The 81787-nt window shown below is 70.8% G+C and carries 77 protein-coding genes, 5 tRNA genes and 1 pseudogene (1 of these 83 running past the window's edge); 44 read left to right on the top strand and 39 right to left on the bottom strand.

The features are described from left to right. The 7 genes from ACFYNP_RS26835 to ACFYNP_RS26805 form a co-directional block, all read left to right on the top strand. Window positions 1-603, top strand: a 603-nt coding sequence (locus ACFYNP_RS26835; RefSeq protein WP_388788861.1) for an amidohydrolase family protein, incomplete at its 5' end; no start/stop codon positions are given. 11 nt (window positions 604-614) lie between these two features. After that, the gene (locus ACFYNP_RS26830) at window positions 615-1652 is read left to right on the top strand and encodes an agmatine/peptidylarginine deiminase (protein ID WP_388412058.1); all 1038 of its coding nucleotides are present in this window, start codon (window positions 615-617) and stop codon (window positions 1650-1652) included. Window positions 1653-1696: 44 nt separating this feature from the next. Next, window positions 1697-2302 carry a TetR/AcrR family transcriptional regulator gene (locus ACFYNP_RS26825; RefSeq protein ID WP_388412391.1) on the top strand — a complete coding sequence of 202 codons (606 nt, stop codon included), beginning with the start codon at window positions 1697-1699 and terminating at the stop codon, window positions 2300-2302. Between the two features lie 99 nt (window positions 2303-2401). Further along, window positions 2402-3715 carry an MFS transporter gene (locus ACFYNP_RS26820; RefSeq protein WP_388412059.1) on the top strand — a complete coding sequence of 438 codons (1314 nt, stop codon included), beginning with the start codon at window positions 2402-2404 and terminating at the stop codon, window positions 3713-3715. Window positions 3716-4024: 309 nt separating this feature from the next. Then, complete coding sequence (gene cimA, locus ACFYNP_RS26815; protein WP_388788857.1) at window positions 4025-5680, top strand: citramalate synthase; 1656 nt, start codon at window positions 4025-4027, stop codon at window positions 5678-5680. Window positions 5681-5836: 156 nt separating this feature from the next. Next, the gene (locus ACFYNP_RS26810; RefSeq protein ID WP_388412062.1) at window positions 5837-7180 is read left to right on the top strand and encodes a hypothetical protein; all 1344 of its coding nucleotides are present in this window, start codon (window positions 5837-5839) and stop codon (window positions 7178-7180) included. 94 nt (window positions 7181-7274) lie between these two features. Next, window positions 7275-8171, top strand: a complete 897-nt coding sequence (locus ACFYNP_RS26805; RefSeq protein ID WP_388788854.1) for a hypothetical protein — start codon at window positions 7275-7277, stop codon at window positions 8169-8171. A gap of 134 nt (window positions 8172-8305) precedes the next feature. Here ACFYNP_RS26805 and ACFYNP_RS26800 read toward each other — a convergent pair whose 3' ends face one another. After that, a complete protein-coding gene (locus ACFYNP_RS26800) occupies window positions 8306-8920 on the bottom strand; it encodes a YceI family protein (protein WP_388412065.1) in 615 nt (204 codons plus the stop codon). Between the two features lie 198 nt (window positions 8921-9118). Beyond that, on the bottom strand, window positions 9119-10450 hold the full coding sequence (locus ACFYNP_RS26795) for a helix-turn-helix domain-containing protein (protein WP_388788852.1): 1332 nt from the start codon (window positions 10448-10450) through the stop codon (window positions 9119-9121). A 148-nt stretch (window positions 10451-10598) separates the two neighbouring features. Here ACFYNP_RS26795 and ACFYNP_RS26790 point away from each other — a divergent pair, with 148 nt between their 5' ends. Next, window positions 10599-11939: a M64 family metallopeptidase gene (locus tag ACFYNP_RS26790; protein WP_388788849.1), complete on the top strand. Its 1341-nt coding sequence runs from the start codon at window positions 10599-10601 to the stop codon at window positions 11937-11939. 349 nt (window positions 11940-12288) lie between these two features. Here ACFYNP_RS26790 and ACFYNP_RS26785 read toward each other — a convergent pair whose 3' ends face one another. Next, window positions 12289-13344 carry a substrate-binding domain-containing protein gene (locus tag ACFYNP_RS26785; RefSeq protein WP_388788846.1) on the bottom strand — a complete coding sequence of 352 codons (1056 nt, stop codon included), beginning with the start codon at window positions 13342-13344 and terminating at the stop codon, window positions 12289-12291. 289 nt (window positions 13345-13633) lie between these two features. Here ACFYNP_RS26785 and ACFYNP_RS26780 point away from each other — a divergent pair, with 289 nt between their 5' ends. The 5 genes from ACFYNP_RS26780 to ACFYNP_RS26760 all read left to right on the top strand — a co-directional run bounded on the left by ACFYNP_RS26780 (window position 13634) and on the right by ACFYNP_RS26760 (window position 19694). Then, a complete protein-coding gene (locus tag ACFYNP_RS26780; protein ID WP_388788843.1) occupies window positions 13634-16024 on the top strand; it encodes a polysaccharide lyase 8 family protein in 2391 nt (796 codons plus the stop codon). Window positions 16025-16233: 209 nt separating this feature from the next. Then, window positions 16234-17817 carry an acyl-CoA carboxylase subunit beta gene (locus ACFYNP_RS26775; RefSeq protein WP_388412071.1) on the top strand — a complete coding sequence of 528 codons (1584 nt, stop codon included), beginning with the start codon at window positions 16234-16236 and terminating at the stop codon, window positions 17815-17817. 59 nt (window positions 17818-17876) lie between these two features. Next, a complete protein-coding gene (locus tag ACFYNP_RS26770) occupies window positions 17877-18092 on the top strand; it encodes an acyl-CoA carboxylase subunit epsilon (protein WP_388412072.1) in 216 nt (71 codons plus the stop codon). A 155-nt stretch (window positions 18093-18247) separates the two neighbouring features. Next, window positions 18248-18841 carry a TetR/AcrR family transcriptional regulator gene (locus ACFYNP_RS26765; protein ID WP_388412074.1) on the top strand — a complete coding sequence of 198 codons (594 nt, stop codon included), beginning with the start codon at window positions 18248-18250 and terminating at the stop codon, window positions 18839-18841. After that, a complete protein-coding gene (locus ACFYNP_RS26760) occupies window positions 18834-19694 on the top strand; it encodes an alpha/beta fold hydrolase (protein WP_388788841.1) in 861 nt (286 codons plus the stop codon). Before ACFYNP_RS26765 ends, ACFYNP_RS26760 begins: the two co-directional genes overlap by 8 nt. 95 nt (window positions 19695-19789) lie before the next feature. Here the strand turns inward: ACFYNP_RS26760 and ACFYNP_RS26755 are convergent, their stop codons facing one another. The 9 genes from ACFYNP_RS26755 to ACFYNP_RS26715 all read right to left on the bottom strand — a co-directional run bounded on the left by ACFYNP_RS26755 (window position 19790) and on the right by ACFYNP_RS26715 (window position 30849). Further along, window positions 19790-20101, bottom strand: a complete 312-nt coding sequence (locus tag ACFYNP_RS26755; protein WP_388788838.1) for a hypothetical protein — start codon at window positions 20099-20101, stop codon at window positions 19790-19792. A 146-nt stretch (window positions 20102-20247) separates the two neighbouring features. Next, window positions 20248-20829, bottom strand: a complete 582-nt coding sequence (locus ACFYNP_RS26750; protein WP_100577617.1) for an ATP/GTP-binding protein — start codon at window positions 20827-20829, stop codon at window positions 20248-20250. After that, window positions 20810-21394, bottom strand: a complete 585-nt coding sequence (locus tag ACFYNP_RS26745; protein WP_388412079.1) for a DUF742 domain-containing protein — start codon at window positions 21392-21394, stop codon at window positions 20810-20812. The genes ACFYNP_RS26750 and ACFYNP_RS26745 overlap by 20 nt, the downstream gene beginning before the upstream one ends. Window positions 21395-21505: 111 nt before the next feature. After that, a complete protein-coding gene (locus ACFYNP_RS26740) occupies window positions 21506-21919 on the bottom strand; it encodes a roadblock/LC7 domain-containing protein (protein WP_053725133.1) in 414 nt (137 codons plus the stop codon). A 10-nt stretch (window positions 21920-21929) separates the two neighbouring features. After that, complete coding sequence (locus ACFYNP_RS26735) at window positions 21930-25148, bottom strand: nitrate- and nitrite sensing domain-containing protein (RefSeq protein ID WP_388412081.1); 3219 nt, start codon at window positions 25146-25148, stop codon at window positions 21930-21932. A gap of 355 nt (window positions 25149-25503) precedes the next feature. Further along, window positions 25504-26085, bottom strand: coding sequence for an ATP/GTP-binding protein (locus tag ACFYNP_RS26730; RefSeq protein ID WP_100577621.1), 582 nt, complete (start codon window positions 26083-26085; stop codon window positions 25504-25506). Beyond that, window positions 26066-26473: a DUF742 domain-containing protein gene (locus tag ACFYNP_RS26725; protein ID WP_053727885.1), complete on the bottom strand. Its 408-nt coding sequence runs from the start codon at window positions 26471-26473 to the stop codon at window positions 26066-26068. The genes ACFYNP_RS26730 and ACFYNP_RS26725 overlap by 20 nt, the downstream gene beginning before the upstream one ends. A gap of 179 nt (window positions 26474-26652) precedes the next feature. Next, window positions 26653-27066: a roadblock/LC7 domain-containing protein gene (locus tag ACFYNP_RS26720; protein WP_100577622.1), complete on the bottom strand. Its 414-nt coding sequence runs from the start codon at window positions 27064-27066 to the stop codon at window positions 26653-26655. A gap of 9 nt (window positions 27067-27075) precedes the next feature. Continuing rightward, window positions 27076-30849 carry a nitrate- and nitrite sensing domain-containing protein gene (locus ACFYNP_RS26715; protein WP_388788835.1) on the bottom strand — a complete coding sequence of 1258 codons (3774 nt, stop codon included), beginning with the start codon at window positions 30847-30849 and terminating at the stop codon, window positions 27076-27078. Between the two features lie 580 nt (window positions 30850-31429). On the opposite strand from ACFYNP_RS26715, the gene ACFYNP_RS26710 reads away from it, so the two are divergent. The 3 genes from ACFYNP_RS26710 to gltX all read left to right on the top strand — a co-directional run bounded on the left by ACFYNP_RS26710 (window position 31430) and on the right by gltX (window position 34101). Further along, entirely contained in the window at window positions 31430-31639 is a 210-nt protein-coding gene (locus ACFYNP_RS26710; RefSeq protein WP_388788832.1) for a hypothetical protein, read from the top strand. A gap of 190 nt (window positions 31640-31829) precedes the next feature. Next, on the top strand, window positions 31830-32624 hold the full coding sequence (locus ACFYNP_RS26705; RefSeq protein ID WP_100577876.1) for a fumarylacetoacetate hydrolase family protein: 795 nt from the start codon (window positions 31830-31832) through the stop codon (window positions 32622-32624). Beyond that, complete coding sequence (gene gltX / locus ACFYNP_RS26700) at window positions 32617-34101, top strand: glutamate--tRNA ligase (protein WP_388412087.1); 1485 nt, start codon at window positions 32617-32619, stop codon at window positions 34099-34101. The genes ACFYNP_RS26705 and gltX overlap by 8 nt, the downstream gene beginning before the upstream one ends. A 62-nt stretch (window positions 34102-34163) precedes the next feature. Here the strand turns inward: gltX and ACFYNP_RS26695 are convergent, their stop codons facing one another. The 5 genes and pseudogenes from ACFYNP_RS26695 to ACFYNP_RS26675 all read right to left on the bottom strand — a co-directional run. Next, on the bottom strand, window positions 34164-34814 hold the full coding sequence (locus tag ACFYNP_RS26695) for a contact-dependent growth inhibition system immunity protein (RefSeq protein WP_388788829.1): 651 nt from the start codon (window positions 34812-34814) through the stop codon (window positions 34164-34166). Window positions 34815-34823: 9 nt separating this feature from the next. Further along, a complete protein-coding gene (locus ACFYNP_RS26690; protein WP_388788827.1) occupies window positions 34824-35168 on the bottom strand; it encodes an RNase A-like domain-containing protein in 345 nt (114 codons plus the stop codon). 222 nt (window positions 35169-35390) lie between these two features. Continuing rightward, on the bottom strand, window positions 35391-35969 hold the full coding sequence (locus ACFYNP_RS26685) for a hypothetical protein (RefSeq protein WP_388788825.1): 579 nt from the start codon (window positions 35967-35969) through the stop codon (window positions 35391-35393). Between the two features lie 27 nt (window positions 35970-35996). Beyond that, window positions 35997-36503 (bottom strand): RNase A-like domain-containing protein, encoded by a 507-nt coding sequence (locus ACFYNP_RS26680; protein WP_388788874.1) that lies wholly within the window; start codon window positions 36501-36503, stop codon window positions 35997-35999. Further along, window positions 36455-36568, bottom strand: a pseudogene (locus ACFYNP_RS26675) (WXG100 family type VII secretion target); the annotation flags it as partial. The pseudogene ACFYNP_RS26675 and the gene ACFYNP_RS26680, both read right to left, overlap by 49 nt. A gap of 283 nt (window positions 36569-36851) precedes the next feature. Between ACFYNP_RS26675 and ACFYNP_RS26670 the strand changes: the two are divergent. From ACFYNP_RS26670 to ACFYNP_RS26640, 7 genes are all read left to right on the top strand, one after another. Continuing rightward, entirely contained in the window at window positions 36852-37523 is a 672-nt protein-coding gene (locus ACFYNP_RS26670) for a DUF4241 domain-containing protein (protein WP_388788822.1), read from the top strand. Window positions 37524-37590: 67 nt separating this feature from the next. Beyond that, entirely contained in the window at window positions 37591-38310 is a 720-nt protein-coding gene (locus ACFYNP_RS26665; protein ID WP_388788819.1) for an HAD family hydrolase, read from the top strand. Between the two features lie 89 nt (window positions 38311-38399). After that, window positions 38400-38471 (top strand) — tRNA-Gln (locus ACFYNP_RS26660). Window positions 38472-38493: 22 nt separating this feature from the next. After that, window positions 38494-38566 (top strand) — tRNA-Glu (locus tag ACFYNP_RS26655). Window positions 38567-38627: 61 nt separating this feature from the next. After that, a tRNA-Glu gene (locus ACFYNP_RS26650) sits at window positions 38628-38700 on the top strand. A gap of 16 nt (window positions 38701-38716) precedes the next feature. Then, window positions 38717-38788 (top strand) — tRNA-Gln (locus ACFYNP_RS26645). Window positions 38789-38840: 52 nt separating this feature from the next. Further along, window positions 38841-38913 (top strand) — tRNA-Glu (locus ACFYNP_RS26640). Window positions 38914-39004: 91 nt separating this feature from the next. Here ACFYNP_RS26640 and ACFYNP_RS26635 read toward each other — a convergent pair. Next, window positions 39005-39652 (bottom strand): MerR family transcriptional regulator, encoded by a 648-nt coding sequence (locus tag ACFYNP_RS26635; protein WP_388412091.1) that lies wholly within the window; start codon window positions 39650-39652, stop codon window positions 39005-39007. Window positions 39653-39748: 96 nt separating this feature from the next. On the opposite strand from ACFYNP_RS26635, the gene ACFYNP_RS26630 reads away from it, so the two are divergent. Continuing rightward, a complete protein-coding gene (locus tag ACFYNP_RS26630; RefSeq protein ID WP_388788816.1) occupies window positions 39749-40252 on the top strand; it encodes a DUF4188 domain-containing protein in 504 nt (167 codons plus the stop codon). A gap of 387 nt (window positions 40253-40639) precedes the next feature. Further along, on the top strand, window positions 40640-41245 hold the full coding sequence (locus ACFYNP_RS26625; protein WP_388412095.1) for a response regulator: 606 nt from the start codon (window positions 40640-40642) through the stop codon (window positions 41243-41245). 135 nt (window positions 41246-41380) lie between these two features. Here ACFYNP_RS26625 and ACFYNP_RS26620 read toward each other — a convergent pair whose 3' ends face one another. The 5 genes from ACFYNP_RS26620 to ACFYNP_RS26600 form a co-directional block, all read right to left on the bottom strand. Continuing rightward, window positions 41381-42655, bottom strand: coding sequence for a sensor histidine kinase (locus ACFYNP_RS26620; protein WP_388412097.1), 1275 nt, complete (start codon window positions 42653-42655; stop codon window positions 41381-41383). A gap of 448 nt (window positions 42656-43103) precedes the next feature. Next, window positions 43104-43958, bottom strand: a complete 855-nt coding sequence (locus tag ACFYNP_RS26615; RefSeq protein ID WP_388788814.1) for an ABC transporter permease — start codon at window positions 43956-43958, stop codon at window positions 43104-43106. Next, entirely contained in the window at window positions 43955-44935 is a 981-nt protein-coding gene (locus ACFYNP_RS26610; RefSeq protein WP_100577884.1) for an ATP-binding cassette domain-containing protein, read from the bottom strand. Before ACFYNP_RS26610 ends, ACFYNP_RS26615 begins: the two co-directional genes overlap by 4 nt. 192 nt (window positions 44936-45127) lie before the next feature. After that, the gene (locus ACFYNP_RS26605) at window positions 45128-45739 is read right to left on the bottom strand and encodes a PadR family transcriptional regulator (RefSeq protein ID WP_388412100.1); all 612 of its coding nucleotides are present in this window, start codon (window positions 45737-45739) and stop codon (window positions 45128-45130) included. Between the two features lie 141 nt (window positions 45740-45880). Further along, complete coding sequence (locus ACFYNP_RS26600; RefSeq protein WP_100577885.1) at window positions 45881-46318, bottom strand: ester cyclase; 438 nt, start codon at window positions 46316-46318, stop codon at window positions 45881-45883. A 218-nt stretch (window positions 46319-46536) separates the two neighbouring features. On the opposite strand from ACFYNP_RS26600, the gene ACFYNP_RS26595 reads away from it, so the two are divergent. Together ACFYNP_RS26595 and ACFYNP_RS26590 are read left to right on the top strand one after the other, a co-directional pair. Then, a complete protein-coding gene (locus tag ACFYNP_RS26595; RefSeq protein WP_388788811.1) occupies window positions 46537-47379 on the top strand; it encodes an NAD(P)H-binding protein in 843 nt (280 codons plus the stop codon). A gap of 31 nt (window positions 47380-47410) precedes the next feature. Continuing rightward, window positions 47411-48124 carry a class I SAM-dependent methyltransferase gene (locus ACFYNP_RS26590; protein WP_388412104.1) on the top strand — a complete coding sequence of 238 codons (714 nt, stop codon included), beginning with the start codon at window positions 47411-47413 and terminating at the stop codon, window positions 48122-48124. Window positions 48125-48166: 42 nt separating this feature from the next. Here the strand turns inward: ACFYNP_RS26590 and ACFYNP_RS26585 are convergent, their stop codons facing one another. The 4 genes from ACFYNP_RS26585 to ACFYNP_RS26570 all read right to left on the bottom strand — a co-directional run bounded on the left by ACFYNP_RS26585 (window position 48167) and on the right by ACFYNP_RS26570 (window position 51744). Then, on the bottom strand, window positions 48167-49795 hold the full coding sequence (locus tag ACFYNP_RS26585) for an FAD-binding oxidoreductase (RefSeq protein ID WP_388412106.1): 1629 nt from the start codon (window positions 49793-49795) through the stop codon (window positions 48167-48169). 75 nt (window positions 49796-49870) lie between these two features. Beyond that, window positions 49871-50332 (bottom strand): nitroreductase family deazaflavin-dependent oxidoreductase, encoded by a 462-nt coding sequence (locus tag ACFYNP_RS26580; RefSeq protein ID WP_388412107.1) that lies wholly within the window; start codon window positions 50330-50332, stop codon window positions 49871-49873. Between the two features lie 99 nt (window positions 50333-50431). Beyond that, complete coding sequence (locus ACFYNP_RS26575; protein WP_388412108.1) at window positions 50432-51271, bottom strand: BTAD domain-containing putative transcriptional regulator; 840 nt, start codon at window positions 51269-51271, stop codon at window positions 50432-50434. A gap of 38 nt (window positions 51272-51309) precedes the next feature. Next, window positions 51310-51744, bottom strand: a complete 435-nt coding sequence (locus ACFYNP_RS26570) for a SnoaL/DnrD family polyketide biosynthesis methyl ester cyclase (protein WP_388412110.1) — start codon at window positions 51742-51744, stop codon at window positions 51310-51312. Between the two features lie 202 nt (window positions 51745-51946). Here ACFYNP_RS26570 and ACFYNP_RS26565 point away from each other — a divergent pair, with 202 nt between their 5' ends. Then, window positions 51947-52807 carry a class I SAM-dependent methyltransferase gene (locus ACFYNP_RS26565; RefSeq protein WP_388412112.1) on the top strand — a complete coding sequence of 287 codons (861 nt, stop codon included), beginning with the start codon at window positions 51947-51949 and terminating at the stop codon, window positions 52805-52807. A 138-nt stretch (window positions 52808-52945) separates the two neighbouring features. Here the strand turns inward: ACFYNP_RS26565 and ACFYNP_RS26560 are convergent, their stop codons facing one another. The 6 genes from ACFYNP_RS26560 to ACFYNP_RS26535 form a co-directional block, all read right to left on the bottom strand. Then, a complete protein-coding gene (locus tag ACFYNP_RS26560) occupies window positions 52946-53986 on the bottom strand; it encodes an acyltransferase domain-containing protein (protein WP_388412114.1) in 1041 nt (346 codons plus the stop codon). Then, entirely contained in the window at window positions 53983-55089 is a 1107-nt protein-coding gene (locus ACFYNP_RS26555) for a ketoacyl-ACP synthase III family protein (RefSeq protein WP_388412116.1), read from the bottom strand. The genes ACFYNP_RS26560 and ACFYNP_RS26555 overlap by 4 nt, the downstream gene beginning before the upstream one ends. Then, window positions 55086-55364, bottom strand: a complete 279-nt coding sequence (locus ACFYNP_RS26550) for an acyl carrier protein (RefSeq protein ID WP_388412118.1) — start codon at window positions 55362-55364, stop codon at window positions 55086-55088. The genes ACFYNP_RS26555 and ACFYNP_RS26550 overlap by 4 nt, the downstream gene beginning before the upstream one ends. A gap of 175 nt (window positions 55365-55539) precedes the next feature. Further along, window positions 55540-56763 carry a ketosynthase chain-length factor gene (locus tag ACFYNP_RS26545; protein ID WP_388412120.1) on the bottom strand — a complete coding sequence of 408 codons (1224 nt, stop codon included), beginning with the start codon at window positions 56761-56763 and terminating at the stop codon, window positions 55540-55542. Beyond that, the gene (locus tag ACFYNP_RS26540) at window positions 56760-58031 is read right to left on the bottom strand and encodes a beta-ketoacyl-[acyl-carrier-protein] synthase family protein (protein ID WP_388412121.1); all 1272 of its coding nucleotides are present in this window, start codon (window positions 58029-58031) and stop codon (window positions 56760-56762) included. The genes ACFYNP_RS26545 and ACFYNP_RS26540 overlap by 4 nt, the downstream gene beginning before the upstream one ends. Beyond that, on the bottom strand, window positions 58028-58390 hold the full coding sequence (locus tag ACFYNP_RS26535) for an antibiotic biosynthesis monooxygenase family protein (protein WP_388412123.1): 363 nt from the start codon (window positions 58388-58390) through the stop codon (window positions 58028-58030). Before ACFYNP_RS26535 ends, ACFYNP_RS26540 begins: the two co-directional genes overlap by 4 nt. 235 nt (window positions 58391-58625) lie before the next feature. Between ACFYNP_RS26535 and ACFYNP_RS26530 the strand changes: the two genes are divergently transcribed. From ACFYNP_RS26530 to ACFYNP_RS26505, 6 genes are all read left to right on the top strand, one after another. Further along, window positions 58626-59411, top strand: coding sequence for an SDR family NAD(P)-dependent oxidoreductase (locus ACFYNP_RS26530; protein WP_388412125.1), 786 nt, complete (start codon window positions 58626-58628; stop codon window positions 59409-59411). A gap of 47 nt (window positions 59412-59458) precedes the next feature. Further along, the gene (locus ACFYNP_RS26525; protein ID WP_388788808.1) at window positions 59459-60811 is read left to right on the top strand and encodes an SRPBCC family protein; all 1353 of its coding nucleotides are present in this window, start codon (window positions 59459-59461) and stop codon (window positions 60809-60811) included. Window positions 60812-60893: 82 nt separating this feature from the next. Continuing rightward, entirely contained in the window at window positions 60894-62216 is a 1323-nt protein-coding gene (locus tag ACFYNP_RS26520; RefSeq protein WP_388788805.1) for an activator-dependent family glycosyltransferase, read from the top strand. Beyond that, the gene (locus tag ACFYNP_RS26515) at window positions 62217-62834 is read left to right on the top strand and encodes a dTDP-4-dehydrorhamnose 3,5-epimerase family protein (protein ID WP_388412130.1); all 618 of its coding nucleotides are present in this window, start codon (window positions 62217-62219) and stop codon (window positions 62832-62834) included. Further along, window positions 62822-63769, top strand: a complete 948-nt coding sequence (locus ACFYNP_RS26510; RefSeq protein WP_388788802.1) for an NAD-dependent epimerase/dehydratase family protein — start codon at window positions 62822-62824, stop codon at window positions 63767-63769. Before ACFYNP_RS26515 ends, ACFYNP_RS26510 begins: the two co-directional genes overlap by 13 nt. Before the next feature lie 48 nt (window positions 63770-63817). Further along, complete coding sequence (locus ACFYNP_RS26505; RefSeq protein ID WP_388412134.1) at window positions 63818-65170, top strand: NDP-hexose 2,3-dehydratase family protein; 1353 nt, start codon at window positions 63818-63820, stop codon at window positions 65168-65170. Between the two features lie 129 nt (window positions 65171-65299). Here ACFYNP_RS26505 and ACFYNP_RS26500 read toward each other — a convergent pair whose 3' ends face one another. After that, complete coding sequence (locus ACFYNP_RS26500) at window positions 65300-66409, bottom strand: DegT/DnrJ/EryC1/StrS family aminotransferase (RefSeq protein ID WP_388412136.1); 1110 nt, start codon at window positions 66407-66409, stop codon at window positions 65300-65302. A 198-nt stretch (window positions 66410-66607) separates the two neighbouring features. Here ACFYNP_RS26500 and rfbA point away from each other — a divergent pair, with 198 nt between their 5' ends. Continuing rightward, window positions 66608-67483 (top strand): glucose-1-phosphate thymidylyltransferase RfbA, encoded by an 876-nt coding sequence (rfbA, locus tag ACFYNP_RS26495; protein ID WP_388412138.1) that lies wholly within the window; start codon window positions 66608-66610, stop codon window positions 67481-67483. A gap of 12 nt (window positions 67484-67495) precedes the next feature. On the opposite strand, the gene ACFYNP_RS26490 is transcribed toward rfbA, so the two are convergent. Further along, window positions 67496-68212, bottom strand: a complete 717-nt coding sequence (locus ACFYNP_RS26490; protein WP_388788800.1) for a class I SAM-dependent methyltransferase — start codon at window positions 68210-68212, stop codon at window positions 67496-67498. Between the two features lie 59 nt (window positions 68213-68271). Further along, entirely contained in the window at window positions 68272-69051 is a 780-nt protein-coding gene (locus ACFYNP_RS26485; protein WP_388788797.1) for a cyclase family protein, read from the bottom strand. Between the two features lie 208 nt (window positions 69052-69259). Here ACFYNP_RS26485 and ACFYNP_RS26480 point away from each other — a divergent pair, with 208 nt between their 5' ends. The 5 genes from ACFYNP_RS26480 (at window position 69260) to rfbB (ending at window position 74265) form a co-directional block, all read left to right on the top strand. Continuing rightward, on the top strand, window positions 69260-69694 hold the full coding sequence (locus ACFYNP_RS26480) for a nuclear transport factor 2 family protein (protein ID WP_388412143.1): 435 nt from the start codon (window positions 69260-69262) through the stop codon (window positions 69692-69694). Window positions 69695-69775: 81 nt separating this feature from the next. Beyond that, window positions 69776-70510 (top strand): SDR family NAD(P)-dependent oxidoreductase, encoded by a 735-nt coding sequence (locus tag ACFYNP_RS26475; RefSeq protein WP_388788794.1) that lies wholly within the window; start codon window positions 69776-69778, stop codon window positions 70508-70510. Between the two features lie 23 nt (window positions 70511-70533). Continuing rightward, on the top strand, window positions 70534-71889 hold the full coding sequence (locus ACFYNP_RS26470; RefSeq protein WP_388788791.1) for a P450-derived glycosyltransferase activator: 1356 nt from the start codon (window positions 70534-70536) through the stop codon (window positions 71887-71889). 82 nt (window positions 71890-71971) lie between these two features. Beyond that, window positions 71972-73306 (top strand): activator-dependent family glycosyltransferase, encoded by a 1335-nt coding sequence (locus ACFYNP_RS26465; RefSeq protein WP_388788788.1) that lies wholly within the window; start codon window positions 71972-71974, stop codon window positions 73304-73306. After that, complete coding sequence (gene rfbB / locus ACFYNP_RS26460) at window positions 73294-74265, top strand: dTDP-glucose 4,6-dehydratase (protein ID WP_388412148.1); 972 nt, start codon at window positions 73294-73296, stop codon at window positions 74263-74265. Before ACFYNP_RS26465 ends, rfbB begins: the two co-directional genes overlap by 13 nt. 93 nt (window positions 74266-74358) lie before the next feature. On the opposite strand, the gene ACFYNP_RS26455 is transcribed toward rfbB, so the two are convergent. Next, complete coding sequence (locus ACFYNP_RS26455; protein ID WP_388788785.1) at window positions 74359-75348, bottom strand: Gfo/Idh/MocA family protein; 990 nt, start codon at window positions 75346-75348, stop codon at window positions 74359-74361. A 162-nt stretch (window positions 75349-75510) separates the two neighbouring features. Here ACFYNP_RS26455 and rfbH point away from each other — a divergent pair, with 162 nt between their 5' ends. Further along, window positions 75511-76815 carry a lipopolysaccharide biosynthesis protein RfbH gene (rfbH, locus tag ACFYNP_RS26450; protein WP_388412150.1) on the top strand — a complete coding sequence of 435 codons (1305 nt, stop codon included), beginning with the start codon at window positions 75511-75513 and terminating at the stop codon, window positions 76813-76815. 18 nt (window positions 76816-76833) lie between these two features. Here rfbH and ACFYNP_RS26445 read toward each other — a convergent pair whose 3' ends face one another. Continuing rightward, complete coding sequence (locus ACFYNP_RS26445) at window positions 76834-77652, bottom strand: BTAD domain-containing putative transcriptional regulator (protein WP_388412151.1); 819 nt, start codon at window positions 77650-77652, stop codon at window positions 76834-76836. 260 nt (window positions 77653-77912) lie between these two features. Here ACFYNP_RS26445 and ACFYNP_RS26440 point away from each other — a divergent pair, with 260 nt between their 5' ends. Both ACFYNP_RS26440 and ACFYNP_RS26435 read left to right on the top strand, forming a co-directional pair. Next, entirely contained in the window at window positions 77913-78092 is a 180-nt protein-coding gene (locus tag ACFYNP_RS26440) for a hypothetical protein (RefSeq protein WP_388412153.1), read from the top strand. Continuing rightward, window positions 78089-80359, top strand: coding sequence for a TOMM precursor leader peptide-binding protein (locus ACFYNP_RS26435; protein ID WP_388788782.1), 2271 nt, complete (start codon window positions 78089-78091; stop codon window positions 80357-80359). Before ACFYNP_RS26440 ends, ACFYNP_RS26435 begins: the two co-directional genes overlap by 4 nt. A 141-nt stretch (window positions 80360-80500) precedes the next feature. Here the strand turns inward: ACFYNP_RS26435 and ndgR are convergent, their stop codons facing one another. Then, window positions 80501-81217, bottom strand: a complete 717-nt coding sequence (ndgR, locus tag ACFYNP_RS26430; RefSeq protein WP_053644579.1) for an IclR family transcriptional regulator NdgR — start codon at window positions 81215-81217, stop codon at window positions 80501-80503. Window positions 81218-81389: 172 nt separating this feature from the next. Here ndgR and leuC point away from each other — a divergent pair, with 172 nt between their 5' ends. Then, window positions 81390-81787: the beginning of a 3-isopropylmalate dehydratase large subunit gene (gene leuC, locus ACFYNP_RS26425; RefSeq protein WP_388788779.1), read on the top strand. Its footprint extends 1027 nt past the window's final position; the window shows 398 of its 1425 coding nt (coding positions 1-398); it begins with the start codon at window positions 81390-81392; the stop codon falls past the right edge of the window.

Here is an 81787-nt window from a genome sequence, read left to right as displayed (position 1 = left end):
CGGGCCGGTGAGACGGTGCGGCGCACGTTCGCGATGGCCGGGAAGATGAAGGCGGAGCTGGGCCCGCTGGAGGGTGACGGGGACGGCGACGACAACGCGCGGGTGCTGCGGTACATGGCGAAGCTGACCATCAACCCCGCGATCGCGCACGGCCTTTCGCACGAGATCGGCTCCATCGAGGTCGGCAAGATGGCCGACATCGTGCTGTGGCGGCCGGCGTATTTCGGCGCCAAGCCGCAGATGGTCCTCAAGTCCGGCTTCCCCGCCTGGGGCGTCACCGGCGACCCCAATGCCGCGACCGACACCTGCGAACCGCTCGTGCTCGGCCCGCTGTTCGGGGCGCACGGCGGCACCGCGGCCGAGCTGTCCGTCGCGTTCGTGGCGAAGGCCGCCCTCGACCAGGGCGGCGACCAGCTGCCCACCCGCCGCCGCCGGGTCGCGGTACGCGGCACCCGCGGCATCGGCCCCGCCGACCTGCTGCTCAACTCCCGTACCGGCGCGGTCGGCGTGGACGGCCGCACCGGGCTCGTCACCCTCGACGGCGACCCGCTGCGCTCCGAACCGGCCGACTCCGTCTCCCTCAACCGCCTCTATTTCCTGTAAGGACCACGCTGATGTCTGCTGCCGCCGACGGCTTCCGCATGCCCGCCGAGTGGACCCCGCACGAGCGGACCTGGATGGCGTGGCCCGGGCCCAACGTCACCTTCCCCAACGAGGCCGAGCTCGCCGAATCCCGCGCCGCCTGGGCCTCGGTCGCCCGCGCGGTGCGCCGCTTCGAACCGGTCACCATGGTCGTGGGACCCGGCCAGGCGGAGGAGGCCCGCGCCCTGCTCGGCCCCGACATCGATCTCGTCGAGCGTGAACTGGACGACGCCTGGATGCGGGACATCGGGCCCACCTTCCTCACCGACGGCAAGGGCCAACTGGCCGCCGTGGACTGGACGTTCAACGGCTGGGGCGCCCAGGACTGGGCGACCTGGGAGCACGACGCCAAGATCGGCGCCCATGTCTCGGACCTGGCCGGCGCGCGCACGTACACCTCCCGCCTGGTCAACGAGGGCGGCGCCATCCACGTCGACGGCGAGGGCACGGTGCTGCTCACCGAGACCGTGCAGCTCGGTCCCGAGCGCAACCCGGACTGGACCCGCGAGGAGGTCGAGACGGAGATCCACGCCATGCTCGGCACCCGCAAGGCGATCTGGCTGCGGCGCGGCCTGACCGCCGACTACCCGCCGCACGGCTACGGCACCCTCGGCCACGTCGACATCGTGGCCGCGTTCGCCCGGCCCGGCGTCGTGGTCGTCCACACCCAGCCGGATCCCGCCCACCCCGACCACGAGCTCGGCAAGGAGAACGTGGCCCTGCTGCGCTCCCAGAAGGACGCCCGCGGCCGCTCCCTCGAAGTCGTGGAGATCCCCGCGCCGACCGTCATCAAGGACGAGCACGGCTGGGTCGACTACTCGTACATCAACCACTACCTCTGCAACGGCGGTGTGGTCCTGTGCGCCTTCGACGACCCGCGTGACGAGAACGCGGCGGGGATCTTCCGCCGGCTGTTCCCCGAGCGCACGGTGACGCTCGTCGACGCCCGGACGATCTTCGCGGGCGGCGGCGGCATCCACTGCATCACCCAGCAGCAGCCCAAGGTGTGACCGCGGGCGGCGCCGGCGGGCGCATCGGGTAGAACTGACGGGTGATGAGTCCCGCCGCCCGCCGCCGCAACACCGCTCCGCCCCGCGAGGAGGTGCTCGTCGCCGCCATGGCCACGATCGCCGACCGCGGACTCGACGGGCTCACCATGGCCGGCCTCGGCCGCGAGGTCGGCATGTCCAGCGGGCACCTCCTCTACTACTTCCGCACCAAGGACGAGCTGCTGCTCCAGACCCTGGAGTGGAGCGAGGGCCGCCTCGGCGCCGAGCGGCGCGCACTGCTCGCCCGGCCCGGCTCCGTCCGCGAGCGCCTGGACGCCTATGTCGACCTGTACGTTCCGGACGGGCCGAGCGATCCGCACTGGATCCTGTGGCTTGAGGTCTGGAACCGCTCGCAGAACGCCGACGTGGCGGCCCGCGCCCGCCAGGCCGCCATCGAGGGCGCCTGGCACCGCGACCTGGCCGCGATACTCGCCGAGGGCGTCTCGCGCCGCGAGTTCCGCCCGGTCGACGCCGACCGCTTCGCCCACCGCCTGCGCGCCCTGCTCGACGGGTTCAGCGTGCATGTCGCCGTCGGCCTGCCCGGCACCGGAAGGGCCCAAGTGCTCGACCACGTGAGGGAGTTCGTGGACGAGACGCTGATGCGTCGCTGAGCGGTGCCCGGCGGGGGGAACGCAACGCACGCAAGTAGGCCCGATCGTTGCGCCCGCACGCCTTGTCCGCCGGGCGGCCCTGCGCCACCGTGGGCGTCCATGGGACGAGAGCAGTGGAAGAAGATCTGGGTCGGTTCGGCCGGCAACATGGTCGAGTGGTTCGACTGGTTCGTGTACGCCACGTTCGCCGTCTACTTCGCGGACGCGTTCTTCCCGAAGGGCAATGAGACCGCCAACCTCATGAACACCATGGGGATCTTCGCGGTGGGCTTCTTCATGCGGCCGGTCGGCGGCTGGCTGCTCGGCCGGATCGGCGACCGCAAGGGCCGCAAGGCGGCCCTCACCCTGACCGTCACCCTCATGTCCGCCTCCGCGATCCTGATCGCCGTCGCCCCGACGTACGCGGTCGCCGGATACGGGGGAGTGGCCGTCCTGCTGGTCGCCCGCCTCCTGCAAGGGCTCTCCGTCGGCGGCGAGTACGCGGCCAGCGCCACCTACCTCACCGAGGCCTCCGACCCGAAGAAGCGCGGCTTCGCCTCCAGCTTCCAGTACGTGTCGATGACCGCGGGCCAGCTCATCGGCCTCGGCCTCCAGATCGTGATGCAGCGCAGCCTCTCGGACGCGGCCCTGCACAGCTGGGGCTGGCGCGTCCCCTTCATCGTCGGCGCCCTCGGCGCGGCCGTCGTCTTCTACCTGCGCCGCTCCATGCTGGAGACCGAGGTGTACGAGGAGTCGGGCGCGGCCCGCGACGAGGACCGGGGCACCCTGAAGGCGCTGTGGGCGCACAAGCGCGAGGCGCTCCTGGTCATGGCGCTCACCATGGGCGGCACGGTGGCGTACTACACGTACACGACGTACCTCACGAAGTTCCTGTCCAAGAGCGCGGGCATGGACAAGTCGACCGCCTCGCTCGTGAGCTTCTGCGCCCTGTTCGTGTTCATGTGCGTCCAGCCGCTCGCGGGCGCGCTGTCCGACCGGATCGGGCGCCGCCCGCTCCTGATCACCTTCGCCGTCGGCTCCACCTTCCTGACCGTGCCGATCATGACCATGCTCAAGCACGCGGGCACCTTCTGGCCGGCCTTCGGCCTGGCGCTGCTCGCCCTGCTCGTGGTCACCGGCTACACCTCGATCAACGCCTGTGTGAAGGCCGAGCTCTTCCCGACCGGCATCCGCGCCCTCGGCGTCGCCCTGCCCTACGCCCTCGCGAACGCGCTGTTCGGCGGGACCGCCGAATACGTGGCGCTGTGGTTCAAGAAGGCCGGCGCCGAGTCCGGGTTCTACTGGTACGTGGCGGGCTGCGCGGCCGTCTCGCTGGTGGTCTACCTGACCATGCGCGAGACGCGCGACATCGATCTCCACCGGGTCCAGGACGAGCCCCGGCGCACCCAGGCGGAACCGGTTCCGTCGAATTAGCGCAGGTCGGCGGGGCGCCCGGATGGTGAGACCCCGGCTCGGGACCCCCGGCCCGTGTGGCAGACTGCCAGCGTGCTCGCTTCCGACATGATTATGGACAGCAGCGCGCCGGTCCGCAGTGACCGCTGAAACCGTGGACACCTCCCGCGGCAGCGGACATCGTGCCCCAGACCCGCGCGCAGACCTCTCGCACCCGCGAGGGGTCTTTTCGTTTACCGGCCCCCACCACGGCCGGGGCGAGGAGCGCGACGACGGGGGCAGGTGGAGCCATGAGTTCGGAGCCACTCACCCGACAGGAGTCAGATCAGCATGACGACCAACGAGGCGAACGAAGCCGCCGAGGAGAGTCTTCGCGACGGCCTCCGGGTCGACGACAGCTTCCACGTCTTCGACACGACGCTGCGCGACGGGGCACAGCGCGAGGGCATCAACCTCACCGTCGCGGACAAGCTGACGATCGCCCGGCACCTGGACGAGTTCGGTGTGGGCTTCATCGAGGGCGGCTGGCCCGGCGCCAACCCCCGCGACACGGAGTTCTTCGCCCGCGCGCGGCAGGAGATCAGCTTCCGCAACGCCCAGCTCGTGGCCTTCGGCGCGACCCGCCGCGCGGGCGGCAGAGCCGCCGAGGACCCGCAGGTGCGGGCGCTGCTCGCATCCGGCGCCCCCGTGATCACGCTGGTCGCCAAGTCGCACGACCGGCACGTCGAACTGGCTCTGCGCACCACCCTGGACGAGAACCTGGAGATGGTCCGGGACACCGTCGCGTACCTGCGCGAGCAGGGCCGCCGGGTCTTCGTGGACTGCGAGCACTTCTTCGACGGCTACCGGGCCAACCCCGAGTACGCCAAGGCCGTCGTGCGCGCCGCGAGCGAGTCCGGCGCCGACGTCGTCATCCTGTGCGACACCAACGGCGGGATGCTGCCCGCCCAGATCCAGGCCGTGGTCGCCACCGTGCTCGCCGACACCGGCGCCCGGCTCGGCATCCACGCCCAGGACGACACCGGCTGCGCGGTCGCGAACACCCTGGCCGCCGTCGACGCGGGCGCCACCCACGTGCAGTGCACCGCCAACGGCTACGGCGAGCGGGTCGGCAACGCCAACCTGTTCCCGGTCGTGGCCGCCCTGGAGCTCAAGTACGGCAAGCGGGTGCTTCCCCAGGGCGCGCTCGCCGAGATGACCCGCATCTCGCACGCCATCGCCGAGGTGGTCAACCTCGCCCCCTCCACGCACCAGCCCTACGTCGGCGTCTCCGCCTTCGCGCACAAGGCGGGCCTGCACGCCTCCGCGATCAAGGTCGACCCCGATCTGTACCAGCACATCGACCCGGGCCTGGTCGGCAACCGCATCCGGATGCTGGTCTCCGACATGGCGGGCCGCGCCTCCATCGAGCTCAAGGGCAAGGAGCTCGGCGTCGACCTCGGCGACGACCGCGAGGTCGTGGCGCGGGTCGTGGAGCGGGTCGTGGAGCGGGTCAAGGCCCGCGAACTCCAGGGCTACACCTACGAGGCCGCCGACGCCTCCTTCGAGCTGCTGCTGCGCGACGAGGTCGAGGGCGGCCCGCGCGACTACTTCCGCATTGAGTCCTACCGGGCGATCATCGAGACGCTCAAGGACGGCACCCATGCCAACGGCGCCACCGTGAAGTTCTGGGTCGGCGAGGAGCGCATCATCGTCGGCGCCGAGGGCAACGGCCCGGTCAACGCGCTGGACTCGGCGCTCCTGGAGGGCCTGGAGCGGTTCTACCCGCAGGTCGCCAAGTTCGAGCTGGTCGACTACAAGGTCCGCACCCTGGAGGGCAAGCACGGCACGGCCTCCACCACCCGGGTCCTGATCACCACCACCGACGGCACCGGCGAGTGGACCACCGTCGGCGCGGGCCCCAACGTCATCGAGGCGTCCTGGGAAGCCCTCCAGGACGCGTACACCTACGGCCTGCTGCGAGCCGGGGCCCAGCCGCTCCGTTAGGGCCTGCCCGGACGGACGCGGTCGTCCGCGACCTGGGGGAACGGGTGGACCGAAGGCCCGCGTCCCGGCGGGACCCCGGTCCTCCGGGCGCCCGCCGAGCCCGGCCGCGCCACCCCGTATGTCCGTTTCCGCGCGGCCTCGGGTAGCGTCGGGACCATGAGGCTCAGGGTTTTCTCCGCACTCTCCGCCGTCGCGCTCGCCGCACTGGCCACGGCGGGTCCCGCCGTGGCCGCGAGCGGCGCGTCCGACGTCGCCGACCACCTCAAGAAGAGCCCGGTCTACGTGGACCCCGGAGCCGCGAACCAGCTCAGCCAGGCCCAGGCCGACGCCCTGGCCAAGAAGATCAAGGACGCGGACAAGCCGCTGTTCGTGGCCGTGCTGCCCAACAGCACCGCGTACCCCAGGGACTCGATCCTGCCGAACCTGCGCACCGACACCGGCGTGACCGGCCTGTACGCGATCCGGCTCGGCGACGCCTTCACCTCCGGCGCCGACAGCAAGGTCATGCAGCGCCAGGCCGTCCAGAACCTGAACAGCGCGGTGCGCGCCCCCGGCACGGGCGAGAGCGCCGCCACCCAGCTCAACGCCTTCGTCGACAAGGCGCTCCCGCAGATGAAGGGGCACGCCCCCGCCTCGTGGGGCGGCGGCTCGGGCTCCGGCGGCGGGGACGGCAGCGGAGCGCTGATCGCGGTGGGCGCCGTGGTGGTGGCGGGCGGCGCCGGTGCGTACGCCCTGGTGCGCCGCAGCCGCAAGAAGAAGGCCGAGGAGGAGCGGGCGGCGCTCCAGCGCCTCCAGGTCGTCGTGGACGAGGACATCACCGCCTTCGGCGAGGAGCTCGACCGGCTCGACTTCCACCCCGCCGAGGCCGGCGCCGACGACGCGATGCGCGCCGACTACGAACGCGCCCTCGACTCGTACGAGACGGCCAAGACGCTGATGGCCGGGGCCGAGCGCCCCGCCGATGTGACCGGCGTGACCCAGGCCCTGGAGGACGGCCGGTTCTCGCTCGCCACCCTCGCCGCCCGCCGCGAACACCGGCCGCTGCCCGAGCGCCGCGCCCCCTGCTTCTTCGACCCGCGCCACGGCCCCTCCGTCGAGGACGCCACCTGGACCCCGTCCGGCGGCGCCCCGCGCCAGGTCCCGGTGTGCCAGGCGGACGCGACCCGGCTGCGCGACGGACACGACCCGATGGTCCGCGAGGTCGACACCGACCAGGGCCGCCGCCCCTACTACGACGCGGGCCCGGCCTACGGCCCCTGGGCCGGCGGCTACTTCGGCGGCGGCATGCTGCCCGGCCTCCTGATGGGCACGATGCTCGGCTCGATGCTGTCGACCCCCGCGTACGCGGCCGACTACGGGGCCGGGTCCTACGACGCCGGCTCCAGCTTCGACGGCGGAGACGTGTCGGGCTCCGACTTCAACCCGTCCGACTTCGGCGGCGGTTGGGGCGACGGGGGCGGTGGCGGCGACGGCGGCGGCTTCGGCGGCGGGGACTGGTAACCCGTCCCACCCGCTTGACCTGCCCGGCCGCTGTTGACCCACCCCGTTCCAACGGGTGATAGTTGCGAGCCGCACATCCAGGGTTGGGGACACATTGCAAGCCGGGCACGAAGACGTCACGGCCGCCTGCGCCGACGCGGAGGCGCTGCTGCGGGCGGGCCGCACCAGCGCCGCCCGCAAGGCGGCACGCGCCGCGCTCTACACGGACGGGCCCGATCCCGCCCTGTACGCCCTGCTCGGCCGGGCGCACGCGGCCGAGGGCACCGGCGACCACGCCGACCGGGCCGAGGCCGTCTTCGCCGAAGGTCTCGCGACCTTCCCCGACGATCTCGGCCTGCTCCTGGCCCACTACGAGCTGTGCCGGACCGGCGACGACCCCGAGCGCAGTGGCCGAATCCCCGAACTCGTCGCGCGCATACGGGAGTTGGACCCCGACGCGGTGCCCGAGCCGACCGGCCCCGCGGCGGCTTCACCGCCCGGCGGCCGGATGCAGCGCCATGACGCACGCCTCGTCCTGACCGTGATCGGGCATCCGGTCGGCGCCGCGCAGCAGGCCTGGGACCGGGCACGGGCGCGGCCCACCGACGACCGGACCGCCGTACTCGCCGAGACCCTCACCACGCTGGCCCGCCGGGGCCGCGCCCCGCTGCGGCTGCTCGTGCGGGCCCCGCTGACGGCCGCCCTCGGCTGCTGGGCGTGGTTCGACGCGGTGCTCCTGACGGTGGCCGCGCTGCACCTGCCGGCCTGGACGGGCCTGGCCGCGCTGCTCGGCCCGGCGCTGTTCCCGCTCCTGTACGGTCTGCTGCGCGGCGCCCGCAGCAGGGCGGCCGGGCGCGCGCCCGCCGAGCCCGCGGCGACGCCGGCGCACGAGGCGTTCCCGTCGCTGCCGCCCGTACCGCCGTACACCACCCGCGAGAAGGCGACCGCGGCACTGGTCGTGCTCACGGTCGCCGTCACCCTCGCCGTCTTCGTGGCGCGCCTCCCGAGCTGACCGGGTCCGGGCACGCCCGCTCCAGCGTGCCTCCTGGACGGTGGCGTACCGGCCGGCCGGGATGGGCGCGACGGTGCCCGGGTCCTCGGGCCGGCTGTCGGCACAGCCGGGCGGCACGCTTGCCTGGCCGGGCGTTACGCCGACTTGATCGCGGAGATGTCGAAGGTGAGCCTGACCTTGTCGCTGACCATGACACCGCCGGTCTCCAGGGCCGCGTTCCAGGTGAGGCCCCAGTCCGAGCGCAGGATCTCGGCGCCGCCCTCGAAGCCCACGCGCTGGTTGCCGTAGGGGTCGGTGGCCGTGCCGTTGAACTCCAGGTCGATGGCGAGCGGCCGGGTGACGTCCTTGATCGTGAGGTCGCCGGTGATCCGGTACTTGTCGCCGCCGAGCTGCTCGGCGCCGGTCGAGCGGAACGTCATCAGCGGGAACTGCTCGGCGTCGAAGAAGTCGCCGCTGCGCAGGTGGGCGTCGCGGTCGGCGATGCCGGTGTCGATGCTGGCGATCTTGACGTCGAGGGAGGCGGTGGACGCTGCCGGGTTCGCGCCGTCCAGGGTGAGGGTGCCCTCGTGCTCGGTGAAGGAGCCGCGGACATTGGTGACCATGGCGTGCCGCACGGTGAAGCCGATGCTGCTGTGCGCCGGGTCGATGGTGTACGTACCGCTCAGTGCGGCCAGCGCCGGGTCGACCGCGGTGGCCGCGGGTGCGGCGGTGTCGGTGGCGGTGCTGTCCTTGCGGCTGAACAGACCCATGACGTGCTCCCTTGGGGACGTGCTGCGGCCTTGCGCCGAAGCGGTTTAAGTTTCAACGAGTTCAACGCGACTCACTGTAGAACTATTCCGTTCGGGATTCAACTACTTCGACGTGGTGGCGTGTCGGACCGTCTGCCGGCGGGGAGTGCCGGGAGGCGCGGGTGCCGGGAGAGCCGGGGCGGTCTCCTGTCGCGGGGCTCAGATGCGGGGCGGGAGCGGGGCCGGGCCCAGGGTGGTGGTGCCGGGGGCGGCGCGGTGGCCGAGGCCGGTGCGGTAGGCGTCCATGGCGGCCTCGACACGGCCGGTGCGGCGCAGCAGGTCACCGAGCAGCCGGCACAGGTCGGCCAGATCGCCGCTCGCCCCGCTGCGCTCCAGCAGACCGAGCGCGGTGACGTAGTGCTCCTCCGCCGACTCGGCATCCCCCTGCTCCTCGCGGATCAGGCCGAGCAGCCGGTGTGCGCCGCCCGCGTGCACCGCGCCGTGCTGGTCGCCGAGTTCGGTGAGGGGGGCCAGCAGGGCCATCGCCTCCGCGTGCCGCCCCAGGCGCCGCAGTACGTCCGCCAGCTCCACCTCGACCTGGGCCGTGAACAGTGCGGCCCGCTTGGCCGCGAGCATGTCGCGGGCGGTGCGCAACTCCCGCTCGGCGAGGTCGAGTTGGTCTTGCTGGGCGTAGACGTACCCGCGCATCCAGTGGCAGTGCGCCAGGTCGGTGCGCAGGCGCAGCTGGCGGTAGGTCGACTGGGCCTTGGCGAGTGAGGCGTCGGCGTCGGCGAGCCGCCCCTCGGCCAGGAAGGTACGGGCGACCTGCCGGTGCATCCCGGCGACCAGGGCCGGGTCCGAGACCTGCGGGGCGAGCGCGAGCGCCAGCTCGGCGGCCCGGGCCGCGCGGGCCTGGGCGCCCATGTCCAGATACGGCCCGATGATCGCGGCGTACAGGAGCACCAGCGCCTCCGGGTCGTCGAGCCCGCTCGTGCCGAGCTCGTCGATGGCCGACTCCAGCAGGTAACAGGCGTAGCGCAGCTCGCCCGCCAGGATGTGGGCGACGGCCCGGCCCCGGACCGCGCGCACCCGGCGGGGCAGCGGCTCGGCGGCCAGCAGCTGCTCGCTCGCCTCGAAGTGCCGTACCGCGTCGGTCAGTTCACCGGTTTCGAGCGCACAGTCACCGAGCCCGAGCAGCGCCTCGGCGCGTTCCTCGTCGAGGTGGTGCAGCTCGGCCTCGGTGAGCAGCCGACGGAAGCGGACCGCCGCCTCGTCCGCCTCGCCGGTCGCGAGGGCGCGCTGGGCGTCGGTGAGGCCGAGGCGCAGCTCGGTGACGAGGCGGGCCGGGCGCCCGGTGGTCAGTTCCTCGTACGTCGTGTGGAGCCGCTCGGCGAGATGGCGAAGGGCCGCGTCGGAGGGGCGGACCTTGCCGGACTCCAAGGTGGAGACGTAGGCGGGCGTATAAGCGGGCTCCGCCAACTGCCTTTGCGTCAAACCCAGTTGGGAGCGCAGCCGCTGAACTCGGCGGCCGATCACGGCAGGTTCGTCCATGGCGTCCCCTTGGTCCCAGGGCATTGCGCACGCCCCGTGCGCCCCCTAATTTAAGCAGCCCGTTCAATGCGTTTACCCGACTGCTTAACTTCCGTTACAGGAAAGGGACTTCATGCGTCCACCCATGCTCCCGGCAAGGCGTCCGTTCATGCGGAGGGGCGTCGGCGCGGTCACGCTCGCCGGTGTCGTCGTCCTGGCCGCGCTCGCCGCCGGGCCCGGCACCGCGGCCGCCGCGGACCCACCCCCGCCGGGGCCGCGGGTGCAGGTCGAGATACCTGGCCCGGAGGCCGCCTCCGGGGCCACTCCCGCGGGCTCGGGCCACGCCCTGGTGCCGGTGACGGGGCGGGGCCGGCCCGCGCCGCACCTGTCGGCGCCGGCCGCGGTCGCCGCGGACGGCCGGGTCACCAAGGTGGTCGACAACGGCTCGGCCGCGGACCGCCTGGACATCGTGGTCGTGGGCGACGGCTACACGGCCGACGAGCTGGACCGGTTCCACGCCGACGCGAAGGAGAAGTGGGGCGAGATCACCGGCGTCGAGCCGTACACGACGTACCAGAACCTCTTCAACGTGTGGACGGTGGACGCGGTCTCGCCCGAGAGCGGGGTCTCCGGCGACCCGGCGCAGGGCGAGGTGAGGAACACCGCGCTCGGCTCGTACTTCTGGTGCGACGGCGTCGAGCGGCTGCTCTGCGTCGACCAGGACAAGGTCGACTCGTACGTGGCGAAGGCGCCCCAGGCCGACCTGGTCCTCGTCCTCGCCAACAGCGCGAAGTACGGCGGCGCCGGGTACAACGAGCCGTCCGCGAAGCTGGGTTACGAGGGCATATCCACGGCGTCGGCCGGCAACGCGAAGTCCGGCCAGGTCGCCATCCACGAGACCGGGCACTCACTGGGCAAGCTCGCCGACGAGTACTTCTATCCGGACACGCCGGGCTACGAGCACTACTCGGGTCCTGAGGCCGAGCAGTCCAACATCTCTGTTCTGACGGTCGATCAGATGGCCGCGGACCGGACCAAGTGGTACCGGTGGCTCGGCGAGACCTCGCCGGACGGCGGGACGGTGGGGGCGTACGAGGGCGGCGGCTACTACGTCACCGGGCTCAGCCGGCCGACCGACGGGTCGATCATGCGAATCCTGGGCAAGCCGTTCAATCTGCCGGGGGTGGAGGCGATGATCGCGGGGTTCTACCGGCACGCGTCGATCGCGACGCCGGGGGTTTCCACGACGCGTACGCTGCGCTCGTCCGACACGGCCCGGGTCGTGGTGCCGCGGCTCGCCGGGCCCCGGCAGCTGACGGTGCGGTGGTACTTGGACGGGCGCGAGCTGCGGCGGTACGAGGGCCGTACGGCGCTGCCGGTGCGGGCCCTCGGCTTCGGCCGGGGTTCCCACACCCTCTCGGTGCTGGTGTCCGACCGGACGGCCTCGGTGCGGGATCCTGCGGTGGCGGCGGGGTTGCGGGGTGCGGTGCACTGGGAGGCCCGCGGCTAGCCCCTTGGGGCTGTGCCCCCAGACCCCCGTTCGCGCCTTGAGGGCGCTCGTCCTCAAACGCCGGACGGGCTGAAATGCCCCGGTGCGGGCCGGCACCAGTACTGCCAGGGGCGCGGGGAACTGCGCGACCAGCCACGCACGGTCCGCAGTCGAACCACTCCACCCCCGGAGGGTCTCGGGAAGGGGCGGGGTGGGGGAAGCCTCAGGGGCGCGGGGAACTGCGCGACCAGCCCCGCGCCCGCGCAACAGCCCCGCGCCCGCCAGCAAATCCGCACCCCGCGAAGAACCCCGCGCCGCGCAGCAACCCCGCGCCCGCGCAGCAACCCGCCCCCCCAGGCTCCCGGCAGGGCTACGTGCTGGAGGCGCGGATCTTCAGCTCGGGGAGGATCGAGAGGTGGTGCCGGGGGCGTGCGGGGGCGGCCACCCGCAGGGCGAGGAGGTCCACCGCCGCCACCCCCACCGCCCGCTTCGGCGGCGCCACCGCCGTCAGCGGGATGTCGGCCAGCGCCGCGACCTCGTCGTCGTACGCCACGATGGCGAGATCCCCCGGCACCGAAAGGCCCCGCACCCGCAGCCGCGGCAACAGCACGATCGCATCGTGGTCGTTGTGGACCAGGACCGCGTCGAGCAGCCGGGCCTCGACCGCCGCGGTGAACGCGTCCAGTTGGGCGTCCCGGCGTACCGGGTCCGTCTCCGGCGCCGCGATCGTGAAGCGCAGCGCATCCGGCGCGGACAGGCCGAGCGAGGCGAGACCGGCGAGGTAGCCCTCCTGGACCAGTGCGCTGTGCGGGCTGTCCGCGCGCAGCAGCAGCCCGATCCGTGCGCGCCCGAAGCCGGCGAGATGGCGCACGGCGAGCCGGGCGCCGTGGGCGTGGTCGGTCACCACCCGCTCCGCGCCCGGTACGTCGTCCCCGGAGCGCCGCTCCACCAGGACGAAGGGCACGCCGAGCGCCGCGAGCCAGTCCTGGTCGCCGGGCGTTCCGCACGGCGCGATGAGCAGCCCGTCGATTCCGTGGGACAGGAGTTGGCGGACCTGTGCCCTCTCCTCGTCCGGGCTGTACTGCGAGAGGCCGAGGACCAGCCGGACGCCCCGGGCGGCCGCCGCCTCCCTCGCGCCCCTGATCACCTCGGGGTAGTAGTAGTCGGCCGTCGGCACGACGAGGCCGAAGACCAGCCCGGGGCCGGACGGGGGCGGCGACTGGAACGCGGCCGGGGACGCGGCCGTCTCGGGGAGCAGCGCGCCACCGTGCACCCGGGCCACCAGTCCCCGCTCGGCGAGTGCCTCGACGTCCCGGCGCACGGTCACCGCGGAGACCTTCAACTCCTCGGCGAAGTCCGTCACTCGAAGCGAGCCGCGCTCCCGCAGGCGCCGCAGTATCGCCTGGTGTCTGTCTTCGGCATGCACGTGGTTCCGCCCCTCCCCGCCGGCCTCCGCCGACCGCCGTCAACCGCTGACCAGGAGCGTAACCCTCGTTAGATCGTTCGTGCACGATTCTGTGCGAACGATCAATTTCCTTGATGAATGTGCGAAGTATTGCGCGTTCTTTCGATGTCATGAGAGAAACCGCTCCATCGCGCCGCGCTCACCCCTCCCCGCCACCCTGCCCCGCCGCCCTCCCCGCTCGCCCTCCTCCTCCACCCGCCCCCGTTCACTCGCCCCTCCTTCTTCCCTTTCGCTCCGGAGGTCCGCCACCATGCCATCCCCGCTGGGCAGTTCACGCCGTACCTTCCTCGCCGCGTCCGGTACCGGCGCCGCCGCCGTCACCCTCGGTCTGACACTGCCCGCCGCACCGGTCGCGGCGGCCCAACTCGCCCCGGCGGCAGATGAGTTCGACACCCTGCGCCTGCGCTGGCGCGATCTGACGCTCGGTACCGGCTACGACGCCACCGCCGAGCCCTACGCCACCAAGCTCGCTGCCCTGGGCACTTCGGCCCGTACCGCGCTCGCCGCGATGGCCCCCGCGACCGGTTCCCTCTGGCCCGATCAGCCGCTCACCAACCCCGCCACCGGTTCCGCCAACATGAGCGCGAGCTACGGCCGGCTCAACACCATGGCGCAGGCCTGGGCTCAACCCGGCACCGGATCCACCGGTGACACCGCCCTGATCGCCGCCGTCGGCGAGGGACTCGACCACCTCTACACGCAGATCTACAACGAGAACACCAAGTCCTTCGGCAACTGGTGGGACTGGCAGATCGGCAGTTCCCGGCTCGTCCTCGACACCGCCGTCATCGCCTACGACACCCTCACCGCCGAACAGATCGGCCACTACACCGCCGCGATCGACCACTTCGTGCCGGACAGCGCGGTCGCCGTCTACACCGGCACCTCCACCGGTGCCAACCGCACCGATCTGTGCCGGGTGCTCGCCACCCGCGGAGTGCTCGGCCGGAACGCCGCCAAGATCGCACTCGCCCGCGACGCCCTTTCGCCCGTCTTCCCGTACGTCACCGGCGGCGACGGCCTGTACGCCGACGGCTCGTTCGTCCAGCACACCTGGATCGCCTACACCGGCTCGTACGGAGAGGTGCAGATCGACGGCCTGTCCCGGCTGTTCGCGCTGCTCGCCGGCTCCACCTGGGCGGTCACCGATCCGAACCGGCAGATCATCCTGGACTCCGTCGAGCGCAGCTACGCGCCCTTCCTCCACGACGGCCTGATGATGGACTGCGTCAACGGCCGCGCGATCTCCCGCCAGACCACCGACGACCAGTTGATGGGCCGCACGATCATGGCGCACATCGCCATGCTGGCCCTCGGCGCTTCGGCCGCCGAACGCGACCGCTGGCGCGCACTCATCAAAGGCTGGGTGCAGCGGAACCGGACCACTCCCGTCCTCACCGACCAGCGCCTCTCCGTCGCCAACCTCGCCCTGCTGCGCGCGGCCGTGGACGCCGCACCCTCGGCGGCACCCGCGCCGACCGGACCTCGCCTGTTCCCCGCGATGGACCGCGCGGTGCACCGCGGCGCCCGCTTCGCCGCCTCCCTGAGCATGTCCTCACGCCGCATCGCGTACTACGAGAACGGCAACGGCGAGAACCTGCGCGGCTGGCACACCGGCTCGGGGATGCTCGCCTGGTGGGGCGAGGGCTTCGCGCAGGACCAGTACAGCGACGGCTTCTGGCCGACCGCCGACCCGTACCGCATGCCCGGCACCACCGTCTCGCGCAAGCCGCTCGCCGACGGCGAGGGCGGCGCGTGGGGCGCGGCCAGGCCGGCCACGACCTGGGTCGGCGGCGCGAGCGACGGTACGTACGCGGCCGTCGGCCAGCACCTCGAAGGGCTGTCCTCCACCCTCACCGCCCGCAAGTCCTGGTTCTTCGTCGGCGACGAGATCGTCTGCCTGGGCGCCGGGATCACCGCCGCGGACGGCACCCCGGTCGAAACGGTCGCCGACCACCGCAACCTCGGTGCCGCCGGCACCGAGGCCCTCACCGTCGACGGCCGGCGGCTGCCCACGGCCCTGGGCCGGCACGACACCTTCCGGCGGGCCCACTGGGCGCACCTCGCGGGCCACGGCGGCTATGTCTTCCCCGGCGGCGCCGCCGTACAGGCGCTGCGCGAGGAGCGCACCGGGACGTGGAAGGCCATCAACACCGGCGGCACCGCGGACCCCGTCACCCGCCGCTACCTCACGCTCTGGTTCGACCACGGCACCGACCCCACCGACGCCTCGTACGCCTACGTCCTGCTGCCCGGGGCCCGTCAGCTGGAGACCGCGGTCCGCGCCGCCGACCGCGACAGGGTCCGTGTGCTCGCCAACTCGGCCTCGGTACAGGCCGTTTCGGCCCGCGGGCTCGGGCTGCTCGCCGCGAACTTCTGGACGGCGGGCGCGACCGGCGGCCTCGGTGTGGACGGCCCGGCGAGCGTCCTCGTCCACACCGCGCACCGCACGGCGACGCTGTCGCTCGCCGCGCCCGAGCGCTCGGGCGCACCCGTCGAGCTGACCTGGGACCGGCCGGTGCGCTCGGTCGCCACCCGGGATCCGCGGGTGGCGGTACTGTCCACCGGGCGCTCGCTCCGGCTGCGCGTCACGCCCGGAACGTCCTGCGACACGGTGCGGACCGAGGTCGTCCTGGGCTGACCCGGGCCCGGTCCCGCCCCGGCGACGACGTAGGGGACGCCGATGGACGGGTGCGGAGTCGCTGTCGGAACCCAACAGATCTCGGGGCCCATGCGCTGTCGAGTCGGCTGCTCGGCGCGGGTCTACTGTCAGGCCCCACTAGGAAAGAGGTCCCGAGACTGTTCGGAGTCGACGGAGGAAATCCTTGGTCCCTTTCGTAGGGTCGGTACATGACCGTTGTGGACCAGACCCCGGGTGAGCCGAGCGATACGCGTGGCCGTGTGGCAGAACTTCTCGCCCTGCGTGAGGAAGCCCGCCGCGGGCCGAGCGAGCGGGCGACCGAGGCGCAGCACGCCAAGGGCAAGCTGACCGCCCGCGAGCGCATCGACCTGCTGCTCGACCCGGACTCGTTCCACGAGGTCGAGCAGCTGCGCCGGCACCGGGCCGTCGGCTTCGGCCTGGAGGCGAAGAAGCCGTACACCGACGGTGTCATCACCGGCTGGGGCACGGTCGAGGGCCGCACGGTCTTCGTCTACGCGCACGACTTCCGCATCTTCGGCGGCGCGCTGGGCGAGGCCCACGCCACGAAGATCCACAAGATCATGGACATGGCCATCGCGGCCGGCGCCCCGCTGGTCTCGCTGAACGACGGCGCCGGCGCCCGTATCCAGGAGGGCGTCAGCGCGCTCGCCGGCTACGGCGGCATCTTCCAGCGCAACACCCGCGCCTCGGGTGTGATCCCGCAGATCAGCGTGATGCTCGGCCCGTGCGCGGGCGGCGCGGCCTACAGCCCCGCCCTCACGGACTTCGTCTTCATGGTCCGCGAGACCTCGCAGATGTTCATCACCGGGCCGGACGTGGTGCGGGCGGTGACGGGCGAGGAGATCTCCCAGAACGGCCTCGGCGGCGCGGACGTGCACGCCGAGACCTCCGGCGTGGCGCACTTCGCGTACGACGACGAGGAGACGTGCCTCGCGGAGGTGCGCTACCTGATCTCGATGCTGCCGTCGAACAACCGGGAGAACCCGCCGGTCCACGCCAGTGACGACCCCGCCGACCGCCGCTCCGAGATCCTCCTGGATCTGGTCCCGGCGGACGGCAACCGGCCGTACGACATGCACAAGGTGATCGAGGAGCTCGTCGACGACGGCGACTTCCTGGAGATCCACGAGCGCTGGGCGCGGAACATCATCTGTGCCCTTGCCCGGCTCGACGGCCAGGTCGTCGGCATCGTGGCGAACCAGCCGCAGTCCCTGGCCGGCGTCCTGGACATCGAGGCGAGCGAGAAGGCTGCCCGCTTTGTCCAGATGTGCGATGCTTTCAATATCCCGATCGTGACCCTGTTGGACGTCCCCGGCTTCCTTCCGGGTGTGTCTCAGGAGCACGGCGGGATCATCCGCCACGGAGCGAAGCTGCTCTACGCGTACTGCAACGCGACGGTGCCCCGCATCTCGCTGATCCTGCGCAAGGCCTACGGCGGCGCGTACATCGTCATGGACTCCCAGTCCATCGGCGCGGACCTCACCTACGCGTGGCCGACCAACGAGATCGCGGTGATGGGTGCCGAGGGTGCCGCCAACGTCATCTTCCGCCGCCAGATCGCGGAGGCCGAGGACCCTGAGGCGATGCGGTCGCGCATGGTCAAGGAGTACAAGGCCGAGCTGATGCACCCGTACTACGCGGCCGAGCGCGGCCTGGTCGACGACGTGATCGACCCCGCCGAGACCCGGGCCGTCCTCATCGCCTCGCTGGCGATGCTCAAGACCAAGCACGCCGACCTGCCCTCCCGCAAGCACGGCAACCCGCCTCAGTAACCCGCAGTAACCCGCCTCAGTACGAGGGCCTGCCGGACCTCAGCCAAGAGGAGACGAACTTGACCACCCCGAACCCCAACCCGTCCGAGTCCCTGCTCCGCGTGGAGAAGGGCGACGCAGCTCCCGAGGAGCTCGCCGCGATCACCGCGGTCCTGCTGGCTCGCGCCGCCGCCCAGCCAGCTGCCGCCGCCCCCAAGCGCGGCCGCTCCACCGCGGGCTGGCGCCGCCTGGAGCGCACCCCCGGCTTCCGCGCTCCTCACTCCTGGCAGGGCTGACCCCGCCCAGGACCGCCCGCGCAGAAAGCCCCCGCCTCGAAGGCGGGGGCTTTTTTCGCTGTCCCCACGACGGAAAGCTAGGTATATTCGGCGAAAACCTAGAGCTCCTAGGTAAAAGGATCCGGCGTGGATGCGGGAAGCGGGGGAGTGCACGGATGGTCCGAGCAGGACTGACGGTCGAGCGGCTCGCCGTCGCGGGCGCCGAGCTGGCCGACGAGGCGGGGTTCGACGGCATCACGGTGTCCGCGCTCGCCCGGCGCTTCGGCGTGAAGGACGCGAGCCTGTACTCGCACGTCAAGAACCTCCGCGAGCTGCGTCAGCGGGTCACGCTGTACGCGGCCGGAGAGTTCATCGACTCCATCGCGGCGGCCGTCGCCGGACGGGCCGGCCGGGACGCGCTCACCGCCTTCGCCGACGCCTACCGGGCCTACGCCCTGGCCCACCCGGGCCGTTACGCCGCCACGCAGCACCAGGTCGACCCCGAGCTGCTCGCCGGCACGACCGTCCTGGCGCGCACGGTGGACACCACGTACGGAATGCTCCGCGGCTACGGCCTCACCGAGCCCGACCTGACCGACGCGGTACGCCTGCTGCGGAGCACCTTCCACGGTTACCTCACGCTCGAAGCGGAGGGCGGCTTCGGCCACCCCCGCGAGGTGCAGCGGTCCTGGGAGCGCGGGGTCCAGGCACTGCACGTACTCCTGGAGCACTGGCCCAGGAGCGAAGAGGGGGACGAACATCATGGCTGAACCGGTCATCGGCACCCTGGAGGTGCCCGGCGCGAGCCTGCGCTACGAGGTGCGCGGCGCGGGGCCCGTACTGCTGCTCGTCGTGGGCGGCGGCGGGGACGCGGGGATCTTCGAACCGGTCGCCGACGCGCTCGCCGACCGGTTCACGGTGGTGACCTACGATCCGCGCGGCCACTCCCGCAGCCCGCTCGACGGGCCCGATGCGGACCAGCGCGTGGAGACACAGGCCGACGACGCGTACCGGCTGCTCGAACGGGTCGCGCCCGACGGCCCGCCCGCGTACGTCTTCGGCACCAGCTCCGGGGCGATCGTGGCGGTGGAGCTGCTCACGCGGCATCCCGAGCGCCTGGCGAGGGTGGTCGCCCACGAGCCCGTGCTGGTCTCGCTGCTGCCGGACGCGGCCGAGCAGCACGCCTTTTTCAGCCAGGTCGTATCCACCTTCCACCGGGCCGGAGTGGATGCCGCGATGGCCGAGATGGGTGCGGGGTGCGGCGAGGAGCGCGGCGAGAAGCCGGACCTGTCCGGGCTCTCGCCACGGATGCTCGCCACGTTGGCGCGGGTGCGGGGGAACTCGGCGTTCTTCCTGGGCCGGATCCTCGGACAGTTCAGCGGGTACGCGCCGGATCTGGTCCAACTCGACGCCTGCGCGGGCAAGTTGGTGCCCGCCGCGGGCTGGGCGTCGTACGGGCTGCGGCTGTACCGGCCCGCGGCGTGGCTGGCCGAACGGTACGGGGCCGCTCTCGCGGAGTTTCCGGGGGGCCACGTGGGTGTGGTGACCCACCCGGATCAATTCGCCCGGAAGCTGGGCGAGTTGCTCGGCCGGGAGCGTGCTCAGCCGCAGTGCCCGCCGTAGAAGCCGCCGTGATAGGTGTAGCCGGCCTCGATGTCGCCCAGGGCGTCGATGCACGTTCCGCGGGCACTGACGTAAACCGGGCCGGCGTAGCTGTGTTACGGGCCCGCGTCGCCCTCCCAGGTGCCGTTGGCGATCCGCAGGGACACCGAAATGGACGTCGTCCTGGACTGCTGGGCGCTGGTGGGGTAGGCCACCGCGCAGTTCTTGCCGGTGCCGGAGCTGTAGTAGATGTCGAGGTAGCCGCCCACACTGGGGGCCTGGGCTATGTACGGCTTGAGCGGGTAGTGCCCGACGAGGGAGTAGCTCGAACCGCAGGCCGAGGCGGCGGTGGCGGCATTCGCCGAGGGAACCGCGGTGACGGCCAGTGCCGCGGTCAGAACCGCGACCGTGGAGAGTTTCTTGAGCATGCTCACGCCTTTGGTCGGGATGTGCCGAATGATCGGCAAGATCATCCCGACGCTGCGTGGGCATGTCAATCGATTTTCCCCGGCCCCGGGGCTGCCCGCGGCCGAACGCGTTTTCCGGCGCAGCGGACAGCCCTCGCCGAAGACGGTTACCGCAGTCGTGCCATGAGGGCGTGTTCGACGAGGGTGATGAGGGCGCTTTTGGCGTCGGCGCGGTGGCGGGCGTCGGTGACGATGATGGGGGTGTCGGGGCCGATCTGGAGTGCTTCGCGTACTTCGTCGGGGGTGTAGGGCTGGTGTCCGTCGAAGCCGTTGAGGGCGATGACGAAGGGGAGTCCTGAGTTTTCGAAGTAGTCGACGGCGGGGAAGCAGTCGGCGAGGCGGCGGGTGTCGACGAGGACGACGGCGCCGATGGCGCCGCGGACGAGGTCGTCCCACATGAACCAGAAGCGGTCCTGTCCGGGGGTGCCGAACAGGTAGAGGATGAGGTCCTGGTCGAGGGTGATGCGGCCGAAGTCCATGGCCACGGTGGTGGTGGTCTTGTCTCCGGTGTGGGTCAGGTCGTCGATTCCGGCGGAGGCGGAGGTCATGACGGCTTCGGTGCGCAGGGGGTTGATCTCCGAGACCGCGCCGACGAACGTGGTCTTGCCCACGCCGAAGCCGCCCGCCACCACGATCTTCGCCGACGTGGTGGAACGGGCGGCACCGCCGCTAGAGCTTGCGAAGTCCACTGAGCACCCTTTCGAGCAGTGTCACGTCTGGCTGTCCGCCGGCGGACTCGTCGCCGCCGGGCTGGTGGATGGCGACAAGTCCGGCCTCGGCCAGGTCGGCTACGAGGATCCGGGCAACGCCGAGGGGGATGGTGAGGAGTGCCGAGATCTCGGCGACCGACTTGATCTCACGGCACAGATGGCAGATCCGCTGGTGCTCGGGCAACTGCCCTTGCAGCCTCGACGGTTCGGCCGTGGTGTGCACCAGCGCCTCGATGGCGAGCTGGTAGCGCGGCCTGGTCCGGCCGCCGGTCATGGCGTACGGGCGCACGAGAGGGTTGTGCGCGCCGCCCGCCGGTGAAGGCTGGGGGGTCTGCCTCGGCTGCACCGGTTCGATCCGGGGCTGCGGCGGCTGGTCGTACGGGCTGGGCTGACGGTTCGGCTGCTGATAGGGCTGCTGGTAGTGGCCGCCCTGGCCCTGACCCTGTCTGCCGGGAGTGGAGGGGTAGTTGAAGCGGTTCTGGCCGTGCTCACCCGGAGACTGCTGTCCACCGCTGTAGGGGTGCCCGCCTGGGGGTGTTGTCACGTTTCCTCCTCCGACTACCGGTGCCCGTCCCATTGGGGCCGCGCCACCGCACCTTATGGGGCGGTGGCGAGAAACGCACGGCCTGTCTGCTGATTGAGAACTGATCGGTAACTAGTTAAGAAGGCTTCCCTGAAGCTCCGCGCGGAGGTCGGGGGTCAGCACGCTTCCGGCCCGGTCCACAAGCAGCGCCATCTCGTAGCCCACCAGGCCGATGTCGGCCTCGGGGTGCGCGAGGACGGCGAGGGAGGAACCGTCGGAGACCGACATGATGAAGAGGAAGCCGCGCTCCATCTCCACCACCGTCTGGTTGACGGCGCCGCCTTCGAAGATCCGGGAGGCACCCGCGGTGAGGGACGTCAGACCGGAGGCCACGGCCGCCAGCTGATCGGCCCGGTCCCGGGGGAAGCCTTCGGACATCGCCAGCAGGAGTCCGTCGGCGGAGACCACCACCGTGTGGGACACCCCTGGGGTGTTGTCCACGAAGTTGGTGATCAACCAGTTCAGATTCTGCGCCGCCTGGCTCATCGGGCTCACACTAACGCTCCTGGTTGTAGGTGTTACTGGTGTCCGACCCCGCGTTACGGCCCTGCTGGACACCGCGGCGCAGGTTGCTCAACCTGCCCCGCACGTCCTCCGGAGCGCGGGAGACCTGGGGGCCGCCCTGCGGGGTCTGCTCGGCCGCACCCTCGACCAGATTGGCCTTGGGCACCCGCCGGGGGAGACCGGAGGGAGTGACCCCGCCGGCCTTGGGCTCACGCAGCTTCTCGGCCCGCGTCCAGCGCTCGTCGTTGGTCGAGCGCCAGTCGCCTGCCGGTCCGTCCGGCGTCTCGGCCTGCTGCTCCTGCTCGGGCTCGGCCGGCCAGCTCTGCTGGCTGCCGCGCCTCGGCAGACCGGCGTCGGTCATCTCGTGGGCGGGGGCCGGGGTGGGGCCCGGACGGTCGAAGCCTACGCGGTCCGCGGCGCCCGCGGGAACGCCCCGGGATTCCTCCGCGGATTCCGCTTCCGGCTGGAAGGGGGTCGCGTACGGCTCCTGGTAGGCACTCGCCCCCGGCCAATCTCCTTGTGCCGCCTGGCCGTTGTAAGGGGCCTCATAGGGGCCCTGGTCGGCCGCGGGCTCCCGGTAGGAGCCTTCCGGATAGGCGGACTCGCGGTAGTCGTCCCGGGGCGCGTAGGAGTCCTGGGCGTAGCCACCGGTGTGCTCGGGGGCGTACCCCTGGTTCTGGTACGAGCCGTCGTAGCCGGCGCCCTGCTGGGGCTCGTAGGAGCCCTCGTAGGACTGCTCCTGCGCGGGGTACTGCTGCTGGTTCTGGTACGAGCCGTCGTACGCCGGGTTCTGCTGGGACTCGATCTCGTCCCGGAACAGCGGGCGTTCGCCGCCCTGCGCCTGGGCCTCCAGGGCCGCGCGGCGCTCCTCGCGCATCAACGACCGGTTCACCGGGTCGAGTTCGCGGGGGTCGGACTGCTCGGCGTTCTCGTACCGCGAGTCGTCGAAGCCGAGTTCGGCCGCCGTGCGCATCGGCGCGGGCACGGCCTCGTACGGCTGCTCCCTGTGCTGCTGCGCGGGAATGATCGACGAAACCGTGAAGTCGTCGCCCAGCGGGGCGCTGTCGCCGCCGCCACCGTGGGTGATCGGGTCCGGGAGCATGACCAGGGACGTGGTTCCGGCCTGCTCGCCCGAGGGGCGCAGCTGGACGCGGATGCCGTGCCGGTCGGCGAGCCGGCCGACCACGAACAGGCCCATGCGCTGCGATACGGCGGCGTCCACGGTCGGCGGGTTGGCCAGGCGGTGGTTGATGTCCGCGAAGTCCTCGGCGGTCAGGCCGATGCCCTTGTCGTGGATCTCGACCATCACACGGCCGTCCGGGAGACGGGTCGCCGTGACGCGGACCTTGGTCTGCGGCGAGGAGAACGTGGTCGCGTTCTCCAAGAGCTCGGCGAGCAGGTGCACGAGGTCGGTCACGGCCCGGCCGTGGATCTCGGCCTCCGGCACGCCCGACAGCTCGATGCGCTCGTAGGACTCCACCTCGGAGGAGGCGGCGCGCAGCACGTCCACCAGTGGGACCGGCTGGTCCCAGCGGCGGCCCGGCTCCTCGCCGGCGAGGACCAGGAGGTTCTCGCCGTTGCGGCGCATACGGGTCGCCAGGTGGTCGAGCTTGAACAGGCTCTCCAGCTGGTCCGGGTCGGCCTCGTTGTTCTCCAGGTCGGTGATGAGGGTCAGCTGGCCCTCGATCAGCGACTGGTTGCGGCGCGAGAGGTTGGTGAAGATCGCGTTGACGTTGCCCCGGAGGAGGGCCTGCTCCGCGGCGAGCCGGACGGCCTCGCGGTGAACCTGGTCGAAGGCCCGGGCGACCTCGCCGATCTCGTCCGTGGAGTCGATCGGGATCGCCTCGACCCGGGTGTCGACCCGGCCCGGTTCGGTGCGCGAGAGCTGGTCGACGAGCATCGGCAGACGCTGCTCGGCCACGTCGAAGGCGGCGTTGCGCAGCCGGCGCATCGAGCGGCTCATCTGCCGGGCCACGATGCCGGCCAGGATGAACGCGGCGAGCAGGGCGACCACGACGATCGCGCCGTTGATGTAGGCGGTGGTCTTGGCGTCGTCGGCGATCTGGCCGGCCTCGGTCACGGCCCGGGTCACCAGCTCGTCCTCGACCTGGCTGTAGCCGTCGAACTTGGAGGTGGCGGCGGCCGTCCAGGACTCGGGGGTGATGCCCTGGGCCTTGAGCTGCTTGAGGCTCTGGACGTTCTGGGCATCGCCGATCGCGGAGGCCATTCCGCTGTAGATGGAGCCGTCGGCGGACGGGGCGGCGCTGATGTGCGGGCCGTCGTCCGCCTTCAGCTTCACGCCGGGGAAGTCCTGGGCGGCCTTTTTGGCCTTGTCCGCCATGACGTCCTTCAGATGCTTGCTGTCGGCGTCCGTACCACCCGCGTCGAACTCGCCGAGGGCGATGAACTCCAGGTAGTTGTACGAGTTGAACGCCTTGACCTGCATCTGGAAGGTCTTGGGGTCGTCGCTCGGCCGCAGCAGCAGGTGCAGGCCGATGGAACGCTGGAGCGACTCCGCCGACTTGGCGAGGTCGACCGCGTACACCATGCGCCCGTAGCTGGTGATGTTGCCGGTGCCCAGGCCGAGCTCGTTGGAGAACGTGCTCAGGTAGTGCGGGATCGCGGTGTAACCCTCTTCGGTCAGCACCGGGTTCTTGGCCTCGACGCCCTTGGCGTACGCGGTCTTGCGCAGGTCGTCGAGGGTCTTCTCCGCCTCGTGGACCTTGGCGAGGCGGCGCTTGAGGCTGGGGGTGTCCGGCATGCCCTGGACGGCCTGGTCGAACTTGGCGCGGGCCGCGTCGGAGGTCGCGTACGCCTTGCTGACGACGTCGCTGTCGCGCTTGTTCTCCAGGAGCGGCTGGGCGGTGAGGTCACGCTCGTTGAGCAGGGCCTGGCCGTAGTCGGATGCGGCGCGGACGATGTTCGCGACCTTCTCGGCGTTACGGGCGTCGCGCCAGGTGGATATGGATCCGTTCACCTCGAAGCCGCCCATGACGAGGCCGACCAGAACGGGGATGAGGAGGATCGCGTTCAGCCTGGTGGCCACCCGCCAGTTGCGCGGCGAGAAGCGGCTCCTGCTGCCCGGGGCGGCCTTCTTGCCGTTGTCCGGGGCAGAGGTCTGGGGCGCGGGCTGTGCCACCGCCGTGCGCTGCGGCGGGGTGAAGTTGCCCCGCGCCTGCTGCGTCGCGGAGCTCGTCCTGCTTCGCTTCACTCGACCAACAACCTCTCGGAGCCGGCACCCGTGGGGCGTGCCGCGTGTGTTTCAGAGCCGTACTTCTCGGGGCCGTACTACTCGGGAGTTCGCCGAATTCCAGCACGTGGGACGGCCGCCATCCAAACGTCTGGAATCTCGGGTTCCGAGTGGCCAAGACCTCAGATAAAACGGGCATAAAGAGCGAGCCCCGCCAAATGACGGGGCTGTTGTGAGCGCAGTGACACCGGATGAACGCGGCGGGTTGCGGTGACACGAGAATTCTCTGTCGAAACGTTATGAACACAGGGGCGGATCGTGGCAAAGGACACAGTCCGCCCCCGTTTCGCCTACGACAACTGCCGTAGGGCGCTGCCTACTTGAGTCGTGCCATGAGGGCGTGTTCGACGAGGGTGATGAGGGCGCTTTTGGCGTCGGCGCGGTGGCGGGCGTCGGTGACGATGATGGGGGTGTCGGGGCCGATCTGGAGTGCTTCGCGTACTTCGTCGGGGGTGTAGGGCTGGTGTCCGTCGAAGCCGTTGAGGGCGATGACGAAGGGGAGTCCTGAGTTTTCGAAGTAGTCGACGGCGGGGAAGCAGTCGGCGAGGCGGCGGGTGTCGACGAGGACGACGGCACCGATGGCGCCGCGGACGAGGTCGTCCCACATGAACCAGAAGCGGTCCTGTCCGGGGGTGCCGAACAGGTAGAGGATGAGGTCCTGGTCGAGGGTGATGCGGCCGAAGTCCATGGCCACGGTGGTGGTGGTCTTGTCTCCGGTGTGGGTCAGGTCGTCGATTCCGGCGGAGGCGGAGGTCATGACGGCTTCGGTGCGCAGGGGGTTGATCTCCGAGACCGCGCCGACGAACGTGGTCTTGCCCACGCCGAAGCCGCCCGCCACCACGATCTTCGCCGACGTGGTGGAACGGGCGGCACCGCCGCTAGAGCTTGCGAAGTCCACTGAGCACCCTCTCAAGCAGCGTTACGTCCGGCGTGCCGCCGGTCTCTCCATTGCCCGGCTGGTGGATGGCCACCATGCCGGCCTCGGCCAGGTCGGCTACGAGGATCCGGGCGACACCGAGCGGCATCTGGAGCAGCGCGGAGACCTCCGCCACCGACTTGACCTCACGGCAGAGGTGGCATATCCGCTGGTGCTCGGGAAGCAGCGTGGCAAGGTGCGCCGGGTCTGCTGTGGTACTGACCAGCGCCTCGATGGCGAGCTGGTAGCGCGGCCTGGTCCGGCCGCCGGTCATGGCGTACGGACGGACCAGCGGCTGGTCGCCTTCACCGTCGTACGCCGCGTCGTGCAGCGCGCCGTACGAATCGTGTGAGGCGGGTGGCGGGGTCATTGGTTCCTCCGGGCGGGGACAGCAAGGCATCTGCAAGCCGTCTGACAGGGCCGGTGGGGGGGAAGTGGTACGGCCGGGACGGATGTTCTGCGTCGTGCGGGAGTCGTACGCGCCGGAGGGGGCGGCGCCTCGGCTCCCGACCCCCGGCCTCGCGAGCGGCTCGGCCGGGGGATTTGCGGTCAGTGGAGCAGGCTGCCCTGGAGTTCGGCGCGCAGGTCCGGAGTGAGGACGCTGCCCGCGCGGTCGACCAGGAGGGCCATCTCGTAGCCCACCAGGCCGATGTCGCACTCCGGGTGGGCGAGCACGGCCAGGGAGGAACCGTCGGACACGGACATCAGGAAGAGGAAACCGCGCTCCATCTCGACCACGGTCTGGGCGACGCTGCCCCCCTCGAAGATCCGGGAGGCCCCGGCGGTCAGCGAGGTCAGACCGGACGCCACGGCGGCCAGCTGGTCGGCGCGGTCGCGCGGGAAGCCTTCGGACATGGCGAGGAGCAGGCCGTCGGCGGAGACCACCACCGTGTGGGACACCCCTGGGGTGTTGTCCACAAAGTTGGTGATCAACCAGTTCAGGTTCTGTGCCGCCTGGCTCATCGGACTCAACTAACGCTCCTGCTGGTGAGTGGGGTCCACGTGGAAGCTGCCGGTCGAGCCGTTGTTGGCCTGCCGGCCCTGCTGGATGCCCCGGCGGAGATTGGTCAGTCGGCCGCGCACGTCATCGGGCGCCCGGGAGACCTGGGGTCCTGCCTGGTGGTTCTGCTGCTGTGCGGTGCCCGGCACCAGGTTGGCGCGCGGGACCCGCTTGGGAAGTCCGGACGTGGTCACGCCGCCGGCGGCGGGCTTGCGGGCCCGCTCGGCCTGGCGGACCAGGTCGTCGTTGGGCGAACTGCGCCAGGCGCCGCCGCTGTTGTGGCCGAACGAGGCGCCGCCCTCACGGACGGGGAGCTGCTCGGGGGCCGGCTGCTGCGGGTCCTGGGACGCCTGCGGGGCGCCCTGCTGCTGGCCGCCCTGCTGCTGGAACCAGTTGGTCTCCAGCGTGTCGTACAGCGGGGTGCGTCCGTCACCGGCGCCGGCCGGCGGCAGCGCCCACCCGTCACCGGGCCGCCGCGCCTCGTCGAGCGCTTCCGCGGCGCCTCCGTCCTCGGGCCGCGCCTGGGCGGGCAGGCTCGCTGCGGGCAGCCGCGGGGCGCCGAAGTCGTCGCCCTCGGGGCGCCGGCGCGGGGCACCGGGACCGAAGTCCTGGCCCTGCTGGGGCTGCTGCTGGTACTGCTGCGGCTGGACCGGCCGGGGCGCGGGCGGCCGCGGGGCGTTGAAGTCCGGGCGGGCGAACCCGGAGGTCGCCGCCGGGTTCTGCCGGTCGTCGGCCGAGGGGCGCCCGAATTGACCCGTGTCCTGGCCGGGCCGTGCGAACGAGCCGGTGGCGGACGGGTCCTGCGCGGGGCGGTCGAACTGCCCGGTGCCGGACGGGTCCTGGTCCGGCCGTGCGAACGAGCCGGTGCCGGAGGCCTGGTCGCCGTAGCCGTTGTAGGTGCCGGGGCGCTCGAACTGCCCGGTCGCGGCCGGGTCCTGCGCGGTCGGCGCGCCGAACACGTCGGGGCGTACGAACGTGCCGGTGCCCGAACCCTGGTCCTGCTGGGAGCCGGGCGGGGGGCCGTCGAAGTCCGGGCGCGCGAACTCGGCCGTGGCGGCCGGGCCCTGGCGGTCGTCGGAGGCGGGACGCTGGTACTGGCCGGTGTGCTGCTCCGGCTCCTCGTGGCCGCGCGGCGCGTCCAGGGGCGACGACTGGTCGGTGCCCCAGCTCGCGGCCTGCGGCCGGGCCGGCTGCTGCGTCAGCGGGTTGCCGCCGGGCAGCTCGGCACGCGGGGCGCCGGGCGGCGGGGTCATCGGACGGTCACCGCGGCGGGGGGCCGCCGGGGCACTGCCGAACGCGTTCTGCTGGCCCTGCTGCTGCGGGGCCTGGCCCTGCTGGGGGCCGCCGTTGCGGGGCGGCAGGGCCGCGCGCGGGCCCTGGCCGCCGGCGACCTGGCCGCGCGGGGCGCCCGCGCCGAGCCGTCCGGCGGGAGCACCCGGGCCGCCGCCGCTGAGCGGGCCGGCCGCGAGACCGGCGCGCGAGGGGGGACCGCCCGCGAGACCGGGACGGCCGCCCTGGCCCGCCGGGGCCTGCGGCTGCCCGGCACCCGGCTTGCCGGGCACCTTCTTGCCGCCCTGGGCGACGTCGACGGGGAGCATGACGAGCGCGGTGGTGCCGCCGGAGTCCGACGGGCGCAGCTGGATGCGGATGCCGTGTCGCAGGGACAGCCGGCCGACCACGAACAGACCCATGCGGCGCGAGACCGAGACGTCCACGGTGGGCGGCGACGCGAGCCGCTCGTTGATCGCGGCGAGGTCCTCGGGGGAGAGGCCGATGCCGGTGTCGTGGATCTCGACCAGGACGCGGCCGTCGGGCAGCGCGTGACCGGTGACGCGGACCTTGGTCTGCGGCGAGGAGAACGAGGTGGCGTTCTCCAGGAGCTCGGCGAGCAGGTGCACGAGGTCGTTGACCACGCGTCCGGCGACCTCGGTCGCGGGCACGGCGGCCAGCTCGATGCGCTCGTACTGCTCCACCTCGGACGCGGCGGCGCGGAGCACGTCGACCAGCGGGACCGGGCGGGTCCAACGGCGGCCCGGCTCCTCGCCGGCGAGGACGAGGAGGTTCTCGCCGTTACGGCGCATACGGGTCGCGAGGTGGTCCAGCTTGAAGAGCGAGGACAGCTGGTCCGGGTCGGCCTCGCGGGACTCCAGCTCGGAGATGAGCGAGAGCTGACGCTGGATCAGACCCTGGGAGCGGCGCGAGAGGTTGGTGAACATCGCGTTGACGTTGCCCCGGAGGAGAGCCTGCTCGGCGGCGAGGCGGACGGCCTCGCGGTGCACGTCGTCGAAGGCCGCGGCCACCTGGCCGATCTCGTCGCGCGAGTGCACGCCGACCGACTCCACCGAGGTGTCGACGTCCTGCGGGTCCGACTCCGAGAGCTGCTTGACGAGCTCGGGCAGACGGTCCTGGGCGACCCGGGTCGCGGTGTCCTGGAGGCGGCGCAGCGAGCGGATCATGGAGCGGGCCACGACGAACGCGCCAACCAGCGAGACGCCGAGCACGATGAGGATCAGCGCACCGTTGAGGATCGCGTCGCGCTGCGAGGAGTCGCGCAGCTCGCGCGCCTTCTGCTCCATCTCACCGAGCAGGGTCTGCTCGATGGTCTTCATCTGGTTGATCTTGTTGGAGTCCTGGTCGTACCAGTCGAGGTACGAGCGCCGCTGCTCCTGGTTGATGCCGCCGGTGTTCTTGAGCACCCGCTGCGAGTACGCGTTGGCGGCGGTGATCTCCGAGTTGCCCTTGTCGAGCGGGGCCATCAGCTCGGTGGAGTTGCCGCCGTTGGCCTCGTACACGTTCTGGAACGAGGCCAGTGACTGGCGCTCGCCGTCCTGGGCGGCCTTGGCGTAGAGGCGGTCGGGCTCCGTGAGGTCGCCCGCCTTGTCCTTGGTGGCCGGCAGCGCCGCGGCGATGATCGCGCGCTGGACCGAGGCGTACTCCTTGGCCGAGGAGAAGGCCGCGAGCGCACGGGTCCGCTTGATCATCTCCGGGTTGGAGGTGGCCTGGGCCATGTCCTGGGAGAGGCTGAGCAGACCGCGGATCACACGGCTGTAGGACTCGACCGTCTGGGAGTTGGTCGAGCCCTCCTTGTAGGCGGTCCTGCGGATGCTCTCCAGGTCCTGGAGCTGGATCGCGATGTTGGTGACGTTGCGCCGGATCGACTCCAGGGCGGCGTCGTTCTCCGTGCCGCTGACGTCCTGGGTCGCGTGGATGAACGACTTCCTGACCAGGTCGGTGGCCGAGCGGTCGGTCTGGACGCGGGCGTCGGAGGTCTGGGTGGAGAGCGGGCCCGCCGAGTCGTCGCGCTCGGTCTGGAGCGCGGCGGCGAGCTCGGTCGCCTGCTTGGTCATGTCGGTGAGCAGCTGCATGTGGTCGAGCTGCTGCATGTCGTTCATCGACTGCTGGATGCGCAGCCCGCCCAGGGTGGTCGCGGCCACCACGGGGAGGGCGAGCAGGGCGACGAGACGGGTCGAGATGCGCCAGTTGCGCAGGGCTATTCGGGAGCCCGTGTCCACGGGACCCGTGGGTTTGCGGTCGGCACCGGCGCTCTCGCCCGCGGACGGGCCGGCGGGCCCGCCGGTGCGGGCCGTCTGGCCGCCCGCCTCACCGGCCGGCGAGGCGGATGGGTTCTCGGGGCCCCGGGGGTTCTGGGCGTGCTGGGGCGAGGAACTGGCCGTCTTGGGGCCAGTCCCGCCCTGCGGCTCCTGCTCCGCCGCAGCGCTGCCATCCCTCTTGAAACGTCCCTGCACTAGCGTCGCAACCTCTGGACCAGGCGTCCCCCCGCTCGGGGCGGATGGGACGGTGTCGGCGTCATGGGGGCACTGCGCGCCCCCTGTGTGGTCTGAGTGACCGGCGCTTGTCCTGCTCCCCCTCCCGCCGCTCACCCGGCGCTGCGTTGCGCCCCTGCGCACCGGTCAGTGACCCGCGGCGGTGCGTGGAATTCCAGCACAGTGCCGGATCTCCAACAAGGCCCGCGTACCGGGCCGTGACCTGAGTGACACATTGTGAGTATCACGTCACAAGACGTAGAAAGTGATCACGGAGAAAACGGACTTATGCTTACGAGTCACTTACGGGCGGGGGGTGTCCCAGTCGCGATGATCAGGAGCGGAATGAAGGGTTCGATGCCCAAATGTCCGTTCCTGGAGCGGCAGTTGACGGACCTTTATATCCCTTTTGCGGCTTGATTCGTGAGCAAACTCACATGTTGATCGTCGTCTCTACGACCCTTTGCCGGGAATTCGAATGTTTAGCCTGACGCTTTACAGGGATGGCCAGACCGACAATCGGCGCCCTCCGGCGCCCGTAAAGACAGGGTTCGTAGCAGAGATGAAGACGACGATGATCATCCGCAACATAGCCAACCCGCGCCGCACCACCCTGGCGCACCTCGCGGATGCCGAGGAACTGCAGCGGGCGGCCCAGCCGGAGCACACCGTCGAACTGCCGACCCAGACGGCCAACCCGCGCCGCACCATCCTGATGAAGGCCCCGGCCGCGACCCCGGCCCCGGCTCGGGCCGAGGCCGCCACCGTCTGACCCGGCGCCCCCGCGACGCCTGACCGGGTGGCCCCGCGACCCTGACCGGGTGGCCCCGCGGCAGCCGAGCGGGCGGCCTCGCGGCCGGGCACATCGCACGGCCGGTGCCCTCGCCCGCGTTAGCCTGGAGCGTCAGACTCCGGCCGCTCGGCCAGTACCAGCTAAAGCGAAGTGAGGGGCGACAGCACTCGTGCGCATCGCCAGGTTCTCCATCGACGGCAATGTCGCCTTCGGAGCCGTCGAGGGTGAAGGCCCCGACGGTCTCGTACTCGACATCATCAAGGGCATCCCGTACGCGGACTTCGAGCTCTCCGGCACCAAGGTGCCGCTGAGCAAGGTCCGCCTGCTGCCGCCCGTGCTGCCCAACAAGGTCGTGGCCATCGGCCGCAACTACGCGGAGCACGCCAAGGAGCTCGGCAACTCCGTCTTCGACGACCAGGGCCGTCCCGAGGCACCGGTGGCCTTCTTCAAGCCGACCACCTCGGTGATCGGCTCCGGCGACACCATCGAGTACCCCTCCTTCTCCAACGAGCTGCACCACGAGGCCGAGCTGGCCGTCGTGATCGGCCGCATGTGCCGTGAGGTCCCGCGCGAGCGCGTCAAGGACGTCATCTTCGGCTACACCTGCGCCAACGACGTGACCGCCCGTGACGTCCAGCAGCGCGAGAAGCAGTGGGCCCGGGCCAAGGGCTTCGACACCTCGTGCCCGCTGGGGCCCTGGGTCGAGACGGACCTGGACCCGAGCGACCTCGCCATCCAGGCGACCGTCAACGGCGAACAGCGTCAGCTCGGCCGCACGGCCGACATGATCCGCTCCATCGAGGACCTGGTCGTCCACATCACCGAGGCCATGACGCTGCTCCCGGGCGACGTCATCCTCACCGGCACCCCGGCCGGGGTCGGCCCCCTCAACGTCGGCGACGAAGTCGCCGTCACCATCGAAGGCATCGGCACTCTCACCAACAGGGTGATCAAGCGTGGCTAACCCCCTGGACGCGAAGGTCCGCGTCCGTTTCTGTCCCTCCCCGACCGGCAACCCCCACGTGGGTCTGGTCCGCACCGCCCTGTTCAACTGGGCGTTCGCCCGGCACCAGGGCGGCACGTTCGTCTTCCGCATCGAGGACACCGACGCGGCCCGCGACAGCGAGGACTCCTACAACCAGCTCCTGGACTCCCTGCGCTGGCTGGGCTTCGACTGGGACGAGGGCCCGGAGGTCGGCGGTCCGCACGCGCCGTACCGCCAGTCGCAGCGCATGGACATCTACCGCGATGTCGCCGAGAAGCTGCTCGCCGCCGGCCACGCGTACAACTGCTACTGCACCACCGAGGAGCTGGACGCCCGCCGCGAGGCGGCCCGCGCCGCCGGCAGGCCGTCCGGCTACGACGGCCACTGCCGCGACCTGAGCGCCGAGCAGAAGCAGGCGTACGAGGCCGAGGGCCGCAGCCACGTCGTCCGCTTCCGGATGCCCGACGAGGCGACCACCTTCACGGACCTGGTCCGCGGCGAGATCACCGTCCAGGCGGAGAACGTCACCGACTACGGCATCGTCCGTGCGAACGGGGCGCCCCTCTACACCCTCGTGAACCCGGTCGACGACGCCCTGATGGAGATCACCCACGTCCTGCGCGGCGAGGACCTGCTCTCCTCCACACCGCGCCAGATCGCGCTCTACAAGGCGCTGATCGAGCTGGGCATCGCCCAGCAGGTCCCCGCCTTCGGCCACCTGCCGTACGTGATGGGCGAGGGCAACAAGAAGCTCTCCAAGCGCGACCCGCAGGCGTCCTTGAACGTCTACCGCGAGCGCGGCTTCCTCCCCGAGGGCCTCCTGAACTACCTCTCCCTCCTGGGCTGGTCGTTCTCCGCGGACCAGGACGTCTTCTCGATCCAGGACATGGTCGCGAAGTTCGACATCGCGGACGTGAACGCCAACCCGGCCCGCTTCGACCTGAAGAAGGCCGAGTCCATCAACGCGGACCACATCCGCATGCTGGACGAGAAGGCGTTCGCCGCGGCCTGCGAGCCGTGGCTGCGCGCGCCGCACGCGAACTGGGCCCCCGAGGCGTTCGACGAGAAGGCCTGGGAGGCGATCGCCCCGCACGCCCAGACGCGCGTGACCGTCCTCTCGGACATCACGGCCAACGTCGACTTCCTCTTCCTGGACCAGCCGGTCGAGGACGAGGCGTCCTGGGCGAAGGCGATGAAGGAGGGCTCGGACGACCTCCTGCGCACGGCCCGGGAGAAGCTGGAGTCGGCGGACTGGACGTCCCCCGAGTCCCTGAAGAACGCGGTCCTGGCGGCGGGCGAGCAGCACGGCCTGAAGCTCGGCAAGGCCCAGGCCCCCGTCCGCGTGGCGGTCACCGGCCGCACGGTCGGCCTCCCCCTCTTCGAGTCCCTGGAAATCCTGGGCAAGGAGAAGACCCTGGCGCGGATCGACGCGGCACTGGCGAAGCTGGCGGCGTAGACGTCCGCGAGCGCGCGAGCGAGGGGCGGCAGCCGATCCGGCTGCCGCCCCTCCGCGCGTCGCTACCCCAACCGCCGTGCGGCCAGAGCGAGCCAGGCTCCGGGGGAGAACGGGGCGGGCGGGTCGACCTCCATGCCCAACTCGGCGACGGCGAGCGCGCATTCGGCCTCGTCGAGGCCTAGGGCGAGCAGCTCGTGCAGCTCCCCGACGGTCCTGGCGACGAGCGAGGGATCCGTCGTCGCGCGGTAGTCCTCGATCACGGCGTCGTGGTCCTCGAACTCGTCCGGCATGTCCTGCGAGAACCAGCCGCCGAGCAGCTGCCCGAGCTCGGGAAAGCGTGCGTGCCACTCCCAGTGCGTGCGGGGCACGGAGGGTGCCGGTGCCTCGCCGTCCTCGATGCTGCGCCTGAGGTGGTCGGCGAGGAGGACGAGCCAGCCTTGGATCTCCGCGTCTCTCAGTCCCACATCCGGCACCGGGTAGAACTCGCCGAGCCGCTGCCTCAGTCGGCCCGGAGGGTGCTGGGCGTATTCCCGCAGCTGCTGCTCGGCGACGGCGAGTGCCCACGGCCCGGAGTGCCAGGTGTGCCGGACGTAGGCGTCGAGCGCAGGGCTGCGCCGCTCGGGGGTGTCGGCGGCTTCCTGTCCGAGGTAGGCGCGCATGACTTGGTCCAACTCGCCGTAATGCGCGTCGTGTTGCAGGGGCTTCAGGGACATCGGACGGCCTCAGAGGTAGATCGGGAAGGTGGCGTGCACGGTGAACCCGTGTGGGCTGGACTCACTGCGCCGCAGTACGACCCGGGCCGCTCGCACCTCGATCGCGCCCCGGCCGGCCAACGACATCGCCTGGAGCAGCACGCGGCCGACGGGTTCCTCTCGCAAAGGCCAGGCGGCCTCGATGGTGAGCCGCTCCCTCGTCGCTTGCGCGAGCCACCGGTGGATGACCTGCTCATTACGCGTCACGACGTGCTGCGTTGCCCACTGAGCGGTGTCGCGGTCGGGGTAGGTGGCGGCACGGTTGGGAACGACCCCGCCGGCTTCCGGCTCGCTCGCGCTGTTGATGATGCTCATGAGATCCCTTCGGGAGGCGCCGTCAGGGGGCCGGATGGGTCGTGGGGCATGGCCTTGGCGGCCCCGCAGCGACGGAGGTGTACCGCTCTTCGTGGATCGTCGGGTCCTGTGCCCGGGCGGCGGTTGTTCCTCGTGCCGACCCGGCGGCTCCGTCGCAGTTCGTAGCCATTGAGCAGTGCAGCCATCCTATTCGGTCGCGGCTCGGTTGGTGCTCTTTCATTCCTAGACAGGGTTGAACGACCAGAAAATGCCAACTTCGGAGTCCGATACGACCGCTAGGCCGTAGTCCGCAGTATATTCCGTGAAGGGAGTCCACCCGGGGCCGGCATTGCGCGCGTCAAGGTTCGGGGTTCTTGTGTCCCTGGCCTCGGTGAGATTTGTATAGCATGTGCGACTTTTGGCGAATCGGGAAATAAGCGTTCTTGCCGCAATCAGCAAACCTTCGGGGTTCTCCTGAAATCCCGGGACTTCTGTGATGTGGCACCAGTCGTTCATGAGCGCGACGAGCAACCGTTCCGCACTGTCGGCGTCGATCTCATGAAGATTACGGGAGATCTGTTCGGTGGAAACGACATTGAACGGAAAGTCTCTCCGGCCGACTCCGGTCGGCTGGTCGTTCCTGTCTTTGTCCCAGTCCTGGCCGGCCCAGCCGCGTGGGTCGGATACGTCCCGCCGCATGACGGCCCATGCGTCTGCATCCCATGAGTGGTTGCTTCTGGGGCCAACGGAGACGAAGACGTACTCATCCTCGTACAAAGTGTTGAGCGCGGCGGCCCAAGTTTCACGTGTTGTTGTATGCATGGGACTTCCCGAGGTGGGAGCTTGGCTTCACACGGCAGGCATGGAAGTAAGCACGGAAAACGGAGGGATCAGGCTCGGATCGTATCGAAGGATGGTCTTGGTCTTGTGTGCCTCCACGGCCCGAGCCTCAAGCCCTTGGTACTTGAACCCTGTTCCTGCCACGCCTGGTATTGGCTGCTTGCTGACCGAGTGCCCGGTGACGCGGCCGTCCGGAGCGGTGCTGATAAAAGCCTCTTTGTCTCCGACAGCGGGAGGCCCTGACAGCCACGTCTGAATTTCCGGGGCTCTCTGGTCGATGTTGTTCTGAGTGAATTCTTGGGCTTCTTCCGCATTCTTGAAGGAGGAAGAAGCGCCAATTTTTGGCTTTCCGTGAAGCCAAGTTCCCGTGGGGGGATCTCCCTGATCCCGAAGCCGCTGGGCCAGCTGCGCGTCATCACTTCCTGCATGACCCCGAGGGTCTCGCGGATGCGCACGGCATCCTGGGCGGCTCCCCTGTGCAGATCGCGGTAGGCGGAGCCCGTGGTTCCCTGCCATCCGGCCTGGATGTGGTCGACGATCCCGTCCATGCGGCGGACCTGACGGTCCAGATGGCGTCGCATTTCTTCGAGGTCGTCGGGCAGCTTGCTCAGGCCGTCGTCGTCAGGTGTTCTGAGGTCCGGATTGCCTTGCATGCCGCCCCTCTGCCTCCCGTACTCCTGTGCGATCGCGCGTGTTCAACGAGCTTGACAACGGGCCCCAGAGGCAAGGAAGTTGCTACTGGGCCAGGCGCGGTGGCGTGGAGGGTGGCGTCCCGAATCGGATGTCAGTGGGCCGAGTTATGTTCTTCGGGCAGTGCGCGCAACGCTGCGGACCGCCGTCGCCACGCCTCACCGGGAGACCCTCATGCCCATGCCCGCCCCCGACTTCTCCTGGCACTTCACTCCGGGCAACGTGTTCGAGGAGGAGTCGGGCAGTACCGGCACGATGAGTGTGGTGCGCGGCGGGGAGTTGTGGCTGCACACCGGGCGGGTCATCGCCTGCGACCCGTTCGTCTCGCTGGGGGCCGGGGAGGCCGAGCCGTTCACGGCGTGGGTGGCGCCGGGGCGCTATCCGGTGGAAGCGGCCATAGCCACCCTGGTGCGGCCGGGGGAGCCGGAGGTGGACGGTCCGCATCTGCGGGTGGCCGCCGCGCGGCTCGTCATCAAGGACGTCCCCGCCGTCTCCTGGGAGCTCGCGCTCCAGCCGGGGCAGGAGCTCGCCGAGCTGGATGACGAGGAGTTCTTCGGCTACGGGGTCGACGCCGGTACCGGATGCTTCTACGACGCCGGGTCCGACGGGTCCTTCCCGGACTGCGAGGGCGACGAGGGCCCGCTGTGGGACGCCTTCGACACCGTCCCGCCCTCACCGGGCCCGCACACCGTCACCGATCCCGCATCCGGCCACAACCTGATCGCCTTCACCTCGGGGTGGGGCGACGGCGCGTACCCGACCTGGATAGGCAGGGACGAGGCCGGCACGGTCACCTGCTTCGTCACCGACTTCTTCGTCGTCCCCGCCGAGGCGCTGGTCCCCTGAGCCGGCGGCCCCGCCGCATATGCCAGAACCCGGCCCGCCCGCCGGGCCGGCGGCCTAAGCTCGAAGCATGGCCATCCGCGCCGTCCTCTGGGACATCGACGACACGATCTTCGACTTCGCCGCGGCCTCCCGCTCCGGCATTCGCGCGCACCTCGACATCGAGGGCCTGCCCCCTGCGTACGACTCCCTGGAGGCGGCTCTCGACGGCTGGGACGAGCTGACCGCCTTCCACTGGGCCCGGTTCGCCGCCGGGGAGACCGACTGGCACGGGCAGCGGCGCGACCGCGTGCGGTCGTTCCTCGGCGAGGCCATGAGCGACGAGCGGGCCGAGGCCTGGTTCGAGCGGCACATCGCGCACTACGAGGCCGCCTGGAGCCTGTTCCCGGACACGCTGCCCGTCCTCGACGTGCTCGCCGACGAGTACCGGCATGCCGTGCTGTCCAACTCCTCCCTGCACAACCAGGAGCGGAAGCTGCGGATCCTGGGTGTGCGCGACCGCTTCGAGGCGCTGCTCTGCGCGGCCGAACTCGGTGTGGCCAAGCCGCAGGCGGCCGCGTTCCTCGCCGGCTGCGAGGCGCTCGGGCTGCCGCCCGAGGAGGTCGTCTACGTGGGCGACCAGCCGGACATCGACGCCCGGGGGGCGGTCGAGGCGGGGCTCAAGGCGGTCTGGCTGGACCGGTCGGGGGAGGGCGGCAGGCCCGAGCTCGTGCGCATCACCGGACTTGACCAGCTCCCCGGCCTGCTGCGCCGCGATACCCGTTTTGGAGCGCCGGACACCTTCGGGTAATGTTCTTCCTGCGCCAAGGGGAACGGGAAGAAAAACCCCGAACCGGAAGCGCAAGCCAAGCAAAACTCCCCACGGGGGTTGCGTTTTGGTGGGCTATGGTGTAATTGGCAGCACGACGGTTTCTGGTTCCGTTAGTCTAGGTTCGAGTCCTGGTAGCCCAGCTCGCAGAGCTTCATCTGCAAGGCCCCCGTTGTGTAGCGGCCTAGCACGCCGCCCTCTCAAGGCGGTAGCGCCGGTTCGAATCCGGTCGGGGGTACAGATCCTTCCCGCGGGATCACCAGGGTCGCACCCGGTGAACCTGATGCAGGATCGCTAGGGCCCCCGTTGTGTAGCGGCCTAGCACGCCGCCCTCTCAAGGCGGTAGCGCCGGTTCGAATCCGGTCGGGGGTACTGGTCTAAACCACCATGGGCTATGGTGTAATTGGCAACACTACGGTTTCTGGTACCGTCATTCTAGGTTCGAGTCCTGGTAGCCCAGCGGGTCATTTCAAGATCCTGGATCTTCTCTCGAAGGTCCGAAACGCAGGTAGGCCCCCGTTGTGTAGCGGCCTAGCACGCCGCCCTCTCAAGGCGGTAGCGCCGGTTCGAATCCGGTCGGGGGTACGCACAGAGAATGGGCCCTTCGCATCTTGCGGAGGGCCTTTTCGTTTGCCTGCTCGGGGGGCGGCGGCCTCGCGCCACCCCCGCCGCCCGGTCACCCGTTCGTGAAGCGCCGCTCGGACTCACGCGCCTCGGCGATCCTGCGCAGGCTCAGCAGTACCGGCTCGTACAGCACGGTCAGGGCCACCGCCGCCTCCACCTGTGCGTCGGGCGATTCGTAACGCTCCACCAGGTCGAGGTCCGTCACCGCCAGTTCGGCCGCCGCCCGTGCGTAGGGCAGCAAGTCGTCGACGGCGCACGGGTAGTTGAGCCGGGCCAGTGCCCCCACCGCGTCGACGAGCCTGCCGTAGGCGGGGGAGCCCGGGCCGCAAGCGTGCGGGCCCTCCAGCCAGTTGAGCCGGGAGAGCAGTGCGTCGACGGTGCGTCGGGCGAGGTCCGCGGCGGGGGCCTCGGGGTCGGATTCGGGCGGGCTGGGCAGGGCCCCTACCGCGATGCCCAGGCGGTGGTGGTGGTCGAGGGAGTCGTCCTCCAGGGCGGCGAGCACCTCCCGGGCGGTGGCCACCGGAACCCTGCCGACCTGGATCAGGGCGCGCACCAGCCTCAGGCGCTGGAGGTGGCTGTCGTCGTATGCGGACCGGGTGGCCGTGACCCGGCGGCCCGGCGGCAGCAGTCCCTCGCGCAGGTAGTACTTGATCGTGGCCGTGGAGACCCCGCTGCGTTCGCTCAGTTCCGCCAGTTTCACGCCGGTCCCCCTTGCGCCGTTTCTTGGAGAGTGTCACTATCCAATCATGGATAGTTCGGCTATCCAATGGTCGGGAATCGCGACAGGGGGAACGTCATGAACGACAAGCCGGTCGAGGGGCGCATGACCGCCGCCGCCGAGGGCGACGTGGTCGTCTTTCTCATCGGGATGCGGGTCAACAGCTTCAGGGCGCTGCGCAGTTGGCTGCCGGTCTCGGCGGCCATGCCGCGGATGCTGAAGGAGCTGGAGAAGGAGAAGGGGCAGGGCATCGGACTCCTCGGCTACCGGCCCGTGCTCGGCGGGCCGCGCCTGATCGGCGTGATCCAGTACTGGGAGTCCAAGGAGAAGCTGCTCGCCTACGCGTCCGCCGGGGACAAGGAGCACCGGCCGGCCTGGGCGGCCTTCAACCGCCGGGCCCGGGCGGGCCGGGGCAACGTCGGAATCTGGCACGAGACGTATGTCGTGCCGGCCGGATCGTACGAGTCGGTGTACGTGAACATGCCGGAGTCGGCCTCCGGTCTCGGCGCGGCCACCGGCCTGGTCCCGATCGGCCGAGGTGGCGACCGGGCGGCAGACCGTCTCAAGATCAAGGCTGGCTGATCCCACCCCTCGGACACCAGGGGATGTCTCCATTCGCGGAAGGCGGCCGGCCCCGGGCACACCAGGGGCTTGTGCGGTGGCCCGGTGGCCCTGCGGTGGGGAATGTCCGGCGTTCCCCCGACCTGCCATCCGCAGGCGTGCGCGAACCGTTGGCCCGGCCCGATACCGAGGTCGCGGCGGAAGTTCAGGGGCCACTCGAAGTCAACCGCTGACGGGCAATGCAACGCCGAACAGCATCACCTACGGACCTGGACACCCCCGTGGCGCCGCCCCTCCTTACCCTGTCCAACTCATCTGCCCCACGCTCAACTTGGCAAGCCCTCGTCTTGGCTTTCCGGGTGAGAGCATGGAGCATGGGCCTTTGCGGGCGGTCGAGGCGAGAGGTCCATGATAAAGATTCTGATTGCCGAGGACATGGCGATGCTACGCCGGGCGCTGGTCGAAATCCTTTCACTGGAAGCGGACTTCGATGTGGTGGCCGATGTCGACTCCGGGGACGAGATCGTCCCGAAGGCAATCGCCCTGCAACCGGATGTCGCTGTGCTCGACATCGGTCTGCCCGGCATGGACGGCATCTCCGCGGCCGCCGCGCTGGGTACGGTCCTGCCCGATTGCCGGATCCTCATGCTCACGGGACTAGGCAACCCCAGCACGCTGCGCCGAGCCCTGGCCACCCGGGCCACGGGTTTCCTGCGCAAGGACGCCGATCCCGCTCAACTCATGGGCGCGATAAGGGCGGTGGCCTCCGGAGAGACGGCGATCGACCCCCAGCTGGCGATCGCGGCGCTCCAGGACGTGACACAGCCGCTGGCGCCCCGCGAACTGGAGGTCCTCCGGCTCGCCGCCGCGGGCGAGGGCACCGCCGCCATCGCCCGCAGGCTGTTCCTCTCGCCGGGCACGGTACGCAACTACCTGAACAGCGCCGTGGTGAAACTGGGCGCCCGCAACCGTATGGACGCGGTACGGATCGCGCGCGAGAGCGGCTGGATCTGAGGCTCGGCCGGGAATTTCCGCCGGGCGCGGGGGCGGGACGGGGATCTCCTGGGCCGCCCGACGAGTCGTGCCGGGAACTTTCCCGTCGCCCTTCGGCTCAGGCCTCCTTGTTCAGGCTTCCCTCCAGCCCCCTTCTCAGGCCGCTGTCCGGCCCCGGCCGGCCCGGCCGAGCCGTGCGTCCCCTTCCGCGGGACGCACAGCTGCCGCGGGGGGACGGAGGAAGCGGCGCCTCGGCTCCTGGGCCGCTGCCGGGAGCGGGACGACCGCTGTCAACGAGAACCATTTGTCGTCCACGATCTCGGTGTTGAGCCGGCCCTCCAGCGCTTCGAGGCGTTCGCGAAGGTTGGTGAGACCGCTTCCCGGCAGCGTTCCGCTGGTCGGGCTGACCGGGGTCTCCTGGATTCCGTCGTTGGTCACGATCAGTCGGACCGCGCCCGGTTCGCGGCTGAGCTGGACGATGCAGCTTGCGGCCCGGCTGTGCCGGAGCGCGTTGGTGATTCCCTCGCGCAGCACCGTCGCCAGTGTCGTCTCGATGTCGGGCGGCAGGGGCCCGGCGCTGCCGCGGGACACGGCGCGGATGCCCATGTCCCCGAGAATGGCGAAGAGGGTGTCGATCTCCGTGCTCAGCGACATGGCGCGGTAGGTCTGCGAGACGGCCCGCACATCGGCGAACGCCCGCTGCGTGGTGTCCAGGATCTCCGTCAACTCCTGGCGCAGACGGGCGTGTTTGGAAGGCGGCAGGCGTCGAGCCAGTTCGCACTTGAAGGCGATCGTGGTCAGGCTGATGCCCAGCAGATCGTGCAGATCGCGGGAGAACCGCAGCCGTTCCGCCTCCAGGGCCATTCTGGTGAGCTCGTTCCGGGTGCGGTGGGCCTCCTCGACGAGACGGGTCAGCTCGGAGAGCCCGTAGACCACCAGCCCGGTCAGCGCGGTCGCGACGGTCCCGTACCAGAGCGAACCGCGGCCCATTCCCGTCCCCAGCACCAGCAGGCCGGCCGACCCGACGGCCAGCGCGTACATGAGCCACCTCCACCAGGACGGCAGCACGAGCAGGGCGGAACCGGCGAGGAACCCCGGGGTGGCGAGCCAGGCCTCGGCATAGGCGAGAAACGGAACGTAGGTGAGGACGGCCTGGCACCCGAAGCTCCAGTACTGGAGGCCGGCCAGCCGCGGGAGGAGGTGCGGGAAGGAATGGGCCAACTGGAGCCCGTAGACGAAGAAGAGAGTGGTCATGCCGGTGGCCAGCCCGGCCGCCGAGGTGCGGTCTTCCACCAGATAGCCCACGCCGACGCCGAAGAAGGCGACGAGCACGGCGAAGGTGATGGCGACGGCGGTGCCGAGGGCGAGGTGTCTGCTTCGCGCGTCCTCCTGTTCGACGTGCGGGTCACGGTGCAGAGCAGAACCTTGCATCTCTTCCCCCCGGACGAGCCGAACGAGTCAGTGAGTCTGGCTGCGCTGCCCCAGCCTCTCACGACATACCGGGAAGATAGAGGAATTCGTGGTCGATTTTAGTCGTCGGAATGCCGGGAAGGGGAACTCGAAGGGGTAATGGCCGGACCTGGTCAAGTTATCGGTATCGTCGGCGAGTTGAGGTCCGGCGAAGGTGTCGCCACACCCGTCACGATGCCGCGCGCGAAGAGGAGTTCCGCGACCTTGTGCAAGGGAACCGAAAGGCGGTGACGCGATCGCGCCGCGTCGACGTTCACCTTCACCGGAATCCGGTATTCCTTCTACGGCGCGAGGGCTTTTCACCTCGCGGACGCCGCTTCGATCAGGGAAGCAAGCCACGGCAGCTCGGGGCCGGCAGACGGGGGTGAACAACCGACCCCGGCTGCCGTGGCTCGTTCGGAGGGTGCCGCTAGACGCGGCTCTTGGCGCGGTAGAGGTGCATGGTCAGCGGGGCGAAGATCAGCGTGATGACTCCACACGCCAGCAGGACCCAGCCGATGTCGGTGCCATCCGCGTGGCCGTGGACCAGTCCGCGTACGGCGGTGGCCGCCCTGCTGACCGGGTTGGCGTTGACGATCGCCTCCATCCAGCCCGGCATCGTCTCGGGCCGCACGAAGATGTTGCTCGTGAAGACCAGGGGGAACATCACCAGCATGCTGGAGCCGGACACCGTCTCCGGCGCCTTGGCGACCACGCCCAGGGCGGCGAAGATCCAGCTGACGCTCACCGCGAAGACCAGCAGCAGGAGCATCGCGGCCAGCACTCCGCCCACCCCGCCCTCGGGCCGGAAGCCGAGTGCGAGGCCGACGGCCATCGTGGTGGTCAGGGCCAGCACGTAACGGAAGATGTCGCCGAGGATGCTTCCCACGATGGTGGCCGGCTGCCAGAACGGCAGGGTCCGGAAGCGGTCGTAGATGCCCCGGGTGATGTCCATGTTGAGCGCGGTGCCGGTGTAGACCGTCGGCATCACGACCGTCTGCACGAGGACGCCGGGCAGGAAGTACTGAAGGTATTCCTTGGTGGACCCGGCGAACGCGCCGCCGAAGAGGTAGGTGAAGGTCAGCAGGAAGACGATGGGCATCAGCGTGACGTCGAACAGCACGGCCACGCCGTAGTGCTTCATCTTCCGCATGGTCCGCCAGGCCGAGACCCGCACCGCCGTCAGCGGGTTGGGGCGGGAGGGGCGGATCTGGCTGGTGAGGGCCTTGCGCAGAGCGTCGGCGGGCACGCCCGGGGTGGCCGCCGTCTCGGATGTGATGGTCATGCCGCGTCCTCTTCGTTGGCGGTGCTGTCTTCGGCGGGGCGCCCGGTCAGGGCCAGGAAGACCTCGTCGAGACTGGGTCGGCCGAAGGCGAAGTCCGAGACGGCGATCTCGGCGCGGGCGAGTTCGGCCAGGGCTCGGACCACCCGGTCGTTGTCGTCGGTCCGCACGGAGAGCGCGAACGGGTCGGACTCCTGGAAGACCGGCGACGCGAGCGTCCGGGTGAGTAACTGGGAGGCCTCGGGGCGGCTTTCGGCGTTGACGAGCCGTACGTGCAGAGCGCCGGTGCCGACCGACGCCTTGAGTTCGCCCGTGGTGCCCTCGGCGATGACCCGGCCGTGGTCGATGACGGCGATCCGGTCGGCCAGTTGGTCGGCCTCGTCCAGATACTGCGTGGTGAGCAGGATCGTGGTGCCCAGGGCCACCATCGCCCGCACGCTGTCCCACACCTGGTTGCGGCTGCGTGGGTCGAGTCCGGTGGTCGGCTCGTCCAGGAAGAGCAGGTCGGGGGTGATGACCAGGCTGGCGGCGATGTCGAGCCGACGGCGCATGCCCCCGGAGAAGGTCTTGGCCTGCCGTCCGGCGGCATCGGTGAGGTCGAAGGCCGCGAGCAGTTCCTCGGACCGGTCCGCGGCCTGTGCGCGGGAGAAGCCCAGCAGCCGGGCGAGCAGGGTCAGGTTCTCGGTGGCGGTGAGGTCTTCGTCGATCGAGGCGAACTGGCCGGTGAGGCTGACCCGGCTGCGTACCGCCTCGGCCTCCTTGACGACATCGTGCCCGAGCACCCGGGCGGTTCCACCGTCGGGGGTCAACAGGGTGGACAGCATCCGGATCGTCGTCGTCTTGCCCGCGCCGTTGGGCCCCAGCACCCCGTACACGACGCCCTGAGGGATGGCCAGGTCGACGCCGTCGACGGCGCGGGTCTCACCGAAGACTTTGACGAGGCCCGACGTCTCGATGGCAAGAGTGGATTGCGAACTCAATCTGTGACTCCTTGGTCCTGATGCGCCACGAGGGGCTGCGCCCACGGCAGGCACACGGGAGGGACTCCGAGGGGTGGAAGGGGTGGAAAAAGAGCGACACCCAGGGTCAATATTCAAATTTGACCACTCCCTCAAAGCTAGAGCACGAGGAGCCAGCTATGCAAGTTTGATTAGTGAGTCATGTGGAGGTGATCAGTTCGTCGGTGACTCGGCGGGGGCGTGCCAGGCTCCCGGCATTCCGAAGGCGTGCCGGTGCTCGCCGGCCATCTCGTACTCCCCTGCCCTCACTCGTTCCAGCAGGTCATGGGTCCACTCCACGCTGAGGTCCGTATACCGCGTGCGCATGGTCCACAGCTCACTCAGATGCGGCGGCAGGCCCTCGGCGTGGGCCGCCGTGGATTCCTTGCGGAGCGCCGCCTGCTGTGTCTCCAGGATGTCCAGGCGGGTGGTGAGGGCAGCGACGGCGCGGTCGCGGGGGAGTGCGGGCATCAGGGCGAGACCGGCACTGAGCATGTCGGCCCGGTGCTCGGGCCGTTCCAGGGCGTCGACCAGCAGCCGGAAGAACTCCTCGTCCCCCTCAGGGGTCACGCTGTAGTCCACCCGCCCCGGCCAGTGCGCGATCTCGCTGGCCTCCAGGAGGCCCGCCTTCGCCAGCTGGCGCAGAGCGTGATAGATCGATCCGGGCTTGACGTTCGCCCAGTCGTCGATCCCCCAGGACAGCAGCTCGGCCCGCACCCGGTAGCCGTGCGTCCTGCCGAAACCGCGTACCACTCCGAGGACCAACAGCCGCGTCGCCGACATCATCACCCCGTTCCGCCTGGTGCGGCGCACCGCCTGCCCGCCGCCCGCCTGGGCGTCAGCATAGTGAACCGCCGGCGGCGGGCACGGAGCACACCCCGTCACCGAACTCCCCTCGGCGGACAGGCGGTTGAGCCACGCGGCAGCTCAGCTGCTCGCCTCAAGCTCGACCTTCGGAACGTCCGGCAGCTTGCCCAACTGGACCAGCAGGGGGCGCATGTTGATGACGTCCCAGTGCTCGACGACCTTGCCGTCGGCGAAGCGCAGCTCCTCCACCAGGTGCCAACTCACGGGCCGGCCGGTCGGTTTCACGCCCATGAACTCGTTCTGGTGGGTGGCGGTCACGGTGATCCGCAGGATGACCCGGTCCTCCTCGGCCATGATGCTCTTCACTTCGAGCCGAAGATCGGGGAACGCCTTCAAGCCGCCCTCCATGAGCTTGATCATGTCGGCGGAACTCACCTCGCTGTCCTCGGAGTAGTGCACGATGTCCGGCGACCAGTGCTTGATGATCCCGCTCAGATCCCACCGGTTCCAGGCGGCGACCATCTCCAGGCACAGCGCCTTGCGATCGGCCAATGACATGGCGATTCCTCACAGTCTCGCGGACGATGTCCCGCCAGCCTGCCGCCGCCCGCGTGAAATCGCCTGAAGGACCGCTCCATTCCTCCTTGAGCGGCGCGGGCAGTCCCGATCCATCGGGGCTCGCGGGTCCCTCCAGCCCGGCGCGACAGCCTTGGCTTCCTGGAACCACCTCTCCGGCATACCACCGGGGAGCACGCCCGTCTGCCGAGGAGGAGCCTTTGAACATCCTGGTGACCGGTGCCACGGGCAAGGTCGGCCGCCATGTCGCGGACGGCCTGGTGGCCAAGGGGCATCATGTGCGGGCGCTCACCCGGACACCGTCGACCGCCGGGCTGCCGAAGGGGGTCGAGGTCGTCCAGGGAGATCTGGAGCAGCCGGGAACCCTGTCGAAGGCCCTGGAGGGTATCGACCGGATGTACCTGTTCCCGGTGCCCGAGACCGCCCACGTGGTGGCGGGACTGGCCCGGGACGCGGGGGTCCGGCACATCGTCGTCCTGTCGTCCAGTTCGGTGCTTGAGGACCCCGGCAACCCCAGCCACCAGCACCACCGGACGGTCGAACGGGCCGTCGAGGAAAGCGGCGCGGACTGGACCTTCGTGCGCCCCGACGAGTTCGCCGGCAATGTCCTCTGGAAGTGGGGGGAGTCCATCCGTACGGAGAACGCGGTGCGCGCCCCGTACGGCAAGGCCGCCCGTGCGATCGTCCACGAGGCCGACATCGCGGCGGTGGCGGTGGCCGCACTGCTGGAGGACGGGCACGCGGGCGCGCGGTACCTGGTGACGGGCCCCGAGGCACTGACACAGATCGAGCAGGTCCGCGTACTGGCGGAAGTGACCGGCCGGGAGATCCGCTTCGAGGAGCTGAGCCGTGAGGCCGGGCGCGCGGCGATGAGCGGTTTCATGCCGCCCGTGGTCGTCGAGATGCTGCTCGACTACCTCGCCGCATCGGCCACCGCACCCGGCCCGGTGAGCGATGTGGTGCGGAAGGTCACGGGCCGGGAAGCGCGCACCTTCGCGAGCTGGGCCGCGGAGCACGTCGACAATTTCAGCAGTTCCGGCTGAGGGAGGGGAGACCGCGATGTACGGATCCGGGATGGCCGAGATATACGAGCTGCTCCACGAGTCGCGCGGCAAGGACTACGGCGCGGAGGCCGCCACCGTCACGGAGCTTGTCAGGAGCCGGAATCCGCAGGCGGCCTCGTTGCTGGACGTCGCCTGTGGTACCGGCGCACATCTGCGTCACTTCGCCGCACTCTTCGACAAGGTCGAGGGGCTGGAGCTGTCCGACGCCATGCTGGCGATGGCACGCACCGCCGTGCCCGCCGCCGTTTTGCACAGCGGCGACATGCGCGACCTGTCCCTGGGGCGCTCCTACGACGTGATCACCTGCATGTTCGGCGCGATCGCCTATCTGAGGGACACCGCCGAACTGGCGACGACCCTGCGGTCGTTCGCGGACCATCTGGCGCCGGGCGGTGTTGTAGCGGTCGACCCGTGGTGGTTCCTGGAAACCTCCCTCGACCGCCATGTCAGCGCGGACACGGTGACCGTGGGGTGCCGGACCATGACCCGTGTCTCCCACACCGAGCGGGAGGGGCACACCTCGCACATGGTCGTGCACTACGTGGTGGCCGAACCCGACAGCGGGGTGGAGCACTTCGCGGAGAAGCACTCCCTGACCCTCTTCACGCGGGCCGAGTACGAGGAGGCGTTCCGGCACGCCGGCCTGCGGGTCACCTTCGTCGAGGGGATCCAGTCGGGCCGCGGCCTGTTTCTCGCGGACCGGGCCGAGGGCGGGCGGGACTGAGCGAACGCCCACGGCGAAGGGGCGGTGACCGCCCCTTCGCCGTCAGCCGGGCAGTTGTACGGACAGCGCGTGCCTGAAGACGTTCTTCGGATCCCAGCGGGCCTTGACCTTCTGGAGGCGCGGATAGTTCCCCTTGTAGTAGAGGGTGTGCCAGGGCACTCCGGAGGTGTTCCAGGCCGGATCGGCCAGATCGATGTCGGGGTAGTTGATGAAGGTGCCCTCGGTCCGGTCGTCGGGCACGGGAACGCCGCCGGTGGTGGCGAAGACATCGCGGTAGATCGCCCGGATCCAGGCGAGGTTCGCGTCGTCCTGCGCGGGATCCATCCACGTCGCGGACATCCACACCTTGATGATGGAGTCCCGCTGGGCGGTGGCGGTGGCCGTCTCCGGCACGGTGTTGACCTTCGCGCCGTAGGAGTAGAGCGATACCTCGCCCCAGACGGGGGAGTCGGCGCTCAGATACCGGTAGAGGGTGGCGGACTGGGCGGCGGTCCACGGCTTGCGCAGATAGGCGCCCTTCGACTTCGTCCGGTCGAAGCCGCCCGTGTCGAACTTGTTGGCCAGCGTGGCGCGCAGCCAGGGCTCGGTGCTCCGCTGGACGGCGGGCTGCACACCGGTGCCCTCGTTGATCGCGGCCACGAAGTCGCTCAACAGTTTTTCGGCGCCGTCGAGTCCGCCGTCGATCTGGGTGTCGAGCAGGATCTGCCCGGCTGCCCGGCTGTTGAGGTAGAAGACGCTGTGCAGACTGGCGTACGGGGTGTCGGCGACGCTGTTGCGCTGGTGCCAGGCCCCGTGGTTGGCGATGATCCGGGTGAACGCCGTCTCCGTGAGGGCGGACCAGTCCCACGTCACGAGGTGCCGCAGGGTCGACCGGGGTGCCTTGGGCAGCAGTGCGGAGGGGTCGTTGCCGGTGGCTCCGGGTGTGCGGAACCAGTAGCGCGTGACGATCCCGAAGTTGCCCCCGCCTCCGCCGGTGTGGGCCCACCACAGCTCGCGGTTGGGATCGTCGGCCGCGCTGGTGGCCACGACCTTGCGGGCCCGGCCCGAGGCGTCCACGACGACGACCTCGACGGCGTACAGATGGTCGGCGACCACCCCGTCGCGACGGGAGAGCGGGCCGTAGCCACCTCCGAGGACATGGCCGCCGACCCCCACCTGAGGGCAGACGCCGGCCGGAATGGTCACGCCCCAGTCGAGATACAGGGTGCGGTAGGCCTCGCCGAGGGTGGCGCCGGGCTCCACGGCGAACGCCCGCCTGGCGGAGTCGTAGCAGACCTGTCTCATCTCGGACATGTCGATGACGGCCTGGACGGCGGGGTCGTCCACGAAGCCCTCGAAGCAGTGGCCACCGCTGCGCACGGCGACCCGCCGGCCCGCTCCCAGCGCCCGGTTCACCGCGTCGACGACCTGGTCCGCGGTGTGCACGACGTACACGGTGTCGGGTCTGCCGCGGAAGCGCCCGTTGAAGCCCCGTGCTACCAGGTCCTGGTAGCGCCGGTCGGTCCGGTCCACCTGGACGAGCCCGGTCCCGGGGCCGCACGCGCCGCCTCCCGCCGCTGCCGGCACGGCCGCCTCGGCGACCGAGGCACCCGGCACGGCCGCTGTCACCACGGCCGCTCCACCGACCGCAGCCGCACTGCCGAGGAATCCGCGGCGCGTGAATTCGTTCAACACAAACACCCTTCCTTCCCTGTCATGACATTGTTCCGGTCATTCGCCGGAGCCGGACGCCACTGCCGTGGGCGGCTACGGCCCCACCGGTTCCAGGATCACCACGGGAATCTCCCTGGTGGTCTTCTTCTGGTAACTCTTGTACTGCGGGAAAATCCCCGCCATGAGTTTCCACAGTTCCGGCTTCTCCTCGGTATTCGCCGTGCGTGCCCGCACGTCGAGATGCTCCTCACCGATCTGGATGTGCGCCTCGGGTGAAGCGACCAGATTGAGATACCAGAGCGGATGCTCGGGTTTTCCGCCGTTCGAGCCGACCACGATGACGTTGTCGCCGTCCCGGCCGTAGATCACCGCGGTGCGCCGCAGCCGGCCCGACTTCCGGCCGCGGGTGGTGAGGAGCAGGGTGTCCAGCCCGTACCACTTCTGCCCCTCCTTGCCGCCGCTGCGGTCGTAGCGGCGTATGTGCGCGGCGACCCAGCCCGTCGGGCTGTCGACGGGCGTCTCGTCCTGCTGTTCCGGCTGCTGCTCATCCGGCATGGCCCCTCCGAGCTAATCAAATTTGTCTAGATGTCACCCTAGCCACGCGGAACCCGGCTACGCAATCAAACGTGAGTACCGAGACCTCGGACCGGGATCTCAGTAGGCCCGCCCCGTGCCGAAGACCGAGGCCGGTGCGGCGACCGGGACGCGGCCGACGAACCGGGGCTCGAAGTCGAGGTCCGCGTTCAGCACCGCCTGGTGCAGCCGCTGCACCCGTGGGCTCGGCTCCAGACCGAGATGGGCGACCAGCGCGACCCGCAGCCGGTGAAAGACCTGGAGCGCCTGAGCCCTGCGCCCGCTGAGGTGAAGGGCCCACATGTACTGGCCGTGCAGCCCCTCGTAGAGCGGGTTCTCGACCGTGAGGGCCGCCAGCTCGGCCAGCACCTCGCGGTACAGGCCGAGCCGCAGCTGCACGTCGACCAGGCACTCGAAGGCGGCGAGCCGGGACTCCTCCAACTGCTGGCGCCTGCTCTCCAGCACCCGTCCGACCGGCACGTCCACCAGCGCGGGACCCCGCCACAGCAGGAGCGCCTCGTTCAGGTCCCGCACCCCGGCCGCGTCATCGCCGCGCACCAGGGCCTCGCGGCCGGCGGTCGCAAGGCGCCGGTAGCGGTGCAGGTCCAGCACTCCGGCCTCGGCGGTCAGCAGATATCCGCCCGCCCTGGTCACCAGGATGTCGCGGGACACCTCACCGGCGGTCAGCCCGGTGACGGAGGAGAACATCTTGCGCAGGTTCAGGACATACGTCTGGAGCGTGGCCAGACCGCTGACGGGTGGATCGTCGTCCCACAATTCCCGTACCAGGGAGGGCGCGGGCACCACCTGTCCCGTGTGGACGAGCAGCATCGTCAGCACGTTCCGCAGTTTCGGGGCGCTCGGCGCGGCCGTCTCCCCGTTCACCCGCACGCACAACGGTCCCAGCACACCGAATTCCATCGTGTCTCCCCACTCTCCGCCGTCGAGGGACCCGCCCGTCACGGGCGGCGGTGCTCCCGTTCCGGCCACGGCTCCCCGAGCTGGCGGTAGGTGCCCTGGTAGTCGGGCCAGTCGCGGTGGTGGTGGATCTTCCCGTCGACGAAGTGGAGGAGATGGATCTGCTCGCCCGAGAACAGCCGGCCGGTGGGTGCCATGCCCACCATCTCGCCGACGTGCCGCCCGTAGAGCACCAGACGGGCGCGCACCCAGTCGCCGTTCTCCTCGATGCCCACCTCTTCCAGGCGCGCCTCCTCCGAGAACGTTCTCTTGACCCACGCGACATTGACCGCGAAAAGCTCCGGGCCGCGCAACGAGGTGAATTCCAGAGTTCCCGGATTCATGTATTCCGCATGAATATAGTCGGCTACATCGTCCGTTTTCCCGGTGTTGTACGCCTCCACCAGGCGCCGAACGCTCGCTATCTGATCGCTCACGCTTTACCCTCCCGAATCGATGCGGTACGTGCCGGAATCAATTCTTAGGAGAAATCCTGGCCAGAAACAAGGGCCGGTCGGGCCGTCACGGATTGCTTTACGTTTTATCCAACCGTAGTCCAGTGGCGCTCCAAGACCCCTCCATCCGTGTCGGAGACGGAGCGGGAAAGGTGGTGGGTCCACCGAGAGAGCGGGAGAGTCAGTGGACACGTCCACGTACAAGACCGAAGTGGCAGCGGCCTTCAACAGCGCCGCGGCGTCCTACGACCGGCTCGGTGTGGAGTTCTTCACCCCGATGGGCCGGCGCCTGGTGGAACGCGCGGCACCGGGCGAAGGCGCGCGGGTCCTCGACATCGGCTGCGGCCGGGGGGCCTGCGTCTTTCCGGCAGCCGAACGCGTGGGACCGAGCGGTCACGTCACGGGCATCGACGTCGCCGAGGCGATGATCGAGGAGGCCACGAAGGAAGCGGCACTGTGGGACGCCTCCACGGTGGAGCTGCGGGTGATGGACGGGGAGTACCCGGACTTCGCGCCGCGCTCCTTCGACGTGGTCCTGGGCAGCTATAGCATCATCTTCCTGCCCGACGCGCCCGCCGCACTGGCCCGCTACGCGCCGCTGCTCTCCCCGGGCGGCCGGCTCGCCTTCACCAGCCCGGTGTTCACCGACGACACCTTCCCCTTCCTGCCCCCGGTGTTCACCGAGCTCATTCCGCGCGAGCTGCTGCTCGACCTGCCGCCGCAGTGGCAGCCCGAGCGTCTTCAGGAGCGCTTCAACAGCTGGCTCGCGGATGCGGCCGACCTCACCCGCACCCTGGAGGAGGCCGGCTTCCAGGAGGTCTCGGTCGTCGACGAACCGGTCCGTCTGGTGGCCGAGTCGGGCCTGGCGTGGGTGGACTGGTCCCATACGCAGGGCATGCGTCTGCTCTGGAACCACCTCTCGGACGACAAGCGTCAGCAGCTGCGGACGCGGCTGATCGGCTCGCTCGACGCGATGCGCGACGGGGACGGCCCGGTCACGATCGACACACCGGTGCGTTACGTCACGGCCGACGTCCGCACCTGACGAGGGGACCGGTTCCGTACGACGACGGTACGGAACCGGTGGCCCGCCCCGGCCTGTTCCACTCCGCACACACCTGACGCCCCGCCCGTCCGAACGGACAGGGCCGGGGCGTCGGTTGGGTGTCGTCGGGGCACGTGGTCAGACACGGGTGGCGGGCCGTTCCGGCCGGTCGTGGGGGACTGGGGTGCGGACGACCGGGTGGCCCGCGGCCCGCACGCGGGCCACCGCGGCGTCCACCGCGGCCCGGTCCGCCTCGGGTGGCCCGGGCCGGGCCGGCAGCAGTGACACCACGGCACTGGTCCCCCGCCGGACGGCTGGGTGGCGACGGGCCACCTGGGACAGGCCCTGGCCGGGTCCCACCTCCACCAGTAGGTGGTCACCGGTCGCCAACAGCCCTTCCAGCGTCGGCCAGAAGAGCACCGGAGCCACCGGTTGCCGCGCCCAGAAGGACACGTCGTCGATGTCGGACGGGGTCAACGGGGCGGCGGTGTAGGCGGAATGGACCGGCAGGGACGGCACCCGCCGGTCCACCGCCGCGAACTGTTCGGCCGCGCCACGGCAGGCGGGTTCGAGCACCGGACTGTGGAAGGCACTGAGCGAGGGCACTCGACGGCAGCTGAACCCGGCCTCCCGCAGCGTACGGCCGATCTTGTCCAGCGGGCCGCCGGGGCCGGCCAGCACGGTCTGGCGCGGGGCGTTGACCGCGCCGACCACGACATCGCCGCTCAGATACGGCGTCACCTCCGCCCTGGACGCGGCGACCGCGAGCATGCCGCCGGGCGGGGCCCCGGCCAGTCGTCGTACCCGGTCCAGGACCAGGCCGGTCGCGTCCCGCAGGCCGAACACCCCGGCCAGTACCGACGCTGCCAGCTCCCCGATGCTGTGCCCGAGCAGGGCGGCCGGGCGCACTCCCCAGCTCAGTACCAGTCTGCCCAGCGCGTGATCCACGGCGAAGAGCAGCGGCTGCGAGCGCGTGACGTGGTCCATCTCCGTGGCGGGCCGTTCGGCCAGCCAGTCGTCGCGCAGGGCGACGCCCTCGGGGCCCGCCGCCTCGAAGAACTCGTCCATCGCCGCCGTGAACACCGGCTCGTGCCCGTAGAGCCCTGCGGCCATCCGCTGGTGCTGGGAGCCCTGTCCCGGCAGCAGCAGGGCGACGGGCAAAGACTGTGCGGGGCTCATGCGATGCCCTCCCTGTTCGTCGTGCCTGCCCAGCTGGGCCGTTCCAGCATTTCGACAACCGCGCACGAGTAGGTGAATCCGGCGCCCACGCCCATCCACACGACCAGGTCCCCCGAGCCGAGCCCGCCGGAGCCGACCAGGTGGTCGAACCCGGCGATCTGGTCGCCGGCACCGAGGTGCCCGACACCACGGCTCCACTGCCAGGTGGTGTGCTCCTCCGCGATCCCGAAGCGGGCGAGGTGGCTCGCCCGCAGCCGCTTGCGGCCCAGGTGGGGAAGGACGAAGCGGTCGACGTCGGCGAGCGTGATCCCGGCGTCGGCGAGGGCTCTTTCGACGGCGGCATCCTGCGCGGCCGCGCTCGCCGCGATCACCTGGGTCACCCGGCGGGTGGCCAGGAAGTCCTTCTTGCAGGCGTCCAGGTCGACGACCGGCCGGTGACTGAACGGGGCGTGGCCGAAGGGGTCGTCACCTCGGTGCATCCCCTCCAGTTCCGGCGCGGAGACGGTGGCAAGACCGCGGATCCGGGCGAAGCCCTCCCGCGAGGACAGCACGAGGGCGGTGCCCCCGTCCCCGTAGAAGGTGCCCGAGTCGCTGCGCCAGCGGTCGAAGCCGGGCGGGCGGAAGGCGTCACCGGTCGTCACCAGCACACGCCGGTCGGGCTCGCCGGCCGCCGGTCCGGACCGCAGATGATCGACGGCGAGTCCGAGCGCGGCCATGCCGCCGTTGGAGACCTGGCCGACCTCGATCGCGGGGCACCGGTTGCCGACGGCGGTGCGCTGGACGTACGAGGCGGGCGCCCACAGGTCGTGCCCCTGGTAGAAGAAGCTGGCATGCAGGATCAGCGACACATCGTCGAAGCCGGAGCGCCCGAGGGCGGTCCGGGCGGCGCGGGCCGCCATCTCGGGCGCCGGTTCGTCGTGCGCGACGGCCACGGACACCATGCCCGTGGCCGTGGCCAGAGCCTCGTCGCACAGCCCGGCCGCGACCGCGTCCGCGACCGGGGTGCGGGGTGGCAACCAGGATGCGCACCCCGCGATCCGGATGTCCGGTGCCGGGGGCGCCACCACGGGAGCGCCCCCCGCACCAAGGCCCGCCTCGGTCATCCGGCAGCCTCCAGCGGGGCCGTGTGCCCCGCGAGCACGGCGTTGACGGCGTCGACGAACGCCGTCGGGGTGAGAGCCTCGCCGAGCAACTCCTCGGGGAGCTCGACACCGTAGCCGCGCTCGACCCTGCTGATCGCCTCCATGAGGGCCAGCGAGTCGTAGCCGAGCAGGGCGAACTCCTGCTCCGCGGCGGCGCTCGACAGATCGACCGCCTCTTCCTCGCCTGCGCACTCACGCATGATCCGGAAGAGGTCTTCGATGGTGAAAGCGGACATGACGTCTCCAAGGGGCGGCCGCGCGGGCCGCGGTGAGGCCGGCCGTGTACGGCACGGCCGGGCGGAACGGATGGTGAGGGGGTGACGGCTCGGACGGCGGGGGAGAGAGCGACGGCCGCCGGCCGCCGGACCCAGGGATTCGGGCCGCCGACCGCGAGGCCGTGGCTGCTGGTCCTCAGGCCGCCGCCGGACGGCTGACGACCATGGCGCTGTTGAATCCGCCGCGTCCCCGGGCCAGTACCAGTACGGCCGCCCCGTCGACAGGGCGGGACGAGCGGGTCACGAGGTCGATGTCGTAGCCCGTGGCCGGTCCATCGACGTGGACCGTCGGCGGTACGACACCGTCCCGCAGGGCGAACAGGGCCGTGACGAGATCGAGCGGGGCGGCACCCGCGTACAGGCGTCCCGTCATGGTCTTGGGGACCGTGACCGGCACGCCCGCGGGACCGAACACCGCGGTCAGGACCTGTGCCTCGACGCGGTCGGCCTCCGGTTCCCCGGCGCCATCCGCGAGGACGAAGGCGATGTCCCGGGCACGCAGACCGGCGTCGGCCAGCGCGCCGCGGACGGCCCGTTCCAGGTTGCCGGGCCGCCCCGAGCCGGGGCGGGGGTCGAAGGTGGCGGCGTAGCCGCTGATCTCCCCGTAGCTGCGTGCCCCGCGTGCCCGGGCCGCCTCCGCGTCCTCCAGGACCAGGATCGCTCCGCCCTCGCCCGGCACATGGCCGTCGGCGGCGGCGTCGAACGGCAGATAGGCGCGGGTCGGATCCGTGCTCTCGCTGAGGATCCCGGCGGAGATCTGCGCGGCGAGTCCGTAGGGACACAGCGAGGCGTCCATGGCACCCGTCAGCATGACCGGGGTGCCCCTGCGGATCCGGCGCCTGGCCTGCGCGACCGCGTCGAGACCGCCCGCCTGGTCGGTGACGAGGACTCCGGTGGGTCCGCGCAGGTCGTGCCGGATGGAGACCTGGCCCGAGTTGACGGCGTAGAACCAGGCGAAGGACATGTACGCGCTGACGTGCTTGGGGTCCTTGCCCCACAGGTGGCCCAGTTCACGCTGCCCGAACTCGAACCCGCCGGAGGCACTGGCGGTGACCACCCCACGCTCGGCGGCGGGCAGGCTGTCGGCCGTCAGCCCGGAGTCCGCGAGCGCCCAGTCGGACCCCGCGAGGGCGAACTGCGTCGTGCGGTCGGTCTGCGGGACGAGACGGCTGGGGACGTGCTCGCGCACCGAGAACCCGGTGACCTCGCCGGCCAGCCGGGAGGGGTACGAGGAGGGGTCGAAGCGGGTGATGCGGCCGATGCCGCTCTCGCCGCGCAGCGTCGCCGACCAGTACTCCTCCGCCCCGATCCCGTTGGGCGCGAGCACGCCGAGTCCGGTGACCACGGCCGCGGTGGTCATGGGCGCCTCCCTTCCGTGGCGGTGAGCACCATCGCGCTCTGGAAGCCGCCGAAGCCGCTGCCCACCGTCAGTACGGTGTCGGTGGGCTGGTCGCGTGCTGTCAACGGCACGTAGTCGAGGTCGAGCTGGGGGTCCGGCTCGTGCAGGCCCGCCGTGGGCGGCAGCACGCCGTGCCGGATCACCAGGGCGGAGGCGGCCGCCTCGATGGAGCCGACGGCACCGAGCGAGTGGCCGATGACGGCCTTGATGGAGCTGACCGGAACCCGGCGGGCGTGCTCGCCCAGGCTGTGCTTGATCGCGGCCGTCTCGTGGATGTCGTTCTGCCGGGTGGCCGTGCCGTGCGCGTTGACGTAGCCGACGGCCTCGCGGTCGATCCGGGCGTCGTCGAGCGCGCCGGTGATGGCGGCGGCCATCTCCAGTCCGTCGGGGCGCAGGCCGGTCATGTGGTGGGCGTTGGCACGCGCGGCGAAGCCCGCGACCTCGGCGTAGACCGGCGCTCCGCGCCGCAGGGCGGACTCCCGCTCCTCCAGGACGAGAACGGCCGCCCCCTCGCCGAGCACGAAGCCGCTCCGGGTCCGGTCGAAGGGCCGCGAGGCACGGTCCGGGGTGTCGTTGCGCGGTGAGGTCGCCTTGATGGCGTCGAAGCAGGCCACGGTGATCGGCGCGATGGGAGCGTCGCTGCCTCCGGCGATCATGATGTCGGCGCTGCCTTCCCTGATCAGCTCGACGGCGTGCCCCAGGGAGTCGAGGCCGGAGGTGCAGCCCGCCGAGACGAGCGCGACGGGACCCTCGGCGCCGGCCTCCCAGGCGACTTCCGCCGCCATCGAGCTCGGCACGAAGTAGTCGTACAGATACGGGGTTCCCGCCGCGTGGTCGACCAGCCACTGCCGGCCGCCGTCGCTGCGCGCGACGTACTCCTCCTCCAGCTTCTGGGTGCATCCCACGGCGGAGCCGAGGCTGACTCCGGTCCGGTGCGCGTTGCCCGCGTCGATCTCGATGCCGCTGTCGGCCAGCGCCTCGCGGGCGGCGACCAGGGCGAACTGGGTGGCGCGGTCGAGGCGGACGGTGTCACGGTCCGACAGTCCGGAGCGGGCCGCGTCGAAGTCGCATTCGGCCGCCATCCGGGAGCGGAACGGCGCCGGGTCGAAGGCGGTGATGGTCCTGGTCGCCGAGACACCGGAGACGATCCGTTCCCAGAACGCCTTCGTGCCGATGCCGCCCGGGGCGATCACGCCAAGGCCGGTGATCACCACCCGGCGGGCCGTCATATCTCCTCCCGCACAGGGGTCGCGTCGTCGACGGCGCCGTCACGGCGCAGCCGCGCGACATACAGTTCCGGCCGGCTCTCGCCCAGTGCGCGCAGCGCCTCGGCGTGCGGCCGGAAGCCGGCCCCCGAGACGGCCGCGCGGAACGAGGCGAGGTCCCGCCACTCGGCGACGTTGACGTACTGGCCGGGCCGCTCCGCGTGCCGGGAGAGCGTGTGCCGGACGAAACCCGGCTGCCGTGCCATGAACTCGGACGTCCGCGCGAACTCCTCCTCGAACACGTCGGGTTCGGCGTGCACGGTGAAGGTGTTCACGAAGGTCACGGCAGCGGCCCCCCTGGCCTCCGGCTCCTGATCCGTCATCGATGGCCTCCTCGTTGCCTGGTGTTGCCCGGTCTCTCATCAACGCGTTCATGGCACCCGCGTCGCTTGACATCGTGTGTCCGCTCGTGTCGTACCACGCTGCGTGCCAGGTCTCTCAGGTGGATGGACGGCCAATGGAGCCCTGGCCGGGCCGGGGGTAGAGCGCGTTCCGACCGGCCGCTGACACCCTCGCAGTCGTCCGGCACACCACCGCAGGGACCGCTGAGGAGCCGTCATGTCGCCAGCCGCAGAACGCGTCGCCATCGTCACCGGTGCCACCAGCGGGATCGGTCTCGCCGTGGCCCGCAGCCTGGCCGAAGGGGGTGCGCGGGTCTTCATCTGCGCCCGCGACGGCGACCGGGTCGCCCACACGGTCAAGGAGTTGCGCGAGGCCGGTCACGACATCGGCGGCACCTCGTGCGACGTACGCGATGCCGGCCAGGTGCATGCCTTCGTCGAGGAGGCCAGGGAGCGGTTCGGCCCCGTCACCGCGCTGGTGAACAACGCAGGCCGCAGCGGTGGCGGCCACACCGCGCAGATCCCCGACGAGCTGTGGCTCGACGTGATCGAGACCAACCTCACCAGCGTTTTCCGGATGACCCGCGAGGTCCTGACGGCCGGCGGGATGCTGGAGCGCGGCGCCGGACGGATCGTCAACATCGCCTCGACGGGCGGCAAGCAGGGCGTGGCGCTGGGAGCGCCGTACTCGGCGTCGAAGCACGGCGTGGTCGGCTTCACCAAGGCCCTGGGCCTGGAGCTGGCGAAGACGGGCATCACCGTCAACGCCGTCTGCCCCGGCTATGTCGAGACGCCGATGGCCGAGCGGGTGCGCCAGGGGTACGCCGGTGCCTGGGACATCACCGAGGACGAGGTACTGGAGAAGTTCGAGGCGAAGATTCCCCTCGGCCGTTACTCCACGCCGGACGAGGTCGCCGGGCTGGTCGGCTATCTGCTCACCCCGACGGCCGCCTCGATCACCGCCCAGGCGATGAACGTCTGCGGCGGGCTCGGCAACTACTGACAGCGGGCCCCGCCGTGCACGGCCGCGGGCAGACAGAGGGGATCAGCATGGCGCACGAGGTGCACACGACCGAACACACGATCACGGTGGCCGCCGCCCCGGAGTCCGTCTTCGCCCTGGTGGAGCGGGCGCAGGACTGGCCGCACGTCTTCCCGCCGAGCCTGCACGTGGAATGTCTGGAGCGGTCGGGGGACGAGGAGCGGCTGCGCATCTGGGCCACCGCCAACGGCGAGGTCAAGACCTGGATTTCCCGGCGCACCCTGGACCGCGAGGGACTGCGGATCCGCTTCCGCCAGGAGATCTCCCAGGACCCCGTCGCCGCGATGGGCGGCGAGTGGATCGTCGAGGCGCTGCCGGACGGCGGCAGCCGGGTGCGGCTGCTGCACGACTTCCGGGCCGTCGGCGACTTGGAGAGCAACGTCGGCTGGATCCTGGAGGCGATCGAGCGCAACAGCGGCGCCGAGCTGGCCGCGCTGGAGGCCGCCGCGCTGCGCACCGGCACCGACGAGGCGCCGTACACCTTCGAGGACGCGGTGCGGATCGACGCCCCGGCCCGGGAAGTGCGGGACTTCCTGCGCGACGCGGAGCTGTGGCAGCAGCGGCTTCCGCATGTCGCCCGGGTGCTGCTGAAAGAGGACATGCCCGACGTCCAGCACCTGGAGATGGACACCCGGGCCCCCGACGGTTCGACGCACACCACGGCCTCCGTGCGGATCTGCCTGCCCGATGGCCGCATCGCGTACAAGCAACTGCGGACCCCGGCCCTGATGTCCGTGCACACCGGCGAGTGGTCGGTGCAGGAGACCCCGTCCGGCTGTGTGGCCGTCTCCCGGCACACGGTGGTCGTGAATTCCGAAGCCGTCAGCCGGGTCCTCGGCCCCGCCGCGACCACCGCCGAAGCCCGCGCCTTCATCCGGGACGCGCTCGGCGGCAACAGCAAGATCACCATGCGGCACGCCAAGGAGCACGCCGAGCGGCAGGCCCGGACCGTGCCGTTGCCGCCCGCCGAGTACGCCTCCGTCCAGCAGTTCTACGCCCGGCAGATGCGGCTCCTCGACGAGGGCGACGGCGAGGCGTGGGCGGCGACCTTCACCGAGGAGGGGGCCTTCGAGCAGACCTCGTTCACCGAACCGGTACGGGGCCGGGCGTCGATCGCGCGGGCCGTGCGCGAACGGCCCGCGGCGCCGGCCGGCACGGTCCGCCGGCACTGGCTGGGCCTGCCGGCCGCCTGGCGTTTCCCGGACGGTTCGGTGCGCACGGGCTACGACGCCCTGGTCGTCTCGACCACCGAGGGCGCGGCTCCCGTCATCCGGCTGAGCACGTCGTGCCAGGACGTCCTCGTCGCCGACGGGGACGGCTGGCTGGTGAGCCACCGTCACGTCGGCCACGACGGGCAGTGAAAGTCCGCCGCACAGGACGGTGCCGGATCCGGGCCGCCGGGCCGGTCCGGATCCGGCACCACCACTCGCGAAAGGGAGACCCATGAAGGTCCTGTTCACCACGTTCGCCGCGAAGTCCCACATGCATGCCCAGGTCCCCCTGGCCTGGGCCCTCCAGACCGCCGGTCACGAGGTCCGTATCGCCAGCCAGCCGGATCTGGCGGAGGACATCACCCGGACCGGACTGACCGCCGTCTGCGTGGGGGAGCCGCTGCTCCTGGAGGAGCAGATGCAGCGGGTCAACGAGGGCCTGGGCGAGGACGCCGAGATCATGGAGAGCCAGGCGGAAGCCGGGATGGACATGACGGAGACCCGGCCCGAGATGCTGACCTGGGACCACGTCCTCGGAGTGTTCACCTCGATGACGGCCATGGCCTTCCAGAACTCCTGCCCGGAACGCATGATCGACGACCTGGTCGCGTTCAGCCGCGAGTGGCAGCCCGATCTGGTCATCTGGGACACCCTCTCCTTCGCCGGACCGGTGGCCGCGCGGGTCACCGGCGCCGCGCACGCCCGGCTGCTGTTCGGGCTCGATCTGCTGGGGCGGATGCGCGAGACCTTCCTCGACCTTCTGGCGGAGCGGCTGCCCGAGCAGCGGGACGATCCGCTGCGCGAGTGGCTGACCTGGACGCTCGGCCGTTACGGCGCGCGCTTCGACGAGGAGGTGGCGGTCGGCCAGTGGACCATCGACCCGGTGCCGCCGTCCATGCGGTTCCCGGTGCGGCAGCCGTTCGTCCCGCTGCGCTACATCCCCTACAACGGGCAGGCCGTCATACCGGACTGGCTGCACGAGCCGCCGAAGAAGCCGCGCGTCTGCCTGACGCTGGGGGTGGCCCACCGGGAGGTGCTGGACGGCGACCGCGCCTCGATCGGCGAACTGGTGGGGGCGCTGGCGGAGCTGGACGTCGAGGTGGTCGCGACGCTCAACGCCAAACAGCTCGCCGGACTGCGGCTGCCGGACAACGTCAGGGCCGTGGACTTCGTACCGCTCAACGCGCTGCTGCCGACCTGCTCCGCGGTCATCCACCACGGCGGCTCCGGCACCTTCCAGACCGCGCTGGCGCACGGCGTCCCGCAGTTGATCGTGCCCGACATGGTCTGGGACACCATCCACAAGGCCAAGCAGCTGGAGAAGTTCGGCGCGGGGCTGTATCTGCACGACGTCGACCACTACACCGCCCAGGACCTGCGCGAGCACGTGCTGCGCCTCCTTGAGGACCCGTCGTTCGCGGAGAACTGCGCGCGGATCCGCCGGGAGATGGTGGGCACGCCGAGCCCCAACGACATCGTCCCACTGCTGGAGAAACTCACCGCGGAGCACCGTACGGCTCGGGACACCCGCGGCACCGACCGAAAGGAGCGGTAGATGACCTCCGCCGTGCAGTTCCGCGAGCTCGCCGTCTCGGGCGCCTACGCCTTCACCCCACCCGTCTTCGAGGACGACCGCGGCCTCTTCACCTCGCCGTACCAGGAGCCGGCGTTCCGGGAGGCGCTCGGGCATCCGCTCTTCCCCGTCGCCCAGTCCAACCACAGCACATCGCGGCGCGGCACCGTCCGGGGCATCCACTACACCGTCACGCCGCCCGGCGTGGCCAAGTACGTGTACTGCGCCCGGGGCCGTGCCATCGACATCGTCGTGGACATCCGTGTCGGCTCGCCCACCTACGGCCGCTGGGACTCCTCCCTGCTCGATCCGCAGAGCTTCAGCGCGATGTACTTTCCGGTCGGTGTCGGGCACGCCTTCATCGCCCTGGAGGACGACACGGTGATGTCGTACATGCTCTCCGGGAGTTACGAGGCACAGCACGAGCTCGCCCTCTCGCCGCTCGACCCCGCGCTCGGCCTGCCGATCCCCCGGGACACGGAGCCCCTGCTGTCCGCACGGGACTCGGCCGCGCCCCTGCTCGCGCAGGTGCGGGCGGAGGGCGGCCTGCCGGAGTACGACAAGTGCCGCCGGATCGAGGCCGCACTGTGGCGGCGCTGAGCGACGGCCGGCCACCGGCCGCGGGATCCCGGGTCGCGGTGCTCGGGGCCACCGGCTGCGTCGGCCGCTGGGTGAGCGCTGCCCTGGCGCGCGAGGGCCACCAGGTGCTCGCCGTCGCACGGCGCGGCGGGCCCGCGGTGGCGGACCAGCTCTTCGCCGGCCTGGATGTGGCGGCCGTCCCGCCCTCCGACCTCGCGCGGCTGTTCACCGCGCACCGGGTGCGCGCGGTGGTCAACGTGACGGGCGGCTGGGGCACGACCGAGGAGGAGATGCGGTACGCCCACATCACCCTGGTCGACCGGCTCCTGAGAGCCGTGACGCGGATGGCGGAGCGGCCGCGGCTGGTCCATGTGGGTTCCATCCACGAGTACGGGCCGGTGCCCGAACCCCGCTCCATCGGCGAAGGCCTCGAACCCCGGCCGACCACCATGTACGCCAGTACCAAGCTGGCCGGCTCCGAGCTGGTGCTCGACAGCGCCCGGGGCGGCCGGGTGGACGGACTGGTGCTGCGCGCGGTGAACGTCTGCGGTCCCCGCACCACACGGGCCAGTTTCCTGGGAGCGGTCGTCGACACGCTGCGGGCCGCGGACCCGGGCGAGCCGGTGACGCTGCGGGTCGCGGACGCGCGGCGGGACTTCATCGACGTACGGGACCTGGCCGAGGCCGTGGTCCTCGCCGTGACGTCACCGGCCACCGGACAGGTCGTCAACATCGGCCGCGGGGAGGCCTCCACTATGCGCGAGCTGGTGGATCTCTTGGTCGCCGCTTCGGGGCTGCCGTCCGGGGCGGTGCGGATCGAGGACGGGCCGATCGCCAGCAAGGGCGGCGGCTGGACCCTGGCCGACATCCGGCTGGCGGGCGAACTGCTCGGCTGGAAACCGCGGATCCCGCTCGCCGAGGCGATGCGGGCCACCTGGGAGACGCCCGCCGATTGATCCACCCCGGCCGGGCCGGGTACGCCCCATCCATGACAAGGAGTTCAGATGGCCGAAATGACGGCGCGCATCGCCAGGTCGGCTGCGGCCGTGGAGAGTCCACTGACCGATCTCGCCGGATTCGACGACTGGTTCGCCGAGTACGGGGAGCAGATCTACACGACGGCCGAGCGGGTGCCGCTGGCGGCCCTCGACCAGTGGTACCAGACACCGGTGACCGGCGATCTGCGCCATCGCAGCGGCAAGTTCTTCACGGTGCACGGCCTGCGGGTGCACGATCCGGGCAACGCCGTGCCCTGGTGGGACCAGCCCATCATCGACCAGCCCGAGGTCGGTATCCTCGGCATCCTCGTCAAGGAGTTCGACGGCGTTCCGCACTTCCTGATGCAGGCCAAGGCGGAGCCGGGCAACCCCGGGGGCCTCCAGCTCTCTCCCACCGTGCAGGCGACGCGCAGCAACTACACCGGAGTCCACAAGGGCAAGCCCGTGCCGTATCTGGACTACTTCCGGGACACCTCACGGCACCGGGTGGTCGCCGACGTCCGGCAGTCGGAGCAGGGCGCCTGGTTCTACCGCAAGCGCAACCGCAACATGGTGGTGGAGACGACCACCGAGGTGGAGGTCCTCAAGGGCTTCCGCTGGTTCACGCTGGGGCAGTTGTACCGGCTGCTGGCGCGTGACGACATCGTGAACATGGACGCCAGGACCGTGCTGGCCTGTCTGCCGCACGCCTCCCGTCCGGACGGCGCGCTGCACCGGACGACCGACGTGCTGAGCTGGATCACCCGCGCCCGTTCGCTGGCCTCTGTGCACACCGAGCGGATCGCCCTCAACGCGCTTGACGAGTGGCGGCAGAGCGAGATGGGCCACTCGCACGAGAGCGGCGGGTTCTTCGACGTCATCGGGGTTTCCGTGACGGCGGCCGGGCGCGAGGTCGGTACCTGGCGCCAGCCGATGATCGAGCCGCACGGCACGGGGGTCATCGCGTTCCTGACCCGGGAGATCGACGGGGTGCCGCACGTGCTGGTGCACGCCCGTTCCGAGCCCGGCTACGCGGACGTCGTGGAACTGGCCCCGACCGTGCAGTGCGTTCCGGACAGTTACCGCTGGCTGCCGCCCTCCGCGAGGCCCCGCCATCTAGACGAGGTGCTGGCCGCCGGGCCAGGCCGCATCCGGTTCGAGGCCGTGCTCTCCGAGGAGGGCGGCCGCTTCTTCCACGCCCGCAACCGCTATCTGATCGTGGACAGCGACGTTCCCGAGGACCCCGGCCATCCCGACTACCGCTGGCTGACCATGGACCAGCTGACACAACTGCTCCAGCACAGCCATTACCTCAACGTGCAGGCCCGGAGCCTGGTGGCGTGTCTGCGCGGCCTGGAGGCGATCCGCCCGGCCGGCTGACCCGGCGCGTGCCGCGGCCGCACCGAGGACCGGCGCGCGCCGGCCACGCGGACACACCGAGGGCCCGGCGCCACGGCGCCGGGCCCTCGGTGTGTCCGGTGCGTGCCGCGGTCGGCCCGCGGCACCGGATCAGAGGCCGTCCAGTACGTCGCGCACCGCACTGATCACCTTGTCCTGGACGTCCGGCGCGAGGGTCGGGTACATGGGCAAGGAGAAGATCTGGCTCGCCAGTTCCTCGGTGACGGGCAGCGAGCCCAGGGGATACCCGAGGTGGGCGAACCCGGACATCGTGTGCACCGGCCAGGGATAGCTGATGTTGAGCTCGATGTCGTATGCCTTGAGGGCCTCGATGATGGCGTCGCGCCGGGGGTGGCGCACCGTGTAGACGTAGTACACGTGCTCGTTGCCGGGGACGGTGTGCGGCAGCACCAGATCGGTGTCGCCGAGCCCCTCCTCGTAGCGACGGGCGACCGCCTGCCGCCCCTGGATGTAGGTGTCGAGCCGACGCAGCTTGCGCCGCAGGATCTCGGCCTGCACCTCGTCGAGCCGGGCGTTGTGGCCCGGGGTGCCGACGACGTAGTACCGCTCCTCCATGCCGTAGTAGCGCAGCCGGCGCAGCCCGCGGTCGGTGTCGTCCCGGGAGGTCAGCACGGCGCCGCCGTCGCCGTACGCGCCGAGCACCTTCGTGGGGTAGAAGGAGAAGGCGGCGGCGTCACCCGCGGCGCCGGCGAGCCGGCCGTCGCGGCGGGCGCCATGGGCCTGGGCGCAGTCCTCGACGAGGAGCAGGTCGTGCTCCGCGGCCAGCCGCTCCAGCGGTGCCAGGTCCACGCACTGACCGTAGAGGTGGACGGGCAGCAGACACCGGGTCCGGGGGCCGAGGACCGCGGCCACCTGCTCGGTGTCCATGAGGTAGCTGTCCGGGTGGACATCGACGAACACCGGGGTGGCGCCCACCGAGTCGATCGCGACCACGGTGGGAGCGGCCGTGTTGGACACGGTGACGACCTCGTCCCCCGGGCCGACGCCGAGCGCCTGAAGGGCCAGCTTGATCGCGTTGGTGCCGTTGTCCACGCCGACGCAGTGACCCACGCCGTGATAGCCGGCGAACTCCCGCTCGAAACCGCGGACACTCTCTCCGAGGACGAGCCGGCCAGAGGTGAAGACCGTCTCCACAGCGTCCAGAATATCGGCGCTTTCGTTCTCGTATTCCTTCTGGTAGTCCCACACGAGAGTCGTCATTATTTCTTTCCCCTCCCATACCGATGCCACGCCACGGGACGTCACCGTTCCCTTACAGCCCACCATATTGCCGGACCGGTCCACAACCCTTGAATTCCTCTATTCTCGGTCGAATCTGCATGGATTCCGGATTTTCCTTCTTGCTGTCGAGTGAATCCGGTCGTTAACATGGTCAGAAATCAAGGACAGGGGCATAACGTGAAAGGGATTATTCTCGCCGGCGGTTCGGGATCACGGCTCCATCCAATAACCGTCTCCGTATCGAAGCAACTGCTCCCAGTGGGCGACAAGCCGATGATCTACTATCCGCTTTCGGTCCTGATGCTCGCGGGAATCAAGGAGATCCTGCTCATCTGCACCGAGCGCGACCTGGAGCAGTTCCGCCGGCTCCTGGGCGACGGCACCCAGCTGGGCATCCGGATCGACTACGCCGTCCAGAACCGGCCGGCCGGCCTGGCCGAGGCCTTCGTCATCGGCGCCGACCATGTGGGCGACGACGATGTCGCACTGGTCCTGGGAGACAACATCTTCCACGGCTACCACTTCTACGACCTGCTCCAGAGCAACGTCCGGGACGTGCGGGGCTGTGTGCTGTTCGGCTATCCCGTGGAGGACCCGGAGCGCTACGGGGTGGGCGAGACCGACGCGTCGGGCCGCCTCGTCTCCCTGGAGGAGAAGCCGATCCGGCCGCGCTCCGACCTCGCCATCACCGGGCTCTATCTGTACGACAACGAAGTGCTGGACATCGCCAAGAACCTTCGCCCATCGGCCCGCGGAGAACTGGAGATCACCGATGTGAACCGGAATTACCTGGCTCGCGGCCGAGCCCGCCTGGTCGACCTCGGCCGCGGTTTCGCCTGGCTCGACGCCGGAACTCCGGAATCCCTGCTCCAGGCCGCCCAGTATGTCCGGACGCTGGAAGAACGGCAGGGCGTGCGCATCGCCTGCGTGGAGGAGATCGCCCTGCGCATGGGATTCATCGACCCGGAAAGGTGCCACGAGCTCGGCGAGAAGATGTCCCAGTCGAGCTACGGCCGATACGTGATGTCGGTGGCCCGCGAAATGTCATCCTGACGCCTGCGTCACTCAAGCCGATTCGCGTACACCGACGAAAAGACCACGACCGGTCGGGCCGTCCGCCAGGAATTCCACGGAACAGCCGGCGTCGGTGAACGCGGAGACGTACTCGTCCTTGGTGAACAGGGTCAGGACGTCGATCTCGGTGAACTCCTTGATGCCGGCCGCGTCGCCCACGGTGAAGCGGACCTCCATACGGGTGGCCCGGCCCTTACGGGTGGTGTGCGAGATCCGCGCGATGGTGCGGTGCTCCTCACGGGCCAGGTCACCCGCGACATAGCCCTCGATGAAGTTCTCGGGGAACCACCAGGGTTCGACGACCAGGACGCCGCCGGGCTCCAGATGGCCTGCCATCGACCGGATGGCGGCCCGCATGTCGGCCACCGTCTCCAGATAGCCGATGGCGCAGAACATGCAGCTCACCGCCGAGTACCTGCGGCCGAGCGCGAAGTCGCGCATGTCTCCCGCGTGCACCGTGACGCCGGGCAGCCGCTGCTCTGCGAGCCGGCGCATCGGCTCCGCGATCTCCAGTCCCTCGGCCACCTCGAACAGTGTGCTGAACACGCTGAGATGGGCGCCTGTGCCGCAGGCCACGTCGAGCAGTGAGTCGGCTCCGGGGCGACGTTCGGCGATGAGGCGGGCGACGTCCCTCGCCTCCTGCCCCCAGTCCTTGCCCCGGCTTCGGTAGATGGTCTCGTACACGTCCGCAAGTTCTCGGCCGTACATGTGGGTCTCCTCCCGTGGTCGCCCCGCAGGGCGCGTCGTCCGCTCACCCGTCAGGCTCGTCATGCGTCGAGCAGCGCCACCGCCCTCGCCCAGCCGGCGCCCGCGCCGGCGATCCGGACCGGGAAGCACGCGACACGGAATCCGTGGGAGACCGGCAGCCGGTCGAGCCCGGCGAGCCGTTCGACCTGGCAGTACTCCCGGTCCCGGCCGATCATGTGGGCGGGCCACAGCACCGAACGGTCACCCGTTTCCCGGTAGCGGGCGATGATGTCGCCGAAGGGCGCGTCCAGGCTGAACGCGTCCGTGCCGATCACCCGGACTCCCTGGTCGAGCAGCAGGTGCACGGCCGAGCCGTCGAGCCCGGTGAAGTCCGTGAAGTACTTCCGCGTCCCCGACCAGGCGTCGGCACCGGTCCTGAGCAGCACGATGTCCATGGGGGAGAGGGTGTGCCCGATCCGGTCCAGCTCCCGCCGCACCACGTCGGCGCCGGCCGCGCCCGTGCCCTGGTCGCTCAGGTCGAGCACGACCGCGGGCCGGAAGAACCAGTCGAGCGGCATCTCGTCGATGTGCCGCGGCGGCCCGTCGCGATAGGAGGCGCGCGTGCCGTAGTGCGAGGGCGCGTCGACGTGCGTACCGGTGTGGGTCGTCAACTGGAGGCGGTCGAGCGAGAGGAACTCGCCCTCCGGCAGCTCCGCCGGGTCGAACTCGATCCCGAAGTGGTCACGCATCTCATCGCTCATGTGCGCCGCGGCCTCCTTCGGGCCGAGCACGTCGTGCACCACGGGATCGGGCTCGAAACCCGCCGCGTCCACGGGCGAGGACAGGTCGATGATGCGCACACGAGCCTCCCGGCGATGGGTTCCTGCAAGTCAGCCCATGTTCACCAGCGCGGCTGGAAGAGCGTTGGAGCCTGGATGAACGGCCGCCCGCGCGCCCGCACACCCCGCGCTCGACCGATCCTGGAGAAGCCGCTGACAACGTCGTGACCCGTCAAGAACCCGGGAACGCACCCGCCCCGGCACAAAGGAGCGGCGGAAGGGACACGGCATGGCAGCACAGGCCCCGACGGCCCCGGCGGAGGTCTACGCCGAGGTACAGCACTTCTACGCACGGCAGATGCGGCACCTGGACTCCGGCCGGGCCGAAGCCTGGGCCGGCACCTTCACCGCGGACGGCTCCTTCGCGCCGCCGTCGCTCCCGGCACCGGTGCGCGGCCGCCCGGCCCTGAGCGAAGGTGCCCGCCAGGCCGCCGCGGGCCTCGCGGCCGCGGGCGAGACGCACCGCCACTGGGTCGGCATGCTCACCGTCACCCCCGCCGACGACGGTTCGCTGACGGCCGAGAGCCAGGTCTCGGTCATCGCGGTTCCGCGGGGCGGCCCCGCCCGGCTGCACCTGGTGTGCACCTGCCGGGACGTCCTGGTGCGCGAGGCGGGCGAACTCCTGGTCAGGGAGAGGGTGGTGACCCGTGACGACCGGCCGTAGCGGGAGCAGGCCGCGCGTCGAGCGGCCCGGCCCCCGGTCCCGGACATGAGCGCGGCCCCGGCCTCGACAACGCCACGGGGTGTGATCGTCACAGGCGGCGGGACCGGCATCGGACGGGCCACGGCCCGCGCCTTCGCGGACCGCGGCGACCGGGTACTCGTGGTGGGCCGTACGCCCGCGACCCTGGCCGGGACCGCCGAGGGGTACCCCGGCATCAGCGTCCTGGCCGCCGACCTCACCGACCCGGACACTCCCGGTGCCGTCACCGCCGCGGCGCTGGACGCCTTCGGCCGCATCGACGTGTTGGTCAACAACGCGGCCACCGGCGGATTCGCCTCTCTCGCGGAGACCGGGCGGGAAGCGGCCCTCGACCAGCTCGGCAGCAATCTCCTGGCCCCGCTGCTGCTGACCCGGCAGACCCTTGACGCCCTCGGCGCCGATGGCGGCGGAACCGTGCTGAACATCGGCTCGGCCGGCGCGCTGGGCCGGCGTGCCTGGCCACAGAACGGGGTCTACGGCGCCGCCAAGGCCGGACTCGACTTCCTGACCAGGACCTGGGCCGTGGAACTGGCACCCCGCGGCATCCGGGTCCTCGGCCTGGCGCCGGGCGTGATCGACACCGGCATCGGTGAACGGTCCGGCATGTCACAGGAGGCCTACGCGGGCTTCCTCCAGCAGATCGCCGCGCGCGTCCCGGCCGGCCGCGTCGGCCGCCCCGAGGACATCGCCTGGTGGGCCGTCCAGCTCACCGACCCGCGCGCCGCCTACGCGACCGGAGCGGTGCTCGCGGTCGACGGCGGTCTGTCCCTCACCTGAACCACGCCCCGAAGGAGACCGCCGTGACGTACACGGACACCGACGAGACGGCCACCGACGCGAGCCCCGCGGCGACGGAGGAGGTCCGGCAGACCGACAGCGAGCTGGGCCGTCATCTCCTGACCGCCCGAGGCTTCCACTGGATCTACGGAACGAGTGGCGATCCCTACGCCCTGACGCTGCGTGCGGAGAGCGACGACCCGGTGGTGCTCGCGCGCCGCATCCGGGAATCGGAGACACCGCTGTGGCAGAGCGCCGCGGGGGCCTGGGTCACCGGCCGGCACGGTGTGGCCGCCGCGGTGCTGGCCGACCCGCGGCTGAGCCTGCGCCACGCCGACCTGCCGGGTCCGCAGCGGCACGTCTTCTCGGACGCCTGGAGCAATCCGCTGCTGTGCCACATCATCCCGCTGGACCGGGCCTTCCTCCACGCCTCGGGCACCGACCACGCGCGCTGGGAGCGGTCGGCGGCGCCGGTCCTCGGCGCGGCCGCAGCGGACGGGCACCGCAAGAGCGCCGAACGCCTGCACCGGGAGACGGCCGACGGACTCGGTGCCGCCTTCGATCTCATGGCGGACTACTCCCGCCCGGTGGCCACCGAAGCCGCCGCGGTGCTGCTCGGTGTCCCGGACGCGCAGCGGACCCGCTTCGCCCGCGCCTGTCCGGCCCTGGGTGTCGCGCTCGACGCGGCGCTCTGCCCGCAGCCGCTCGTCGTCACCCGCCGGCTCACCGAGGCGATCGAGGACGTCCGCGCCCTCATCGGCGATCTCGTCGCGGCGCGGCGGGCCGAGCCGGGTGACGATCTGCTGAGCACGGTCCTGAGTGCCGGCTCCGCCGACTCCGCCGGCTCTCGCGCCCAGGACGCACTCGCGGTCGGTGTGCTGACCGCCGCGGTGTGCGTCGAGTTCACCGCCGGGCTCATCAACAACGCCCTGGAGGCACTCCTCGCCCATCCCCGGCAGTGGGCGCTGCTCGGCGAGAGTCCGGAACTGGCGGCCGGCGCCGTGGAGGAGACGCTGCGTCACGCGCCGCCGGTGCGGTTGGAGAGCCGGATCGCCGCCGAGGACCTGACCCTGGCCGGTCAGGACATCCCGGCCGGCGCCCAGGTAGTGGTCCATGTCGGAGCGGCCAACCGGGATCCCGGGGCGTTCTTGGCCCCGGACCACTTCGACCTGACCCGGCCCCCGGGACCGGGGCAGTTGTCGCTGGCCGGCCCGCACACCTCCCTGTTCGGTGCGTTCGCCCGGCTCCAGGCCGAGACCGCGGTACGCACCCTGCGGGAGCGCCACCCCCGGCTGGCCCCGGCCGACGGCGTCCAGCGCCGGATGCGGTCCCCCGTCCTGGGCGGGGTGCTGCGGTTTCCCCTCACCACCTCCGCGTGACGTGCGCCGGACCGCCCGGGCGCGGCACCGCCGGAGTTCCGACCGAGCCGCGGAGAACGGAGCCGCGGAGAAAGGACCGGCCATGCGGGTACTACTGACGTCCTTCGCGATGGACGCTCACTTCAACGGGGCCGTGCCGCTCGCCTGGGCGCTGCGGGCCGCCGGGCACGAGGTACGGGTGGCGAGCCAGCCGGCCCTGACGGGGAGCATCACGGCGGCCGGACTGACCGCCGTCCCGGTGGGAGCCGACCACGGTCTCGACGAGATGGTCAAGGGGGTGGGTGACTCGGTGCTGTCCCACCACGCCCATCAGTCGCTGGACCCCGCTGCCCCCGGTCAGCTCACCCCGGCCTTCCTCACGGGCTGGGACACGATGATGACCGCCACCTTCTTCGCCCTGGTCAACGACGATCCGATGGTCGACGAACTCGTCGCGTTCGCCCGCGCCTGGAAGCCGGACCTCGTCCTGTGGGAGCCGTTCACGTTCGCGGGCGCGATGGCCGCGAAGGTGACCGGCGCGGCCCACGCGCGGCTGCTGTCCTTCCCCGACATGTTCATGCCGATGCGGCGAGCCTTCCTCGCGCAGCTCGGCCCCGGCACCCCGGCCGGGGACAACGAGCAGCGGGCGGCGCACACCGAGGACTCCCTCGGCCAATGGCTGGAGTGGACGCTCGGGCGCTACGGCGTGCCCTTCGACGAGGAGGTGGTGACCGGCCAGTGGTCGGTCGACCAGGTACCGCGCAGCTTCCGCCCGCCGTCGGGCGTCCCGACCGTGGGCATGCGCTACGTCCCGTACAACGGGCCGTTGCCCGCCGTCGTACCTGACTGGCTCCGGGTCCCGCCGACGCGTCCGCGCGTGTGCGTCACCCTGGGGCTCACCGCGCGGACCTCGGAGTTCCCCAACGCGGTCCCGGTCGACCTGGTCCTCAAGGCGATCGAGGGACTCGACGTCGAGGTGGTGGCCACGCTCGACGCCGAGGAGCGGACGCTGCTGACCCAGGTCCCGGACAATGTGCGTCTGGTGGACCACATACCGCTGCACGCGCTGCTCCCGACCTGCGCGGCCATCGTGCACCACGGGGGTGCCGGGACCTGGTCGACGGCCCTCGTCGAGGGCGTCCCGCAGATCGCCATGGGCTGGATCTGGGACGCGATCGAACGGGCGCGCCGCCAGCAGGAACTGGGTGCCGGTCTCCACCTGCCCTCCCACGACGTCACGGTGGAGGGGCTGCGGAGCAGGCTCGTACGGCTCCTCGAAGAACCCGCGTTCGCCGCGGCCGCTGCCCGGCTGCGCACCGAGGCCGTGTCCGAACCGACCCCGGCGCAGGTCGTCCCCGTACTGGAGCGGCTGACCGCCCAGCACCGCGCCCACGGGCGCCGACGCTCAGGAGGTACGTCCGCATCATGCGTGTCCTGATCACCGGCGGCGCCGGCTTCATCGGATCCCACTATGTGCGCTCCCTGCTGGCCGGCGGTCTGCCCGGCCCCCGGCCGAGCCGGGTGACCGTCATCGACCTGCTCACCTACGCGGGAAGCACGGACAACCTGCCCCTGACGGACCCCCGGCTGGACTTCCGGCGGGTCGACATCCGCGACCTCGACGCGCTCCTCGACGTGTTCCCCGGTCACGACGCGGTGGTGCACTTCGCGGCCGAGACCCATGTCGACCGTTCTCTGACCGGGGCCGGGGAGTTCGTACGCACCAACGTGCTGGGCACCCAGGCGCTGCTGGAGGCCGCCCTGCGCTGCGGGACCGGCACCTTCGTGCACGTCTCAACGGACGAGGTCTACGGGTCCATCTCCGAGGGGACCTGGACGGAGGAGGAGCCGCTGCTGCCCAACTCGCCCTATGCGGCGTCGAAGGCCGGCAGTGACCTCGTCGCCCGCTCCTACTGGCGCACGCACGGGCTCGATGTCCGCACCACCCGGTGTGCCAACAACTACGGCCCGCGCCAGCACCCGGAGAAGCTCGTCCCGCTGTTCGTCACGGAGTTGCTGGCCGGACGGAGCGTGCCGCTGTACGGGGACGGCGACAACGTCAGGGAGTGGCTGCACGTGGACGACCACTGCCGTGCCGTCCACGCGGTACTGACGGGCGGCCGGGCCGGCGAGATCTACAACATCGGCGGCGGCACACATCTGACGAACCGTCAAATGACGGCGAAATTGCTGGAGTTGTGCGGAGCGGACTGGTCCCGGGTCCGTCAGGTGCCCGACCGCAAGGGCCACGACCTGCGGTACGCGGTGGACGACTCGAAGATCCGCAGGGAACTCGGCTACCGGCCGCTGCGGTCGCTCGACGACGGTCTGCGCGAGGTCGTCGACTGGTACCGCACCCGGTCGGCCCAGCGCCCGGATGCGGCAGAGCGGGTGTGAACCGGCGCTCGTCGGGGCCGGCCGCACGAGGGCCGGGCCGGTCCCGGCGAGCGCCGAGCACAGAGCCCCGGCCCGCCCGTATCGGGCGCCGGCTCAGCCGCTGATGACCCGCGCGGCCTTGCGTACCTGCTCGACCAGGAGCGCCTGCCGCAGCAGCGCCTCGCCCAGTGCGGCCCGCCCGGTGCCCGACAGGGCGGCCGTCGCGAACGCGTCGAGCGCGTTGCCCACCTGGTGGTCGGCGGGCAGCGTCACCTCGGTGATCCGGTCCTGCTGTTCCAGGCGGACCGCCGGACGGTGTTCCCGGGGCGGCGTGAAGGCCCGCGGCACACTGATCCTTCCCCGGCTGCCCCACAGGGCGTACACGGACCGGTAGGAGTGCTGGAATCCGAAGTCGAGCTGAGCCGTCACGCCGGTCGACGTGGAGAGCAGCGCGCTTCCCGCGACATCGACACCGGTGGCCTCGTCGACGCGCAGACAGGCACCGAGGACGTCGAGTTCGCCGGCGAGGTGGAGCTGGGCCGCGCGCAGCGGATACACCCCGACGTCCAGCAGGGCGCCGCCGCCGAGCCGCGCGTCGTGGCGGAAGGACGCAGAATCGGGCGGCGGCACTCCGAAGGAGCTCGAAAAGACCCTCAGTTCACCGATCTCGCCGGCCATCTCCCGTACCGCCGCGTGCTGCGAGTGGTGCAGGAACATGAAGTTCTCGGTGAGCGCCAGATCGAACCGGGCGGCCAGCGCCACCAGTTCGGCGCTCTGCGCGTACGTGGTGCTGAGCGGCTTCTCCACCAGGACGTGTTTTCCGGCGGTCAGCGCCTCCGCGACCCACTCGTGGTGCATTCCCGGCGGCAGCGGCACATAGACCGCGTCGATGTCGTCCCGGTCGAGCAGTGCCTGGTAGCCGGCCACCGCCGCGCACCCGAAACGGGCCGCGAGACGTTCGCTCCGCGCCCCGTCCCGGCTCGCCACAGCCACCAGCCGCACCGACTGATGCTCCACGAGCGCGGGCAGGATCCGGCGCACCGCGATATCGGCACAGCCCAGAACGCCCATGCGGAGTACGGGTCGTGGAGTGTCCTCGGGCATCTGCCACCTCACCTGTCGGATACGTCACCGATCAAGCTAGCCAGATCAGGTCGAAAACCCCTGGACGCCCGCTGGAGCAGGCTCTTTCCGCGGGGACTCCATGGCTCCTGGACCGGGCGGCGCGAGCATGGCCCGGAGGCAATCCTTTGAGGAGGGACGGCTATGACGTCGGACGCCAAGGCCCTGGTCCTGGAGCAGGTTCGCGAGTACCACCGTCAGCAGCGGCCAGAGCACTTCGTGCCGGGAGTGACGCCGATCCTCTCCTCGGGTGCGGTCCTGGACGAGGAGGACCGGATCTCCCTGGTGGAGGCCGCGCTGGAGCTGCGGATCGCGGCCGGGACGTACGCGCGGCGTTTCGAGAGCAGGTTCGCCCGCCACATCGGCGTACGCAAGGCGCATCTGGTCAACTCCGGCTCCTCGGCGAACCTTTTGGCGCTCTCGGCGCTGACCTCACCCCGGCTCGGCGAGCAGCGGCTGCGTCCGGGCGACGAGGTGATCACCGTGGCCGGCGGCTTCCCCACGACGGTGAACCCGATCATCCAGAACGGCCTTACGCCCGTCTTCGTCGACCTCGAACTCGGCACGTACAACACGACGGCGGAACGCGTCCGGGCGGCGATCTCGGACCGGACCAGGGCCATCATGATCGCGCATACCCTCGGCAACCCCTACGAGGCGGCGGAGATCCAGCAACTGGCAACCGACCACGACCTGTTCCTGGTCGAGGACAACTGCGACGCCGTGGGCTCAACCTACCAGGGACGTATGACGGGCACCTTCGGGGACCTGGCCACCGTCAGCTTCTATCCCGCCCACCACATCACGACGGGCGAGGGCGGCTGTGTCCTGACCAGGAACCTCGAACTGGCCCGGATCGTCGAGTCGTTCCGGGACTGGGGCCGCGACTGCTGGTGCGAGCCGGGCGAGGACAACACCTGCCTCAAACGGTTCGACTACCAGCTCGGCAATCTCCCCAAGGGCTACGACCACAAGTACATCTTCTCGCACATCGGCTACAACCTGAAGGCGACCGACCTCCAAGGGGCCCTGGCGCTGAGCCAGTTGAAGAAACTCCCGGCGTTCGGCGAGGCCCGGCGGCGCAACTGGCAGCGGTTGCGCGACGGCCTCGCCGACGTCCCGGGCCTTCTGCTGCCGAGTGCGACGCCGGGCAGTGACCCGAGCTGGTTCGGCTTCGTCATCACGGTGCTGCCCGACGCCACCTACACCCGACGCGACCTGATCGCCTTCCTGGAGGACCGGCGCATCGGCACACGCCGGCTGTTCGGCGGCAACCTGACCCGGCACCCGGCGTATCTCGACACCCCGCACCGGATCGCGGGGGACCTCCGCAACTGCGACATCATCACTGAGCAGAGCTTCTGGATCGGGGTGTACCCGGGCATCACCGAGGAGATGACCGACTACATGCGGGAGTCCATCGTCGAGTTCGTCACCAAGAACGGCTGAGCCGGCCGGCCGGACCCGTCAGCCGATCATCCGGTCCAGCAGCGCGTCCTCCCCGCACCCGGGTATGTCCAGCCACGGCTCCGCCGCGAGCACCGCCTGTTGCAGACGCTGCAGCCGCGGCGACGGCGAGAGCCCCAGTTCCTCCGCCAGCCGGCGGCGCAGCATCTGGTAGACGTCCAGCGCCTGCCAGGAGCGACCCGCCCGGTACAGCGCCGTCATGCACTGGGCGTGCAGGCCCTCGTGCAGCGGGTGGCGTCCGGTGAGTTCGATCAACTCCGCCAGGAGTTCCGCGTGGCGTCCCAGCCTCAGATCCGCTTCGAGACACCGCTCCAGCACACCGAGCCGGCTCTCCTCAAGACGGGCCACCTCGATGCTCAGGACAGGCCCTATCCGCACGTCGACCAGCGCGGACCCGCGCCACAACGACAGCGCCTCACGGAAGTGGGCGGACGCCTCCTCCTGGCGGTCCTCGGCGGTGGCGACCCGCCCCGCGGCGACCAGCCGCTCATACCGCGGCACATCGACGGCGTTCGGGGGTGCCTGCCAGGAGTAGCCGCCGTACTGGGTGACGAGGACGTCCTTGGCGGACACTCCGGCGTCGGTGCCGTAGGCGGCGGTGAGCTGCCTGCGCAGCTGGAGGATGTAGGTGTGCAGGGTGGCCAGCGCGCTCTGGGGCGGTTCGTTGCCCCAGATCTCCTCCATCAGGGTCGCTACGGGCATGACGCGATTGGCGTGAATCGCGAGCAGGGCGAGGATCTGGCGCGGTTTCGCCGCGGTCGGCACGATCGAACGGCCCCGCACCTCGGCCGTCAGCGGTCCCAGCAACCAAATGTCCATGTCTCTCCCCCATGTGGTCGGTGGAGCACCGCGAAGAGCTCCTTGCCTGGCAGTCTTGCTGGCTGCTTCCCGTCTCAACCAGTACTGAGGGCCCGGCCACGCATATGCGGAACGTGTGCGCAAGATGTGTGTTTCTCATATAGGTACCGCGCCGAACGCACTGGTAGCGGGCCGGTCCGGCCGAAAGGATGGCGACAGCGCGCCGATTCCGGCCGGGATCGGGCACGCCGCCACGAAGTCGACAGGGAAAAGGAGCACACATGTCACCGATCACGCCTCCGCCGAACGTCGACGCGCCGGCCGCCGGGGCCTGCGACGATCTCGTGATCACCGAGTTCGGTCCCGAATCCGGTGAGTTCTCCGACAGCCGTATCTGCATCTGCTGGATGCCGGCGCCCGCCCCGAGGTCCGCCGCGGACGGCTGCCGTCTGCTCCGATGAACCGTCCGCCGCCCCCGGGCGACCGGCTCCCGCGGCTCGGATTCGCACCGCATCTGCGCGTCGAATCGGTGCCGGGGGAGGCCGTGTTCCTGATGACGGAAGAGCGGGTGACCACGCTCGGTGGCGAACAGGTCGCCCTGCTGGCCCCCTTGCTCGACGGCAGCCGTGATCTGCCCCGCATCGTCGCCGACGCGGCGCCCGGGCTGTCGGCCGAAAACACCGAACGCCTCGTGACCAGGCTGCTGGACGCGGGCCTGTTGTACGCCTGTCCGCCGGGCGGATCCACCGGACCTGAGCGGACCTACTGGACTCTGACCGGCTTGGAGACGCGGCCCGGCGCCGGAGGGGACGCGCGGGTGGCCCCCGTCGACTTCACCGAGGACGCCGGAAGCACGCTGCGCGAGGCCGTGTCGGCGGCGCGGCTGCGCACCGCGGCCGCGGGCGAGCCGGCCGATCTGACGCTGGTGCTGTGTCACGACTATCTCGATCCGCGGCTGAGCGCGCTGGACGCGGAACACCGTGCCGCGAGACGCAGTTGGCTGCCCGTGCGAGCGAGCGGTACCCACCTGTGGATCGGCCCGTTCTTCTCCCCTGACGAGGGCCCTTGCTGGCGCTGTGTCGCGGATCGGCTCCGGTTGCGCCGGCGCGGCGAGGCCTACGTCCAGCACCGGCTCGGGCACAGCGGCCCGGTCGCGCACCGGCCGTCGTATCTTCCGGCGGGGCGCGCGGCGGCTCTGCAACTGGCCCTGCTGGAGGCGGGAAAGTGGCTCGCCGGGCATCGGCAGGCCGACCAGGGAAGCCTGTGGCGGCTGGACACCCGCACCCTGGAGAGCAGCCGCCATCCCGTGCGGCGCCGCCCTCAGTGCTCCCGGTGCGGCGATCCCCTGCTCGTACGCGACCGGGTGTCGGCCCCAGTCGTGCTGTCCCCCCGGCCGGTGCGCGACACCGGCGGAGGGGGGCAGCGGACGGTCGGCCCGGACCGGGTGCTGGCACGGTACGGCCATCTCGTGGATCCCGTCACCGGTCTGGTCGGCGAGATCCGTCGGGATCCGCGGGGACCGGAGTTCCTCAATTGCTTCCACGCGGGCGCTCAGCCTCCCTGGGACCCCGCGCTGCCGCCGCCCCCGCTGCACACCCCGCTGCGCAGCCCCGGATCGGGCAAGGGGATCACCGAACTGCACGCCCGGGTCAGCGCGTTGGCCGAGGCCCTGGAGCGGTACAGCGGATACTTCCAGGGCGACGAGCCGCGGCGGCGGGCCAGTTACCGCGAGCTCGCACCACTGGCCGTCCACCCCGACACCGTCCAGCTCTTCGACCGGCGGCAGTTCGAGGACCGGGCTGCCTGGAACCGCGCGCACGGGCCCTTCCACCAGGTGCCGGAGATCTTCGACGAGGACGCCCCGCTCGACTGGACGCCCGTCTGGTCACTGACCGAGCAGCGGCAGCGGCTGGTGCCCACGAGTCTGCTCTACTACAACGCCCCGGACGCGGGCACCCGGTACTGCCGGGCCACCTCCAACGGAGCCGCCGCGGGGACCAGCCTGGAGGACGCCGTCGTCCACGGCTGCCTGGAACTGGTGGAGCGGGACGCGGTGGCCCTGTGGTGGTACAACCGCACGCGGCAGCCCGGCGTGGTCTTCGACCCGCGGGATCCGTGGCTCGCGCAGGCGCGGGCCGTCCTCAAGGGCATGGGGAGGTCGGTCTGGGCCCTCGACCTCACGTCCGATCTGGGGATCCCCGTCGTGGCCGCCGTCTCGGCCCGCATCGGGAAGCCCGCCGAGGACATCGTGCTCGGCTTCGGCGCCCACTTCGACGTACGGGTCGCCCTGCGCCGGGCGCTCACCGAACTCCATCAGATGCTTCCGCCGTTGGTCCGGGAGCCCGTTGGCGGTGGGTCCGCCTACACCGGCACCGACCGCGAGGCGCTGCGCTGGTTCCGGCACGCCACCACCGCCAACCAGCCCTATCTGCTGCCGGCCGCACGGCGGTCCACCCGACCGCCCGCGGCTCTGCGGCCGCCCGCCGACGCGGCTGCCCAGGCCGAGGCCCTGGTCGCGCTTCTGCACCGGCACGGGCTGGACGTCCTCGTTCTCGACCAGACCCGCCCCGACGCGGAGATGCCCGTCGCCAAGGTGCTGGTCCCCGGGCTGCGCCCCATCTGGGCGAGATTCGGCCCGGGCCGCCTTTTCGATGTGCCGGTCGCGCTCGGCCGACTGTCCCGTCCCACGGAACTCGCCGATCTCAATCCCCTTCCGCTGCATCTGTGACGGGGTGAAGCACTTACTGAACCAGCTGTGACGGTTCGCGGTGAGCCTCGGACGGATCCGGCGGCGCCGAAACGGGCCCGGACACGCCTCCGGCCCACCGCTGCGGCGTTGAAGCGGTGGGCCGGAAGGGGAAGTGGGGACTCAGCCGTTGCGGCGCAGGGCTTCGGACAGGCGGGCCGCGGCGTCGATGATGGCCTGGGCGTGCATCCGGCCCGGGTGGCGGGTCAGCCGCTCGATGGGGCCGGAGACCGAGACCGCGGCCACCACCCGGTTCGACGGGCCGCGCACCGGCGCGGACACCGAGGCCACGCCCGGCTCGCGCTCGCCGATGGACTGGGCCCAGCCCCTGCGGCGCACCCCGGAGAGGGCCGTCGCCGTGAAGCGGGCGCCCTGGAGGCCGCGGTGCAGGCGCTCCGGCTCCTCCCAGGCCATCAGGATCTGCGCGGAGGAGCCGGCCTTCATGGTCAGCGTGGAGCCGACCGGCACGGTGTCGCGCAGGCCCGAGAGGCGCTCGGCGGCAGCCACGCAGATCCGCATGTCGCCCTGGCGGCGGTAGAGCTGCGCGCTCTCGCCCGTGACGTCCCGCAGATGCGTCAGGACCGGGCCGGCCGTGGCCAGCAGGCGGTCCTCGCCGGCCGCCGCGGCGAGCTCGGCGAGCCGCGGGCCGAGGATGAAACGGCCCTGCATGTCCCGAGCCACCATCCGGTGGTGTTCCAGTGCCACGGCCAGTCGGTGTGCCGTGGGTCGTGCGAGCCCTGTGGCCGCGACCAGACCTGCGAGGGTGGCCGGACCGGACTCCAGAGCGCTCAGGACAAGGGCAGCCTTGTCCAGAACGCCTACGCCGCTAGAGTTGTCCATGCAACGATATTCGCGTCTCACTCTGTGAAACGCAAGTTCAATTTTCTCCGGAAGTCGTCAAGCTGTACTGGCGATCCGTACAACGGAACGCGGCCCTTGTCCGGGGCGTGCGCACGGGCAGGGCAATGGGTCTCTAGAAGTGCCGGCGAAGCCGCCGGCCGGAGGGAAGGCGATGGGTAGGACACTCGCGGAGAAGGTCTGGGACGACCATGTCGTCAGGCGAGTCGAGGGCGAGCCGGACCTGCTCTTCATCGATCTTCACCTGCTGCACGAGGTCACCAGCCCGCAGGCCTTCGACGGACTGCGCAAGAACGGCCGCCAGGTACGGCGCCTCGACCTCACCATCGCCACCGAGGACCACAACACCCCCACCATCGACATCGACAAGCCGATCGCGGACCCGGTCTCACGGGTCCAGCTGGAGACGCTGCGCAAGAACTGCGCCGAGTTCGGTGTGCGGCTGCACCCGCTCGGCGATGTCGAGCAGGGCGTCGTCCACGTGGTGGGACCGCAGCTGGGCCTGACCCAGCCGGGCACCACCGTGGTCTGCGGTGACTCGCACACCTCCAC

It is taken from the genome of Streptomyces sp. NPDC006691 (assembly GCF_042869955.1).
Lineage (GTDB): Bacteria > Actinomycetota > Actinomycetes > Streptomycetales > Streptomycetaceae > Streptomyces.
The sequence above is the reverse complement of the archived record's forward strand: the minus strand, read 5'-3'. Positions and strand labels throughout refer to the sequence as shown.

Excerpts from the sequence above, each read along its gene's own strand:
- ACFYNP_RS26755 (WP_388788838.1), bottom strand. The coding sequence starts at position 20,101 with ATGCTCAAGAAACTCTCCACGGTCGCGGTTCTGACCGCGGCACTGGCC.
- ACFYNP_RS26545 (WP_388412120.1), bottom strand. The coding sequence starts at position 56,763 with ATGACCACCGCGGCCGTGGTCACCGGACTCGGCGTGCTCGCGCCCAAC.
- ACFYNP_RS26575 (WP_388412108.1), bottom strand. The coding sequence starts at position 51,271 with ATGGAATTCGGTGTGCTGGGACCGTTGTGCGTGCGGGTGAACGGGGAG.
- ACFYNP_RS26765 (WP_388412074.1), top strand. The coding sequence starts at position 18,248 with ATGGTCCGAGCAGGACTGACGGTCGAGCGGCTCGCCGTCGCGGGCGCC.
- ACFYNP_RS26540 (WP_388412121.1), bottom strand. The coding sequence starts at position 58,031 with ATGACGGCCCGCCGGGTGGTGATCACCGGCCTTGGCGTGATCGCCCCG.
- rfbB (WP_388412148.1), top strand. The coding sequence starts at position 73,294 with ATGCGTGTCCTGATCACCGGCGGCGCCGGCTTCATCGGATCCCACTAT.
- ACFYNP_RS26580 (WP_388412107.1), bottom strand. The coding sequence starts at position 50,332 with ATGCCGGATGAGCAGCAGCCGGAACAGCAGGACGAGACGCCCGTCGAC.
- ACFYNP_RS26790 (WP_388788849.1), top strand. The coding sequence starts at position 10,599 with ATGCGGAGGGGCGTCGGCGCGGTCACGCTCGCCGGTGTCGTCGTCCTG.
- ACFYNP_RS26825 (WP_388412391.1), top strand. The coding sequence starts at position 1,697 with ATGAGTCCCGCCGCCCGCCGCCGCAACACCGCTCCGCCCCGCGAGGAG.
- ACFYNP_RS26810 (WP_388412062.1), top strand. The coding sequence starts at position 5,837 with ATGAGGCTCAGGGTTTTCTCCGCACTCTCCGCCGTCGCGCTCGCCGCA.
- ACFYNP_RS26690 (WP_388788827.1), bottom strand. The coding sequence starts at position 35,168 with ATGAGCATCATCAACAGCGCGAGCGAGCCGGAAGCCGGCGGGGTCGTT.
- ACFYNP_RS26760 (WP_388788841.1), top strand. The coding sequence starts at position 18,834 with ATGGCTGAACCGGTCATCGGCACCCTGGAGGTGCCCGGCGCGAGCCTG.
- ACFYNP_RS26630 (WP_388788816.1), top strand. The coding sequence starts at position 39,749 with ATGAACGACAAGCCGGTCGAGGGGCGCATGACCGCCGCCGCCGAGGGC.
- ACFYNP_RS26490 (WP_388788800.1), bottom strand. The coding sequence starts at position 68,212 with ATGTACGGCCGAGAACTTGCGGACGTGTACGAGACCATCTACCGAAGC.
- ACFYNP_RS26665 (WP_388788819.1), top strand. The coding sequence starts at position 37,591 with ATGGCCATCCGCGCCGTCCTCTGGGACATCGACGACACGATCTTCGAC.
- ACFYNP_RS26535 (WP_388412123.1), bottom strand. The coding sequence starts at position 58,390 with ATGACGGATCAGGAGCCGGAGGCCAGGGGGGCCGCTGCCGTGACCTTC.
- ACFYNP_RS26600 (WP_100577885.1), bottom strand. The coding sequence starts at position 46,318 with ATGTCATTGGCCGATCGCAAGGCGCTGTGCCTGGAGATGGTCGCCGCC.
- ndgR (WP_053644579.1), bottom strand. The coding sequence starts at position 81,217 with ATGGACAACTCTAGCGGCGTAGGCGTTCTGGACAAGGCTGCCCTTGTC.
- ACFYNP_RS26505 (WP_388412134.1), top strand. The coding sequence starts at position 63,818 with ATGGCCGAAATGACGGCGCGCATCGCCAGGTCGGCTGCGGCCGTGGAG.
- ACFYNP_RS26555 (WP_388412116.1), bottom strand. The coding sequence starts at position 55,089 with ATGACCGAGGCGGGCCTTGGTGCGGGGGGCGCTCCCGTGGTGGCGCCC.
- rfbH (WP_388412150.1), top strand. The coding sequence starts at position 75,511 with ATGACGTCGGACGCCAAGGCCCTGGTCCTGGAGCAGGTTCGCGAGTAC.
- ACFYNP_RS26795 (WP_388788852.1), bottom strand. The coding sequence starts at position 10,450 with ATGGACGAACCTGCCGTGATCGGCCGCCGAGTTCAGCGGCTGCGCTCC.
- ACFYNP_RS26560 (WP_388412114.1), bottom strand. The coding sequence starts at position 53,986 with ATGAGCCCCGCACAGTCTTTGCCCGTCGCCCTGCTGCTGCCGGGACAG.
- ACFYNP_RS26780 (WP_388788843.1), top strand. The coding sequence starts at position 13,634 with ATGCCATCCCCGCTGGGCAGTTCACGCCGTACCTTCCTCGCCGCGTCC.
- ACFYNP_RS26440 (WP_388412153.1), top strand. The coding sequence starts at position 77,913 with ATGTCACCGATCACGCCTCCGCCGAACGTCGACGCGCCGGCCGCCGGG.
- ACFYNP_RS26480 (WP_388412143.1), top strand. The coding sequence starts at position 69,260 with ATGGCAGCACAGGCCCCGACGGCCCCGGCGGAGGTCTACGCCGAGGTA.
- ACFYNP_RS26775 (WP_388412071.1), top strand. The coding sequence starts at position 16,234 with ATGACCGTTGTGGACCAGACCCCGGGTGAGCCGAGCGATACGCGTGGC.
- ACFYNP_RS26435 (WP_388788782.1), top strand. The coding sequence starts at position 78,089 with ATGAACCGTCCGCCGCCCCCGGGCGACCGGCTCCCGCGGCTCGGATTC.
- ACFYNP_RS26465 (WP_388788788.1), top strand. The coding sequence starts at position 71,972 with ATGCGGGTACTACTGACGTCCTTCGCGATGGACGCTCACTTCAACGGG.
- ACFYNP_RS26800 (WP_388412065.1), bottom strand. The coding sequence starts at position 8,920 with ATGGGTCTGTTCAGCCGCAAGGACAGCACCGCCACCGACACCGCCGCA.
- ACFYNP_RS26620 (WP_388412097.1), bottom strand. The coding sequence starts at position 42,655 with ATGCAAGGTTCTGCTCTGCACCGTGACCCGCACGTCGAACAGGAGGAC.
- ACFYNP_RS26695 (WP_388788829.1), bottom strand. The coding sequence starts at position 34,814 with ATGTCCCTGAAGCCCCTGCAACACGACGCGCATTACGGCGAGTTGGAC.
- ACFYNP_RS26625 (WP_388412095.1), top strand. The coding sequence starts at position 40,640 with ATGATAAAGATTCTGATTGCCGAGGACATGGCGATGCTACGCCGGGCG.
- ACFYNP_RS26550 (WP_388412118.1), bottom strand. The coding sequence starts at position 55,364 with ATGTCCGCTTTCACCATCGAAGACCTCTTCCGGATCATGCGTGAGTGC.
- ACFYNP_RS26525 (WP_388788808.1), top strand. The coding sequence starts at position 59,459 with ATGGCGCACGAGGTGCACACGACCGAACACACGATCACGGTGGCCGCC.
- ACFYNP_RS26615 (WP_388788814.1), bottom strand. The coding sequence starts at position 43,958 with ATGACCATCACATCCGAGACGGCGGCCACCCCGGGCGTGCCCGCCGAC.
- ACFYNP_RS26520 (WP_388788805.1), top strand. The coding sequence starts at position 60,894 with ATGAAGGTCCTGTTCACCACGTTCGCCGCGAAGTCCCACATGCATGCC.
- ACFYNP_RS26500 (WP_388412136.1), bottom strand. The coding sequence starts at position 66,409 with ATGACGACTCTCGTGTGGGACTACCAGAAGGAATACGAGAACGAAAGC.
- ACFYNP_RS26530 (WP_388412125.1), top strand. The coding sequence starts at position 58,626 with ATGTCGCCAGCCGCAGAACGCGTCGCCATCGTCACCGGTGCCACCAGC.
- ACFYNP_RS26590 (WP_388412104.1), top strand. The coding sequence starts at position 47,411 with ATGGCCGAGATATACGAGCTGCTCCACGAGTCGCGCGGCAAGGACTAC.
- ACFYNP_RS26445 (WP_388412151.1), bottom strand. The coding sequence starts at position 77,652 with ATGGACATTTGGTTGCTGGGACCGCTGACGGCCGAGGTGCGGGGCCGT.
- ACFYNP_RS26515 (WP_388412130.1), top strand. The coding sequence starts at position 62,217 with ATGACCTCCGCCGTGCAGTTCCGCGAGCTCGCCGTCTCGGGCGCCTAC.
- ACFYNP_RS26685 (WP_388788825.1), bottom strand. The coding sequence starts at position 35,969 with ATGCATACAACAACACGTGAAACTTGGGCCGCCGCGCTCAACACTTTG.
- ACFYNP_RS26830 (WP_388412058.1), top strand. The coding sequence starts at position 615 with ATGTCTGCTGCCGCCGACGGCTTCCGCATGCCCGCCGAGTGGACCCCG.
- ACFYNP_RS26455 (WP_388788785.1), bottom strand. The coding sequence starts at position 75,348 with ATGCCCGAGGACACTCCACGACCCGTACTCCGCATGGGCGTTCTGGGC.
- ACFYNP_RS26605 (WP_388412100.1), bottom strand. The coding sequence starts at position 45,739 with ATGATGTCGGCGACGCGGCTGTTGGTCCTCGGAGTGGTACGCGGTTTC.
- ACFYNP_RS26725 (WP_053727885.1), bottom strand. The coding sequence starts at position 26,473 with ATGACCCCGCCACCCGCCTCACACGATTCGTACGGCGCGCTGCACGAC.
- ACFYNP_RS26680 (WP_388788874.1), bottom strand. The coding sequence starts at position 36,503 with ATGGCAGGGAACCACGGGCTCCGCCTACCGCGATCTGCACAGGGGAGC.
- ACFYNP_RS26740 (WP_053725133.1), bottom strand. The coding sequence starts at position 21,919 with ATGAGCCAGGCGGCGCAGAATCTGAACTGGTTGATCACCAACTTCGTG.
- ACFYNP_RS26720 (WP_100577622.1), bottom strand. The coding sequence starts at position 27,066 with ATGAGCCAGGCGGCACAGAACCTGAACTGGTTGATCACCAACTTTGTG.
- ACFYNP_RS26710 (WP_388788832.1), top strand. The coding sequence starts at position 31,430 with ATGAAGACGACGATGATCATCCGCAACATAGCCAACCCGCGCCGCACC.
- ACFYNP_RS26820 (WP_388412059.1), top strand. The coding sequence starts at position 2,402 with ATGGGACGAGAGCAGTGGAAGAAGATCTGGGTCGGTTCGGCCGGCAAC.
- cimA (WP_388788857.1), top strand. The coding sequence starts at position 4,025 with ATGACGACCAACGAGGCGAACGAAGCCGCCGAGGAGAGTCTTCGCGAC.
- ACFYNP_RS26670 (WP_388788822.1), top strand. The coding sequence starts at position 36,852 with ATGCCCATGCCCGCCCCCGACTTCTCCTGGCACTTCACTCCGGGCAAC.